The following is a 94419-nucleotide window of genomic DNA, read 5'->3' on the forward strand; positions in this document are numbered from 1 at the left end:
GAGGAAACATTATCTTGTGCCATCATGGTCGCGGCTTGCTGAATCGTGCGCGTTTTTTCGATCATTGGCGCTTCGCTGGTCAGCAGCGTTTTAACCTTGGATGTTGTTAGGTCGTTAGCGTCGTTGCTGTCGGAGTTGGCTTGGCGCAGTCGCGCGTTATCTTCTACTTCTACGAAGTCGGCAAAGGAGTCGTAGTTGTCGTAGAGCTCTTGGAAGATAGGTTCAGGAATGCAGTAGAGTAGGGTGTCTTCAGTCGCTTTAACCGGGAAACGAACCTTGTTGTTGGTCAGTAGACCCATTTGCCCGAACAAGTGGCCTTCATCAAGGCGGTTATAGAGTTCGCCTTTACGACGGTAGACTTCGACTTCGCCACTTCGAACGATGTATAAGTCATGAATTTGATCACCAAAGTGAATGATAGGGGTATCTTGGCGGTAATAAGAAATTTCCACGCTACTGGTCACTTTCGCCAACATCTCCTCAGGGAGTTCTGTGAAAGGGGGGTATTGTGCCAGAAAGTTTTGAATCTCTAATAACTCAGCATCCATAATGATCATCCATTGGTTTGTATGATTTCATGGTACAACATTTGATAATATTTTGCCGTCACAAATCAATCTGTGAGCTAAAACCTTTTTAAAGTCTTATGGATAGACTAACCTTTCAATTAATGGAGTGACAGTTTAAGGATGATAGGAATGTCGAAGTGGAAGCTTAGTTTTGTATCTGCGGTTTTTATGTTTTCTCCAAGTTTGTGGGCGGACACTAACGCGGTGGATATTTTAGATTACGACCATATTTATGCCACGGCGCATTCGGGCAGTTTAAATGAAGATGCAGGCAGTAATAATAACGCCTCGTCGTATGGATTAGGCGTCAGTTACGCGATGACGGATGATTGGTTGTTGCTGGGAGACTACAGCGCACGCTTTATTCACCCTGATGACACCACAACTCGAATTGATACGCTGATGCCAGGTGTTGGTTACCGTTACAGCATTAAGAAAGATTTAGATATAGTGGCTTACTACCTGCTTGGTATCACAAAAGGTAAGGTTGAAGATAATGACACCAACCGAACTGAATCTTCAGACACTGAGTTCATCCAAGGGGTAAAAGCTGAGCTTAACTATGGCTTTGCGAAACGTTGGATAGCTAACGGGAGTGTGCAAGTGAATCGAAGTGACCTGTTTGATGAAGAGGTCTATCACTTAGGTTTACGTTATCTAGTGACCAATAAGTTTGCGATTGGTGGGTCATATCAACATCGAGATGGTGAAGGTAAAATTCGTAGCGAGCGTACTCACGAGCTAGGAGTGGAATTTTTCCTAGAGTATTAGCCAGTAACGAAAAGGCTAAGTGCACTAATAGCTCTTATATACAAAGAGACAGACACAAAAAAGCCAGCTTAATTGCTGGCTTTTACACATCTATTGGTCTGTAAGTGCAAGCTTGTGGTCTGCAAATACAGGTTTCGCTTTTCGATTAAAGAACCGCAGCGATACCTTTACATAGAGGACCCATGTTTGACTTAGTCATACCAGCAACACTGATACGGCCAGAACCAACAATGTAGATTGCGAATTCGTCTTTTAGGCGAGTTACTTGCTCTTTGCTTAGACCTGAGAACGAGAACATGCCGTTTTGACGTTCGATGAATGTGAAGTCTGCATCAACACCTTCTGATTTCAGTGTCGTTACGAATAGTTCACGCATCTCTTGGATACGGTCACGCATTTCTGCCACTTCTGCTTCCCATTCAGCACGTAGATCAGCATCACCAAGGATGTGAGTAACGACAGCACTGCCGTGGGCTGGTGGGTTAGAGTAGATAGAGCGGATAATGCTCTTAACTTGAGAGAATGCTGTCGTTGCTACGTCTGCTGATTCAGCAACCAGAGTGAATGCACCAACACGCTCGTTGTACAAGCCGAAGTTCTTAGAGAACGAGCTAGCAACAAGGATCTCTTTGTTGTATTGAGCAAAAATACGTAGGCCAGCAGCATCTTCTTCAACGCCTTTTGCAAAACCTTGGTAAGCAAAATCGAATAGAGGAAGCAGTTTCTTCTCAGCAACCAGTTTAGCAAGAACTTCCCACTCTTCAGTTGTTGGGTCGATACCTGTTGGGTTGTGACAGCAGCCGTGAAGAAGAACGATATCGCCTTCAGAAGCTTTCTCTAGGTCAGCAACCATACCAGCGAAGTCTTTGTCTTTAGTTTCAGCGTTGTAGTAGCTGTATTGAGCAGTTTCGATCCCCGCAGCTGCGAAAACGCCGTTGTGGTTAGCCCAAGTTGGGTTACTGATCCAGATTTTCACTTCGCCCAGTTGGCGCTTGATGAATTCACCCGCTACGCGAAGTGCACCTGTACCACCTGGAGCTTGTGCTGTTTTAGCGCGTTGAGATGCAACGATCTCTGCGTCTGAACCGAAAAGAAGTTTCTGAACCGCTAGACCGTATTCAGCTGTACCTTCAATCGTTAGGTAAGATTTGGTTTTTTCGTTTTCAAGAAGTGCAGCTTCTGCTTTCTTTACTGTTTTAAGTACTGGTGTTTGACCATCTTCATTTTTGTAGATGCCAACGCCAAGGTTGATTTTCTCTGCACGAGAGTCTTTTTTAAACTCTTCAGTAAGGCCGAGGATAGGATCGGCGGGAGCAGCTAACACTTTTTCAAACATAATCTTCATCCATGTCAATTGAGAGGGGATAGTATCTATGGGTAGTTATACCTGTATGGAATTTTTAAGACAATACGAAGTGAACAGAAAGACCAAAAAAAATCCATTTCAATCAGATTTATTGACTAAAGAGGATATTTGATAACAAAACACCCTACGGATTAACCTATAGGGTGCAAGAAGTTAGTGGATTTTGAATAGATTACGCTGGTTGAGCAATAAAGCTTTCGCGCTCGAGTTCACTCGCTACATTTTTGCCATCTTTGTAGGTCGCAGCAATTGAAACAAACGCTTGTTCGACGACCAGAAAAGCTTGGACAACTTGCGGATCAAAATGCGTCCCATTGCCCTCTAAGATGATCTGTTTAGCTTGTTCATGAGTAAAGGGTGGCTTGTAGACTCGCTTCGAGATGAGCGCATCATAAACATCAGCTAATGCCATTAAACGGCCAGATAACGGGATATCTTCACCAGACAACTGATTAGGATAACCACTGCCATTCCATTTCTCGTGGTGAGTCAGAGATATCTCCTTTGCGACTCTTAAGAAAGAGCTACTTCCCAACTGCTTTTCTGCAATAGATAACGCTTCAGCCCCAATCGCGGGGTGACCTTTCATTATCTCAAACTCTTCGTCCGTCAATTTGCCCGGCTTCAATAACACACTATCAGGAACACCTACTTTGCCCACGTCGTGCAAAGGCGCAGATTTGTAGAGCAACTCGATGTAGTTTGGTGTTAACAAGCTTGAGTGGGTTTCTGATTTGCTGAGCTCTTGTGCGAGCACCTTGACGTACTCTTGAGTTCTTAGGATATGTGCGCCCGTTTCATTGTCTCGAGATTCAGCCAATGCTGATAAGCTCACAATGGCCACGTCACGTGTGGTTTTGACTTCGTTTTGCGCGGTTTCAAGGCTATCAAGCATGGTATTGGTCATAGATGCCATTGAGCCAAGCTCGTTGTAGCCGAAAATAGGTAGGCGAACGCCTTGCTCGCCATTGGTGACTTTGTTTAATGCGTGCTCTTGGCTTAGGAGAATACGCTTAATTAGCTTGCTCCAAAGCGTCATGATGGTTATCGCGTAGCCACCCAGTACCACAGCCAAATAAATAAACTCTTTGATCACGCTGATCTTGCCGGTGCCATCCAATAAGCGGTCAGGGTTATGTTCTAACCAGAAGATGTCTTTGACAGCAATCATCGTCAACATAGTCGTCAGTGTTACCAGAAGCACGATAACCAAGCCTATCATCTGCTTGACCAGTGAACTTCTTTCACCAACCAGTTGGAAGTCGAATTGTCCAGTCGTCTCCATTTTATCCATTTGGCTGAGCTTGGCATTCAATTGAAGAATGGTTCCGGTAAAGAAGCCGAATAGACTCATGCCAAACAGCACTTTCAAATTACTATCTATGGTGAATTCATAGCTTAAGTTGTAGTAGAGCGCGAAAGGCAAACTTGCAGCAAAAAATAGCAGGGTATCGAGTTGCGCGAATCGGCCTTGCTTGACCAAGGTATGTTGCGCCAATGGGTAACGACGTGCGAGCCATAATAAGATAAACACAATACTGACTTGTGTGAAAATCTCTAACGTCGTTAAGCTATCGAGCATAGGGCACACCCGACTGCCATAGGTGCCAAACAGCACGCCAGCAATGACGTATAACTTAGTCGTTAGCGATTGATTGTAATTTGAAGTATCCATCGGTAAGCCTTTGTTCTCATTCTTATTAGATTTACGCATTCATTGATTCACGACTTTAGAATTGCGAATGATTAGCATAAGTGACGTGAATAAGACCGGAAATTCTATCGATAGCTTTCGTGGATTGATACAAGAAACTGGTTTGTGTTAGAGATTTGTTAGCTAGGTGGGGGTTATTGCAGCATTTTTATGAAGATACTTGAATAGCCTCGGTCGAGGTTCGAGGCTATTCAGTCTGTGTACTGGTTAGAATCGCGAGTGATTGAGTTTGCTATCTACTTTACCCCGTTACTTTTTGAGATTGATTTCAGCTTCGATTGAGCCGGTTTCAATCTCAGGGTGAGACGCTAGTTTGTCTGCAGCCCATTGGTTGATGTGTTTCAGAATAGCAGACACCGCGTGTTTTTCCGTTGGTGCTTGGTCTTGTTCGACATCGATCTTTTGCTTTGGATGTGAGCCTGTCGCATCTTCAGCAATATGGAGCCAATCTGGGTGCCAGTAATATGGCTGACCGCTCGGTGTTGTCCAACTGTGAACACCGTTTGACTCTCCTTTATAACTTAATTGGTCTGCTTCTATTTTTTTCATTGTTATCTCGCATGTTTTTGGGTTACATCAAATTATTGAGGTAGAAAGCCAACTTAGCTCCTACCTTGGGTACAAACTTAGCAAAGCTTACAAAGTTATCTGTGAACTAATTCACACTATTGTGGAAATTAGGTGCGATCATATGGATAGCAGCAATAGTTGTTGGCGTAAGTGATAAAATCACCGGCTCACAGAATTTCTCTAGGTAGTACAATTAGATGGCGCGTTATGAAGAGCTTGCAAAGGATATTCGGACTCAGATAGCCAACAATACGTGGCGATCCGGAGAGAAGATCCCTTCGGTACGCATGAGTTGTCGTAATTACAACGTCAGCAATAGTACTGTCTTACAAGCCTACCAGTTGCTAGAAAGCGAAGGGTGGATCATCGCTAAACCTCAGTCGGGCTACTTTGTAGCGCCAAGGCTGGACGGCGTTGACTACGCACAGCCACTCGTTAGTGAAAAGAAAGCCATTAATGACCGCTTATTTGATTTCTTGAAGTCGAGTTCAGCCGAAGGTGTGATTCCTTTCGGCTCTGCATTCCCAGATCCCGACCTTTTCCCGTTACCTACCTTGACTCGAAACCTTGCCAGCGCGGGTAGGAAGATGACTGGCGCGAGTGTGATAAATAATTTACCACCGGGCAGTGAGTCCTTGAGAAGGCAAATCGCACAGCGTTATCTGCAGCAAGGGATTACGGTTAATCATCAAGACATCGTGATTACGTCGGGTGCTATGGAAGCGCTCAACTTGAGCCTGCAAACGGTCACCAAGTCGGATGATAACGTCGTGATTGAGTCTCCCGCCTTCTATGGTGCTCTGCAGGCTGTCGAGAGGCTCGGGCTTAACCCTATCGAAGTGGACGTTTGCCCAATCAATGGGTTGAATATAGAGCAGTTTGAAAACGCGCTACAAAACCAAGATGTTAAAGCGTGTTGGCTGATGACGACTTTTCAAAACCCAACGGGAACCAGTTTGTCGGAACAGGCAAAGCGCCGTGTGGTAGAGATTGCAGAACAGCATGGAACCTACATTATTGAAGATGACGTGTATGGCGATCTTTATTACGAAGGGAATAAGCCGAAGCCACTAAAGGCCTTCGATAAGACCGATTCCGTCTTGCTTTGTGGGTCGTATTCAAAAAGTTTGTGTCCTGGTTATCGAGTAGGGTGGGTTGTGAACACGCGTTTTAACGACGCGATTCAAAAGTTACAGCTTCTTTCTACGTTATCGAGTAGCGCTCCTGTTCAACTTGGTGTCGCTCATTTCTTAACGCATGAAAGCTACGACAATCACCTTCGTAAACTGCGTAAAAACCTTGTCGTCAGGAAAGAGCGATTTATCGATGTCATTAAGCAGTACTTTCCGCATTCAATAGAGATTGAAGAGCCGGCTGGTGGTTACTTGATATGGATTCGCTTTTCTGAAAAATTCGACAGCCAACAGTTTCATCAACTGGCTATCGAACAAGGTATTAGCGTTGCATCTGGCGATCTGTTTAGTGAGCATGGCAGAGTGGATAACGCGATACGATTGAACTTCTCTTATGAACTGACAGAAGAGAAAGAACAGGCGCTCATCTGGCTTGGCAAACTGGCACATCAACTTACGCACTCGTAAAACCTTAAGTCCCTCATAAAAAAGACAATCATTCCAACTGTACGGGTTGTTTGTGGGGTAACTGTACGCCTAATTGACCAAAGAGTTGTGATTCAATAACGGTAGACCAAATATTGGAGATACCGTTATGTTGAAAATGACTATGGGAAATGAAGTTAAGCTGATTATTGTCGCTATTGTGTGTGCGCTTCTGCTTATTCTCGGCCACGTACTGCTGGCAAAAGCATTCGCTGATATGGCGTGGGCGGAATACACCACTGCCGCGATCCCATTCGTTATGATGGCAATTTGCGGTCTTGCAATAAAATACGCTATCGACCAAGATGTGGATTAGCTTTTGAAATAATGAGTCTCAGATAGTGGCACGCAGAAGCATCTGGACTCGTTTTATTCCAAACATAAAAAAACCTCCGCAAGTGCGGAGGTTTTTGTTTGTTCTTAACTTTTAATATCGAATAGGTTTCGAATTAGAAGTTTGCAGAGCGTGGTGTACGTGGGAATGGAATCACGTCACGAACGTTACCCATACCTGTTACGTAAGATACTAGACGCTCGAAACCAAGACCGAAACCAGCGTGTGGCACTGTACCGTATTTACGTAGGTCGCGGTACCAGCTCATGTGCTCAGGGTCGATACCCATAGCAATCATACGCTCGTCTAGAATGTCTAGACGCTCTTCACGTTGTGCACCACCGATGATTTCACCGATGCCTGGTGCAAGTACGTCCATTGCTGCAACTGTTTTGCCGTCGTCGTTTAAGCGCATGTAGAAAGCTTTGATGTCTTTCGGGTAGTTCTTAACGATAACAGGTGCTTTGAAGTGCTCTTCAGCTAGGTAACGCTCATGCTCAGAAGACATGTCGATGCCCCACTCAACGTCAAACTCAAATTTCTTACCAGAGTCTAGTAGGATTTGGATTGCGTCAGTGTAGTCAACTTGTGCGAAGTCAGCGTCAACGAATTGCTCTAGACGAGTAATTGCTTGCTTGTCGATGCGAGAAGCGAAGAACTCAAGGTCATCGCGGCGCTCTTCAAGAACAGCAGCGAAAACGTACTTAAGCATGTCTTCAGCCAGTTTCGCTACATCGTTAAGGTCTGCAAACGCAACTTCAGGCTCAACCATCCAGAACTCAGCTAGGTGGCGGCTTGTGTTTGAGTTTTCAGCACGGAACGTAGGACCGAACGTGTAAACCTTGCTTAGTGCACAAGCATAAGCTTCAGCATTAAGTTGGCCAGATACTGTTAGGAACGTCTCTTTACCGAAAAAATCTTCGTTGAAGTCTACGTCGCCTTTTTCAGTGCGTGGTAGGTTTTCCATGTCTAGCGTAGAAACACGGAACATTTCACCAGCGCCTTCTGCATCAGATGCAGTAATAAGCGGAGCAGAAGTCCAGAAGAAACCTTGCTCGTGGTAGAAACGGTGAATCGCTTGAGATAGACAGTTACGTACACGTGCTACTGCGCCAATCACGTTTGTACGTGGACGTAGGTGAGCAACTTCACGAAGGTACTCGATAGAGTGACGCGTCTTAGCCATTGGGTAAGTGTCAGCGTCTTCAACCCAGCCTACAACTTTAACGTCAGTTGCTGCTAGTTCGAAGTCTTGACCTTTCGCAGGAGACTCAACAATCTTACCCGTTACTTCAACAGAGCAGCCAGTTGTTAGCTTTAATACTTCGTTTTCGTAATTATTAAGATTATTAGGAACCACGGCCTGAATCGGGTCGAAACAAGAGCCGTCATAAATGGCAAGGAAAGAGATTCCAGCTTTGGAATCACGACGTGAACGGATCCAGCCGCGAACAGTTACTTCACTGTCTACCGCTAGCTTGCCGCCAAGTACGTCTGTTACAGGCGCGTAAGTCATGTTGATTTCATTCTCCATTGAGGGACAAATTCAACTCAAAGTCTCTGGCATTGCTGCAAATAAATATACATTTGCACAATAATTAGCCGAAACATTAAGTTGTATAAACTTTTTAAATCGATTGAACATATTACCTGTCATACCGACAGCTTCAACCTTTATTCTTGCTTGGTGAAAGAAATATTGTGTCTACTGACGATAAATAGGTTTGAGGGTGTGTTTTTTGTTCGATCTTAGCGTCAGCCTTACCTTTCACCCTATGTGAGCTGCTGAACGAGCATGGCGTAATCGAAACCTTTGTTTTCAATAATGGGAGTGTGATTGTGTTGAGACTCACTCTATATTGGCGCGGATTCAGTCATTTTGGACTTGATCACCTTCTTAATTTCCCACTAAAGTACAAGAGGAGTTTAATATCTACGTGTTAATTACGCCGCCTTAACCCCTGCATTCTCTCTACACCCGCACTTTTCGAGCGCTCGCTCATTCAAGAAAAACAGTCGATCAAATTATGTCTCAACAAGGCAGGACTGGCTGTACAAGTAAAAGAGAATTACATGCTTAATTATTTAAAAAAACACTGGTTATCAAACGTTAAAGGAGATTCATTATCTGGGATTGTGGTTGCACTCGCATTGATCCCTGAAGCCATCGCATTTTCAATTATTGCAGGCGTTGACCCTAAAGTAGGGCTCTATGCCTCGTTCTGTATTTGTGTCGTCACTGCTTTGGTTGGCAGTCGTCCGGGAATGATTTCCGGTGCAACAGGCGCTATGGCGCTACTAATGGTCACTTTAGTGAGAGAGCACGGACTAGAATATCTACTCGCCGCTTCATTTCTAGCTGGCGTCATTCAGATCGCAGCTGGTTATCTCAAGCTTGGTAACCTGATGAATTTCGTTTCCAAATCGGTGATTACTGGATTTGTTAACGCGCTCGCCATTCTAATTTTCATGGCCCAACTTCCTGAATTAATCAACGTCCCTTCAAGCGTTTACGTGTTAGTCGCTTTGGGTTTGGCGATCATTTATCTGCTTCCTTATTTCCCCAAGTTTGGTCGCGCAATACCTTCTCCACTGGTCGCGATTGTTACCCTGACAATCATTAGTTTGCTCTTCGGCTTAGATGTGAGAACGATTGGCGATATGGGCAAGCTTCCCGATTCACTGCCTGTGTTCTTGATTCCTAATATTCCATTCACGTTTGAGACGCTTGCAACCATCCTGCCATATTCGATTGCTCTGTCTCTGGTTGGCTTGTTGGAATCCTTGATGACAGCGACCATAGTCGATGACCTGACTGATACTGAAAGCAATAAAAACAATGAGTGTAAAGGGCAGGGCGTTGCGAACATCGTGGCTTCCCTTTTTGGTGGAATGGCGGGCTGCGCAATGATCGGTCAGTCGATCATTAACATCAAATCAGGTGGCTTAACCCGATTGTCCAGCATGATCGCTGGGGTGGTTTTGTTGCTAATGGTGGTGTTTGTTTCTGATTGGTTGAAGCTGATACCGATGGCCGCTTTAGTGTCTGTGATGATCATGGTTTCTATCGGCACATTCTCATGGCGTTCCATTGTTGAGCTTAAAGATCACACACTGCCAACCAATGTAACCATGCTAGCAACCGTGGCGGTGGTGGTGTTTACTCATAATTTAGCAATAGGTGTTGCGGTTGGCGTGGTGCTGTCGGCTCTGTTTTATGCACATGCCAGCAAATCCATGGTGTTTATATCCGATGAAGTCGTGACAAACGAAATGCACACCATTCACCGAGTAAAAGGCCATGTCTTCTTTGCTTCGTCAGATGCGTTTGTCGACTTATTTGATTATGACAACGCGACCTCTTTAGTGACCATCGATATATCTGATGCGTCATTCTTAGATAATACCTCTGTTGAGGCGCTTGATAAGGTTGTGTTCAAGTTCCGTAAAAAAGGGGCTTACGTTGAAGTGTCAGGAATGGATAACGTGAGTGCGAACCTGATAGTCAAACACGCGATGTATCACAAGCATAAAGACTTAACCGCGGTTTCCATTACGCACTAATCTTGGTTTAAGGTACTTTTAAAGCCTGAAAGCCTGAACTAGACATTGTTATGAAGTTAAAGCGCTCATTGTTGAGCGCTTTTTTGTTGGCGATCTATGACTTCTTCTTTGTACTCGACAAAGTAAACTGATTAATCAGCGATTCAAGATGATCAGATAGCTCTTCTAAGTCATTGCTGATGTTGCGAGTTTCAGCCGCGGATTGCGATGTGTTGTTGGCGTGAGAGGTGATGGTTTCAACCTTTTGTTGAACATCTTGAGTCGCTTGTGTGGTGGATTGCGTTTGCTGCTGAATATTCTGTGCGTGAGCCAGCACCTGTTTCATCTCTTCGACCACACCATTCATTTCAATTGAAAGTGCGTCGATATCGGTTGAGCTTTGATGGGCTTGTTCGCAAACGCGATCGGCAGAAGTCAGCGACTCTTCGCTGCCTTGCTGGAACTGATGAATGATTGACTCAATACTGCCTGTTGCTTCAGCGGTTCGTGATGCAAGATGGCGAACTTCATCAGCCACCACCGCAAACCCACGACCTTGTTCTCCCGCACGTGCCGCTTCAATTGCTGCATTCAAGGCCAGAAGATTGGTTTGGTCAGCAATGCCACGAATCACACTCAATATTGAAGAGACCTCTCCGGTTTGCTCATTGAGTGTCAGTATTTTGTGTTTCACTTCTTCTATGCTGCTAACGAGGTTTTTTATCTCACTGCTTGCTTCGTGTGCTTGGTTGGCACTCTTACACGCCACATCAGCGGTGTGATTGATAAGCTCTGAAGCTGTTAAAGTCGCTTGTTCTACATTGACTTGCTGTGCCTGTATTCCTTCGACATTGTGTTGCACTTCTGCGGTTTCGCTTTGCTGGTCGCTGGCGGCTTGCTCGGTAATTTGCGCGACACTAGTCAGTTGGTTGGCAGACGCATTTAACTTGTGCGAGGTGCTTTGTACCTTTTCTAAGCTGTCAGATACGGTTCCCATGAACGAGTTGATGGAGTTAGCCAGCGTGCCAATCTCATCCTTGCTTTGTTCCGGCAGGCGAGTGGATAGGTTTTTATCGTTGCTGACTTGGGTCATAAAGCGAGAAGTCTGTTGCAGCGGGCGCACGATAATCTTACGAATTAATCCCATCGTAAGGACAAATCCGGCAAACGAGATCACTGCCATAATGCCAATAGCAGCCATGGTTTGAGTGTTAATCAGCGAGTTAACATGGTTAAGGTTAAATTCGAGACGAATCGCACCCAAGACTTCACCTTCTGGTGCCATATGACAGGCGACACAATTGGTTCCTCGGTAATCTTCACTCGACTTCATTGGCAGAGCAATAACCAAGCCTTTGCCCCAATCAGCAGAAAAAGGTTCGATAACGGTTTCGCCCGCTAGCGCTCGTTTATCAATATCGTCAACCGGTGTTTGGTTGTCATTACCTGGGCCATATAACTTGCTGACAGCGTCGGCGCGTAAAACACGAACGTCTTCAATGCCTTCTTGAGCCAGTGCTTTCTGACGAAGGGTCTCTTTTTGTGCCATGGTGCCGGTGAGCATCATCATATTGAGGCTATCGAAGTAGTTACTTGCTTTGTCGTGAAGCTGCTCACTTAGCACTGAGTTTACAAGTTGCTTTTGTTGCGAATATTGGAAATAGGTCGATATTGCCAGCAAAAAGGTGAACACGATGGCGAGGGCCACTAGGATTTTAAAGGTGATTGTTGAGCGCATAAGGTGTTTTTATTAATTATAATGACGCAAATACTGTACTAGTAAGAATTCTTACCACCTATGGGGTATAACGAATTGTGTGACCACACTCCGGTTGTGGTTATGCTTCTGTGATGTAGCAAGTTTGTGCGGATCCTGGTGTTGAAATGGAACGCGCTTCAAGCTCCTCGCTGTTCTTAAAACAGACTGTTGTTTTGGGAAAATTGAAGTGCAGCATCGAGTTTTGATTGTGCTGATAATTAGAAAAGCCTAGGTTGTTAATTAGCTCGATGTATTTGTCCGCTTGTCTTTTATCAATAAAGACTATTGTTTTAGACGACTTAGTGGTCAATTTATATCCAAATGGTTGTTTTGTTCAATTTAATAGCAAAAATTGTGGTTATAGCGTTGTGTTTCGAGGCTCATTCGATAAGATGAAAAGACCTCTATGATAGAGGTAGGGCAGCAACGGATACGCTGCTTCAAATACTATGGAATGTGACTTATTGGACACATACATGAAATTCAAGATTACATCACCGATTATTGAACCTACGGAAGGTTCACCACATCAGTTAATGCTTACTCACGCTTCTCGTTTTACCTCTTTTAAGACAAGCTCCCCTTTGAACGCCCTGTTCGACAACGTCTCTGCACGCTTCTTTACCGCTTATCGCTCCTATTGTTATTCGTTTTATAACTTTATTTCTATCTGAACTCCTTTGTCATCCGCTCGATGAACGAAGACTCACATCTATAAAAACTAAACAAATAAGTTAAAAACAATGAATATTAAAATGATGGGTAGCTCCCTAATTATCGCTGGTACCGCTCTCGGTGCTGGTATGCTTGCGATCCCAATGGTATTAGCTCAATTCGGATTGCTTTACGGCACACTGCTTATGGTACTGATCTGTTTCGGTACGACTTACGCAGCATTACTACTTCTAGAAGCGACCATCAAAGCGGGTGGCGGTCTAGGATTAAACTCTATTGCCCGAAAAACCTTGGGTAAACAAGGTCAGTTGCTTACCAACGGCTTGCTATACGCGTTGTTGATTTGCCTATTAATGGCTTACATTCTGGGCGCAGGTGACTTGCTGAGTAAGTTACTGTCTAACTTTGGCGTCGAAATTACCGCGACTACCAGCCAAACCGTGTTTACCTTGCTTGCTGGCGCAGTAGTCGCAAGTGGTACTGGTGTGATTGATAAGCTCAATCGAGCATTGTTCTTCGTGATGCTTGCTAGTTTGTTTGCAACCATGGCCTTCTTAGCGCCGAGCATGACTCAAGAAAACTTGATGCAGGTAACCAGCCATGACCACGTTGACCTAATCAAAACCAGTGCCATCCTGTTTACGAGCTTTGGCTTTATGGTGGTGATTCCAACCTTGGTTTCTTACAACCACGAAGCGACAGACAAACAGCTGCGTAACATGGTGATCATCGGTTCTCTGATCCCATTAGTGTGTTACTTGTGTTGGTTGTTTGCGGTAGTGGGCAACTTGAGTGAAGAGCAATTCAGAAGCTTTGAGAACGTATCAGATTTGATGGCGGCGTTTGAGGCTCAGTCTCCTTGGGTGGGTAACGTTCTGTCTACCTTCACGGGCTTGGCGTTGTTGACCTCTTTCTTTGGTGTGGCGATGGCGTTGTTCAACCAGAACAAAGACATGTTCAACCAAAATACAGCGGTAACGTACTGCATTAGCTTTATCTTGCCGTTGGCTGGTTCATTGCTTGCGGCAGACAAGTTCCTACAAGTACTGAATTACGCAGGTATCATCTTGGTGTTCCTAGCGGTGTTTGTTCCTCTGGTTATGGTCCACAAACAGCGTTTCATGAAAGTTGCTGATGACCGATACCGAGCAGAAGGTGGCAGCGCAATGATGTTGTTCTCACTGCTGTTTGGTTGCTTCCTGCTTATCTCACAAGTGATCTAGTTCTTTGGTCCATTATCTAAGATGCGAATCGAGCATCTTAGATATAAGTGGCCGGAATTCAGATACAAAAAAGGAACGCATCGGCGTTCCTTTTTATTATCTGCTGATTAAAAACAGATTGATTCAAAGGCTATCAACAAACAACCTTAACAGCCAAACCACCTTGAGAAGTCTCACGGTATTTAGCGTTCATGTCTTTACCTGTTTCTAGCATTGTTTCGATAACTTTATCTAGAGAAACAGTAGGAGCAGAAGAACGACGAAGTGCCATACGAGTCGAGTTGATTGCTTTAACTGCAGCAATACCGTTACGCTCGATACATGGTACTTGTACTTGGCCAGCAACTGGGTCACATGTTAGACCTAGGTTGTGCTCCATGCCGATTTCTGCAGCCATACATACTTGCTCAGGGCTACCACCCATAAGCTCAGCAAGACCAGCAGCAGCCATAGAACATGCCACACCAACTTCACCCTGACAGCCAACTTCAGCACCAGAGATAGAAGCGTTACGCTTGTAAAGACCACCGATCGCGCCAGACGCTGCGAAGTAACGGATGTAATCTTTCTCTGTCACTGTTTGGATGAATTTATCGTAGTAAGCCAATACAGCAGGGATGATGCCACATGCGCCGTTTGTTGGTGCCGTTACTACACGACCGCCAGCTGCATTTTCTTCGTTTACTGCGAAAGCAAACATGTTTACCCAGTCAACAACCGACATTGGATCATTGGTTGTTTTTTCTGAAGTCATTAGCTGTTGGCGAAGTGCTGCTGCACGACGAGGTACACGTAGTGGACCAGGCAGGATACCTTCAGTATTCATACCGCGATCCATACACTCACGCATAGTTTTCCAGATGTTAGCGAAGTAAGTGCGAGACTCTTCGTCTGAGTGGAACGCTGCTTGGTTTTTCATAACCAGTGTACTGATAGAAAGACCGCTTTCTTTGCACTGATTAACCAGCTCTTCAGCTGTTGTGAATTCGTAAGGTGCTTTGATTGGGTTTTCTTCTTCTTTGCCGAAGTTCTCTTCGTCAACGATGAAACCGCCACCAATTGAGTAGTACGTTTTTGAGTATGCAACTTCGTCACCAACCCATGCATGAATGCTCATGCCGTTCTCGTGTAGAGAAAGGTTGCTAGTGTGGAAGTTCATACCGCCATCGCGTGGGAACGATACTGTATGACAGTGCATGCCAACAGGAAGGCGCTCAGTTTCTTCTACGCGAGCAATGAAGCCAGCAATAGAATCGATATCAACACGCTCAGGAGTATTGCCAGCAAGACCCATGATGATTGCGATATCTGTGTGGTGACCTTTCCCTGTCAGTGATAGTGATCCATATACGTCCACGGTGATTTTAGTGATGTCGCGCAATTTTCCCATTGAACGTAGGTCATCAATAAATTCTTTACCCGCTTTCATTGGTCCAACTGTGTGTGAGCTCGATGGACCAACACCGATTTTATAGATATCAAATACACTAATCATAGCGATTACCTCAAAAAGAGAGCCTCCCAAGGGGAGTAGGGAGGCTCATTTATTATCATTATATTTTTTGTCTAATCTCGCGATATAAGATGGATGCCATCTTATAAAAAGGGCTTGAGATTAAAGAGCGCCGTAGATTACAGAACTAATAGCCGCTAGACCACATAAAGCTGTAAAGATTTGCACAGGTGCTGAAGTTTTGTACTTAGCCATAGCTGGTACTTTCTGCATCGCGAACACAGGCATTAGGAACAGGATAGCTGCAATCATTGGAGCACCCATTGTTTCAATCATACCTAGGATACTTGGGTTAACTACCGCAACAATCCAAGTTGTAACAACGATGAACGCTAGAGATGCTTTTTCAATCTTAGAGATTGAAGAACCAGAGCGAGACTTGATTAGACCAACAAGACCTTCGTGAGCACCTAGGAAGTGACCGAAGTAGCTAGAAGTAATCGCTGCGAACGCTACTAGAGGACCCATGTAAGAGATAAGTGGAGACTCATGTACGTTTGCTAGGTAAGAAAGAACAGAGATGTTCTGTGCTTGTGCTGTTGCTAGTTGCTCTGGAGATAGAGAAAGAACTACAGAGAATACGAAGAACATTACAAAACCCATCAGCATCATTGCTGCGCCGCCAGTGATCGCGTCAGTTTTCTTAACTGCGTTTTCACCGTATACACGACGTTGCTCTTTAGAGAACTGTGAAATGATTGGGCTGTGGTTGAAAGAGAACACGATGATTGGAATTGCAAGCCAGATAACAGAAGGCATTGTTGACCATTCAGGTGTTACTTCCATCATTGAAGTGTTCCAATCCGGAACTAGGTAGAAAGACAGTGCTAGTAGGATGAATACTAGTGGGTAAACCATTGCTGAAGTCGCTTTCAGCATCAGATCTTTACCGAATACAACACCTGTAGTCATAGCAAGGATAAGTGCACCAGAAAGAAGAGGACGAGGAATAGATTCCATACCCATTTGGTTTACTAGGAAAGAATCAACAGTGTTTGTGATACCAACACCGTAAATCAGAACGATTGGGTAGATAGCGAAAAAGTAAGCGAAAGTAATAAGGTTTGCGCCAGTCTTACCGAAGTGTTCTTCTACTGTATCTGTAATGTCAGCTTCAGGGTTTTTAGCAGACAGTACGAAACGAGCTAGAGATTTGTGTGCGAACCAAGTCATTGGTGCCGCAATTAGAGCTAGGATAACTAATGGCCAAAAACCACCCGCACCAGCTTTGATTGGAAGGAATAGTACGCCAGCACCAACTGCTGTACCGAATAGTGATAAACACCAGGTAAAATCTTTATAGTTAAACTTGCTTGAATCTTTAACGGCATTTGCCGAAGAAGTTGTTGTGTTCATGTTAAATTACTCATTTTTTGGGAACAGGAAATAAGTCGGGGCTAATTCTGCAGAATTTTCTTCTGCAAAAAATAGATCTAAATCATGTAATGAAACGGCGTGTCACATGATATGCGAAAAACGGATTTTTGATCACGAAAATAGCGTGCCACAGGTGATTTATGTTTATGCTTGGTATTACTTTTATTTATGCGAAAGGCGGGGTTGTATAGATTTATACCAGGGAAACGTTTGCGTAAAATTGCATTAATAAATCTGTTCCATAGAAAGTCTGGATTTTGTTAACAGAGATTAAACAAAACGTAGTTGCTATGTAATTTGTTGCACTACATGTTGCTGCAGTGAATGGATGATTTGCGCCGTAACGCCCCAAATTAGGTGCTCTTGGAAGGGCATAGCAAAAACTCGATGCTTGATTTGTTTAAAGTTAACAGTGTGGCTGTGTAACTTGGCTTGGTCTAAAACATAGGTAGCGGGCACCTCAAAAATTGAGGCAACTTCGTTCTCATCGATGATGGCTTTATAGTCAGGATCGACCATGGCAACAATCGGCGTCACAGAAAATTTACTAATAGTACTCAATGCTGGTAATTGCCCAATAATTTTAACTTGATCCGATCGAATTCCCACCTCCTCATGGAGCTCTCTGAGTGCAGTGAATTGCATAGAAGGGTCAGAAAGTTCGTGTTTACCACCAGGAAAGCTGACTTGGCCGGGGTGATGCTTTAAATGAGCCGCTCTTTTAGTAAAAATGACATGTAAACCATCTTCTCTTTCAACTAAACCTACCACCACTGCCGCTTTACGTAATTGCTCGCCACTGATGTGCGAAACACGCTCTACTGACTCAGGATGATAGCCAACGGTAGGGTTAAGTTGGAATTGCTGAAGGAAGTTTTCTTTATTCATATCAAGCCAATATATTGATTATTATGATTTTAAGTATAGACATAACCGTGGGTTGATTACCAATATCGAGTTTTTCTTCATTCACTTTCCCTCTTTTAGTTATCAATTGGGCGTCATGAGAGGCTGTTTACCGATGAATCTCCTCAAAATGACGATTTTTGCTATATTCAATATGTGTATACAGGCGAGCAAGCGTTATCCATGTCATAAAATTGGGTGACGAAACGTAGATTTTTCGTTTAAGAATTTGATAACAATGACTTAGTGAACCATTCTAAAAAGAAATAGAAGAAAAGGTATGAGATGAAAGGAATCATATTCACCGAATTTTTAGAGCTTGTTGAAGACAAGTTTGGGTTAGAGCTTTTGGAAGAAGTTCTAGAGATGTCAGAAGATGAAGGGATCTACACATCTGTCGGAAGTTACGACCACAAAGATCTGGTTAAACTCATCATTAATCTGAGCAAAAAAACCGATATAGATGCAGCAAGCTTGCAACGCGTTTTCGGGCAGTCCGTATTTAAGAACTTATTAGCCTCATTGCCGAATAAAGCGAGCCTTGCTCACAGCAATACCACCTTTCAATTTATTCAGCACGTAGAGCGCTACATTCACGTTGAAGTGAAGAAGCTTTATCCAGATGCTGAGCCACCTGAATTCAGTTTTATCACCACGACCGAAGCACAACTTGTTTTTGACTACAAAAGCGCAAGATGTATGTCTCATGTTTGTTTAGGGCTTATCGAAGGGTGCGCTGAATACCACGGTGAATCTATTGCGGTGGAGATGACGCCACAAAATGATGACCAGAGCGTGGTTAGGTTTAATCTCAAAGTAGAAAAGTGATATGGATCCGGCCTCAGCCCTAGAGAAAAAACTTAAACGCCAAATTGCTGCGCGAAAAGCAGCAGAAGCTTTGTTGGAACAAAAGAGCCTTGAACTTTTTGAGGCCAACCAACAACTCGAGCTTGCACTGCGTCAGTTAGAGAAGCGTTCCAATGCAAACATACGTCGCATTGAATTCCAAGAACAAATCGACAACCTGTTGATTGATTTCGGACGCGCTTTTCTGAGTAATGATCTTGATGACGTCATGTTGTCACAATTGACGACAAGTGTGACCAACAGTTATCTGATTGAAGCCAGTCGTTTGATTTTGCCTCCCAAGCTGCTCCCTCAATTACACACTTATGACTATGGTGACGAAACCGTCGAGGTGATAGAGCAAGATATTCAAGAGCCTCATTGGCAAGGCAACCACCTTACCGTGCCATTAGAGGTTGAAAAAGTCATAGTCGGCGCGTTAATTGTGAAGGTCAGGGTGTTAGACCAAGATTTCGAATTCATCCAAAGCCAACTGTTGTTAGTTACCGACCTTATTTGTAGTGCCTTAACCCACCAGCTTGCTATCAATCGAAACATTGAATCACGTAAACGAGCAGAAGAGTCCGAAAGGGCAACGCGTGACTTTGTCGCAATGATTAACCATGAATTAAGAACCCCGCTTAATGGCCTACTAGGTAGTGCCGAATTGATCAGCGATACCGAACTGAATAGCTCTCAACGTGAAATAGTGAACAACTTAAGTCAATCTGGAGAGTTTCTCAGAACCATCATTAATGACCTATTGGATTACAGTAAAATCAACGCGGGAATGTTGGAGTTAATACCGAGAAAGTTCGCGCTTCATGATTTGAGAAATACTATCGATAGTATCTTTACCAATCGAGCACTTGAAAAGCAGCTTAAGTTTGATGTTGATGTAGACAAAGGTGTACCGAGCCATTTCTATGGTGACTTAGAGCGTATTACTCAACTGTTCGTAAACTTGATTGGAAACGCCATCAAGTTCACGGATAAAGGACATGTGAGCGTTGAGATTAAATGGTTGAGAGACCAATTTATTTTTTCCGTAGAGGACACTGGAGTTGGGATCGCTCAATCCTCTCATAAGACACTGTTTGAACCTTTTACTCAGGCGGATAATTCAAGTAGTCGAAACTACGAAGGGACAGGGCTTGGTCTCGCCATCTGTCGTAAGCTAGTAGGTTTGATGCACGGTGATATTAGCGTGACCAGTGTTGTTGGCTCAGGCACGACTTTTACCATCTCGATTCCTCTTCAAGTTGTCGATGTGCCAGCAGAGAATGACAGTGTCACTAAAGGCTTTGAGTCAGAGGCGGAATTGTCACTGCTTAAAGTGCTGGTGGTTGATGATATTAAGATGAACCAGATCATCATCCAGCAAATGCTACGCAAATACGAGATAGAGCCTGCTATTGCCACTAATGGAATCGAAGGGCTAGAGCTTGCTTCTGACAACGAATACGACATTGTGTTCATGGATTGCAGAATGCCCGTTATGGACGGCTTTGAAGCGACAGAGAAGCTAAGAAAGAAAGGGTATTCTAAGTCTATAGTTGCTCTCACTGCCGGAACGACGCTTGAAGAGCGGGAACGCTGTATTCAGTGTGGAATGGATGACATTTTGAGTAAGCCTTACACCGCCAATGATCTTAAAGAGATGCTTAAGAAGTGGGGTGTCTCTGCGGTGAAGGTGCGTAAACGGGCCAATAAAGCGTTGTGAGTTATGTACTCTAGTTTAAAGACAAAAAACCGAAGTGATCTTGCGATCCTTCGGTTTCTTCTTATATAGAGCTTTTGCTGGCCGTTAAGCTGCGGAACTCGTCATTAAGTCGCGGAACTAGCAGTTAATGACACTAGGTTTAGCAATCTTCAAGTACCGGTAGAATTCGACTTAGCTTATCCAGTGTTTCTTGGTATTCAGAAGCACAATCACTATCAAATACTACACCACCGCCAGCCCATGCATAAAGCGTGTTGTTCTCTGCGACCAAGGTACGAATGGTAATGCTGGTGTCCATTCTGCCATTTCGGCTGATGTAACCAATACTGCCGCAGTACGCTGAACGTCGATGTGGTTCTAACTCTTCAATGATCTGCATGGCGCGAACTTTTGGTGCGCCAGTAATCGAACCGCCAGGGAAACACGCTCTCAGGAGGTCCGTCGCAGAATATTGGTCATCAAGGTCTGCTCGTATCGTGCTTACCAAGTGGTGCACGGCAGGGAAGCTTTCGATATCGAACAACTTTGGTACATGAACTGTGCCTGGCTTTGCTACTCGGCCAATGTCATTACGAAGTAGGTCGACAATCATTAGGTTTTCCGCCTGATCTTTATCGGCGCTTGCTAGGTCCTGCGCGTTAGCATCATCAATCACGTGGTCGTCAGAACGCGGGCGTGTGCCTTTGATTGGCTTGGTTTCAATTACGTTGTCTTTGAGTTCTAAGAAACGTTCTGGCGAAACACTGATGATTGCGCAGTTGGCCAAACGGATAAAGCCAGAAAAGGGCGCTGAGTTGTACTGCTCTAACTTGTCATAAGCTAACCATTCACTGCCTTGGTATTGGGCATTGAAGCGCTGAGCCAAATTAATCTGATAACAGTCACCGGATAACAGATATTCTTGAACACTATCGAACTTGGTGGCGTAGCTCTCTTCGCTCATATTGGATTGCCATGGTGTGGTTAATCCAAAGGCTGCGTGTGTTGGCTTTGATTGAACCAATTGCTGCATCAGCCAATCATGATGTTGTTCGATATTATTGCCGACAATACACGCCGTTTTTAATTGATGGTCAACCACTACAGCCCATTCATACAAGCCAACCGCCATGTCTGGTGCTTCAATATCGCGCTTTGCGCGTGAAGGCAGGGTCTCGACTCTGCGGCCTAAATCATAACTAAAGTAGCCTAAAGCGCCGCCAACGAATGGCAACTCAGCATGATCTTTAGTCACAGGCAATAATTGTTGCTGATATTGGTCGAGTAGCTCGAAAGGATCAGAGTCTGAAACCTCGCACGTCTCATTAACATTAACGGTGGTTTTTGCGCCGATTGTCTCGAAGGTGGCGATGGGTTGAGCAACTAAAATATCGTATCGACTATCAACGTGGCTTTCTGAAGCGGAGCGTAATAGCATTGCCCACGGCAGGTTTTCAATATGGGAAAACAGCTGTTTAGCTAAAGTTGATTGATATTCAAGCGGCTTGATTTGGATAGAGCGAAATTCGTTGTTATTCATTTGTTTAATTTGTGACAAAGAGTTCGATCACTGCATGGCGTGTGAGAGGAAGCAAGAGTATCATAAATTGAAAATAAAATGGGTTCTTGATTAATCCAAGTGGTTTAGTTTAAAGCTATGCAAGCGATTGCTAAAGCAACTAAATACAGCTCAACACAATAAAAAGCTAAACCACCTAATTCGATTTGGCATATATAGCCAAACTGTGAACCCACATGGAACCAGAACAATAAAGAGGCATGCAATGACGGTTATTCGTAAGCAAGATGTGATCAGCAGTGTCGCTGACGCACTTCAGTACATTTCTTATTATCACCCTTTAGACTTTGTCCAAGCCCTAGAAAAAGCGTACGAGAAAGAAGAGAGCCAAGCAGCTAAAGATGCGATCGCTCAGATTCTTATCAACTCGCGTATGTCTGCGGAAGGCCATCGTCCAATTTGTCAGGATACGGGTATTGTTACTTGTTTCGTGAACATCGGTATGGATGTTAGGTGGGAAACGGATCAAACAGTACAACAGATGGTTGATGAAGGCGTTCGTCAAGCTTACAACAACCCAGATAACCCATTGCGTGCATCTGTCCTAATGGACCCTGCAGGTAAGCGTATTAATACTAAAGACAACACGCCAGCGGTTGTCCACATTAATATGGTTCCGGGCAACAAAGTTGAAATCCAAATCGCAGCGAAAGGCGGCGGTTCTGAGAACAAAACCAAGATGGTTATGTTGAACCCTTCTGACGATATTGCAGAGTGGGTAGAGAAGACCTTACCAACCATGGGTGCGGGCTGGTGTCCACCGGGCATGCTAGGCATAGGCATCGGCGGTACCGCTGAGAAAGCTGCGGTGCTTGCGAAAGAATCTTTGATGGAACACATCGATATCCAAGAACTTATCGAGAAAGGTCCTGAGAACGCAGAAGAAGAGCTTCGTCTAGATATCTTCAACCGCGTAAATAAATTGGGTATTGGTGCTCAAGGTCTTGGCGGTCTAACGACTGTGGTTGACGTCAAAATCAAAACAGCGCCAACGCATGCAGCCTCTAAACCAGTATGTTTGATCCCGAACTGTGCAGCAACGCGTCACGTTCACTTCACACTAGACGGTAGCGGCCCTGCAGAGCTAACACCACCTAAGCTAGAAGAGTGGCCAGACATCACTTGGGAAGCGGGCGCAAATACACGCCGTGTTAACCTTGATGAAGTGACTAAAGAAGACGTACAAGAGTGGAAGACCGGCGAAACGGTTCTTCTATCTGGCAAGATCTTAACAGGTCGTGATGCTGCTCATAAACGTATTCAAGGCATGCTAGAAAGCGGCGAAGGCTTACCTGCTGGCGTTGATTTCAAAGGCAAGTTCATTTACTACGTGGGTCCTGTTGATGCTGTAGGTGATGAAGCGGTAGGTCCTGCTGGCCCAACAACGTCTACTCGTATGGATAAGTTTACCGACATGATGCTGAACGAAACTGGCATTATGGGTATGATCGGTAAAGCGGAACGTGGTCCTGCAACGGTTGAATCAATCAAAGAACACAAAGCGGTGTACCTAATGGCGGTTGGTGGTGCAGCTTATTTAGTCGCGAAAGCAATTAAAAAAGCACGCGTAGTTGCGTTTGAAGATCTCGGTATGGAAGCGATTTACGAGTTTGAAGTTGAAGATATGCCAGTAACGGTAGCAGTTGATTCTAACGGCGTGAACGCACACCAGATCGGCCCTGACACGTGGAAAGTGAAGATTGCTGAAGCTGAGAAAGCGTAATTAACCGACGCCAAAAAATCGTAATTGTCGCTAACTTCAGCGTTTGAATTGCAATTTTTGACAGAAAGTTGAAGACAAAAGTGCAGCATTATCTGCACTTTTGTCATATTATCAATGATATAGTGATAAACACATAGTTTGATATAAGAACATAGGAGAGAGGAATGCCTCGTTTTATTCAGATCCTACAGATTATCTTGGCAGTGGTGATTGGTGCTTTTGTTGGCTACGACCTGATCTTGAAAGGGATTAGTATCTTTGATAATAAATACGTGACGATTACTTGTGCGCTTTGGCTAATTGCAGAGATTGCACTGTTTGTTATCTACAAGCTCATAGAAGACGATTAGTCTGCTATTTATTAAAAAATTTCAAAGCCCCTGATTATGAATGTAGTCAGGGGCTTTTATTCATCTAGCATTAAGAATGGGTATTGCATACTCACCACTATTAGCAAAAGAACAAGCAACAGCATACAAACTATCCCAACAGGGAAAGAACATAGGCTTGCCTCTCTATCATCATAACCAGCTTGCCTAAATATCACGGAGTCGTTCAAATGAAACACCTAACTCAAGAAATGAGTGACTTTATAAGCAGAGGAACGGATTCTCATATTAGAGTAGCGGTCACGGGTCTGTCTCGTGCAGGTAAAACAGCATTCATTACCTCGTTGGTTAACCAACTTCTTCATACCTCTACTCATAAGAATTTACCGCTTCTTGCATCAGCGAGAGATGGAAGAATTATTGGTGCAAAGCGCATCCCACAACACAACATGATGATTCCGCGTTTTTCTTATGACGAAGCGATGGAATCATTAAATGGTCAGCCACCAGAGTGGCCAGTACCAACACGTGATGTCAGTGAAATTCGCTTAGCCATCAAATATAAGCCTGCAAAAGGCGCGAAGAAGTTACTGAGTAAAAACAGTACCCTTTATCTCGATATTGTTGACTATCCGGGTGAATGGTTACTTGATTTACCGTTACTGGATATGGATTTTGAAACGTGGAGTCAATCTCAGTTTGCCGCATTAAAAGGTGACCGAGAAACTTACTCGCAAGACTGGAGTGCAATGCTTGGCGACATTGACCTATTGGCTGAAGCCGATGAAAAGAAACTGGTCGCCATTGCCGATAGCTACACTCAGTATCTCCATACTTGTAAGAGCAAAGGGTTGCACTGGGTGCAGCCGGGGCGATTTGTATTACCGGGTGAGTTAGAAGGCGCGCCTGTGTTGCAGTTTTTCCCATGCGCAGCACCACAAGGTAAATTCTCGAAAACAAGTAACTATGCGGTGCTGAAAGCGCGTTATGAAGAGTACCAACAGAAGGTAGTTAAAGCGTTCTACAAGAATCATTTCTCAACCTTCGACAGACAAATTGTGCTGGTGGATTGCTTGCAGCCACTCAATGCCGGCTATGACTCTTTCATGGATATGCGTGGTGCACTTGAACAGTTATTGAAGAGCTTTAAATATGGTCGAAGCAATATCTTGAGACGTTTGTTTGCTCCGAAGATCGATAAGATCCTGTTTGCTGCGACCAAGGCAGACCATGTGACACCAGATCAGCATCCAAACTTAGTGTCACTGCTGCAACAGATGGTACACCCTGCTTGGCAACAGGCGGCGTTTGAGCATATCGATATGAGTTGCATGAGCATCGCATCTATTCAAGCGACCAGCGCAGGTTATATCTCGTCGGGCTCGGACAATGTGCCAGCGCTGCAAGGTGTTACTTTGGATAACGTTCCTCAGACTATGTATCCGGGTGAGGTGCCACGCAAACTGCCAAACAAACAGTATTGGGAAACCAACCAGTTTGATTTCACGAGCTTTAGGCCAATGGAACAACACTCTGATGAGCCTTGTCAACACCTAAGGGTTGATAAGGTCTTAGAGTATCTCATTGGCGACAAGTTGAAGTAATTGAGGCAATCAAAATGAGTGAATTAAAAACAAAGCAGGTCTTTAATGAACCGTTGAAGACCTCTTTTGATGAGCAAGATAAGAACGAAGTTGGCCCGGATTTAGGCGCTCAACAACTGTTCACAGAGCAAGAAAAATTTGTACCTGTCGCACCACAAGTGGAAACTGACCTTGATGGTGAAGCTGAGCAGCAATTGGAACAGGTGATTCGACCGAACAAAAAGAAGAAATGGTTTGGAACGGGCTTACTGGTCGCTTTTTCTGGCCTAGTTGGATGGCAGGCAATTGATTCGGTCATAATCGCGATTCAAACTGCCGATTGGCTTGCGTTGGGTTGGGCTGGCTTTATTGCTGCTATTGCTTCATTGGGTTTAGGCGCAATAGGCAAAGAGCTATGGAAACTGCGCTCGCTTAAAGATCACTTTAGTGTGCAAGAGCAGAGTGAAGAGCTCTTGCAAAGCCAAAGTGTCGGCAAGGGTAAAGTGTTCTGTGAAAACATCGCAAAGCAGGGCGGCATTATTGCTGAGTCACCTTCGTACGATAAGTGGCGAAACAGCATTAACCCAGCGCACAGTGATGCAGAAGTGTTGGATATGTACGATGCGTTAGTCGTGAGTCAACAAGATAAGGTTGCGACTCAAATCGTCACTAAGTTCTCGACCGAATCGGCGGCTTTGGTTGCAGTGAGTCCATTGGCGGCGGCTGATATGTTGCTGGTGGCGTGGCGTAATTTCACCATGATAGACAAGCTTGCTGATGTGTATGGCATTGAGCTTGGCTACTGGTCTAGAATTAAGCTGTTTAAGTTGGTGTTAATCAACATGGCAGCGGCAGGGGCGAGTGAGCTGGCGATTGATGCGAGTATGGACTTAGTCTCGATGGATCTTGCGGGTAAAGTCTCAGCTCGAGCAGGTCAGGGCTTAGGTGTTGGTATTCTGACTGCTCGATTAGGGTTAAAAGCCATGACATTGCTTCGCCCAATGCCTTGGCATAACGAGCGAAAAGTAAAACTGGCAGACCTCCGCAAAGCCGTTCTTTTAGAAATAAAGCGTATTACTCTCAAATAAAGCATTGAAAGCTCAATAGTTTGAGAAGAAGAGTAAACATATGTTTACTCTTCTTCTTGACTGAACTCAGAGCTTAATCCACACTACTGTCAACTTATCCTGACACCTATAATAGGACTATTTGTGCGTCTTGAAGTATTGTGTGAAGACAGACTCGGCTTAACGCGTGAGTTGCTCGATATCTTGGCCTCAAAAAGCATTGATTTAAGAGGAATCGAAATTGATGTTAAAGGCATTATCTACCTAAACTGCCCTGATATCGATTTTGATGCTTTTAGTGAACTTATGGCTGAAATTCGCCGAATTTCAGGTGTGAAGGATGTACGTAAAATCCAATTTATGCCAAGCGAAAGGCATAATACCGAGCTGATTGCTCTGCTGGCAAACCTACCTGACCCTGTTATTGCGATTGACCTTAAAGGCTCAGTCGATATGGCTAACCACGCTGCGTTGAACCTCTTCAACAAGCAAGAAGACGAAGTCATCGGTGAACCACTAGCGACGTTTGTCCCTAGCTTTAACTTTGCTCGTTGGATCGAAGGCGATGTAACGCGCCATCGTGAAGTTGTCGTGTTGGATGGCTTAGATTTCTCTATTGAGATCCTGCCGATTTACCTTGGTGGTGATGTCAACGAAGCGGTACTGGCAAGCGCAGTAATGACGATTCGTTCTTGTAATCAAGAGATGAACTCGCCAGATTCAATCCCAGAACAGAACAACCTGGGTTTTGAACACTTTGTTGGTGTCTCTAATCGCCATAAAGCCTTGATCAGCCAAGCTAAGAAATTGGCTATGCTGGATCAGCCTCTATTAATTGAAGGCGATACAGGTACGGGTAAAGAGATGCTGGCGAAAGCGTGTCATAACCGTTCAAATCGATCGTCTTTCCCATTCTTGATTCTAAGCTGTGCATCGATGCCTGATGACGTAGCGGAAACGGAATTGTTTGGTCATGCGCCGGGTTCATTCAACCATGAGCAAGGTCATAAAGGCATTTTCGAGCAAGCGAATGGCGGTACGGTATTTTTAGATGAAATTGGCGAGATGAGCCCGCATCTACAAATCAAATTGCTGCGTTTCCTACAAGATGGTTCATTCCGTCGTGTTGGTGAAGAAGAAGAGATGCACGCTGATGTTCGTATTATTGCATCAACGCGCCACCGTCTTTCTGAATTAGCCGACTCGGGTTCGTTCCGTGAAGATTTGTTTTACCGCTTGAATGTACTGACTCTGTCTATCCCTGCATTGCGTGAACGCTCAAACGACGTAGCACCGCTATTGGAACTGTTCGTTGCAAAGTACGCGCAGCAGTTAGGTATGTTAAAACCAAAATTGACTCAAGAGTTAGTCGACCAGCTTGGTAATTACCAATGGCCGGGCAACATTCGTCAGTTAGACAACATGGTTCTACGCGCACTAACAGAGTTGGATTCAGACACGCTAACGGTTGAGCAATTCCACTTGCCACAGCTTGAAACAATGACGGCAGGAATGGCGAACCTGAGCTTAGATGGTTCGCTCGATGAAATCATGAAAGACTATGAATCTCAGATTCTAGAGAAGCTTTATCAGTCTTTCCCATCAAGCCGTAAGCTAGCAAAACGTTTGAATGTATCTCATACCTCAATTGCGAATAAGCTTCGTGATTACGGTATCAGAAAGAACTGATCGAATAAGAACAAGATTATGGAAGATTTGAGTACACCAGAGCGCATTTATAAGCATGATGGTAATCTGATTCTACGCACGGCTGAAATCGATGATGCTGGCATGATCAGCGAGTACTTTCAGGTTAACAGAGAGTATCTGAAACCTTGGGAACCGATTCGCGAAGACGCGTTCTTTGATAGAGCGAGTTGGGCGCAGCGACTGATCAAGTTAAACGAGCTTCATAAAATGGGGCTAGGCTATTACTGTTTACTGATTAACGCTGACTCTAATGAAATGTTAGGCACCATATCGTTCAGTAATTTGTCTCGTTTCCCGTTCTACGCTTGTAATGTCGGTTACTCATTGGCGCAAAGTGCACAGGGCCACGGTTACATGCGCAGAGGTTTGAACATGGCCAAAGACTACATGTTTGATGTGCAGAACATGCACCGCTTAATGGCGGGCTACATGCCTCACAACGAACGCAGTGCTGGCGTATTAGAACATCTTGGTTTTGTCCGAGAAGGTTTTGCTAAAGACTACCTACAGATTAACGGTAAATGGGAAGACCATATACTGACAGCATTAGTTAACCCAAATTGGGAAGATAGACGCGTTATTTAGCGGCAATATTGCTAAGACGTAGTACTAGTTAAAGGCAAATAGCTTTTAAACGTAAACAAAATTTAGACGCAGCGTATATCAAGCTTTGCTAATCGCCGCTGCATCAAAAAGAACAGATAGGCATGGTAAATCCATCAGCCTGAGCAGATATTTGAGGAATTTTGATGTCATACACAACTTTGGACGAATACCAAAGAAAATGGATTTTCACACACCAGTCAATGCCGCTTCCGGCAGAGGACTTGGAAAAGATTAAGCCAATGACACAGGCGAGAGCATCTCAGTTCTGGAAAGAGAACGTGAGCCCTCAAAGCCCAGACGCAGAACGACTGAGCTCGCAAGACTGGCCAAGCAAAGCATCGAACTGGAATGAAGAGATCAGTTGGATGGCGCATTGGGAAGCGGATGAGCCTGAAATGCCAGAAGAGATTCTTAACTTTATTGATTGGCAAGATGACGTAACTGTTTATTTTTGTTACGAAAAGTACAATGTTCTTGAAACCAAATGGGCGATTTTCAAGAAGCATTGGAAGAACTTCTTGTTCTACGATGATGGCCCGATTCTAATCGGTCGTCGTCGTTCAGAAGCCCTTTGGTTTGCTACCAATGGCAAGGTGAAAATTGGTAACCGTGCTTAACCTCGGTGTGATTTAATCGAGCTAGTGCTGGTAATCCGAGCAACAGATAGATAAACAAAAAGCGAGCATCGAGCTCGCTTTTTTTGTGCCTAATGATCTTCGAAGATCATGGGGAAAGACCCACTATTTGAGCCCAACTAAAAGTGACCATATCCACTCATTTAAAGCGAGTGAATTACGAAATTGAGATCGCTATCTCATTGGGTTAGTTGAAGTTTCATGGGGTTGAGCTATCTTTATATTACTGCCTTAGTGGAGGTGAAGTATTATGATTTGGGATACTCTCGAACGTGTAAATAAACTTCGCAAGGAAGCAATGGAGGATCCAGAGTTTTTGGATTCAGCAAAAATGCATGAGGAATGGCTTTTAAGCGAAACTCATAATCAATCGAACAAAGGAGCAAAAGAGAATAAACCGAAAAAACTATCTGACATTTATGAAAATACGGATTTTCCTATCAACCCAACTGGAACCAAACATTAACAATGATGAACTGCAACACGGCTAAGGCTCTTAACCAAAAAGCTATAAGTCGATTACACATACCAGCCTTAAGCCACCAATAAAAAAGCCACTTTCAACGAATCGAAAGTGGCTTTTTCTTTTCTTGCTAGCTTCTTTACCATTAGCAACGAAAGCTAATCGTTTTCAAACCTAGTTATTGATTAGGCTTAATCCGCTTGGTAACGCATCACCAAACACACGCTTAGATTCACTCTCAGAAAGCTCAGTCACTTCACTCACTAGTGTTAACCATGAGTCAGGTACCTTGCTTTGCTTAAGCTTCTCAATCACTTGATTGCGATAGTCGTCAGAGATATCAAACTGACGGTCACCGGTTTTTCGACAAATCATCACCGCTGCGAAGGCGATCATCTGCTCTTTCTGCCAGTTCTGTTCAAGCAGTTTTGGTAACCACTGTTCAGCTTGCTCTCTAGGAATTACGCTGTGTTGGCTGCCATACAAAGGCGTTCTTGATGCTAATCGTCCTAGCGCCCACCAGTGAGCCTGTTCAAATTGGTTATGGTTGATCGCTTTGCTTAAGAACCAACTTGCCAGCAGCACTTTGTCTTCAACCTCAAGTTGCTCAAGTGACGCCGCTAAACGGACCATGGCTTCATAACCATTATCTTGCGCATCTTTGGCTGTCTTAGGGTTCTTCATTGCACCTGGGTGAAGGTATTTAGCGATGTCAGCCAAGATACTCTCTTGCTGCTCTTGGTTTAATCCACCGGCAACACGACGCCAGAATACCCACCAGTCCGTCCAACCTTGGTGGTTCTGGAATTGAATGTTTTGTTGGTAAAGGCCCCAAATTTGTTCGATACGCCATGAGTCAGTCGGATCGCCAAAGCCTGGACGCAGCGAGTAACCCGCCAAACGCAGCCAGTTCTTCTCGTGTGCTTCTGAACGACGGCGGCGTTTACGACCTAATGAAAAGGTATCAAACAGATGGCGAAGGGTCGTGAAATCCCATTCATCACGCTTACCGAGTCGCTTCTCAAGATCTTTCGATAGTGTTTTGATCTCTTTTGATTCAGCACTCTTCTTGTTGCCGCTGTACAGACGAGAAATCAACTCCTTACATTCATCCAGTCTTGGGTGAAGTTTAGCGGTATCAGACTCATCACCTTGCTTGTTTCTTACTTCAAACTCGAGCAACCAACGCTTAGAGTCATCTTCTATACTCACACACTCCATTTTCAATGTGCCGACTTCGGTTAACTGACAAGCGAGCAGTACTTCAACACGCTCTTTTTGGTTGGCTTGAAGTTCTGCAGTACCTGAGCCTTCCAGCGTAGAAATATACGGTGGGAGAGGGGAGAACAAGTCGGCATCCACATTGACCATCACACCGTTTTGAATGGCGGTGTCATGAGCAATTTGATCGTGTGTTGAAGTCAGAAGATTAAATCGTACTGGCTCACCTAAAGTCAGCGAGAAACGACGGCTGTTCAAGCGTATCTCTTGGCCTTCTTCGGTTCCTTTGGCAAGCAGACAAAGCGCTTTACCCATCTTGTTTTTCTCTTGCAGATGCAAGAAGTAAGAACGGGCAGCACCGCCACCGATTTTCAGCTGTGCACCGCGGCGTGCTTTACCAAAGGCAACCGCGCCAAGGGCAACAGACCAATCTGGATGAGGGTTATCAAGCACTGTGATAGGAGAACCGTTCCAGTTGCCCAGTAGCTGAGTAATTCGCTCTGTTACCAGTTCACTGTTAAACACACCACCATTGAGCAGCACGCCAACTGGAATTGCAGGTTTGGTGTCATCGAACTCAATAGAGTCTGAGTTTTCCAATGCGGCTTTAGACACTTGTTGGTGCGTTGCTAGGAATTCTGCAACGTGCTTACTCACCGCAGGGTCAGCCACGTAAGGCAGACCAAACTCAACCACAGCACTGCGGCGTTTGTCGGGTGTTTCAGCAAACTCAGAAAGCGGGAAGAAACCTTCCAGTGCAATCTGATGAACTTCTTGTTTCGTTAAACCAATACTCTTGGTACCGCCAAGTAGCTTTGAGCCGCTGCCCAGCATGGTGATCTTCACATCGTCTGGCGCGTTAGCAGAAAGTAGGCTCTCTTTTGCGGCGCGAGTTTGTTGAATAAGCTTGGTTAAGCTTGAGGCATTCAGCTTTTTGTTTTGATTGAAGCGTTGCTCTGCAAGGTGGGCAAGGGCCAAATCTAGATTATCACCACCTAGCATTAAGTGTTCGCCAACACCGATACGGTCGAGTGCTAGCTCGCTATGACCAGCATTATCTGCATCGCTATTCTCATTGAAGCTGGCTTCAATTAAGCTCAAGTCGGTAGTACCACCGCCGACATCACACACTAAGATCAATGGGATCTGTTGAAGCTCTTCGGCAGCAGTTTGTTGGTGACGAGCATACCAGTCGTAACAAACCGCTTGAGGCTCTTCGAGTAATAGAATCTTACCTAAGCCAGCAAGCTCTGCCGCTTCAAGTGTCAGCTTACGTGCTGTCTCATCGAATGATGCAGGAACCGTTACAACAACATCTTGATCTTCAAGCTTGTTGCTTGGATTGCGGTAGTTCCATGCTTGGCGAATGTGATTCAGATAGCTCGCACTCGCGACAACTGGCGATACTTTATCGACATCCGCTGCGCCAGCCCAAGGTAGAATATCTGAGCTACGATCCACCGCTTGGTGTGACAGCCAACTCTTCGCACTCGATACTTGGCGGCCTTCTACCTTCGCACCCAGTTCACGAGCCCATTCACCGACGATAACGTTTTTGATATCGCCTTTTACTGGGCTTGGTTCCCACGGCATCGTCAGGTCAGAAGGGGAGATTTGACCTTGTGCTGGGTGGTAACGAAAGGATGGGAGTAAGGGCTTGCGAACCACTTCACCGGGGCCGATGAGTTGGTCAATATCGAAAAGAGAAACGGGAGCATGTTGTAGGTCGTCGTTGATTTCACAGTAAGCGACAACCGTATTGGTTGTACCTAAGTCAATGCCGACTAAAAAACGAGGAGTTGCCATACAAAACCTTATTCTTCCAGAGTGATGACCAGTTTTTTGATAGCTTTGGTCTTATTGTTGTTATTCGTAAACGTCATTCCTGAGAAACAGGCAGGACTAGATTGAGAAATGCATTGATAAAGTAACGGCACCCGCTAAGGTGCCGTTGATTCATTATGCTTGTTCGTTTGAGTCGTTATTCGAGTCTTCACGAACATCGAACTCAACGTGCCACTTCTGACCGTTGTCAGTAGCAATCGCTTCTAGGTGTAAGGTGCCTAGCTCAGTAACGCGAGAAGCCAAAGTCACTGGAACCACTTCACCTTCGCGACGGCCTTCAGAAACCGGCAATGTCACTTGGATTTCAGGAAGCTCATCAAGCTCTTCAGGCGCCCAGTGATCAAGGTGCGTACCCGCTTCATCTTCACGACGAATGGTTGAACCGAAGAACTGGAAGTGTACTGGCTGACCAATCACTAGACCGAATTCTTGGCTAGGTACTTGTACGCTTGAACCTTCTTCCATACCAAATGGTGCAACACACAAAGCTTCCATCGGAGGAGCCATACCTGGGATAGCTGGCATCGCGCTTTCAATTCCTACGTAGTAAGAAGAAGCGATACCACCGCGGATACGAACGCCTTGGCCACGACGAACTGCGCCGTAGTATGAAGCGCCACTTGCAACCGCTAGGTCTAAATCTAAACCTGAAAGCTGTTTTGCGAACTCTTCGTCAGCATTGATCAACCATTCGTTGATCGTATCTGAAAGACGATCAGCAAGTAGGTTCGATTTTAGAACACCACCATTGAACAGGATTGCTGTTGGCTTGATGAAGTCTGCCGCTGGCGCTTCTGACCCTTGCGTACCGGGCATACCGGGCATGTTTGCAAACGGGTTGAAATCTTGCTGAGCCGTTTCGCTATTTCCAGAAAGCGCATTCGCTTGCTTAGAAAGGAATGCGGCAATGTGACGAGTAATACCTGCGTCTTGAGCGTAAGGCAGACCCATTTGAGTCAGTGCGCCACGCGTCTTTTGTACAGGGTGCTCAGTTACAGCAACTTTAGGGAAGAAGCCGTCCACTAATGTTTGTTGAACTTCTTGCTGAGTCAGTTCTGTTTTCAGTGTTGCGCCAAGCAGTTTAGAACCACGGCTTGGAACAACGATAGGAACAGATTGCAGTTCAGCATCGTTAAGCAGTGCTTCTTTCGCATCACGACATGCGTGAGTCATTGCTTGAACCTGCCAAGGAGCCAGTTCTTTGCCTTCTTGCGCCAGTTTCATCTTCAAGCGGTAAGCCAGTGCTAAGTCCATGTTGTCGCCGCCAAGTAGGATATGTTCACCTACTGCGATACGGTTCAGGCTTAGGTTGCCGTCATCTTGTGTTACTTCAACTAACGAAAGGTCGGTTGTACCACCACCGATATCGACAACAAGAACGATGTCACCAACGTTTACTTCATCACGCCATGTGTCGTTGCTGTTATCAATCCAGCTGTACAGAGCCGCTTGTGGCTCTTCAAGAAGCGTTAGGTGAGTGAAACCAACATTACGTGCAGCTTCTGCTGTTAGGTCACGAGCCGCAGGATCAAACGAAGCTGGAACCGTGATCGTTACATCTTGGTCTGCCAGTTTGTGTTCTGGGTTTGCGTGGTTCCATGCGTCTTTAAGATGCTCAAGGTACAATTCAGTTGTCTTAAGCGGAGATACTTTTTCAACTTCTTCAGGGCTGCCTGCAGGAAGGAAAGCATCGCGACGGTTAACACCACCGTGGCATAACCAAGATTTTGCACTTGCTACCAAACGGATAGGGGTTTTAGAACCAAGGTTACGAGCAATTGCACCCACTAGCGCTTTTGGCTCTGAAGACCAAGGAAGAACGCGAGAGCCCGCATTCATTTCATGTTCGTGCGGTTGGTATAGGAACGAGCCAAGTTGGCTGCGAGTTTCTACTGTACCTGGCGCCGTCAGTTGAGGGATTTGCATCACCTCAACGCGAGCGTCTTCATTGCTTGTGTCGATGTAAGACAAAACGCAATGTGTAGTACCTAAATCGATACCAACACTGAACTTGGGCGCTTGCTCTTGTGAATGCATCTGCGGCGTATGTTCTTGAGAAGAAGACTCGTGCGATGATGGCTGAGTTTGGTGTTCCATTATAGCTCTACCTCTGCCGGTGCAATTACAGATGCATCGTAGTTTTCAGCAAGCTTAGGCAGGTTCATGTCAGTTGCTTTCCAACCTTTGTGAACCAGTGTGCCGTTGAATGGTGCATTGCCCGTTACGTTGCCAGTTAGGCGAATTTCTTGAGGGTTGAAACCTTCAGCGATAGTGATACGTGTTTCTTCATCTTCAGTGCGGATGTGAGACAGCGTTACGTAATCAGCCAATACTTTTTGACCGCCAGTGTGAATAACACGAGCTGCTGCGCCAACTTCTTCATCAGAGAATGACGTTAGGTCTTCTTTTAGGAAGTCAATTAAACGAGCTTCTTGCTGCATGATAGACAGTAGCTGCATTGCTGAATCTGTTGGTGCTGTTGCCAGCTTAGATTCAACTTCTACTACTTTTTCGATCACACGTTCAACTTCAACAACTTTCTCTACTTCGACAATTTTCTCAACTGGCTTTTCAACTTCAACGATCTTTTCTACTGGTTTTTCTACGACTTTCTCAACCACTTTGGTTTTACGAGAAACGGCAATTAGCAGTAGTAAAACGCTTGATGCAGTTAGGCCTGCGTGAAGCATATCAAACGTTTGTGGGATTAGGTTCAAATCAACGATCATAGTGATTTCTCTTTAAAATTGATTTAACGGTATATTCGTCGGTTTAAAGGAATATACAGGTTGGAAAGAAACTCAGTGGCATAAGGCCGAAATGGTCACTTTCAAGCTATAAATATGGGTGGATACTAGCATATTCAAGGCTTAAGGGCTTTATTTAATGTTTTCAATAAACTGGCTTTTTGGTGAGTTAGCTTGAAAGTTAATCGAGATTTGTTGGTTTATTAGCCGCAAATGTCCATGGGTTGTAAATAGTGTTAGTTTTATCCCATTGTGAGAGTCAAAGATAAATAGAGCCTAGCATTCCGGCAGTGTATACTTTCGACTCAAAATAACATCATATGGGAAGCTGTATGCCCCACACTACCGACCCCATAACAGGGTTGAAGAAACGAACTTTGCCGTTAGTTGTCTTTTTTGCCACATTTTTGATGACGGTGTTGTGTTTTGTTTTGGTTGCGGCGAATCAAAATAGGTCTTTGAATGAGAATCTGGATAGCTTTGCTCAGCATCAAACGCTCAGTTTAAAAGCGTTTATTGATAACGATGTCGCTTATATCGGTTCCGGTGCGAATTTTTTCTATTCTAATGATGTCGATAGTCGGGACCGATTTGATCGTTTTGCTCAGCAAACGATTAACGGTTCGAAAAGCCTGATCGGATTGCAGTGGATGCAAAAAGTAGCAGTAGAAGATCTTGCCGAGCACACCGCCAAAATGAAAGCTCAATACCCATCCTATAGAATGTTTACTATCCCTAAACATGGGCCAAAAACTTATGGTTATGTCTTGGATGGCGAGCCCGTATTTATCGCGACAGATATTTATCCGAATGATCCAGTGAACAACGGTGTTTTGGGTTTTTACTCTTCTCGTGAGCGGTTTAATCTGGTCATTGATAACATTAAAAAAACACGTAAAGCGAATATTTCAGACAAAGTTCGCTTGCTTCAAGACGGCTTAGATCAAAATACACCAAAGACCGGCATGTTGGTTTATCACCCTGTGTTTGAAGGCGAAAGCGATAATCTACTTGGCGTTGTGATTGGTGTGGTTCGAACGACTTACTACTTTGAAAATCTACTGGCTTCGGCAGTGGGAGACATGGATGTCTATATTCGTGTTACCGATACGGGTTTCGAAGCAGAAAACTCCCCAATATTGTTTGAAACCGAGGGTTATGAAGCGGTATCTGGGCACCACATTACCAAAACAATCTCACTGACCAATCGAGATTGGAAGGTCGATTACAAAATAGATTCATGCATCTCTTTCTATGGTTATCTGGTGTTAACCGGAATCGCGTTAGTCGGAACAACTATCTCATTGCTGTTGGCGTATATCGTTAATATGCAAATCCGAGAGAAAGAGCGCTTGTATCAAATGCTTGATAAAAGAACAGAAGAGCTTCGTTTTCTAGCCAACCACGACAGCCTGACCGAGGTTTATAACCGACGTGCTTTCAATAAGATGTTAGATAAAGCGATACAGCGAAATGAACCCTTTAGTCTCATCGGATTTGATGTCGACAAGTTCAAAGGCATTAACGACCAATTCGGTCACCCTGCAGGGGATGCTTTACTCATTCATGTAATTAAATTGATTTCAGTGAGCTTGAAAGAGGGGGATAACCTGTTTCGTATAGGTGGAGATGAGTTCTGTATCATTTCTAGTATTACAAACCATGAAGCCCTAGAACGATACTTACAATGTATTCTAAGAACAGTGAGCCAGTCTCATTGTGAGCACAAAGGTCGACAGCTCAGTTGTACTTTGAGTATTGGTGCTGCTATTTACGCTAATGAAAACACGGAAGAGATTCTGCAAAAAACAGACAGTATGCTCTATCAAAGTAAGTCGAATGGCCGAAATCGAGTGACAATTGCAGGCTAAATGAGCACTTGATACAACTAGGGTCGAGTTCTGTATTGGGCTCATGTACAATTTCACAAAATTTTTGACGAGAGAATTAGGCGACGTATGAATCACAATCGAGTTGTGTGTTTCGATTTGGAAATGTGCTGTTGGAGCGAAGACGGTGTGGGAACAACAGGAGAGATCATTGAAGTTGGTCTTGCTGAGATTGATCTAGCATCCGGTACTATCGTGAAGCGAGCACAATACTACGTTAAGCCAGAGAAAGACGAAGTCTCTCTATTCTGTGCCGAGTTAACGGGCATTACACCTCGTAAAATCGAAAAGCAGGGTCGCCCATTAGAGTCTGTCATCAAGTCGATGATTAAGAACTTTGGTGGTCCCAAAAAAATCTACGCAGCGTGGGGACGTGACGACCTTATCTTACACAAAGAGTGTATTGAAAAAGGCATCGAGCCTCCGTTTAGCGAGTTCTTAAACATCGCAACGCTTTACCGTGTTCAGAATCGCTTGAAAGACAAACGCATTGGTCACCGCGCTGCTCAAGAAGCCAAAAATATTGAGTGGGAAGGTCGTCAGCACTCGGGTTATGTCGATGCTTATAACCTCGCGAAGTTGGCGTTAACGATGCTCTAGATAGCAGCAGTGAACACCCGAACATAGAAAAGCCATCTACTTGTAGATGGCTTTTTGGTTTAATTTTTATCGGTATTTCTAAAGATTAACTCATTTTTTAATGACCAAGCTCGAGTTACTTACCATACCTTCGACCCTGTCGGTGATGTGAACCAGTCCGTTTGAAGTGTACCGCCAGACTCTGCCCACGTGGTTAGATGTTCATATGCTTCACAAGTATCAATACGTTCGTATGGGTGAGACCATTGGCCTGGGATATCTAGAGCCCATGGGTGGCCAGTCGTGTTTTGATAGTATTCACCTTCACTTGTTACTGTATCATCATCACCAGCACCGAATATTGCGGTATCTGCTACATCTGTATTTGGATAGTTCATCAAGTGAATCTCTCTACCTCTCGCGTTGCCTTTGTATATGAACGGGTTAAAATCCGTATTGCTTAGCGCAGGAATTGAACCATCAATCACCAGCGAGACACTGTAATCGATTAAGCTTCGTGCATCACCTGACTCTGTGTTGTAAAAGCTATAAGTGCTTGTACTTGGCAGCATCGCCGCGACACTATCAATCACAACAAATACCAACTCGCCTGAGTGACCGGCCTCTGGTGTTAACGCTGCGGTAGAGCCGTTGTATGTTTTGGTCAGTGAAGTGACATCCGTGTCTTCAAGCCCTGCTAACGAAATAGCGAAACCATTGTCTTCAGCCGCTCCACGAGCAATAGCTTGGCCGTAGTAATCAAAACGAGTTATTTGGTTATTCGCGTTTGTATAAACACCTAATGCGTAGTGGCTAACAAAGTCATTCAGATCGTAGTCACCCTCATTTGGCCATAAATCTTCGTAGGCTAATGTGTACCATCCACTGGTTGGTGTTCGGCTATAGAAAGCGATTGTCGGATCGTTTGGTGCGTAGTCGTTTGCATCTGATACACCATCACCGTCACTATCCCCAATTGAAGGCCATGCAATCTCAGCGATTTCACTGATCAGCCCATTCTGGTCAATAGCGATGACCTGAACCTTCCAAAGTTCTCCAACTTCAGTTTCACTGGCCGGCAACGTGGCATTACTGTTGTCATTTTTTCCGACAAACTCATCATCCACATAGAACCCTTGACCTACATCGACAAACCAACGGTAGCTATAAGTTACAGAATCACCGTCTGGGTCTTCCGGTGTTGGACCGGTTACTGTCACAACCAAGTCGTCATTATCACCGAGTCCAGTGCTGCGACTTAGAGTTGGTGTAGAAGGAGGGGTATTAGCAATGGTGACATAAGTAACACTGATAAGGCTGTAATCCAGCGTGGTTAGCCAACCGTCGTTATTCACATCAATATCTAGGTCTACATTCACAAGACTGTCGTCAAGTGAAGCGATAGGGAGGTCAAAAACGGTTGTCGACCAGTTATTGTTGGTACCTTGTAAGAACCCGGGAGTAAGTAAAGAACCGTCAACAGCGATACTGTCGTATTCTCCGTTTTCTCCGTGGTGTGCTTCTGAATCAACATCATAAGCGTAAATAGTGAGTGTCGCTGCGGTAATCTGTGCGCCATCAGGGACCGTTAAATTATGTTGCCAAGAGTAGTCTTCGTTTGCTCGGCTGTAGATGTCGAAACCATAACCAGAAGGCGCGATGTAATGTGGTGAGGTACTACTTGCATCGATCTTTTGAGTCACTGTTATTGAGCCATCACCGTTAGTGGTTGTTGTGTTTTCTGTTGCAGCTGCAAACGTCTGTTGCGAGAAAGAACACATAGCGACTGAACCCATCACCATTAGAGATTTTTTAATATTTTTCATGGCAGCTATCCTTAGTCAGAATCCAGAACAATGTCGCAAGAAACTAGCAAATCAGTAGTGACGTTATCTAGGTCAACGGTACTTCTACACTCTTGACCACGCACCTGAGCAACGATTTCCAATCCTTCCCAGTTGGTTGGAATGCTAAAGTCACTCACTAATTCACCATCGCGGTTCGACATACCAGAGTAGAAGGCTTGAGAATCTGTTTGGTCTGAGGTCACGCTGTATAGTTTGATGATGTGGGAACCGCGAATTGGAGCCGGCTCACCGTCTTTGTATGAAAAACTACTGACGACAATGACGCTCATTGTTCGCGAAGCCGTTCCACGCCACTCAAAACTGTCCGGTACAGCAATATCAACAAAAGTCGTATTGGCAGCTGTTGCGGCAGGACTCGCAGCGCTGTCAGTTGAGCCGCTTGCACCACCTCCGCCACCAGAACTGCCGGACCCGCCACCACCGCAGGCGATGAGAGACATTGATGTGACCGATGTTAAGAGGAGTGTTTTTAATTTCATCATCATAATCTTCCGTAATTAATTGAGGCCGTGTAAAACTTAAAGAGCAATGACTGTGCCAGTTTTTATGTTTTTGATAAAAAAGGAAAAATTTGATTTTTTGATGTGGTTTGAAATTAATTGTATATCAGCATCTCAATTAGAGAATCAATCTGACGATAACGAATAAATGACGGCCTGATAATGAGATTTGATAGGGAATTGGATTCAGTTTTCACGAATGCTGAGTGAGGAAAGTTGAATCTGTAATAAGAGACATTTGACTGGTATTTCTCTTGTTCAATAGGTGGTGGGTATCGGTTTTTACATCAACACAAACAGAATGAAAAGAATGTTAATTCTTAATAAATGTCAGAAGCGCTTTAATTAATATTAAATCGCAGGTTTCGACCTTGATTAGGCAGAGCTAGATGGTAGCGTTAGTTCACCCAAAACAAATAGCACAAGAGAAGCCAAACCAAAAAGCGATGATCAGGCCTGTCTATTCCATGGCTATATTGGCTAAAAACGAAGAGCAAGCACGCGAAGTTGCTAATCAGTTGAATGCAGTAAAGTTAGGCTTCGCTGAAGTTATGGTTAGTGAACTTGGATTCAAACTGGAACTTTAATTTCGCTAAAACAGAATTGTGACCTCGTTTTCAGATTGCGTAACGACGAGATCTTAGTATGGGGCCATGGCAAGTTTAGAGTTAAACCTTGGCTATGTTTAAAGGTGAGTGAGTTTACGTGACTGACTCACCTTGTTGCTATTTTATATTGTTACTCGCTGAGCTTATATTTAGCTTAATTATTGGCTAAACTTATCACTACTCTTTTCTATGTATGGTTTGCTATTAGTTCGACCAAACAAACACTTTTTTGATGACCTTTTTATTTATGAACACCTCGCCGAAATGAACGCCAATAGCCATGAAAAAATCACCTTAGACGCTTCGGGCATCGAGTTGATTAATAACACACTCATTGATTCGGAATCTGGTAAGCGGGTCACCTTATCCCCCTCAGAAGGCCTGATTCTTGAGCATCTAGTGAAGAACAGCCCAAAAGCCGTTGGTCGAGACTTTTTACTTGAGCATTGCTGGCCGGGCAGTTCACTTAATGTCGCGGTTAAGAACATTCGCACGGCATTAAATTCATTTGAGTGTGATTGCAAAATCTTAACGGTTCAAAAGGAAGGGTATAGCTTCAATGGTTTGAAACGGCGTTGTTGCCTAAATTAGTTGAACCTTTTCCAAGTCCTGTGATCTGATCATTTGAAACGATTGGAATGGTGGTGATATGGGTAAAGCAAACAAGAAGATAACTAACTGGACGGAGTACAATAAGGCTCTTTGTAAACGTGGTTCGGTTACATTCTGGATAGATGATTCAGCCGTAGATGCATGGCGATGCAAAACTCATCATGGTAAGCGTGGGAGAGGCTTTCAGTACTCTGATACAGCGATTGAAACCGCCTTGATGATTAAGGGCATCTTCTCTCTTCCTTTACGTGCTCTTCAAGGCTTTATCGACTCTATCTTTGAGCTATTAGATGTTCCACTAACGTCTCCTGACTACACCTGTATCAGTAAACGCTCGAAGACAGTTCAGGTCAAATATCGCAATAAATCGAGAGGGGCTATTCGCCATATAGCCATTGATTCTACTGGCCTCAAAGTCTTTGGTGAGGGGGAGTGGAAAGTGAAAAAGCATGGTACAGAAAAACGTAGGACATGGCGCAAACTGCACTTAGCTGTGGATGTGGATACTCACGAAGCGATTAGTGCGGAAGTCAGTCTTGTAAATGTAGGCGATAGTGAAGTGTTACCGACGTTACTCAACCCACTACGTAGAAAGGTCGCTGCCGTATCCGCCGATGGAGCATATGACACAAAAAATTGCCACGAGACTCTGAAAAATAAAGGCTGTACTCCGTTAATACCGCCTCGAAAGAATGCAGCTCTTTGGGAAGACGGTCATCCCAGAAACAAAGCGGTAATGGCTCTGAGAGATGGAACAATATCGGAATGGAAAACAGAGTCTGGTTATCACTATCGTTCAATATCTGAGACTGCTATGTCCCGATATAAAGGACTAACAAGCGATAAATTGAGCTTGAGATGTTACAACGCTCAAGTGGGCGAAATCATGGCGAATGTCAAAGCGATTAACAAAGTCATAGGACTAGGTATGCCCGTTAGAAGCTAACGGCTAGCTACATATGGTGTCGTTGATCTTCAAGCTGATTTGATCATATATGGACACTTCCTATTGGCAAGTAGTAAATCTGAAAGTTTTAGGTAAAAGATTGCAGACATATATCCGAGTTCAAGGACTCTTAATGATTTCCGCTGAGCATGCTCTTATCAACAACACGAACTTGAAAGTCCTAAGATCAAATCAGAGTTCCATACTCACGGTCTTACCTGTTTTCTCATTTCCACTTCATGCGCAATTTTAGATAGATAGTAATTCAGGATTATAGTGTTGCTGATTAGCCAATAAAGCCCATGCAATTCGAGCATTCCGATTAGCTAGTGCGACTATTGCAACATTCTTGTGTTTTCGTTTCAGTAAGTCATTCAACCAGCGGTGAGTATAAGTGGTTGGCTGTTGCTTTAAGTGCCCAAGAACAGCTCTTGCACCATGCACTAGTAGTCTTCGTAAATAGCCATCCCCCCGCTTGCTTATACCAAGCAATACTTGTTTGCCACCCGTTGAAAACTGCTTAGGTACAAGTCCAATCCATGCAGATACCTGCCGTCCATTATTAAAAGATGCGGGGTCACCTATACTTGCAACAAGTGCGGTGGCAGTTATAGGGCCAATTCCAGGGATCTCTGCGATTCTTTTAGAATCAACATTCGTACTGTGCCATTGTTCAATTTCTTTTGTTAACGCACTAATTCGTGAAGAAAGCTCATCAATTAGTTCTTTTAAATGAGTAACCACGCAGCGAATCGGTGGCGTCAAATTATTTTCAGCATCCTCTAAAACCAGAGGGAGCTGCTTGTTAAGTGATGCACTTCCTTTAGGAAAGACAAGACCAAACTCAGCCAGCAACCCACGTAATTGATTAGTTTGGCCAGTTTTCATTGAAACTAACCTTTCTCTAGCTTTGTGAACAGAAAGGATTGATTGCTGTTCAATCGATTTTATAGGTACGAAACGCATGTTAGGGCGAGTTACCGCTTCACAGATTGCTTCAGCATCAGCGGTATCGTTCTTATTTGATTTCACATAGGGCTTAACAAACTGCGGAGGCATAAGTTTAACGTCATGACCAAATTGCTTGAATACTCTTGCCCAATAATGAGCACTGGAGCAAGCTTCCATACCAACAAGACAAGGAGGCATATTGGTCAACGTTTCGGACAACTTCTTTCTGCTGATATTTTTCTTCAAAAGAACTTTGCCTGATGAATCTACTCCGTGAAGAGCAAAAGAAGATTTAGCTAAGTCGATACCTAAAGTTGCAATGGTCATGGTCTCTTCCTCATTTATGTTACCGACTATAAGTTTAGACGGTGGGTGGAAGTGTCCATATCATTAACAACGCCGTTTGAAACAGGTCGGTAGTTATTTATCGATGCCAATACCTACCGCTGAAGCGCATGTTGAAGCTGCGTTTTCAGAGAAAGCCGCCATCGTTTCAGAGAAAACCACCATCGTTGATGAGTTAACATTACCGACACCGTTTAAGCCTTCAGGCATGAACCAACAAGCTGGGCAATCAAAGCAACAGGATCCACAATCACGTCAGTTCAAGGCGAAGCACTTTATCGCTCGTCACCAATCTCGTATTGCCGGAATGGTAGTCAGCGCGCTTCTTCTCATGCTGTTTTATCAGTTTGCTTTTTTTATAGATAAGAGTGCGTACCGAGGTATGGATGTTTATCACGACAGTTTGAATTTTGATGAAGAAGTCATAACAGAGCTGGATGCCGTGTCAGAGCTCGGTGTTGATTCGCTCTATCTGCATCGCATTGGTGTTGGGTGTCAAAATATCCAAGCCGTCGCCTTGATAAATGGACATTGGAAAGAGATAAGCCATCAGTTTAAAACTGTCTCTTGCGAAGTCGACAATAACAATGAGCGAGGGCAATAAGTATGAATCGTAAGTTTTGGATGCCTATCTTATTGACGCTGTTTGTGATTCTAAATGCAGGCTTAATCTCTGGGCTCGCAACCAAAAGTACCTATCGATTTTCTGCGGAATACCCGATGGTCGGGTGGGAGAGAATCTCGCTCCGATTGGAAAATGGTCGAGTCAAAATGCAGTACATTGGCTATGACATGGATGGGAATGTCGCTCAAACCAAGCAAATGTTTGGTGTGTTCTTGCGCTGGGGGAATCATTACTACCTTTATCAATTAGACCAGGATCAGGCCCAAGATAAGCAGACATTCAATATCAAGCATTTATACATTCAACAAACACAAGGCAAGCGCAGTGTGTTGGTATCGAATCAGCGCGGCCTTTATGTCACTAAGAAGGGCACGCCGTTAGAGCTCAAAGGCATCATGCATGGCGACCGCTTACGCTAATACAGAGGCTTAATGCTAGTAGAGAGCCTTTGGTTAGCTTTTACCGAGTACGTTCAGCTTAGTCTTGATAAAGTCACTGTGGTCAACGTAGAGCAGCTCCGCTGTTTTACGGATCACAGAATCTTCGATAGGGTCAATTTCCCCGTCGGCATGCGCTACTTCCCACATCGCTTTGATTAAGTCGATTCGCACTGGCTGAGATAGGTCTCTGAGTTGCGATGTAAAGTCATACAGCGATACTGATTGCTCTACTTTCGGCTCTGCTTGCGCGAGCAGTACCTTTGCTTGTTCTTCATCTAAATCCAGCAAACGCTGCAGAAGCTGTAGCTTAGCGACTCTTTCTGATTCATTGATCTGATGGTCGGCACCCGCGACTTCACACAACAAACTCGCGATGGCGATATTAGGTGATGTGCCTTGGTTTTTGCTTAGGTCCTGGCCTTCAATCAATTGTTTAAACATTGATGTGAGAGAATTGAACATAACGAGCTCCAGTTAAAATTTGTATCGAGTTCCGTAACGCTGATAGCTATCAACTATAACCATAAGCATAAGCATAAGCATAAGCATAACTATTGGGTCTACAGAGTGTGATCGCAAGCGTCTTTACTAAAAACTGACATTACGGATACGCGAGCGATAAGGAGCATTTTATCAATCGGGCTCTGGGAAACGGGTAATTTTACCGTCGCCACTGAGTGTCGTGATCGATTGCGGTTTCCCATCAGTGTCTAGCCTCAATTCTCCAATCGCACTGCGGTTTGAAAGGCGATAGAAGGTCTGATTGTCAGGGCTTCGCTTTTCGATCTTCAAGCGTTTACGCTTAGTGAAGTAGTTCAAAACTGAGCGAGGGCTGTATAACAGGCGGTCCCATACATCGCAGAATTTAAGCAGCGGAGCAGGGAACTGATTTTTAATACCACTGCAGGTGATTTGATAGATGTTCGGGCTGTTGCGACGATACCTAAGCTTGATGTCATAAGCGAAGGAGTAGTGAACGTCACCAGAAAGTACCACAAAGTTGGTTGGTGTTTTGGTATGTGTAAAGATGCTAATCAGCGTATTAGCACTGCCCGGATGTGCCATCCAGTTTTCAGCGTCAATCACTAATGGCTTGCCGATTGTGGTCGCCATCTTTTGCAGTGTTTCAATAAACTTCACGCCAAACATCGGTGCAGCAGAAACGATCACCACTTTATCTTGATTCATTAACTGATGTTGAAACTCAATCAAGGCTTCCCAGTCCATTAAACCTGAAGGCTTGTTCATGCGTGACTCTGAACGCCAACGACGCGTACGAGTATCCAACACAATGACTTTGGGTGAGGTATCTATTGTGTAATGCCACTCTTCAAAGCGACTCAGCATCTCAATAAAGGCTTGATGCTTGTCTGGCTCGATGTTGCCAATAGAGTGAGTAGTCGCTGCATTGCCGGCTTCATTATGAGTTTGTTTACTAATGCGCGGTTGTTTAGTAATGAGCGGTTGAGCGACAAAAAGCTGTTTTGCTTGCTCGATAAACGTTTCATCGAAGCTCTCCGGTTTGTTACCCCAACCTTGACACATCCAGTAAGCCGCAAGGCCGTTACCAATGACTTGGGTCGCGAACTGGTTTTGGTCGACGGCATGCTCCCAACCCACGGTAAGGTTCCAATCATCCGTCACATCGTGATCATCGAAGATCATGTACGTTGGAATATGCGCGAACAGACGTTGCACTTGCGGTAAGCCAGCAATGAAATCATCCATGATGACGCTTTCATCACGCCATTGTTGCTGCTCAGTCGGTGTTAATTGGCGTCCACCTTGAGTGAAGTTATTCTCAATTAAACGCTCTCGATTGACGCATTGCCACAGTGTCGGAGACCAAACCAATAAGTACATCGCGATAAACTCAGACAGCGTGACCAAGTGGTTTTCACAATCGGTAGAGCTAAAAATCGGCACGCCACGGTTCGGGAATAACTTATCGAGCATGGATTCTGAAGCTGTGTGGTGCGGCAAATAGTGATGACGCTGGTATAAGTGGTATTCACTGTTATACAGAGCGTCACTGTTGTTGATTTGTTTAATTTGCGAGTCAGTCGGTAAGCTTTCGCCTACAAGGCCAAGCAGGTGAATCACTTGTTGAATAGCATCAAGTGTTGGGCCTGCCACATGGTCGGCGTAGATCTGATCGCCGCTCATCATCAGCATGTCGGGTCTTTCAGCGACGGTTTGATCGGCCATCTTGTTATCGGCTGCAACTAGGCTGTCTTTGCTTGGATGATGCGGGTTGCGGCAAGAGCCATGAAGAATGTAATCAGCTGAGGTCGATATCTTAAACTCAACGCGAGATTTACCGTTGTAAACAAGGTGATGGGCGAGCTCTTTTAGTGAACCTGACTCTGTGTGAATGTCATATTCAAGCAGCGTATTAGTCGGAAACTCACCTTGTAAGCGAATTAGCGTTATCCACGCATGTGTACCGATTTGAATCGAATCATGTTCTTCAAGCGATGAGGTATAAAACGGCTGGTCTTGTGCTGCTTCAGAATCGTCTATTTCTTGAGTATGAAGCTCGGCTCTGCCTGTAAGAGGCGAGCTGGTGGCTAACCAAAGTACCACTTCAGTCGCGGTGGTTTTTCTTAAAATGGGTCCGGCGAGTAACAGGGGAAGAGATGATGTCGTAGAGGGTTTCAATACGGTACCTAAAATCGTTGGTGGCTAGTCGTCGTGGTGTTCTTTTGTTTCGAGCTTGTTCGTGTCTGGCTTTGTGGTTCCAAGCGTTGATGCTTCAAATTCTACTGAGTCAGATTCTGTTGATTATGCTCTGCAATCTCAGGCTCTGTCGTTTCAGATTCTGTTGATTCAAGAACTTCGATAACTTCTGAGCTAGAAAGTTCATGGCCCATTAGAAATATTGCCAATAGGGCATCGGCTTTGGTCTTGGTATCGGAAGGCTCGTCTAATAACAGTTCGAGCTTTTCTCGAATCATAGCAATCTCGTGCTCAACAAAGCCACGGCCTTCTTCATCCCCTTGATTGTCTTCAGGGGCATTATCGAATTCAAGAAATAGCATGTCACCGTCTAGGTTGGTATCCACCAAACGCTCAGGCAACCACGCCTCACCCATAACAATATCTGGATCGGAATCTTTGGGTAAGTGATCTATAATGTTTTGTAATTCGGAGACTTTCACAATACTTTCATTTAACCGAGAATATTCTACATTGTAACGGTCAATGCCGAGCAAACCTAAAAATAGTTAGCCGTCATGGTTAATAAATGTCTAATCAGTAAAACAATATTTTTTTCAAAGAGTAATTACACAAGAATGAAGCTCAAATATTTACCGACTCTTCCTTCATCTGGATTGGTTTTACTAGGTAGCGCTTTCCTAAGTGGCATTTTCGTAAGTGCTAATGCGTGGGCCGCTGAAGAGCAAGAGTGGGGCATCGCTGCAATGTTCCGTACAGCAAGCATCCCTTATGACACGTCTGGTGGCGACCAATCGGTTAGCTCATTCGTACCGATGCTGTTTTTCAAGAACGATTATGTGTTTATTGACGGTACTGAGATGGGGGCATACCTCTATCAAACTGACGATGAGAAGTGGTCTTTCAATGCTATCTCTCGCATGCGCTTTATTGATATTCCTGCATCTGAGCAGAACGCGATTGAAGGCGATACGGCGGACTTTGGTGCTCAACTGACCTACCAACTTGATGATTCTTGGTCTGTCGAGACGGAGTTAATGAGCGACAGTGAATACAACTTCCACGGTAACTTACGAGCTAAAGCCAAATATGAAACTGGAGATTGGGAGTTTTACCCGAGCGCGACGCTGCGTTATAAAAGTGCTGATTTTAACAGTGAGTATTACTCCGCATCTAATGAAACCATTGGTGCTGGTGTTGACTTAAATGTTGGTGTTGAAACGCGTTACCATGTGGTTTCTAACTTGTACTTATTGGGTTCAACCAGTGTGACTCGATTGGACGATAACGCTTACGATTCTTCGATTGTTGAAGACCGTTATCAGGGGGAATTGTACCTTGGCTTTGGTTTCTTTAACGACAAAGAGAAAGCGCCAAAACCTAAACTGAGCAATGCGCCTTACTTACGTGTCGCACACGGCTGGGGAACGCCATCCAATATTGGCGACATCATGAAGTTCAATAGAGAAAAAGACGAATACAACAACCAGTTGACCTCGTTCTTCTATGGACACCCGTTAACCGATGAGATCTTCGGTTTGCCACTGGATATCTATTTAACCCCAGGTATTGCGCACCACTGGAGTTCAGACGTTCAATCGAGCAGCACCGAATACATTATCGCAATCAAGGCGTACTACACCTTTGATTGGCCAACTCAGTGGCGTGTTGGTGTGGCAGAAGGTATGTCTTACATCGATTCGATTACCTATATCGAAGGCTCTGAGATGGACCGTAAAGGTTACACCGCAAGCCATCTATTGAACTACTTAGACTTCTCATTCGATGTCAACGTTGGCGACTTGATTGGTAAGAATGACTTGAACAACTTATGGTTCGGTTATTCATTGCATCACCGTTCTGCAATCTTTGAAAAATCCTCTCAGTATGGTCGTATCAAAGGCGGTAGTAACTACAACACGGTTTACTTCCAGTACGAGTTTTAACGACAACCTGTAGTTTAAAGTTCAGTTTAACGTCATACAAGCCAACTTCCGTTTACGGGGTTGGCTTGTTTTGTATGGCTTTCACAAAAGTGGTGTGATCAATGTATTTTCTGCTTTTTGTATAAACGACTTATGTATCCTTTTTATTTGTAACCTTGCCGTAACAGCGATATTGCCTCACTCGCTCTCTAATTATCTACAGAAAACATGATAACTCTCTCACATGTTTAGCTTAAATGCTTAAAGGTTTAAGCATTAAATTTTGTTCGGGTAATCCCATAATCACAAAAGGTAAATGACCACATTGCTGACAGTGTTACTCAGATGGGAATATCCGTTGTGAAACGTTTATACACAAAGGTCGATACGAGAAATGATAAAAAAAAGCCTTTTAGCTACCTGTACCCTCATGGCTAGCATGTCTGCGTTCGCTGATGTCACAATCACCGAACTTACCGTTAATCCACAGCTCTACCCAGTAGGGTTTGAACAACATTTACAAAGAAACTTGGACTTCTTTGTTGATGGCGTAGGTGTTGATCAAAAAGCCAAAGTTCCATACGACACGATTTTCGTCGATAAAAATGGCCAGATTGAACACGACTATTATGTCAACACAACAGAGATTGGCCTGTACCTAAATGTGCTTGTTGAAGCACATAAAAACGGCAATGCTGATGCACTAATACGTATCCATGAAACACTGGATGCGTTGGCAGGGGCTCCTACTTGGAAAGGTCTGTTCTTCTGGCCTTACGATATTGAGGGAGAGCAACTGAAACCAAACAAAGATGGCATTGTTCCCGCCGTAGATAACGCAAACTTAGCATTTGCTCTTGCTGGTGTAGCCGGCGCTTATCTTGACTCAAAGCAATCCGACGAAAAAGAAGTCGTTGCTAAGGTTGAGTCTATTCTTAAGAGCCAAACAGATGGTTGGTCAGCACTCTATGATGAAAGCCGAGGTCTGCTCTATTCTGGGTGGTCAACGAAGAAAGAAGCGCCACTATCATATCATATAGATCGTAAGGCAAATGAGAGTCGATTAGCCCCAGTCTGGGCTCACCTGATTACTCAAAACTCAGAAAATACGGTCCCGAAAACAGCGTTCAATGATATGGAGTTATATACGCAAGACTACTATCTCGATGGCAAAAAATATTCGCCTATGTTGACTTGGGATGGTGCTTACTTCCAAGGCATGCTTTCGATGATTTGGTTGGAAGAACGCTCATTGATCCCAGATTTCTCTATGATCGAAGATATGACAGAGATCCAAAAGTACCACGCTATCAAGCATCAAATTCCTTTCGTGTCGTCCGCAGCAACGGTTGACGATGGTTATGCGGCATTCGGTGTCCCAGAGCTATCAGAGTCTAAAGTCCGTTTTAACAATACTGATATTGCTGGTGGTGATACCGGTACACCTCATGCGCTAGCGCTTTCTTACATGGTGAATCCATTTGAAGCCGTAAAACTGTTGAACACAGTAATCGACTACTACCCACAACTTGAAACGCCATATGGCTGGTATGACGCGATAAACGGCAAAGGTGAAACCTCGACGAAAATTCTGTCTCTAGACCAAGGTATGTTTGTCGGTGCCTTCCTTTCACCGGCTATCAACCAAGATGTGCGTAAGTACCTAGAAAGTAAAAATTACTACGCAGCCATCGTGGATATGTACGAGACCTTTGAACCGAATAATAAATAGAAAAGGATTTGAGTCGTGAATTTTGAAAAAGCAGTGAACATTATCAAAGCAGCAAGCATTATCCCATTCATGGCAATTGCGATTCCATCCGTTGCTTATGCTGATGAAGCGCAAGAAGAGGTGGAAGTGGGTTTGTGGAGTGACCATCAATACCGCGAGTTGATTCTGGAAACGGAGTCGGCCAAAAGTAGTAATGCGCCACCTCGAACTCGTGCACTAACGGGTATCGAATACGAACACATTGATAACGAAAATCAACCCAATGAAGAGCTTCTTCACTATATCTACGCTGATGGTTTCACCCGTGTGACGGATAACTTCAGTATGGGTTACGTACTTAAAGAAATACACCATAGCCGAGGTGGTGAAAGTACTGGATTGAGTAATTATTCAGAGCTGATTCCAAGTTTTTACTGGCGTCAAAATGACAACGTTGCTTACAACTTGATGTTGTCGTACGAAAAAACGATCGGTGAATGGCATTATGACAAATACATGGCAAAACCGGGAATTGACCTTAGCTTTGGCCGCCACTTCTTACACTTAAGTGCAGAGCTTGGCTACAAAGATGAAAGGCAAGGCCCGGGTAGTCGAGGTGCATTCATTGAGTCTGAGCCACTGTATCTATATCGCTTAGATAACGGCATTAATATCGGTGCAAAGGTGATCTATGTCGAAGAGCACAATGACTTCAACTATGTCGAGTTTGCTGTTAAGCCTTTGGTGCAGTTCAACTTTGATAACGGCAACTACCTAGAGCTGCGTTATGAGAGAGGTACGTTGGACATGGGTTCAGATCCAAATAACCGCGACCATTTTGACTATGATGTTTATGCGTTATACGCGGATTTACCAATCAACGAACACTTCTCTTTCTTGGCAGATATTCAGGTGAAAGATCGTCACGCGGACCCGGCACCTTGGACAGGGGACCAATTGGTTTGGTTCTCTAAAGTCGGGATTGTTTGGAAGTTCTAACAAACAACTTTAGTTATCGTGGGGTTGCTATTCGGCTGAAACAAACGCGGATTTGACAACCCCACATCTAACCACTTGCACTATTGTTTGGATACACCGCGAAGGAAGGTGTGACCTAAATAGTGAGCGCATTTATAGATAGGAATGCAGAATCATGGCGAAAGTAACGCTACAAAATGTAAACAAAGTCTATGACAACGGCTTCCACGCTATTCACGATGTGAGTTTAGACATCAAAGATGGTGAATTCATGGTGCTTGTTGGTCCATCTGGCTGTGCTAAATCGACGATGCTGAGAATGGTTGCAGGCTTAGAAAGTATTACCGATGGGCAGCTTGTGATTGGTGACCGAGAGTGTAATGACTTGCCGCCAAAAGACCGTGGTATCGCGATGGTATTCCAGAACTACGCGCTGTACCCGCATATGACCGCTTACGAAAACTTAGCATTTGGTTTGGAAACGGCAAAGAAATCAAAAGCAGAAATTAAAGAACGTGTCACCAAAGCAGCCGAGCTTCTTGAAATCACGGATCTGCTAGATAGAAAGCCAAAGCAGATGTCAGGTGGTCAGCGTCAGCGTGTTGCCTTAGGGCGCGCAATGGTACGTAACCCGGATGTGTTCTTATTCGATGAACCGCTATCTAACCTCGATGCCAAACTGCGAGTGTCGATGCGTCGCCGAATCATTCGCCTGCATAACCAGCTTCAAGAGTCGGGTAAGCCAGCAACCATGATCTACGTAACCCATGATCAGGTTGAAGCGATGACCATGGGAGATCGTGTCTGCATCCTTAATCAAGGCCAAATCATGCAAGTCGATACACCAATGAATGTGTACCACAACCCAAAAAACAAGTTTGTTGCTGAGTTTATTGGCTCTCCAGCCATGAACATGCTTGAAGGCACTCTATTGGAACAAAGCGGAAAAGTGTGCGTTCAACTCAATGAACACACCATCGAACTGTCGCAAGCACATCAAGAGAAAGCGAAAGAGTGGGTAGGGCACCGCGTCCACCTTGGTATTCGTCCAGAGCACTTATCGGTCTCTAATCAAGCGAATCAAAACACGCTACCGGCAAAAGTTGAGGCGAAAGAAGAGCTAGGGTCAGAAGTCTACTTACACGTCACCATCTTCGATAAACCAGTGGTTTGTAAGCTACTCGATACCGAGCAAACACCTGATGTCGGCACTCATTGTCACATTCAACTTCAAGTCGAGAAATGCCACGTCTTTGATGACGCTTCTCAAGAAAATATCCACTACACAGAATCAAAATAAGTTTGGAGTAAAGCTTTATGCACCACATTCAACCTGGATCACAAATGAGCGTTGGCAATGAAAGCCTAAACCTCACGTTCAACGCAGATGGCGTACTAGGCGCAATTCGCAGTGATCGTTTAATGGTGTCTTTGTTCGATACGCCTGACTCAGAAATGGCGATCTCGAATATATTCCTTCGCGTTAAAGGTGAAGGCAAATTAAATGTCACACCATTGCTTTTTTTTAATAACAAGATTGAAACGTTTAAGCAGAGCGATGGTTCACTACAGTGGGTAACAACAACGGAAGACTTTGAAGCCGTTGTGTCGATTAAAACTGTTGACCATGCATTTTTCTACGATGTGAATATTACGAATCTCTCTTCACAGCCACTGATATATGACCTGATTTACGGTCAGGACGTTGGTCTTGCGGATGAAGGCGCGGTTAAAACTAATGAATTGTACTGTTCTCAATACCTAGACCATCAAATCTTTGAAAACCAAATGGGTTACGTGGTTTGTAGCCGTCAGAACTTACCTCAATCTTCAGGCAACCCGCGCATTCAATTGGGTTCTCTTTCTCCTGTCGTTGGCTACAGCACCGATGGTTTCCAGTTCTTTGGTAAGGAGTTTAAGTTAACAGGCGAGGCCGCAGCATTGAACGCGCCACAACTTGAAAACCAAAAATATCAATATGAGATGGGTTACATCGCGCTTCAAACTGAAGAAGTTACGCTTGCAACAGAATCGTCTAAGGAAATGGTTTTCTATGGTGTTGTCACTGCGGACTTCCCGAAATCAAATTCGGGCGAGCATATCGCACTGGAAGAGATTACAGCTAAGCACACTCAACTGACGTTATCTGAAGAGATGGAACGTGAGCCTTTATCTTGTGTGCACCAACCTAAAGGCGAGTACCTGCAGGGCGGAAAGCTGAGCGAGAAAGAGATCACAGAGTTCTTCGGTGATGATCAAACGTTCGCAGACGTTAAAGACGGTGAATTGCTGTCATTCTTCTACGGCGACAACAAATACGTGACTTTGCCAGAAAAAGAGAAGCACCTAGAGCGTATGACAGGTCATGTGATTGCGTCGGGCAATAATCAAGATTACCAGCAATCTATCATGAGCTCGACACACTACATCGGCGGTGTTTTCAACTCACAGCTAACGCTTGGCAATACCTCATTCAACAAACTATTGGGTGTGTGCCGAAACCCGTTAAACCAATTCACTCATGCAGGGCAAAGAGTATGGGTTGAAGTGGAAGGAACCTACCGCGCATTGGGCATGCCTTCGGCTTACGAAACTGGCCAAAACTATTCGCGTTGGATCTATAAACTACTTGGTGGCTACCTAGAGATCGTTTCGTTCTCAAGTGCGCAAAGCCCAATCATCCAGCTAGATATCACTAAACACGGCATCGAGGCTCCGCTTTCAATCAAAGTGTCACACCAACTTGTTTTCGGTAACAACGAAGGTGAAGGCAGTGTTGAGATTGCAAGAGATGGCGAACTGTTCACGGTGATAGGCAAAAATGAACTGATTGATCAATTCATGCCGCAGCTGAGCTATGGCCTTGCAGTGTCAGGCATGGACGTAACGGCTGAAACGATCGGGTGTGCGGATTCTGATTCAGTGGAGTACTTGGTACTCAACGGTTCTCTTGAAAGTCACTGTTCTGTCGCGATTGGCGGTAAGACGGGCGCGCTAGATACTACTGCACAATTTATGGCGTTTGAGGCAGAACGCGAGCAATACCAAAAAGGTATTAAGTCTTTGACCAAAGGCTTCAATGTTGATTTCAGTGAAGACAACGGCAACAGCCAGCGCATCAATACGTGTCTGGACTGGTTCACTCACAATGCTTTAGTTCACTACTCAACGCCACATGGCTTAGAGCAATACTCAGGTGCGGCATGGGGTACGCGTGATGTATCTCAAGGCCCATTCGAACTGTTTATGTCGATGCAGGAATACGCAAAGGCAAAAGCGGTACTAGCAGAGATCTACAGCCACCAGTATCAAGAGACGGGTACTTGGCCTCAATGGTTCATGTTCGACCAATACGCGACTATCCAACAAGAAGAAGCGCACGGTGACATCGTTGTATGGCCGCTCAAAGCTCTAGCTGATTACCTAAATACCACGGACGACATCAGTATTCTAGATGTTGAACTACCGTACACGTTAGCAGAAGAAGGTTTTGTAAAGAGCGAAAAAAACTTCACTTTAATGCACCACGTACAAACTCAAATTCAGCATATGCTTGATAACCTTGTGCCGGGTACATCGCTATCTTGCTACGGTGATGGTGACTGGGACGATACGTTACAACCAGCGAATCAATCACTGCGTGAGAACATGGTGAGTGGGTGGACAATTCCACTAACGCTACAAGCGCTTAAAGGTATGTACCAAGCACTTAAAGGCAGCGCACATCAAGACTACGCCGTTTCTTTGATGGAATTGGCAGACAAGATGGAAAGCGATTACCACCACTACTTGATTAAAGATGGTGTGATTGCTGGCTTTATCCACTTCGATCGTGATGAAGAGGGTAGTGTTAAGCAAATCGAGCACTTGCTGCACCCATCGGATCAAAAAACGGGTATCAGCTACCGACTATTGCCAGCAAGCCGCTCAATCATTTCAGAAGTGTTTGACCCAGAAATGGCAAGCACTCACATGGACATCATTAAGCAAAACCTTGTTCACCCTGACGGTGTTCGCTTGATGGATAAAATGGCCGAGTACAAAGCAGGTAAGCAGAGCTACTTTAAGCGCGCAGAACTGGCAGCCAACCTTGGCCGCGAAGTCGGTCTTCAATACTGCCACGCACATATTCGATTCATCGAAGCACTGTGTAAGTTGGGTGACGCGGAAGCAGTATTCGACAACCTGTACAAAATTGTCCCAGTGGGTATTCAAGACCACGTGCCAAACGCTGAGCTTCGTCAGTCTAACGCGTACTTCTCAAGTTCAGATGCTAAGTTCAATGACCGCCCAACTGCATACGACAACTTTGACCAAGTGAAAAACGGTCAAGTTGCAGTGAAAGGCGGTTGGAGAATCTACTCAAGTGGTCCAGGTATCTACGTGAACCAACTTATCTCTAATGTATTTGGTGTTCGATTCGCGCACAACGATCTCATTCTTGATCCAGTTATCTCTCCGCGAGTTGGTCAAACGAAGATCCACTTCGAGCTTGATGAGAAGCCTGTGACCTTAGTTATCGATTTGGTTGAAGGTTCACACACTCCAAAAACTATTTCGATAAACGATGAAGTGGTGACATTCGAACTTACTGAGAACCGCTATCGCGCTGGTGGTGCGAAGATCTCACGCGAATGGTTGCTTCAGAGGTTGAGTAGTGAAGAAAACACCCTTCATATCTCTCTTTAATAATCTATTGGGCTCAGCGATGGGCCCAACCCAAAGGCTGAGTATGAGAAAAATGCAAGGTGTGAAGAGCTGGGCTCTTAAAGGAAGTAAGTGAAATGAAAGTGACCATTAAAGACGTAGCTAAAAAAGCGAATGTCTCCATCGCAACCGTTTCGTACGCAATGAATGACTGCAATCGCGTCAGTGAAAAGACGCGTCAGCATGTTCTCAATATTGCTAACGAGATGAATTATGTCGCTAACACCAATGCTAAGCAGTTGAAGCAGCGTCGTAGCTATGCCATCGGCCTGTTTTTAAACAACTGGTTTGGCCCGATTTACAGTGAGCTTGTCAAAGGTATCGAGAAGGTCTGTCACCAGCGTGGCTATGATGTCGTGGCTTGTAGCATGTATGGCAATGAAGACTCTACGGCTCACAAGTATATTCGAGATCGAGTCGTTGATGGCGCAGTGGTGTTAACCAATTCATTTGATACCGAGTTTCTAAAATCGGTCGCAGGCCCGGACTTTCCCATGGTGGTGCTAGACCGAGAGTTAAATGCTCCCGGCATCTACAACATCCTAATCGACAACTTTGGTGGAGCGTTCAGTGCAACCAAAGAGTTGGTGCTCAAGGGCTGCAAGGACATCTACTTCTTCACTGGACCTGACGACTCATACGATAGCAAAAAGCGATTAGACGGCTATATTTCCGCTTTGGGGTATTTCAATCTACCTGTCAAAAATCATCATTTGATAAAAAGCGACTTTACCGAAAAGACCGCTTACAAACAGATGAAAGACATACTTGAACAAGGACGTAGGCCTGATGCCGTATTTGCTGCCAATGATGAAATGGCGATTGGCATACTTCGCGCAGCTAAGCGTTATGAAATAGATATTCCCAACGAAATGAAACTTGTCGGCTTTGACAATATAAGAATGGCAGAGTTAATGATTCCAAGTTTATCTACCGTTACTCATGAAAAAGAGGGAATGGGGGAGCTAGCAGCATCAACATTGATCAATGCTCTCGATGATAAAACCGAAAAATTACAAGCATTAACGATTTTGCCAACCTCCTTAATTTTACGTGAAACTCTGTAGGATAGTTATGAAAAAGTGGTTGATTGGATGTGTGCTCGCATTAAGTTCGCAGATCACACTCGCAGATAATACCCGTATCGAAGTCATGACCCCAGTAGGTAATTATATGGACTTTGTCCGTTCTGAGTTAGTTCCTGAGTTCAAAAAAAGATACCCAAACGTAGATGTTGTTGTTTCAAATGATGAAAATTTAGAGACTCGTATGGCAGCAGGTGATGTGCCGAATCTCTATGCTGGAGTCTTTGGCTATCAACCTGCGAAATACGCAAAGATGGGCAAGCTAGCTTATTTGGAGCAGTTTGATGGGTTCAATGAAATGGTTGATAGGATTGACCCAGTTTTTATGCAAAAAAACTACGGTAGAAACTACTACATCCCTTGGAATGCAACAACGACATTGATGCTCTACAACAAAGAGTTGTTCATCGAAGCGGGCTTAGACCCAGAGAACCCACCTCAAACATGGGATGAATTCTTATACGCGGCTGAAAAGATTAGCCAACTACCTCCACGAGCAGACGGCAGCCCCGTGTATGGCACGGTTTTTTGGAACGAAGCGCTATCGTGGGGAAGTTGGTATTGGAGTATGTTGGCTCAGATGTACTACAACTTCAACGATGGCCAATACGGCCTGCTTAATCGTTTTGGCACCAATCCTATCTTCGATAGAGAAGAAGCGAATCTAGCGCTGTTCTTCGAAACTATGGCTAAGGCGCAGCAGTATTCTCCACTGACCATGGAGAAGAATTTTTTCTCACGCACTATTGGTATGTGGCCACAGTTTGGTTTCGGCTGGAAAGCAAACCTAACCGAAGCGGCAGGTAAACCGATGGTGGTGGGTGACGATGTTGGACTAGCACCGATTCCGACACTCAACAAAGGTGATACCTCATACTCCACACTCGATGGCCGCGCTCTGATGATCTTCAAAAACAGCGTCGAGAAAGAGCAGCTGTCGTGGGCGTTCTTACAACTGATGATGGAAGACGAGTTTAACCACAAAGCGAATGTAGCGCTGGGACAACTGCCAACACTGATCTCGCTAAAAGACCGACCTTACTACAACACATCAGAAGCCAAACCATTTGTTGAGCAACTACCAAATGCAAAATTGAATGAACCTTTTGCACTGTCATCAGACATGGCTGGCGTCATTCTTGAGCAGTATTCCAAAGCTGTGGTTAAGCAAGATGTTTCTGCTGAGGAAGCGGTAGAAGCAGCGGCAAAGCAAGCTGAAAAACTCATTAACGAATAGTGTGATAGGTCTAAGTGAAACTATGAAAAAAGATAACCTCATAACCGGCTACCTGTTCCTTGCACCATGGATTGTGTACTTTGCGGTCTTTTTGATTTACCCGTTCTTCTTGTCGTTCGAGAGTAGCTTTCTAAGCGTAAACATCTTGATGCCAGAGAACACCAAGTTCATCGGTTTAACCAATTGGATTACGGTGGTGACGGACTTCTTGTTCTGGAAGTCGTTGTTCAATGTGGTGTTTAACCAAGTCATCTTCGTGACGTTGAGCTTCGTGATTGGACTGGGTTTGGCCTTGCTCCTCAACGAGATCAAATTTTTGTCGAGCATGTTCCGCACCATCATGTTCATTCCAGTGGTGACCTCGATTACCGTAGCTATGATCATTTTTGACTTCATATCAGGTCCTTCTGGTCCCATTCAAAATACCATGGTGGGCGCGAACCTCCTTTCAGAACCGGTGTTTTGGAAATTCGAAGAGTGGTTACCAATGCCTGTGATTGCGGTGTTCAGTGCATGGAAGTGGTTCGGTGTTCAGATGATCATTTTCCTTGGTGGTATCGCCAGTATCGACAAATCTCTGTTTGAAGCGGCTGACATTGATGGCGCATCGTGGTGGCGTAAGACCAAGAAAATTACTCTGCCGATGATCATGCCGCAGATCGTGTTTGTGATGACAATGAACATTATCAACGGCTTGCAGATGTTTATCGAAGTGTTTATGAACTTCGACTTAAACGGCGGCCCTTACCAATCGGCACTCACCCCTGTGCTCTACCTCTACCAAACCGGTTTTGAGCAGATGAAGATGGGTGAAGCTTCAACCATTGGCTTAATGCTCGCTTGCGTAATTTACCTGCTGACGATGATGCAGTTAAAAATCACCAGTAAGGAAGACTAATCATGAATGCTGATAAGAAAAAGAACCTACTGATTTACGGCACACTTTTGGTTGCCACCCTTATTGTGTTGTATCCGTTCTTCTACATGGTGATCAACTCATTTAAGACGGGCCCAGAGATCATGCACAGCCCGAACAGCTTGCCAAAAGAGTGGTCGTTTGCTGGCTACATCAAAGTGTTTGATTCAGTGAACTTGGGGAGAGTGTTCTTCAACACCATCTTTATCTCGGTCACTGTCACGGTACTGAACACATTATTCTCGTCGATGGTTGCTTATTCGATTGTCAAAACCAACTTACCTGGCCGCGAGTTTTGGCTGAAAGTGATTCTTGGCTCGATGATGATTCCAGCGATTCTGTTCACCATCCCAACCTACATGATGATGTACGAGTGGAATTGGATTAACACCTATCGTGTGCTGATCATTCCGGGGGCAATCAGTGCGTACAACATCTTCTTGATGGTGCAGTTCATGAAGCAGATAGACAATGCTTACTTGGAAGCGGCACGTATTGATGGTGCGAGTGAGATGCGTATCTTCTTCAAAATCATTCTGCCTATGATGCGACCAGCACTGGCAACGGTCGGTATTCTGACCTTCATGGGTGCATGGAACGACTTTATGGGGCCACTACTTTACGTACGAGACGAATCTCTGATGACGCTGCAGCTTGCGCTGTACAACTTTAAAACTGAAGTACCAGGAACCAACCTGGAGCAACTGTGGGCGATGACCACCATGATTGCGGTTCCTGTTGTGATTGTTTTTTTCTGCCTACAGAAGAACTTCATCAAGGCATTTACTGGCGTAGGGGTTAAGTAATGAAAGTATCGACAGGATATAAATTGTTAGCGTTGGCCTCGGTTATCTTTATCGCATATGGCTCCGCTTGGCTGAGAGCTTACTCACTATCGGAAAACTACTTTGCATACGCAGAGCAGCAATACAAAAAAGGTGAGCTGGTAACAGCGTTAAAAGGGATGAACAAACTCGAACTCAGAATTGAAGATGAGTATTTAGGTGGTTACCAGCAAGTGATTGAAACTTGGCGAAGCGCAACGCTTGGGCCTAAGCCAGACGCTTACTATCAGTCGTTAGAAAAGCCCGCATTGATTATTGAGCAACTTAACGAAAAGCAGTTAATGGAGTTCATCGAGATCTACGTTCAGCTTGATTCTCGATATGTGCCAACGGCGGCCGATCAACTGCGAAGCTTAGCGAAACAGTCTGGTAATGACGCGTTATACCAAGAGATGACCGAGTTTCTAACCGAAGCTTTCCCACGATACAAATTGAAAGAGATCTAATCGATGGCTCTATACAAAGACAGCTCTGTTAGCTACCAAACTAGAGCGCAAGATTTACTGTCTAAGATGACGCTTGCCGAGAAGGTGGGTCAGCTTTGCCAATCGCCAATGCTGGATTATGACGACAATAAGCAAGAATACTTGATGAAAGTGGAGCAGGGTGCGTATGGCTCGCGCATCCTTGCTGACACAGCGTGGGCGGGTAATGCGCCGGGTGAATCGGTTGATCCGCACCAGCTCAATGAGATCCAAAAAGTGGCGATGGAAAAAAGCCGCCTGGGGATTCCAGTGATATTCGCGCGTGACGTGATTTACGGCCAAAAGACGGTGCTACCAATTCCCCTGGCTCAGGCATGTTCTTGGAACCCCAAGTTGGTTGAAGAAGCTTATGAGTGCATCGCGGCTGAAGCGGCATCGCTAGGCATTAACTGGACTTTTGCGCCGATGCTCGACATTGTTCGAGACCCTCGTTGGGGCAGAGTGATTGAGAGTTCAGGTGAAGATCCGTACTTAACCAGTCAGTTTGCAAAATCAGTAGTGAAAGGCTTCCAAGGTGATGACCCTTCACAACCAAATAAGCTGGTGGCGTGTGCCAAACACTTTGTTGGTTACGGAGCGTCAGAGGGCGGTCGCGACTACGATACGACTGAATTGAGTGATAACACCTTGCACAATGTGCACTTGCCGCCCTTTGCCGCGGCAGTGAAAGCTGGCGTTGCAACCATGATGTCTGGATTTAACGACCTTGGTGGTACGCCGGTAACCGGATCTCGACCATTAATTCGAGACTGGCTCAAAGGCGAGCATAAGTTTGATGGCATGGTCGTCAGTGATTGGGGCTCTATTTCCGATCTGGAATACTTCCAAGTTGCGAAAGACCCATCTACAGCTGCGTTAAAGGCGTTGGATGCAGGTGTTGATATGGCGATGACTCACGAGGCATATGAAGACACTCTTGAAGACCTGGTGAAGAACAATCCAAGCTTACTAGAAAATCTAGATGAAGCTGTTTACCGCGTACTGCTTACCAAATTCCGCGCTGGTCTGTTTGAACGACCATATATCGACCCTGAACTGCATAAGAGCATGCTGGGCCTAGAAGAACATAAGGTCAAAGCGCTAGCTCTTGCAGAAGAGAGCATGGTGCTGCTTAAAAATGATGGTGACTTGCTACCACTGAACTCACAAGGCTTAACCATTTCTGTGATTGGCCCTCATGCTCATTCACAAAGACAGCACCTTGGTTCTTGGTGTTTAGATGGCAATGCGGACGACGTTGCAACGATTGCAGATGGCATCCAAGCAGCAGCGCCAGAGAACACTATAATTACTGATTCAAGCGCATTTAGTGATGACATGATGGAGTGTGCGCATCGAAGTGATGTAGTCGTGCTGTGCGTTGGTGAAAGCCATCGTCGAACGGGAGAAGCGCGCAATATTGCCGAGCTTGTTCTGCCACCGGGTCAAGAAGAGCTAATTGAAGCCATTGGAAAAACGGGCAAACCTTTGATTGTGGTGCAGTGTACTGGTAGACCCATACCGTCTCCTAAGATTGAGCAATACGCCCAGTCATTGGTTTATGCATGGCAAAGCGGTACAGAGACAGGGAATGCAATCGGTAACTTACTGTTTGGTCATAGTAACCCGAGTGGCAAGTTGACCATGACAGTACCAAGAAGCACAGGTCAAATTCCGATGTATTACGGTCGTAAGCCGATTGGAAAAATGCGAGCGTATCAAGAGTACATGCCATATAAGAATGAGCAAGATACACCGCTTTATCCATTCGGTTTTGGCTTGAGCTATTCGCAGTTTGAATATGGTAAGTTGACGGCTGTGACATCTGAAATTGCTGAGAATGAGAACCTGATTGTTGAAGTTGAGGTAGAGAATGTATCTGAAAGGGCAGGGCAAGAAATCATTCAATGCTATATATCACGTAAGGTATCTTCGACGACTCGCCCTCAACGAGAGCTAAAAGCATTTACAAAATGCTTTTTAAAAGGGAATGAACGTAAAACAATTAGGCTGACGATTTCAGCGGACGACTTAAAGTTCTATGGTTCTCAAGAGTGTTTTATGTATGAGGTTGGTGACATTGACGTCTACATTGGAGGAAGCAGTCTAGCGACCGAGTCGGTAACTGTTCATCTTGGGTAAACATTCAACTTAACGTAAATTGTTCGAAGGAAAGTAAAAGAGATTGGGTATAACCAATCTCTTTTTGTTTATACGTTGCGGTGTATCTGACTAATGTTGTACATGTTTAAACACTGTGCCTGAATAATTAAAACAACAGGCTAGGGTGGCTTTCCGTTCTATAGCCTAGCTCACTTGTGATATAATCGCGCGAGTTTAATAAGTACAAGAATAGGACACGCTTTGACTTCGTCTCCGGAAAAAGCAGATAACAACAAGAATGCAGCACAGCCAAGTTCTTCACAGAGCAAAGCGAAACCAAACCAAGCTGCATCGAAAAAATCTGCTGAACAATCAGCGAAAAACAACAAATCATCTCAGAATAGCCCAGCCTCTCTTCGTAAAGCGCTCAACGAATGTATGATACGCGATCGCTTCCGTTTGAGTAAGCGAATTGCTGGTGCGAGCAAAATTAAGAACGAACAAGCTAAGCACGCTGTCTTTGATGAGATTGCGTTAGACATTGCTAAGTCGATGATGACGGCAACTCAGCGTGCGGCACAGAAACCAACGATTGAATACCCAGAAATTCTCCCGGTTAGCCAAAAGCGCGAAGACATCGCGAAAGCCATCGCTGAAAACCAAGTGGTTATCGTGGCGGGTGAAACGGGTTCGGGTAAAACCACTCAGCTACCAAAAATCTGTTCTGAGCTTGGCCGCGGCCGCTTTGGCTTAATTGGTCACACTCAGCCCCGTCGTCTTGCGGCGCGTTCGGTTGCGAACCGTATTGCTGAAGAGATGGAAACACAGCTGGGTGAGTTCGTTGGTTATAAGGTTCGATTCAACGACCAGATTTCTGACAATACCCAAATCAAACTGATGACCGACGGTATTCTACTGGCGGAGATTCAACACGACCGTTTCTTAAATCAGTACGACACCATCATTATCGATGAAGCGCACGAACGTAGCCTGAACATCGATTTCATCATGGGTTACCTGAAAGAGTTACTGCCAAAGCGTCCTGATCTGAAAGTGATCATCACGTCGGCAACCATCGATCCAGAGCGTTTCTCTAAGCACTTTAACAATGCACCGATCATTGAAGTGTCTGGTCGTACTTACCCAGTTGATACGCGTTACCGCCCATTAGGTGGTGATGAAAGTGATTCAGACCGCGACCAAATCGAAGGCATCTTTGAAGCCGTTGATGAGCTGTGTGATGAAGGCCTTGGCGATATCTTGATCTTCATGAACGGTGAGCGAGAAATTCGTGATACCGCAGATGCATTAAGTAAACGCAACCTTCGTGATACCGAAATTGTCCCGCTTTACGCGCGTCTATCGGCGGGTGAGCAGAACCGTATCTTCCAGTCTCATACTGGTCGACGCATCGTTCTGGCAACTAACGTGGCAGAAACCTCGTTAACCGTACCGGGCATCAAGTATGTTATCGACCCGGGTACGGCGCGTATTAGCCGCTACAGCTATCGTACTAAAGTACAACGTCTACCGATTGAGCCAGTGTCTCAAGCGAGTGCAAACCAGCGTAAAGGTCGTTGTGGTCGTGTTGCAGAAGGTATCTGTATTCGTTTGTACTCTGAGGAAGATTTCGAGTCACGCCCAGAGTTTACTGACCCAGAGATTCTTCGTACTAACCTAGCATCGGTTATCCTTCAGATGACAGCGCTAGGCCTAGGCGATATTCAAGCGTTCCCATTTGTTGAAGCGCCCGATAAGCGCAACATTCAAGATGGTGTAAGGCTGCTTGAAGAGTTGGGTGCGATCGCCACCGTTGAACCGTCAGCGAACAAAAACAAGAACCACGGCGACGACAAGAAGAAGCTAACCGCGATTGGTCGTAAGCTGGCAAAACTGCCTATCGATCCACGTTTAGCGCGTATGGTAATTGAAGCGCCACGTAACCGATGCCTACACGAAGTGATGGTGATCGCGTCTGCGTTGTCGATTCAAGATCCGCGTGAGCGTCCATCAGATAAGCAACAATCGTCTGATGACAAGCACAAGCGTTTCTTCGATAAAGAGTCTGACTTCATCACGTTTGTGAACTTATGGGATTACATCAAGCAGCAGCAAAAAGCATTGTCGAGTAACCAGTTCCGCAAACAGTGTAAGCAAGATTACCTCAACTATTTACGTATCCGTGAATGGCAAGATGTGTACTTCCAAATTCACCAAGCAATGCGTGAACTGGATACTAAGTTGAATACAGAACCGGGCAGCTACGATGGCATTCACATGTCACTGCTATCAGGTCTGCTTTCGCACATTGGTATGAAAGACCAAGAGAAGAATGAGTATCAAGGTGCACGTAATGCACGCTTCCACATCTTCCCTGCGTCTGGCCTATTTAAGAAACAGCCTAAGTGGATCATGTCTGCGGAGCTGGTAGAAACCTCAAAACTTTGGGGCCGTGTTATCGCGAAGATTCAACCTGAATGGCTTGAACCGCTAGCGAAACACCTGATTAAACGCAGTTACAGCGAACCACATTGGTCGAAGAAACAAGCAGCGGTAATGGCACACGAAAAAGTGATGCTTTACGGAATCCCAATCGTACCTAAGCGCCTTGTGAACTACGGCGCGATTGATGCAACCGTCAGCCGTGAGTTGTTTGTACGTAGTGCATTAGTAGAAGGTGAGTGGGAAACCAAACACGCTTTCTTCAAGCAGAACCGTAAGCTTCTACAAGAAGTCGAAGAGCTAGAGCATAAATCGCGTCGTCGTGACATCTTGATCGACGATGATGAACTGTTCGATTTCTATGACCAGCGTGTGGGTGAAGAGGCGGTTTCTGGCCGTCACTTTGATACATGGTGGAAGAAGACCAGTCAGAAAACACCTGAGCTGCTGAACTTTGAAAAGTCGATGCTGTTCCGAGGCGATGCTAGCCACGTTACCGATCTGGATTACCCGAACTTCTGGCACCAAAACGGTATCAAGCTCAAGCTGAGTTACCAATTTGAGCCGGGCGACGATAACGATGGTGTAACGGTACACATTCCGCTGCCTATCTTGAACCAGATCGACCAAAACGGTTTTGATTGGCAGATCCCGGGTCTACGCCAAGAGTTAGTGATTAGCTTGATTAAGTCGTTACCTAAAACGCTACGCCGTAACTTTGTACCTGCGCCAAACTACGCTGATGCATTCTTGGCTCGCGTGACACCGCTTGAAGCACCGTTATTGGATTCTCTTGAGAAAGAGCTACGCCGCATGACGGGTGTGGAAGTGGTACGTGATGACTGGAAGTTAGACCAGATTCCAGAGCACTTAAAGGTAACATTCCGCGCTGTCGATCATCGCAAGCGTAAGCTGAAAGAACAGAAAGATCTGCATGAGCTGAAAGAGAGCCTGAAAGACAAGGTTCAAGAAACGCTTTCTAAAGTGGCAGACGACGACATCGAGCAGCAGAACCTGCACACGTGGAGCTTTGGTGAATTACCAAAAGTCTACCAACAGAAACGTGGCGGTTACGATGTTAAAGCCTTCCCTGCGCTGGTGGATACCAAAGACAGCGTAGAGATCAAACTGTTCGAAACCGAGCAAGAGCAGATCTCGGCAATGAAGTCGGGTCAGCGTCGTTTAATCCTGTTGAACGTGCCATCACCGATCAAATACTTGCACTCGAACCTGCCAAACAAATCGAAACTTGGTTTGTACTTCAACCCATACGGACAGGTTCTCGATTTAATCGATGACTGTATCGCTTGTGGTATTGATAAGCTGATTGAAGAAAAGGGCGGTTTGGTTTGGGAGCCAGAGCAGTTTGAAGCACTGAAAGAACACGTACGTGCAGAGCTGGGTGATACCGTAGTAGAGATTGCTCAACAGGTTGAAACCATCTTAACCACGGCATTCAGCATCAGTAAAAAGCTGAAAGGACGCGTGGATCTTTCTATGGCATTCGCACTTTCTGACATAAAAGCTCAAGTAGAAGGTTTGATTTTTAAGGGTTTTGCCACAGAATGTGGGTGGAAACGCTTGCCGGATATTCTACGCTATATGAGAGCGATTGAACGCCGCATGGAAAAACTGCCAATTGACCCGAACAAAGATCGTCTTCACATGATCAAAGTTGAGTCAGTAATGAATGATTACAAAGAACTGCTGAATAAAATTCCAAAAGGGATCGCGGTTCCAGAAAATGTAAAAGAGGTGCGTTGGATGATAGAAGAGCTTCGTGTAAGCTTCTTCGCACAGCAGCTCGGTACGCCTTACCCAGTATCAGATAAGCGTGTTAAAAACGCGATTGATGCTTGCTAAAGGAATAAAGCTAGACGCAATGGCAAGGTTTGGGTATAAATCTTGCTTATTGCATTACTAATTGAATAGTTATTACATACAGGGCGACTTGGTGGCAATTTATTACCACTCAAGGCCTGCCACTAGGACGAAAAAGGTCGAATATGAAAAAAACGTTATTGGCACTAGCACTACTAGGTGCATCTTCAACAGCAATGGCTGATTCTTGGTTGTACGGCGGTGTAATGGGTGGTCAAAACTCATTCGCTGGTGAAGATGAAAACGCGGTGGGCATCCACGTAGGTACAGGTATCCTTCCACTAATCGGTGTTGAAGCGGGTTACTGGGATCTAGGTTCTTTCGACAACGTTAGCTACGGCAACCGTGCTAAACAAGGTGTTGACGTAAGCACTGCTTACCTAGCGATCAAACCAAGCATCGACTTCGGTCCTCTTCACGTATACGCGAAGGGTGGTCTTCACTCATACGAAGTGAAAGGCGATAACTTCAAGCAAGACGATGTAGACGTAATGTACGCTGTAGGCGCTGAATACTTCATCTTCGGTCCACTATCTGTAGGCGCTAGCTACCAAAACTTCAAAATGAAAGATGACGACGCAGGCGTTTTCTCTCTAAACGCAACTATTCACCTACTGTAATCAATCAGTAAAACGATCGTAAATAACGGTCGGATAGTCGTTAAAGAGTTCGTTAGAATTCATAAAAAATGCCAGCTTGATAGCTGGCATTTTTGTATCTGTTAACCGGGTAATTGCAACTCTGTTTTCTTCTAACAGGCAGCGGGTAGACGGTTACTTTTTACTGTTCAGAATACGCTGGATTCTTGGGTTAATCGCTTTGCCGTGCTGGCTTTCGTACTCTTCACGTTTTAAATCGTTTAGGTTTTTCACTGAGTTAGCGGCAAGCAGGAATTGCGGCAACTCCGTTTCCAGCATGCCTTTCTCATCTAAACGTTTTGCTTCCAAGTAGTACTTCTTAAACAGACCATCCAGCTTGTTTTCAGCCGTACGCTTCAAGTCATACAGTTTGTTCTGAATCAGCCATTTTTCAATTTTGTTGGCAGCGGTGCGAGACAACACACGGATACGGCTATCCAGCAACTCTTCTTCAGTTAAAGAATCTTTCAGGATCCACAGCTCACCCATTTGCGGCGGCCAGCTGTTGCCAAGCTGAATACGTTCGTGGCAGTGCATTAAAACGCGGTTAAGGCCGTCTGAATCAACAGAGTTGGCAAACTCAATGAACTTACCGCTTGGCTCACTACCGTACTGATATTCCCACTGCGTTTCGTACACGCTCAAGAAAGAGCCGAACACGTGAATACACCAATCGGTTAGTTCCAGCTCTGCAGGATCTTGATCAACAACAGGTACTTGTTGAGACGCACCAGAATCCGCAGCTTGTGCAGCCGCTACATTAACTTCAGTGCTTTTTGCTTCAATTATTTCAGATCGTGCAGGAACGTCAGATACAGCAGGCTCAGAAGGTTGGCTTTTTGCCTTTTTGAATGAGCTGCTGCCTGAAGCGTTCAGATGGGCTAAGCTTTTGTCTATACCCATTTCCTTGAGCTTGTCCTGCATTTCCTGAATATTGAGAGGTCTTCTGCTGTTGTTGTCTTTCATTTTGCTTCTCGTTAACTAGCCAGTACTGCAGCTTGGATTCAATCCGAGATAATGGCATTAATTCATTGGCTTTGGCTTTATACCAGAGGACAAATTTCTTCCATACTAAACTATGGTCACCGGTCAAACCGGAGAATTTAAACGCACGTTCTGCCCATGATGGTATCTCTTCTTCGTTGAGATCATGAGTAGAGACGGTGTTGCTGTTCATTGAGCCTCGACCTTGTGGGCGAGGGGCCTGCTGCATATGTTGCATTGGTGCCGGAGCAGGCTGAAACTTAGGTGCAGGTGCAGGTGCAGGTGCCGTAGAGTAGACCGGAATACTATTGGTCGGTTGAACCTCAACGTGCGCCGCAGTTTGCTCTTGCTCAATGAGCATTTTGAAAACGTGAATCTCTTTTTTATCCCGATAATCTACTTTTACCTTATCGAGAAAACCTTGGTCGACTAAACACTTAAGACAGTCGGCTAAACCAAACGTAGAGAGAGCACAAAGTTGACCTGCTGTTTGTAGGCACACATTGGTGTAGCCGAATTCGTCAGCACCGTCTGCAAGCATCAATAAAACCAGCTTTTCTGCAGGGCTAGAAGTATTCACTTGCCAAGCTAAATAAGAATATTTGGCGCTCAATATCGTGTTCTCAAAAAAGGTAAGTCGTTGTCACTATTGTAAGTCACCCCTTACCGAATTTATAGCAACTTAACAGAAAACGGCATTAGTAAGCCAAATATTGACCATAAGGAGACGTCTGCCCCATAAAGTAAGCCTACAGTCATTCATTCTTGTGGTTTAAGCTAGGAATCATTGGGCATGAATACGCATAGCAGCTTAAAGTGCCTACATTCTTTGTTAGGTTAAGAATGCCCAATTCGCGTCCACATTCTGTTGGTCACAATACAGGTCTTCTTTTAAAGTCTTCTCTTTAGGTCAACTATTGATGATTTTCTTAGCTATATCCCATTTATTCTCTTTCCATTCACAAAATGTATTTAATTTATAAAACCCCTTGATATGATCAATACTTGCGCTATTATGACGATAAGTCAGAAATGACGAAGCGTCACAAAATGGTTAACTACATGAATTTACTATTCGTGTTAATATATTGGATAGGAGTGTTTTAAATACTGGCGAAGCTTAGATAACGGCTAAGCTCATATACGGACTAAAAAATTATGTTTGGCTTTGGTTGTAAAGGCGATAAACAAGGTATCTTTGGTTGCAAAGGCGTGTTGTCTAAAAAGCAGCAGTCTATTGCAGACCGAGAAGTAGAGTTGATGTTGTTAGCAAAAGATCTGGTTCGAGAACAAGGGTTCGGAAACCTCACGATGGACAAGCTAACGGCAGCGAGCTCTTATTCTAAAGGTACGATATACAATCACTTTTGCAGCAAAGAAGACGTCGTTTTAGCGTTATGTATTCACTCTCTCAAGACAGAAGCAATGATGTTTGCTCGCTCTGGAGAGTTTGAAGGCAACACACGTGAAAAGATCGTCGCATTGCACGTTGCTTACCGAATCTATGCTCGCATGGAACCGGTACTATCAACCTGTGCGATCATGGCTAAAAGCCCGTGGGTACTAGAGAAAGCGTCTAGTGCACGCGTCGCCGAGATGAATGAACTGGAAGAGTTGGTGATTGAACAATGCGACTCTATGGTTAACCAAGCGGTAGAAGCGGGTGACCTAAAGTTCTCTTCTGGCGTTGGCTCAGATGCCATCGTTTTTGCTAACTGGTCAATCGCATTTGGTTCAAATGCCTTGTCACAGAACGCATCAAACAGTCATTGTATTAAGCGGTTACAAGACCCGTATTCAGTATTACACAACGCGAACATGATTCTAGACGGCCTAAATTGGCAGCCCCTTTCTAGTGACTGGGATTACCGCAAAACTTGGCGTCGTGTAGAACAAGAACTGTTCAGTGAAGAGATCGCTTACTTAGAGTCTGTAGGTCGATAGCTTCCGTTAAGCCCACACATGTGGGTTTATTAATAACCATTTTTGACGATTCGTCACAAACTTGAGACTGACCGACTGTGGTTGCTGTTTTCTTGAGTGTTTGACTAAGCATTGTGTCTTTTGTCAGCTTCGGCTGGCTTTTTATGACACAAATATGACGAATCGTCACAAATGGAGACTGTGATGAAACATGACAGCCAGAAGCCCACGTTCGATCAGCAAAACCGAGATAACCCTAATGCTGATAGCGCAAACACAGATCTAAACAGTTGGCACTCAATACCTACCAAGCGTTCGTTTATCGTTCTGCTGGTGGTGTTTTCAATCATCATTCTCTCTGCATTAGGGGCTAAGAACCTCTACTTTAGAGGGGACTACAACATCTTCTTCGAAGGCACCAACAAGCAGTTGATGGCGTTCGATGAAATCCAAACCACCTTTGCAAAAACCGACAACCTTGCGATTGTTGTCGCACCTGAAGATGGCAATGTCTTCACCCCTGAAACTCTCACCCTGATTCAAAATCTCACGGTTGATGCGTGGCAGATCCCGTATTCAAGCCGTGTCGATTCCCTTGCTAATTATCAGCACACCGAAGCCATTGAAGATGATCTTTTGGTAGAAGACTTGCTGTATGAAGAGTACGAACACACACCAGAACGCATCGCCAAAGTAAAACAGATCGCCCTTAACGAGCCGTTGCTTAAGAATGCCTTGGTGTCGGCCTCTGGCGATGTGACGATTGTGAACGTCACCGTGCAACTGCCAGAAGTGGACAAAACCGCAGAAGTGCAAGAGGTGATTGCGGCAATCAATACCATGATCGGCAAGTACCAAGCTCAGTATCCTAATGTCGAATTCCATAAAGCGGGCATCATAGCCATGAACAACGCATTTATGACTTCGGCTCAAGAAGACAGCTCAACGCTCGTTCCCTTGATGCTGTTGGTGGTACTGGTGTTCCTGACCTTTATGCTGCGCTCGTTCTTTAGTGTGGTGGCGACGCTCATTGTGATCATCTCTTCGATTGTTGCCACCATGGGATTGTCTGGTTGGGCAGGGATGTTCTTGAGTACCGCAACCGTGAATGTGCCAACCTTGGTTTTAACTTTGGCGGTGGCCGATTGTGTTCACGTGATTGTGACCATGAGACAAGCTATGCAGCGCGGTATGGAGAAAGCACAAGCCATTCAATACAGCATCAAGCTCAATGCGATGCCGATTCTGATCACCTCGGTGACCACTGCGATTGGTTTCCTGATGATGAACATGTCGGACTCACCAGTGCTGCGTGATTTCGGTAACTTGTCGACACTGGGTGTACTTATTGCGTGCTTCTTGTCTGTGACTATGTTGCCAGCGTTGCTAAAACTGCTGCCAGTCAAACGCCTACCTGCCAACCCTAAGGCGGCAGACAAAGTCACCTTCATGGATAAGCTGGGCGATTTTGTCGTAACTAACCGTAAAGCACTGCTGCCGATTTCTACGCTAGTGATTGTTGGCGCTGCCGCGTTAATTCCGCTCAACAAAGTCAACGATGAATCGGTGAAGTATTTCGATACCTCAAGTGAATTCAGACAAGCGGCCGACTTCATGGAAGAGACCGTAAGCGGCATGACAACCCTCAGTATCGCAGTGAAAACTAACGAGTCTCAAGCGATTGCTGATCCTGTGTTCTTGCAAGCGATTGGTGACTTTACTGAGTGGCTACGTGTTCAACCAGAAACCGACCATGTCGCCACGCTTTCTGATGTTTACATGCGTTTGAACAAGAATATGCATGCCGACGACGACAGCTACTACAAGCTACCGCTGAACCGTGAACTTGCCGCGCAATATCTGCTGCTTTACGAAATGTCTCTGCCGTACGGCTTGGACTTGAACAACCAGATCAACGTCGATAAATCATCGATCAAAATGGTACTCACCGTCGATAACCTTGGCAGCGTTGAGCTAGTCGAACTCGAAGAGCGTATTTACTCATGGTTTGCAGCCAATGCACCGCAATATGAAGTGGTGGCTTCGAGCCCGTCACTGATGTTTGCTCATATTGGCGAAACCAACATGGCGAGCATGCTATCAACTTTGCCTATCACCCTAGTGCTTATCTCTGGCTTGATGATCTTTGCATTGCGCTCGGTTCGCTTAGGCATGATCAGCCTAGTGCCCAACATTGCGCCTGCGATCATTGGCTTTGGTTTATGGGCGCTTATCTCAGGTGAAATCAACCTCGGTTTGTCAGTCGTGGTCACGCTCACGTTGGGCATCGTGGTTGATGATGCGGTGCACTTCTTGAGTAAATACCAGCGCGCAAGAATCGAAGGGAAATCAGCAGAAGAAGCGGTTCGATACGCTTTCCACACCGTAGGTCGCGCTTTGTGGATCACCACTGTTGTGCTAGTGGCCGGTTTCTCTGTACTGGCGATGTCGAGCTTCAGACTCAACTCCGACATGGGCTTACTCAGCGCGATTGTGATTTTCATTGCGCTGGTGGTCGATTTCATCTTGCTACCAAGCTTACTGATGATCTTCGACAAACAGACCCACTATTCAGCTAAAACTCAGCACGAATCAAAGCCAGATACCAAGTCGCAGCCTAGATCGACAGCCGAACTGACTACTTCGACCAAATAAGGAAACGTCGGCCTGCTGCGGTGGGCTGACTCAAGGAGATATTTATGAAAAGCGTTAAACAAACATTCGCTACTACATTACTTACTGTTAGCTCGTTGGCACTGAGCACATTCGCCGCTTTCCCAGCATTAGCAGACCCAGCGAAAGGCTTAGAAATTGCCGAACAACGCAAAGCCGTCGATATGGGGTGGGGCGATTCTGTCGCGACCATGGAGATGCTACTTCGCAACAAACAGGGCGAAAGCAGTACACGTCTGATGCGATTGAAATCTTTGGAAGTCGATGACGATGGCGACAAAGGCTTAACCATTTTTGATGAACCACGCGACGTAAAAGGCACGGCTTTCCTAAACCATTCGCACATCACCAAATCCGATGACCAGTGGTTGTATCTTCCTGCACTCAAGCGTGTAAAACGCATCTCTTCACGCAACAAATCTGGCCCGTTTATGGGCAGTGAATTTGCGTATGAGGACTTAAGCTCGTTTGAACTTGAAAAGTACACCTTCAACTACATTGAAGACGCGAAACTGGAAGGCGTAGACACCTTTGTTTTAGAGCAAGTACCGACCGATAAAAACTCAGGCTACACCATGCAAAAGGTATGGCTAGACCAACAGCACTACCGCCCAATGAAAGTTGAGTTTTACGACCGCAAAGGCGCACTGCTTAAAACTCTATCGTTCCAAGATTACAAACAGTACCTAAACCAATACTGGCGCGCACACACCATGGCGATGCAAAACCATCAAACAGGCAAAAGCACCGTATTAACCACGACAGATTTAGTGTTCCAGACCGGTCTTAAAGACAAGGATTTCCAAAAGAACACACTAAAACGTGCGAAATAAGGCAGGAATATGAAAAGGATTGTGGCAACAGGAACCCAATTATCCTTAACCTTGGCGGCGACCGTCGGGCTTATGCAGGTGTCGTTGCCTTGTGTGGCGGCAGGCTTTAGCTCTGAGTTCGTAGAACAGGTCACCCCGGAGCTAGCAGGGCAGGTTAACCTTGAACATAGGCAGTTCTTTAGCGACGGCTTACAAGGGCAAGACAAAGGACAAAGCTCACTGGTGTTGCAGCCAGAGTTTTACTGGGAGCAACAAGAGGGCAACGGCAGCATTACCTTCACCCCGTTTTATCGCCTAGACAGTGAAGACGATGAACGAACTCATGGTGATATTCGCGAAGCCTTGTATCTCTCTTACTGGGACGACTACGAACTGCGAGCGGGTGTTGGAAAGGTATTTTGGGGCGTAACCGAATCGGCGCATTTAGTGGATGTGGTAAACCAGACCGATGCCATTGAATCGGTCGATGGCGAATCCAAGTTAGGTCAGCCTATGGTGCACTTCACCTCGATAAAAGAGTGGGGCACCATAGACGCCATGTTACTGCCGTATTTTCGTGAGCGTACCTTCGCAGGCGAAGACGGTCGATTAAGGCCAACCGTGCCAGTATCGGACGATGCGCTTTACGAATCTTCACGAGAAGAAAAACACGTTGATGTGGCATTGCGTTACAGCCAAATGTACGGTGATTGGGATGTCGGTTTAAGTTATTTAGGTGGCACAAACCGCGACCCTTATTACCGTGTGGAAGGCAATCAACTCAAGCCATACTACGCCCAAATGCAACACTTCGGATTGGATGTGCAAGGCATTATCGGAGACTGGTTATGGAAGCTAGAAAGCATTTATCGCGACAGCTACGACAACCACACAGGCGTAGTCACAGGCTTTGAATACACTTGGGTTGGAGCGCTTGAATCGTATTGGGACATCGGCTTCATCGCTGAATACCTGTATGACAGCCGAGGCAACAATGCCCAAACCATCGGCCAAAATGATGTGTTCCTTGGGGCACGTTTCGCTTTGAACGATGAAGACGGCACCGAAGTGCTTACTGGTATCACTCAAGACTTAGATAACAGTGATGTCTACAGTGCCAAGCTAGAGGCATCGAGCCGTATTAACAACAATCTCAAGTGGCGACTGAATGCTTGGTTGTTTGAGAACGAAACCCCAGAGGACTTGTTGTTCTTCGCACGCAAGGATGACTTTGTTGAGATGGCGTTGGAATATTATTTCTAATGTTAGCTTCGTGGGGCGTTCCTGTTGGGGGGGACGTCTCAAATTTAAGATGAGCCATATTTAGAATGTTCAAAGTCGTCTTTTTATAAAGTGGATCAAACAATCGAATAAACCTACAGGTAAAATGGTTATATTTTTTCAGTATCTATAACCTCCGAATATGCATGTAAATCGTGCTGGTGGTATCGGCCTTAAGGGATTTATGAATTCATTTAATTGGGATAAAAACTTTGAAACAGGCATTGGTGTTGTAGATGAACAGCATCAATATCTTGTTGGTATTATCAACCACTACGGAAATCTGTTGTCAGAGAACACTATCTCTATCGACGACATAAACGTCGCTTTACTCGATCTCACATGTTATGCCGAATTTCACTTTAAAGAAGAAGAATCTTTGATGAGAGATTGCGGTGTGTATGAGCGACACATTGAAGAGCATATCAAAGTGCATCGTGTATTTATGCAAGATATCTACAGTATGCAAGCTTTCATCATGGAAGAAGATCAGTCGTCAGCACGGCAGTTACTTGATTTATTGATCCACTGGCTTGCTTACCACATCCTCGGCATCGACCAAAACATGGCGCGACAAATGACCGCGATAGAAGAGGGCGCGACACCTCTGCAAGCCTTTGAAGCGGAAGAAAAGCAGCAAGATTCTGCGACTGTCCCGCTGTTGGCTGCGCTTAACGGCCTGTTTGAACAAGTCTCTGAACGAAACAAACAGTTGTTACGCTTCAACCAGTTACTCGAAGATAAAGTTGAGGAACGTACGGCAGAATTAAAACGAGCGAATAAGAGACTTGAAGAACTGTCATTAACCGACTCTCTTACTAATTTGCATAACCGTCGTAGTGCTTTTAAACAGTTAGCGCTGCATTGGCAAGACTCCAAAGAACTGGGCATGCCTTTAGTGTGTATTATGATTGATGCCGACCACTTCAAGCGCATTAATGACACCAGCGGCCATGATGCAGGCGACTTGGTGCTACAAACCCTCTCGCGTGAACTGAAAAACACGTTCCGTAATGATGATATTGTTTGCCGGTTAGGTGGCGATGAGTTCTTGGTTATTTGCCCAAACACCGACCTTAAAGGTGGGATGTACATCGCGGAAACCGCTCGACAGAAAGTGTCTGAATTAGAGGTTGAAACCAGTCATCAAGTTTGGATTGGCAGTATTAGTGTCGGTGTCGCTGAAATGACCCAAGAATTCGAAACCATGAACGAATTGATTAAAGCGGCGGATGAGTCCGTCTATTTAGCAAAAAACGCAGGGAAGAACAGCGTTTGTTCTATTCAGATCTAGCCTTCAGGTCATTTCCAAATTAAGAAGTGGAACCTGTAATTGTTCCACTTCTTCCTACTCCTCATTAATATCCTGTTAAATTTGCCGTGTTTTTAGGCAATAACTTGTTCTTTTAGCGATTCAATTTGGCATTGGTTGCGTGTTTGATTACTATGTGTAGCTATCTAAAAAAACTAATCATCCGATACGGACACTACCAACTGGTAGATGAGGAAATGATGCAACATCTAGAAGAGATCATTGCTAATGCAACGACTGCTATTGATACAGCAGATTCGTTAGTCGCACTTGATGAAGTGCGAGTTCAGTATTTAGGTAAGAAGGGTGAACTAACTCTTCAACTACAAAGCCTAGGTAAACTTCCACCTGAAGAGCGTCGCACTGCTGGTCAAGAGATCAACAAAGCGAAAGGTGCTGTTCAACAAGCGATCGCAGCTCGCAAAGACGCACTACAACGTGCAGAGCTTGAAGCGAAACTAGCTGAAGAAACTATCGATGTGAGCCTACCAGGTCGTCGCATTGAGAACGGTGGTCTTCACCCAGTTACACGCACAGTTGAGCGTATCGAACAGTTCTTTGGTGAGCTTGGCTTTAGCACTGAGTCTGGCCCTGAGATCGAAGATGCATTCCACAACTTTGATGCACTAAACATCGCAGACGATCACCCAGCTCGTACTGATCACGATACTTTCTTCTTCAACCCTGATCTAATGCTACGTACGCACACTTCTGGTGTTCAAATCCGTACGATGGAAAACGGCAAACCGCCATTCCGCTTCATTGCTCCGGGTCGTGTTTACCGTAACGACTACGATCAAACTCACACGCCAATGTTCCACCAAGTGGAAGGTATGTTAGTTGATGAGAACGTAAACTTTGCACAACTTAAAGGCATTCTTAACGATTTCCTTTGTAACTTCTTTGAAGAAGAAGTTGAAGTGCGTTTCCGTCCTTCATTCTTCCCGTTCACAGAGCCTTCAGCTGAAGTTGACGTGAAACGTAAAGATGGCAAATGGCTAGAAGTTCTAGGCTGTGGCATGGTTCACCCTAACGTACTTCGCTCTGTTGGCATCGACCCTGAGAAATACTCTGGTTTTGCATTCGGTATGGGTGTAGAGCGTCTAACGATGCTTCGTTACGGCGTAAATGACCTTCGTGCGTTCTTCGAGAACGACCTTCGTTTCCTTAAACAATTCAAGTAATCCGGGGCAGTCAAAACTATGAAATTCAGTGAATCTTGGCTACGCGAGTGGGTTAAACCTGCAATTAACAGCGAAGAGCTAGCTCACCAAATCACTATGGCTGGTTTGGAAGTTGACGATGTAGAACCTGTTGCTGGTGAATTCACCGGCGTTAAAGTAGGTAAAGTGGTTGAGTGCGGTCAGCACCCAGACGCAGACAAACTACAAGTTACAAAAATTGATATCGGCGAAGAAGAACTTTTAGACATCGTATGTGGTGCATCTAACTGTCGTCTTGGCCTAACTGTAGCAGTAGCAACAGTTGGCGCAGTACTTCCTGGTGACTTCAAAATCAAGAAAGCAAAACTACGTGGCGTTCCATCGCACGGCATGCTTTGTTCTTTCTCTGAGCTAGGTATCGACGTAGAGTCTGACGGTATCCTTGAGCTACCAGAAGGCACAACGCTAGGTATGGACGTACGTGAGCTTCTTGAGCTTAACGACGTAACTATCGACGTAGACCTAACAGCAAACCGCGCAGACTGCTTCAGCATCCGTGGCCTTGCTCGTGAAGTTGGCGTACTAAACCGCGCAGACGTTACAGAGCCAACAGTTGAAGCTGTTGCAACAAGCATTGAAGACACAGTATCTGTTGAAATCAAAGCAACTGATGCTTGTCCACGTTACCTTGGCCGTGTGGTTAAGAACGTAAACGTGAAAGCGGAATCACCAATCTGGATGCAAGAAAAACTGCGTCGTTGTGGTATCCGTTCAATCGACCCAGTTGTAGACATCACAAACTACGTGATGCTAGAGCAAGGCCAACCAATGCACGCATTTGATCTTGCTAAGATCGAAGGCGGTATCGTGGTTCGTCTAGCAGAGCAGGGCGAAAAGCTAACACTTCTAGATGGCAACGAAGCTGAACTAAACAGCAACACGCTTGTTATCGCTGACCACAACAAAGCACTAGCAATCGCTGGTATCTTTGGTGGTCAAGATTCAGGTGTGACTACTGAAACTACAGACGTACTTCTTGAAGCAGCATTCTTCGCACCGGATCACATCCGTGGTCGCGCACGTGCTTACGGCCTTCACACAGATTCTTCTCTACGTTTCGAACGTGGTGTTGATTCAACACTTCAAGCAGCAGCAATGGAGCGTGCAACACAGCTTCTAGTTGAAATCTGTGGTGGTGAAGTTGCGCCAGTAAACGGCAGCGAATCTGAAGCTGATCTACCAAAAGCAAACGTAGTTGCTCTACGTCGCGCTAAGCTAGACAGCCTACTAGGTCACGAAATCCCATCTACAGACGTAGTGGAAATTCTTACTCGCCTAGGTTGTGAAGTTGAGACTACGGACGCAGGTTGGACGGCAACGTCTCCATCTTGGCGTTTTGATATCGCAATCGAGCAAGACCTAATTGAAGAAGTAGGTCGTATCTACGGTTACGATAACATTCCAAACCAAGCGCCTAAAGCGGCACTTAAAATGAATGACCACAAAGAAGCTGACCAACCGCTTAAGCGCGTTCGTGACCTTCTTGTAGACCGTGGCTACCACGAAGCAATCACATACAGCTTCGTAGAACCAGAACAGCAAAAACTTGTTGTACCTGGTGTTGAGCCGCTAATCCTGCCATTCCCAATCTCTGCGGACATGTCAGCAATGCGTCTTGGCCTAATTCAAGGTCTTCTAAACACAGTTGTTCACAATCAGAAGCGTCAACAGTCTCGCGTTCGTCTATTCGAATCAGGCCTACGTTTCATCCCTGAAGAAACAGCTGAAAACGGCATGCGCCAAGAAATGATGCTTGCGGGCGTTATCTCTGGTACTCGTGGCGAAGAGCACTGGGACATTGCAACTAACACTGTAGATTTCTTCGATCTTAAAGGTGACCTAGAAGCCGTTCTTGAGCTTTCTGCAAACGAAATCGCATACAGCTTCAAAGCAGCTAAGCACCCAGCACTTCACCCAGGTCAAACTGCGGCTATCGTAGTAGACGGCAAAGAAGTGGGTATCATTGGTACTGTTCACCCAGAACTAGAGCGTAAGTTTGGTCTTAACGGCCGCACTATCGTATTCGAAATCGAATGGGCAGCTATCAACACTCGCGTGCTTCCAGAAGCAGTCGCTGTATCTAAGTTCCCTGCAAACCGTCGTGATATCGCCGTTGTTGTTGATGAAGCAGTTGCTTCTGGCGACATCGTAGAAGCGTGTATCGCTGCTGGTGGCGAATTCCTAACTGGCGCTAAACTGTTCGACGTATACGTTGGTCAAGGCGTTGAAGAAGGTAAGAAGAGCCTAGCTATCGCACTTAGCCTACAGTCTGTAGAGCGCACACTTGAAGATGCAGACATCGCTGGTTCAGTAGATGCTATCGTAGCTTCAATCTCAGAGAAATTCGGCGCAGCACTTCGCGACTAATCTCTTCTGATAGATAGAAAAATCAAAGGCCTCGCATTGCGAGGCCTTTTTTGTTGGAATTGTTAGTTATTAGATGTTTGATTGACTTTAAGATCCTGTTCTTTTTGAAGCATGGTGGAAATAAATCCATTAATGGTTTCAGAACCACCTCCTAAATTATTATAAACACCTATAACTCGCGGGGTAATATGTGTGTCGTCATCGTACATTTTGGCCTTCATCGTTCCCAATGCCAATATTGCATTCTGAATTGTTGTGGAACTAATCTCACTCGGCATTGGCATTATTGATGAAATGCTCTCACCACTAATCCCTAAAGTTTGTATAACCATAGAACCAGAGATCTGTTTTGACTCTGCCGCAGCTCCTAAAGCGAAAAGGCTTCCAAGGTTAATTTTCCCTTTGTTCACCTTAATATTTGCTGTCATTCGTAAGCCTATACCAATATAAGTAGGTACAATTACATTGGCCTGATTACGATCTTTTGTAAGGCTTGCTGACTTCTGACCAAAATCATCGCTCGTTACAATGACGGGTAAGGCATTCGTATTAAACTTCATATAGTCGAGTATTACTATGTAGCTGTTTCCTGCTACGCCAACGGTTGCAGGCCCGTAAGTTAAGCTTCCTTTTGAATCAAGTTCTCCTATAGCGATTCGCATAGTTTCGTCTGGTAAGGATTCTAACAACTCTTGGTTCGTTGGCGGCTTACCGCTCGTCGCAACAATATTTACTGGCAATGGGTCTAGTGGGTGGTAACCATAGTTACTTTTGTTGTTGTCGATAGGTATACCGACACTAGAGCAACCTGTTGCTATGAGTGTAGTTAAAATAAATGTGTAAAAATATTTCATCAGTACTCCTCAACGTATTCTAGCATTGTGACGCTTATTGATATGTTTGTTAGTGCATATTAGATATAGCTTAGGTTTTCAAAAAATCAAGGTAGCTTCGAGAGGACTAGCAATCGCACTTAGCCTACACTCTGTAGAGCGCACACTTGAAGATGCAGACATCGCTGGTTCAGTAGATGCTATCGTAGCTTCAATCTCAGAGAAATTTGGCGCAGCACTTCGCGATTAATCTCTTCTGATAGATAGAAAACCAAAGGCCTCGCATTGCGAGGCCTTTTTGTTTGGTAAGGAATCGGGTGTTATCTCAGTATTGGATAATTCAGAGTTACGAACCATCACCTTTGGGTACAAACAAGTATTAGATCAATACAGCAACCACATGAATTGTAGTACATTAGTGGCATATGCGCTTATATGCTTTCTAGGGAAATTATTATGTATATCAAAAAGGTAACGATCAACAGCTACAGGAGCTTCCGCTTTTTCGAAGCACAGCTTCAAAAGCTAACTGTTGTTATTGGTGAAAACGATACTGGTAAGACGAACTTTTTCACCGCCCTTGCGTTACCGTTGAGTGGCAACCAAATAGACTTCAATCAGAAGCGTTTGAGTGTTTCTGATATCAACAAAGATTCAGTGATTGAATTCTTTAATTCAATCATCAATGAAGATACTGAAGAAAATCAGCTGATAAAGATCCCTAAAGTATCAGTAACCGTAGAGTTCGCAGATCCGAAAGATGCTTATGAAACCGCTCTATTAGCTAAATGGATTGTTGCTGATGGCGATGAAGAAAAATACAAAATCAGGTATGATTTTAAGCCTAAAGACGACAGTGACTTGCTTGAGGTCGTGAAGAAGTCGCTCGTTGGTAAGACTTTAGATGATATTAATTGGTTTACTCTACCCGTTGAGCTATATGACTACCAAATCGTATCTGTGAACAACGAAAAGCCTATCGCATACAGTGACTTAAAACACGTCAGTGTTCATAGTATCAATGCCGAGCGAGATGACTTTTCAGAAAGCAGTTCAATGAAGTCCAATAGCATTTTCACCAAGCTGCTTATGAACACTCTCAACGATGACGACAAAGGTCAGATCAATACAGCCTATTCTGAGTTCTTTAGTGCTATAGAAAAGACTGAAACATTCGACAAAGTCATTGGAATCAATGACGATTTTGAGAATTACGACAGCATTATCAAGCAGCTTGAATGCACTCCTAACCTGCCTAACTTGAAGAACATCTTATCGAACATCACTTTGAAATACGGTAATGAATTTCTGTACCAAAAGGGCTTGGGACAACGAAATCTTATCTACATACTCATCCTGTTTGCTTACTACAAGTCATGTGGTGATACATTCAACTTGTGCTGTATAGAAGAACCAGAAGCACACTTGAGCGTTAACAATCTTCGTTTAGTAAGAGACTTCATTGAGAAAAGCTCAAGCAACAGCGGCTCGCTTGTACAAACTATCATTTCGACCCATAACCCATCGATCATCAACAAGCTGAAGATCTCTAATGTGCTGGCGTTTACTGGCGAGAAAGCAATTAGTCTGTCTGATACTCCAACTAAGTTAGTTGACTACCTAAGAAAGAGACCTAACTTCGACATCCTAAAGTTGCTGTTTGCGAACAAAGTCATTCTCGTAGAGGGGCCGACTGAAGAAATGCTGATCAGCACTTACTTGTCTAAGCAACCAGCCCTAAACGACATTGATATTATTCCAATTGGTCAACGAGGCTACACCACTTTCTTAGATATATGGCTTAACTTGAACAAAGATAACCAGAACAAGAAAATTGGTGTTGTCCGTGATTATGACAATTCAGATGCAGCTAAAGCCAAACATAATGCTTATGACACAGCGCATGCGAATGTCACTGTAAGAACAACAACAAATTACACACTCGAGATTGATTTAGTAGAAGCAGAAGACAACCTAGCTCTGCTGAATGGTTTATTCGAAATGGAAGGCGACCTCGAAGTAGTGTCCAAGCACATGATTAATGGTAAGACAGCGAGAATGCTTGATGTATGTGATGCGATGGTTGATGAAGAGAACCCACTGGATATTAAGTTACCGGCTCACATCGCTGAGGTTATTGGTGCGGTATCATGATAGAAGTACAGATTGCTGGTGCAGGTGCTGGAAAAACTTATGGCTTAGCAAAGACTTTGATAGATCACATCGAAGCTTGTACTAGTCACAAAAAGACATTTGCACTGACATACACCAACACTGCAATAGCGAAGATAGAGCAAGAGATAATCAAACAACATGGCTTTATTCCGTCGAATCTCTGTATACAGACAGTACATAGCTTTTTGTTGAACGAAATCATCTATCCGTTCTCGTCATTCACTCTCGGTGATGTTTATAACGATGCATCAATAACGATGCTACCGAGTAATGTTAGATTCAAAAACTGGCACTTAAAGCGATTAAAAGATAAAAACATCATTCATGCAGAGAGCGTATACAACATCGCCAAACAAGTTGTTGATGAAACCGTCAGCAAGCACAGCAACAGAGCGAAGAAAGCAAAAGTCCGCAGACTATTAGCTATTCTAGGAAGTTGCTTTGACAAGATATTCATCGACGAAGTTCAAGACTTAGACAAAGATGCACTCCGCTTTTTCGAAGTTCTAGGCTGCAACGATATTGATGTATACATGATCGGAGATCCAAAACAAGCAATCAAGTTTCCCCAAGATCTTGATGCTTTTGTTCGAAAAGTAGCCCCAAAAGAATACGCGACCATACTACCGATCAACAATCAAACCAGACGAGTACCCACTGAAATACTAGTGGTCTCAAACAACTTCTGTTATGAAGATCAGCAACAAGAGTCACTATCAGAAATGGTTGGTGAACTCATGTACATTGAATCGACTGACGGACGATATGACGAGCTAATAACTAACTACTTAGATGCAAAACAACTTGTTTGTATCGACAAAAAGAATGGTCGCTATACAACTTCGTCTAAACACAAATACGCATTCCCAAGAGAGATCGAGGAAATGATTCGTGATTCTAACCACAAGAAAGACAAAGCTTTGTTTGTCAAAGCAGCTTTTTCTGACTTTATGGACGATGTCGCCGAAGTCGGTGCAAGAATTGCTATTAATAGGCTGAAAGCCAGTCATGGCTTGACACTTAAAGATCAGCATTACGCTCAACTGTATGAGCTGTGCAATTCTTGTTCGGGAAATGACGTTCAATTCAAAGTTCAAAGTATCGAATCTATTAAGGGATTGGATGCTGATGTTTGTGTCGTCATAGTCAGCTCTAATACCCTGAAATACTTGACCCAAAATGGTATTAGTGAAGCGAGTCGATTTAATAAAGAATGGAAAAAAGTTTATGTCGCTCTTACTCGTGCTAAGAAGAGGCTAGTGTTGGCTTTAGATCACGAGTTACTCGCTAAAGAAGATATGGCGGCTGTTAGGGACTCGATAGGTGAATTGGGTTTTGTTAACCATAACTAGTATTCATTTATCTACCAATGCTGACGGTGTCCAATAGCAGGTAGAGTCAACTAAGTATGTCAGATTTGTCGTTCTTATGTAAAACCTTCGACGCAGTTTGTAACTTACTCGCGGCAATTTCGTATTACAGCGCTAGTTCAGCAAGGGGATGGACATTTTTGATTTACAAAAGCTTCTAGATAAAAACACATCCAGTGATTTTTTAAACAAGCTCTCATCAATCATTATATCGCTGAAGAGCACTACACATAGAAATACTAGGCACAAGAATAACAACCTATCTTACGTTAAAGGTTAAAGTTAGATTAAATGAAAGAACTATTTGTATTGAAGTATCCTGTTTTATGCTTTTTTGCTTGGTTAATATTTACTGTGGGAGGTTTCGTATATTCGGTTGGTTGGAATGAACAGTTTGCTTTGTCATGGCTTGGTATTGGAGGGGCTGTTCTTGCTGCTGTTATCACGGCATTGGTTGCTTTTAATGGTATTGAAATTGACAGGGTCAAAAAAGAGAGAGTCACACAATACAAATCGTATGTTCTCCTTTTAAGCCAATTGAAATCCAGACTGATGTTTCTCCACAAGCATTTTGACGACTTTTCTAAGTGCTACATTATGGATACTGCAGGCAGAACAAGCCATTTACCAATGGTTATGCTCAGGGATGAATACACGCCTCTAGATTTAAAGGAGTTGATGTTTCTTAATGTTCATGCCAGTAAAGATAAAAGCTATGCAGGTGGGAACCCTGTGGACTACGATTATCTAAACATCTCAGCGTTGAAAGAATTAGACGATAATTTCTTAAACCTCATTGAAGCTTTGCGTGAGTTGAACTCTAGAAAAAATGACGAGAATGTAGCCGTTTCGGAAAAATTAGGAAGTAAAAAGCCTAGAGTAATATCAATGAACGAATTCAGAGAGTGTGTACCTTATGTAGACTATACCAAAACTCTTCTAATTGGTGAGCATGTTTTATGGCTTTACTATGAGCTATTAAAGCACCATGAATATGCTTATGAAGATTTAAGGAATAGGGCTGAGGACGTATTTGATGAGCATATAATTGAAGAGTATGGTAATGCACACAATTTTATTCCTGTCTCAGTACACGTAGATACTAATTCGGAATTTATTCATCTAACACCCGAAGAAGTAAATAAGTTACATGAAGGAGATGACTACCCGAAACTAAATGTCAATTCACCACTATTTGTAGCTAGTTTTAATTATGTTGGCGTTAAGGCCGAAAAACTCTTTCTGCAACCTAATAACTTTACCAGTATTTATCTAACCTGATTGCATACATGCTGAAATTAATCCTATATGACGACATCAACCTTTGATGGCTGCGAATAACCTAGCAAAGTTGGGGAGCAGAAATTATCTGGTCACCATCGAAGAAGAGGTCTTGATCTAAATCTCTATTGACCTGTCTACAACTTCACACTTTATAGTGACTATATTGATTGAGAGGGGCACTTTCTGTGTTCCCTTTAAAGTAAGTAGAGAGACACTATGAAACGTTTAATTCTAAACATCACACTCTTGGTATTCATGGCGCTTGGTAGCATGAATGCCATGGCTCATTATTCAATGGTTAAGTACGGTATTGCGATATCTCACGATGGTGAGCAAATTGCGTATGGCAAAAGTGGGAGTGGGGATACAGCGTTAATCTTCATTCACGGTTGGAGTTTAGACAGTAGGCTGTGGCAAAACCAAGTGAGTGAGTTTTCAAAGCAGCACCAAGTGATCACTATGGACTTAGCCGGGCACGGCAACTCATCGTTCAACCGCGAAGAGTACACCATGGTTGCATTCGCTGAAGACATCAAAGCGGTAATTGAGAAAGAACAACTCGAATCCGTCATCTTAGTTGGTCATTCTATGGCTGGCGGCGTAATTGCAGAAGCCGCAAAACTGATGCCGAAAAGAGTGAAGGGCATTATTGGTGTCGACACATCGCAAAACGTTGCACTAGCTGTATCACAAAGCGACCTAGACGTAATGACCAAACCGTTTGAAGCAGACTTCCAAGCGGGCATTACTGCGTTCGTGAAAGACTCGCTACCAAAAGGCGTAGACACGGATTTACTTTACTGGGTAACGCAAGACATGGCATCAGCACCGCCAGCTATCGCGATAAACCAGTTCCGCCATTATCTAGGCCAATACGTAACAGGCGAAGCACACCGCGTCTATGAGAACGTGAACGTGCCAGTAATATTAGTGAACGCTCGCCTATGGCCAACAGACTCAGAAGCGAATAAGAAACACATCAAAGATTACAGCATGTACTACATTGAAGACTCAGGCCACTTCCCAATGCTTGAGCAACCAAAGCAGTTCAACGCAACGTTGATGAAAGCGGTTAAGTCAGTGAAGTAGGGCTGTTGCACGTGAGAATAGGCTGATAATCCCCTCCTAACCTCCCCTTGGTTTACATCTCCAATCTCTTGTTGGCAACGATAAAGGGGAGGAACTGAATACCGATCGTGACAAGTGCTGCTATATGTTCAGCGACAAAGAATGTTCTCCCCCTCATTCCTATATCTCAAGAGATCGGGTCACTCCATTCGAGGGGGAGCTAGAGGGGGAGGCTTTGGTCTACTAGGACCATTCACACGATGTTGATTAAAGCGGTGAAGTAGGGCGCTGTATTGTTAAAAAATAGTAGTTAATCGTTGATAGAAAAAACTAAGGCCTCGCGATTGCGGGGCTTTTTTGTAGTTGGAGGTTTTGCTAGCGACATTCATTCCCAATTTGCGAGTAATGTTCGCACCTGTCACTCGTTTATGGTCCTTAAACGAGTACCTCATAGTTATATAAATTATTTATCAATCATTATTTAGATATGCAATCGTAATCACACTTATTTGTAGGGGCTGGCCTAATCTAATAGATGCTTACTATTGATAATAATAACTTTAATTATGTAATTTAGGACGTCCTGCTATGGCTAAGAAAATAATATTCATTCATGGTCGCGCTCAAAAGCCCGATAAAGCTCCCCTTCAAGCACTCTGGTACGAGGCTATAGAACATGGTTTGCAGCGAGATTGTGGAGACTCAAGCTCATTACAAGCTTTTAAAGATGTCGATAAACGGTTTGTCTATTACGGTGAGCTATCAAACACATTGTTAGACAAACCAACGGAAGACCCTGCAAGTCGTCAGCAAGCGTTGTCTGAACTCAAAAAGTACAAGACAAGCCAGTTCAATAAAACAACGTATAACAAGGTATCTAAAATTGGTTTTCTGAAAGAGGCGTTAGCAGATACTTTTTCATCGCTTTTTGGAAAGCTGGGTGTGGCTGAGACACTCATAACAAAGGTCGCGCCGGATATGGCGCATTATTGGTATGAAGATACCTATTTCGGTAGCGATGTCAGGCATAGGCTAATGGTTGAACTGAAGGAAGCGCTTGATAATCAGGATGATGTGATGATTGTGTCGCACAGTCTTGGGTCGATGATCAGTTATGACGTGTTGTGGAAGCTGTCTCATTACGGAGAGTATAGACACGACTATGGTGCGGACAAGAAGGTCAACTTATTGCTTACGCTCGGGTCACCGTTAGGAGATGAAAACGTAAAAGATAGGCTAAAAGGGAGCCGCTTGAAAGATGAGAAGAAGTACCCGTTAAACATTCAGCAATGGATAAACATATCGGCAGAAGATGATTTTATCTCTCATGACAGCAAAATTAAAAATGACTTCAAGGATATGCTCAAACTGGATCTAATACCCGGTGGAATGAAAGATATCCACCCGATTTATAACCTCAATATTCGCAACGGGAAAAGCAATCCACATGCTTCCATCGGTTATCTCATTAATCCTAAATTCATCAAAGTACTGGATGAATGGCTCTCGAGTTGATGTGGTTTACCATCACCAATTACTTCGGTGCTCGTTCATTGAAACTTAGATAAAACAAGGCCTCGCGATTGCGAGGCCTTTTAGTGTTTCGACCAAAAATCGATATTAATCGATATTAACGAAAACTCGGGATAATCGCTGGTATGCCCGGTAGAAGGCCAACCAGCGCCATTACACCACTTAGCACAATAAACATAATGCCAGGCAATACCCAGCGGCTCATTTTACTCAGTTCACTACTACGTTCTTTACAACCGACTAAGCCTAAGTTATCTAACAGCATGGTGAGAGCCCAGCCAAATGCAGGGTTAACGAGCGCTGAAGAGAACACAACAATCGCTGCCGACTGTGTGGTTTTTCCTTCACGCGTCATTTCCATTCCAGCTTCTAGCAATGGCACAAATACCCCAACAATCAGCGCCACACACAGTACAGGTTGCCAGATAGCTAAATCCATCGGGTAACCCCAAACTGCGGCGATGATACAGAACAGAGCTGTGAGCAGCGCGCCAGCAGGAATAGGGCGTTTAGCTATCGCCGCTGGTACGATGTAAGTACCCCATGAAGATGTAAAGTTAGTACCGCCAAGCAGAGAACCGAACGTTTGACGAATTGATGCCGTGGTCATGGTGTCGTCGATGTTCATGTGTACTTTTTCGGTACGTTCTGGGTAGCTGATCTTTTGGAATACTTGATGTCCTAAGAAATCTGGCGACCACATCGCCACGGCTAGAATCGCAAACGGCAATACCACCATGAAGTGTTCAATCGTCGGTAGGCCTAGCATCCAACCCGTATCTTCTCCCCACCAATACATAGGGTTCATGTTAGGCAAGCCTGGCTCAGTGTGGAAAGCAAATGGCGCTCCCATGGCAAATGCGATCGTACCACCCAACAAGCAGCTAAGAGGTACTGCTAACCAACGTTTGCGGAAGTGTTCCAGTAGCGCGTACAAGATAATGGTGCAAAAGATCACCACAAACGCGATGTGGCTCATACCGATTCCTTCAGCCCAAGCGAAAAGCTTTTTCACTTGAGAGGCGGTTCCAACAAAGCCGAGGTAGAGCAATAAGCCGCCACACACGCCTTTACTGGTGAGGTTGGCCAACATGCTGCCACCTTTACTGATGGCTAAGATGAGGCCAAAAGCGCCAATCAACAGGCCAAACGCCATCGGGTGTCCACCTGCTGCAACCACAATCGGAATCAAAGGGATAAGTGGGCCGTGGGTCCCTGCGAGGTTTGCAGTCGGCAATAAAAAGCCAGAGAAAATAATAATGAAAACAGAGGCGATGAGCAGTTCATAACGAACGTTTTCTAGAATGAAGTCTTCATTTAATCCGAGAGCCCCAGCAAAGGTGGCTGCAATCGCGCCCACCATAACCACTTTACCAATGGTCGCCGCCATCGCTGGGATGGTGTCTTCTATCTCAAATCGATAATCTTTAAACGGCAAATTTGGACGCCAGCGCTTAGGCGACATGATTTGCAATTCGTGTTCTAGATACTGTTCTCGGGATTCAAACTCTGAGCTTGGTTTATGTTGTTGTTCATAGGTGAGTTCATCCTCATTGGCTTGAGGCTTCTCTGTTTGTATATGTGCGGACTCTAAAGTAGTGCTCATTTTGATTCCTTTCGTTCACACTCTTAGGTGTGTTATTCCAACAAACGTTGTTGACTCACGGTATGAAGTGCAAACAATGCGTCAACTTATAATTAAAAACCCATTAACATTTAGTTGTTAGTACCTTATACCAAACCAAAAAAAACAAATAGACTCAGTCGGTTAGACATTAGTCGTAGAGTCGGACGACTAGTATTAGACCCTGTAGATAGTATGTGTCTGGTTATTTGTAGTCCCTTAATTTCTCCCACGTTCTGCACTTGATAGTGATAGAATCTCCGCATTAGAGTTATCGAGAAACTAGGTATTTATAAACAATGTTTATCCATCACGTAAACGGCATCGACTGGCTGGTAATTACAGCCTTTGAAGAACTGAAAACTATGTTTATCGAAGATGCAGGCCCAATCCCAGCTTGCTTTTCTACCGCCAGCGAGTTGAGCCTGATTGATCAAGCCAAACGCAGTTATGGATTTTTGCCTAAACTCCGCGGTGTGATCACCGATACCGGCACTTTTCAAAGTAGAGATATTGAAGAAGATTTGAACCCACAGCTTGCGTGTATCGTTGAAGGGCGTGGTCGGGTTTTTATCTATCACGGCGACTACGTGGCTTTTGTCGATGACGAGCAAACCTTCATTACCCGTATGGACTGAGAGTGATTCAGTGAGTTGAGATCGGCGAATTGGTAAATCGGCGAGTTAGCCCACCTAGAATTTAAAACTAAAGGATTAATATGATGGCAAAAACGATCTCATTGGTACTTGGCAGTGGTGGCGCAAGAGGCTTGGTTCACGTTGGAGTCATCCGCTGGTTAATTGAGCATGGCTATCAGATAAAATCCATTTCTGGCTGTTCAATTGGCGCACTTATCGGTGGTGTCTACGCTGCGGGCAAGTTGGATGAATTTGAAGAGTGGGTCACCAGTATCGACCAAGGTGATATGGCGATGTTGTTGGACTTTTCATGGCAGTCGAGTGGTATGTTCAAAGGGGACAAGATCATCGACACTCTGCGTGGACTGATCGGCGAGATTTCAATTGAAGATCTGCCCATCCCTTATACCGCAGTTGCCGCTAACGTCGCCGATGAAAAAGAGGTTTGGCTGCAATCAGGTTCTCTGTTTGATGCCATTCGCGCCTCTATCTCTTTGCCACTGTTCTTGACCCCTCACGTTATCAATGGAGAAGTGCTGATTGATGGCGGCGTTCTTAATCCCGTACCGATTGCGCCTACCTTTGGTGATAATACAGACTTTACACTGGCTGTGAATTTAGGTGGTGAACCTGAAATGGTTAAACAGGAAGTGATACCGGTTTCCCTGCCAACAAAAGAGAGCAACCTGCATGAGAAGGTTGTGCATTTTATCGATAACCTCGGTAGCAGTGTAAAAAGCAAAATGAGCTTCAACTTTGCTTTTTACGATATTGCCAACCAAGCATTTGATGCGATGCAATCGACCATTGCTCGCCAAAAGTTGGCCGCTTACCCCGCCGATATCACGCTTGAGATCCCACGCAATGCTTGTGGCACCCTAGAGTTTGATCGCTCACAAGAGATGATCGACAGAGGCTACCACTTAGCACAGGCTAAACTGGGCAATCGACTTTAATGTATTTGCTGCTGAATGAGGGTAACTATGGAAACTGAACTCAAACTATCTGAACTCAAAGAATTGGTCACAACAAAAGATGTCATCGTGCTCACCAGCATAGAAGAGCCTGCGGTATCTTGGCTGATAGAGTGCTATCAAGAGAACGCTGATATCCAGATTATCGAGAACGCACACCAACTAGATACTGAAGCGATTTTGCGGCAATGCAGAAGCAGCCTTAACGAAAGTAAAAAGGTCATCCTTACAGCGCAGTTTCGTAGTCAACTGCCTATCATCAATATCGCTTCACTGTGTAATGAGCAGCGCAAATCATTGATCAATATTGAGCTATCAGGCTGGGATGAAGACAAACGCGTTCCTCATTCTTACAGTAGTTTCTAGCTTATATTTGTTGCTAGGTAACTGCAGTTTTTAGGTAACCGACAGCGTCTCTATAACCAGAGCAGTTCAACACAAGGTTGATCAAAGCGGTTAAGTCAGTGTCCGGAATTTGTTGACCACTACAGGGTGGTTGTATCGAATCAGGAGTAGAAAAGTCTCTTGAGATTTTACTTGTCTAAATTGTGCTTAATTATTTGTTCCACCACACCATTCATCGTCCTTGAGCTAATCTCCGGTTTCAAATACAAGGAATGATACTCAACTCCTGTTCGGTCTATATAGGCTGCTTGTAAGCCAGCGGATAGCGCACCATGAGTGTCCCAATCATGAGTAGCGACAAGACGAAGGTTTTCGACAGGCTCTTTTAAAGTTTCGGCTGCAAAGTTATACACATCTGAATTGGGTTTGAAACTGCCTGTTTCTTCAACGGAAATGACGGTGTCGAAATAATCTTCTAAGCCTGAGTTCTTGATTTGAGAAGTGATGAGATCGAGGGATGAGTTGGAAAAAGCGACGGTTTTAAACCCGTTCTCGCGCAATTTGAGCAAAGACGCTTTGATATCTGTGTGCGGTGGTAGATTGGCAAAAGAAGTTAACAAGGCACCTTTGCTTTCCGCCGTTAAATCACACTTGTACCGTTGTGCAATAGCGTTGAGCGCTGCATTCGCTAATTCAGAAAAAGTAGATTTTACGTTTGTTGCGATGCAAACCGTTGAAGAGTGTAAAAGCTTTGAAAACCAAAGTGATAATGCATCCTCCTTTCCAAACACCGCTTTAAATTTAGGCTGTAATGACTCCAAATTTAAAACCGTTTCGTTTATATCAAACAGTATCACTTCTTTTTTCATGTGAAGAACCCAGATTTAATTGAATTTCATGCTTACATAATCTGCTCTGACGATACGGTTTTCAACCTCGATTTAAGTAACTTGAGCTTTGCTCTCTAATTTGAAAAGGGGGCTGGAATACGTCAGCGACAACCCTTCAACTCAAATCTGGCGTTGCTTCAT

General features: G+C 44.6%; 74 protein-coding genes and 2 pseudogenes. 52 read left to right on the forward strand and 24 right to left on the reverse strand.

Features of this window, described 5'->3' with window-relative positions; all coding sequences use genetic code 11:
- Window positions 1-548: cyclic nucleotide-binding domain-containing protein (locus AB4512_RS10965; protein WP_372174905.1), on the reverse strand; the 548-nt coding region annotated here is incomplete at its 3' end.
- A gap of 150 nt (window positions 549-698) precedes the next feature.
- Between AB4512_RS10965 and AB4512_RS10970 the strand changes: the two genes are divergently transcribed.
- Window positions 699-1340, forward strand: coding sequence for an outer membrane beta-barrel protein (locus AB4512_RS10970; protein ID WP_017068768.1), 642 nt, complete (start codon window positions 699-701; stop codon window positions 1338-1340).
- Window positions 1341-1485: 145 nt separating this feature from the next.
- Here AB4512_RS10970 and AB4512_RS10975 read toward each other — a convergent pair whose 3' ends face one another.
- The 3 genes from AB4512_RS10975 to AB4512_RS10985 all read right to left on the reverse strand — a co-directional run bounded on the left by AB4512_RS10975 (window position 1486) and on the right by AB4512_RS10985 (window position 4969).
- Window positions 1486-2676, reverse strand: coding sequence for an amino acid aminotransferase (locus tag AB4512_RS10975; protein WP_017065416.1), 1191 nt, complete (start codon window positions 2674-2676; stop codon window positions 1486-1488).
- A gap of 202 nt (window positions 2677-2878) precedes the next feature.
- Complete coding sequence (locus AB4512_RS10980; protein ID WP_372174906.1) at window positions 2879-4420, reverse strand: HD-GYP domain-containing protein; 1542 nt, start codon at window positions 4418-4420, stop codon at window positions 2879-2881.
- A gap of 249 nt (window positions 4421-4669) precedes the next feature.
- Entirely contained in the window at window positions 4670-4969 is a 300-nt protein-coding gene (locus tag AB4512_RS10985; RefSeq protein ID WP_017060414.1) for a hypothetical protein, read from the reverse strand.
- Between the two features lie 218 nt (window positions 4970-5187).
- On the opposite strand from AB4512_RS10985, the gene AB4512_RS10990 reads away from it, so the two are divergent.
- Window positions 5188-6591: a PLP-dependent aminotransferase family protein gene (locus AB4512_RS10990; protein WP_372174907.1), complete on the forward strand. Its 1404-nt coding sequence runs from the start codon at window positions 5188-5190 to the stop codon at window positions 6589-6591.
- A 127-nt stretch (window positions 6592-6718) separates the two neighbouring features.
- On the forward strand, window positions 6719-6925 hold the full coding sequence (locus tag AB4512_RS10995) for a hypothetical protein (protein ID WP_004734707.1): 207 nt from the start codon (window positions 6719-6721) through the stop codon (window positions 6923-6925).
- A gap of 133 nt (window positions 6926-7058) precedes the next feature.
- Here AB4512_RS10995 and asnS read toward each other — a convergent pair whose 3' ends face one another.
- Window positions 7059-8459, reverse strand: a complete 1401-nt coding sequence (asnS, locus tag AB4512_RS11000; protein ID WP_017060416.1) for an asparagine--tRNA ligase — start codon at window positions 8457-8459, stop codon at window positions 7059-7061.
- Window positions 8460-9016: 557 nt separating this feature from the next.
- Here asnS and AB4512_RS11005 point away from each other — a divergent pair.
- Complete coding sequence (locus AB4512_RS11005; RefSeq protein ID WP_136982514.1) at window positions 9017-10507, forward strand: SulP family inorganic anion transporter; 1491 nt, start codon at window positions 9017-9019, stop codon at window positions 10505-10507.
- Between the two features lie 94 nt (window positions 10508-10601).
- Here AB4512_RS11005 and AB4512_RS11010 read toward each other — a convergent pair whose 3' ends face one another.
- Complete coding sequence (locus AB4512_RS11010; protein ID WP_372074216.1) at window positions 10602-12224, reverse strand: methyl-accepting chemotaxis protein; 1623 nt, start codon at window positions 12222-12224, stop codon at window positions 10602-10604.
- Window positions 12225-12721: 497 nt separating this feature from the next.
- Here AB4512_RS11010 and AB4512_RS11015 point away from each other — a divergent pair, with 497 nt between their 5' ends.
- Together AB4512_RS11015 and AB4512_RS11020 are read left to right on the forward strand one after the other, a co-directional pair.
- Window positions 12722-12919 (forward strand): hypothetical protein, encoded by a 198-nt coding sequence (locus tag AB4512_RS11015; RefSeq protein ID WP_048611631.1) that lies wholly within the window; start codon window positions 12722-12724, stop codon window positions 12917-12919.
- 81 nt (window positions 12920-13000) lie between these two features.
- Window positions 13001-14143 (forward strand): amino acid permease, encoded by a 1143-nt coding sequence (locus AB4512_RS11020; protein ID WP_017060419.1) that lies wholly within the window; start codon window positions 13001-13003, stop codon window positions 14141-14143.
- Window positions 14144-14276: 133 nt separating this feature from the next.
- On the opposite strand, the gene AB4512_RS11025 is transcribed toward AB4512_RS11020, so the two are convergent.
- From AB4512_RS11025 to AB4512_RS11035, 3 genes are all read right to left on the reverse strand, one after another.
- Window positions 14277-15638 (reverse strand): L-serine ammonia-lyase, encoded by a 1362-nt coding sequence (locus AB4512_RS11025; protein WP_017060420.1) that lies wholly within the window; start codon window positions 15636-15638, stop codon window positions 14277-14279.
- Window positions 15639-15758: 120 nt separating this feature from the next.
- A complete protein-coding gene (locus AB4512_RS11030) occupies window positions 15759-17012 on the reverse strand; it encodes an aromatic amino acid transport family protein (protein WP_017065422.1) in 1254 nt (417 codons plus the stop codon).
- Between the two features lie 309 nt (window positions 17013-17321).
- Window positions 17322-17921: a CoA pyrophosphatase gene (locus AB4512_RS11035; protein ID WP_372074218.1), complete on the reverse strand. Its 600-nt coding sequence runs from the start codon at window positions 17919-17921 to the stop codon at window positions 17322-17324.
- A gap of 303 nt (window positions 17922-18224) precedes the next feature.
- Between AB4512_RS11035 and AB4512_RS11040 the strand changes: the two genes are divergently transcribed.
- Entirely contained in the window at window positions 18225-18767 is a 543-nt protein-coding gene (locus AB4512_RS11040; RefSeq protein WP_017065424.1) for a heme NO-binding domain-containing protein, read from the forward strand.
- A 1-nt stretch (window position 18768) separates the two neighbouring features.
- Window positions 18769-20508 carry an ATP-binding protein gene (locus tag AB4512_RS11045; protein ID WP_372174908.1) on the forward strand — a complete coding sequence of 580 codons (1740 nt, stop codon included), beginning with the start codon at window positions 18769-18771 and terminating at the stop codon, window positions 20506-20508.
- A gap of 139 nt (window positions 20509-20647) precedes the next feature.
- On the opposite strand, the gene pabB is transcribed toward AB4512_RS11045, so the two are convergent.
- Window positions 20648-22027, reverse strand: a complete 1380-nt coding sequence (gene pabB, locus AB4512_RS11050; RefSeq protein WP_048668645.1) for an aminodeoxychorismate synthase component I — start codon at window positions 22025-22027, stop codon at window positions 20648-20650.
- 244 nt (window positions 22028-22271) lie between these two features.
- On the opposite strand from pabB, the gene AB4512_RS11055 reads away from it, so the two are divergent.
- From AB4512_RS11055 to AB4512_RS11090, 8 genes are all read left to right on the forward strand, one after another.
- The gene (locus AB4512_RS11055) at window positions 22272-23789 is read left to right on the forward strand and encodes a fumarate hydratase (protein WP_017068776.1); all 1518 of its coding nucleotides are present in this window, start codon (window positions 22272-22274) and stop codon (window positions 23787-23789) included.
- A gap of 164 nt (window positions 23790-23953) precedes the next feature.
- Window positions 23954-24139 (forward strand): hypothetical protein, encoded by a 186-nt coding sequence (locus AB4512_RS11060; protein WP_004734731.1) that lies wholly within the window; start codon window positions 23954-23956, stop codon window positions 24137-24139.
- A gap of 209 nt (window positions 24140-24348) precedes the next feature.
- Window positions 24349-25722 carry a YcjX family protein gene (locus tag AB4512_RS11065; protein ID WP_372174909.1) on the forward strand — a complete coding sequence of 458 codons (1374 nt, stop codon included), beginning with the start codon at window positions 24349-24351 and terminating at the stop codon, window positions 25720-25722.
- Window positions 25723-25736: 14 nt separating this feature from the next.
- Window positions 25737-26789: a YcjF family protein gene (locus AB4512_RS11070; protein ID WP_372174910.1), complete on the forward strand. Its 1053-nt coding sequence runs from the start codon at window positions 25737-25739 to the stop codon at window positions 26787-26789.
- 123 nt (window positions 26790-26912) lie between these two features.
- Window positions 26913-28457: a transcriptional regulator TyrR gene (gene tyrR / locus AB4512_RS11075; protein WP_048611644.1), complete on the forward strand. Its 1545-nt coding sequence runs from the start codon at window positions 26913-26915 to the stop codon at window positions 28455-28457.
- Window positions 28458-28475: 18 nt separating this feature from the next.
- On the forward strand, window positions 28476-29063 hold the full coding sequence (gene rimJ / locus AB4512_RS11080; protein ID WP_017065430.1) for a ribosomal protein S5-alanine N-acetyltransferase: 588 nt from the start codon (window positions 28476-28478) through the stop codon (window positions 29061-29063).
- A gap of 164 nt (window positions 29064-29227) precedes the next feature.
- The gene (locus tag AB4512_RS11085) at window positions 29228-29701 is read left to right on the forward strand and encodes a DUF2947 domain-containing protein (RefSeq protein WP_017060433.1); all 474 of its coding nucleotides are present in this window, start codon (window positions 29228-29230) and stop codon (window positions 29699-29701) included.
- A gap of 268 nt (window positions 29702-29969) precedes the next feature.
- A complete protein-coding gene (locus AB4512_RS11090; RefSeq protein ID WP_017065431.1) occupies window positions 29970-30185 on the forward strand; it encodes a hypothetical protein in 216 nt (71 codons plus the stop codon).
- 171 nt (window positions 30186-30356) lie between these two features.
- Here the strand turns inward: AB4512_RS11090 and AB4512_RS11095 are convergent, their stop codons facing one another.
- From AB4512_RS11095 to AB4512_RS11105, 3 genes are all read right to left on the reverse strand, one after another.
- Window positions 30357-33209 carry an Hsp70 family protein gene (locus AB4512_RS11095; protein WP_372074222.1) on the reverse strand — a complete coding sequence of 951 codons (2853 nt, stop codon included), beginning with the start codon at window positions 33207-33209 and terminating at the stop codon, window positions 30357-30359.
- Window positions 33210-33362: 153 nt separating this feature from the next.
- A complete protein-coding gene (locus AB4512_RS11100) occupies window positions 33363-35345 on the reverse strand; it encodes an Hsp70 family protein (protein WP_372174911.1) in 1983 nt (660 codons plus the stop codon).
- Window positions 35345-35977 (reverse strand): DUF2760 domain-containing protein, encoded by a 633-nt coding sequence (locus AB4512_RS11105; RefSeq protein ID WP_017091262.1) that lies wholly within the window; start codon window positions 35975-35977, stop codon window positions 35345-35347. Before AB4512_RS11105 ends, AB4512_RS11100 begins: the two co-directional genes overlap by 1 nt.
- A gap of 350 nt (window positions 35978-36327) precedes the next feature.
- Here AB4512_RS11105 and AB4512_RS11110 point away from each other — a divergent pair, with 350 nt between their 5' ends.
- Together AB4512_RS11110 and AB4512_RS11115 are read left to right on the forward strand one after the other, a co-directional pair.
- A complete protein-coding gene (locus tag AB4512_RS11110) occupies window positions 36328-37866 on the forward strand; it encodes a diguanylate cyclase domain-containing protein (RefSeq protein WP_372174912.1) in 1539 nt (512 codons plus the stop codon).
- Window positions 37867-37953: 87 nt separating this feature from the next.
- Window positions 37954-38484 (forward strand): 3'-5' exonuclease, encoded by a 531-nt coding sequence (locus AB4512_RS11115; RefSeq protein WP_102321043.1) that lies wholly within the window; start codon window positions 37954-37956, stop codon window positions 38482-38484.
- A 119-nt stretch (window positions 38485-38603) separates the two neighbouring features.
- On the opposite strand, the gene AB4512_RS11120 is transcribed toward AB4512_RS11115, so the two are convergent.
- Complete coding sequence (locus AB4512_RS11120) at window positions 38604-40289, reverse strand: LruC domain-containing protein (protein ID WP_102321042.1); 1686 nt, start codon at window positions 40287-40289, stop codon at window positions 38604-38606.
- A gap of 11 nt (window positions 40290-40300) precedes the next feature.
- Window positions 40301-40816 carry a hypothetical protein gene (locus AB4512_RS11125; RefSeq protein ID WP_016789494.1) on the reverse strand — a complete coding sequence of 172 codons (516 nt, stop codon included), beginning with the start codon at window positions 40814-40816 and terminating at the stop codon, window positions 40301-40303.
- 404 nt (window positions 40817-41220) lie between these two features.
- Between AB4512_RS11125 and AB4512_RS11130 the strand changes: the two genes are divergently transcribed.
- The 3 genes and pseudogenes from AB4512_RS11130 (at window position 41221) to AB4512_RS11140 (ending at window position 42997) form a co-directional block, all read left to right on the forward strand.
- Window positions 41221-41418, forward strand: a complete 198-nt coding sequence (locus AB4512_RS11130; RefSeq protein WP_372129974.1) for a hypothetical protein — start codon at window positions 41221-41223, stop codon at window positions 41416-41418.
- A gap of 210 nt (window positions 41419-41628) precedes the next feature.
- Window positions 41629-42012, forward strand: a pseudogene (locus AB4512_RS11135) (transcriptional regulator); the annotation flags it as partial.
- A 76-nt stretch (window positions 42013-42088) separates the two neighbouring features.
- Entirely contained in the window at window positions 42089-42997 is a 909-nt protein-coding gene (locus AB4512_RS11140; RefSeq protein WP_017065109.1) for an IS5 family transposase, read from the forward strand.
- A gap of 249 nt (window positions 42998-43246) precedes the next feature.
- Here the strand turns inward: AB4512_RS11140 and AB4512_RS11145 are convergent, their stop codons facing one another.
- Window positions 43247-44275, reverse strand: a complete 1029-nt coding sequence (locus AB4512_RS11145; RefSeq protein ID WP_017065108.1) for an IS110 family transposase — start codon at window positions 44273-44275, stop codon at window positions 43247-43249.
- Window positions 44276-44351: 76 nt separating this feature from the next.
- Between AB4512_RS11145 and AB4512_RS11150 the strand changes: the two are divergent.
- Window positions 44352-44897: pseudogene (locus AB4512_RS11150) on the forward strand (helix-turn-helix domain-containing protein); the annotation flags it as partial.
- A 2-nt stretch (window positions 44898-44899) separates the two neighbouring features.
- Window positions 44900-45337, forward strand: a complete 438-nt coding sequence (locus AB4512_RS11155; RefSeq protein ID WP_372174913.1) for a hypothetical protein — start codon at window positions 44900-44902, stop codon at window positions 45335-45337.
- Between the two features lie 33 nt (window positions 45338-45370).
- Here AB4512_RS11155 and AB4512_RS11160 read toward each other — a convergent pair whose 3' ends face one another.
- The 3 genes from AB4512_RS11160 to AB4512_RS11170 all read right to left on the reverse strand — a co-directional run bounded on the left by AB4512_RS11160 (window position 45371) and on the right by AB4512_RS11170 (window position 48573).
- Window positions 45371-45820 carry a TerB family tellurite resistance protein gene (locus AB4512_RS11160; RefSeq protein ID WP_048609171.1) on the reverse strand — a complete coding sequence of 150 codons (450 nt, stop codon included), beginning with the start codon at window positions 45818-45820 and terminating at the stop codon, window positions 45371-45373.
- Window positions 45821-45991: 171 nt separating this feature from the next.
- Window positions 45992-48019, reverse strand: coding sequence for an alkaline phosphatase family protein (locus tag AB4512_RS11165; RefSeq protein WP_372174914.1), 2028 nt, complete (start codon window positions 48017-48019; stop codon window positions 45992-45994).
- A gap of 101 nt (window positions 48020-48120) precedes the next feature.
- On the reverse strand, window positions 48121-48573 hold the full coding sequence (locus AB4512_RS11170) for a hypothetical protein (protein ID WP_102428589.1): 453 nt from the start codon (window positions 48571-48573) through the stop codon (window positions 48121-48123).
- 81 nt (window positions 48574-48654) lie between these two features.
- Between AB4512_RS11170 and AB4512_RS11175 the strand changes: the two genes are divergently transcribed.
- The 13 genes from AB4512_RS11175 to AB4512_RS11235 all read left to right on the forward strand — a co-directional run bounded on the left by AB4512_RS11175 (window position 48655) and on the right by AB4512_RS11235 (window position 68951).
- Window positions 48655-49983: a MipA/OmpV family protein gene (locus tag AB4512_RS11175; RefSeq protein ID WP_017070881.1), complete on the forward strand. Its 1329-nt coding sequence runs from the start codon at window positions 48655-48657 to the stop codon at window positions 49981-49983.
- A 418-nt stretch (window positions 49984-50401) separates the two neighbouring features.
- Entirely contained in the window at window positions 50402-51694 is a 1293-nt protein-coding gene (locus AB4512_RS11180) for a hypothetical protein (protein ID WP_372148588.1), read from the forward strand.
- Between the two features lie 15 nt (window positions 51695-51709).
- Complete coding sequence (locus AB4512_RS11185; protein ID WP_372148591.1) at window positions 51710-52672, forward strand: hypothetical protein; 963 nt, start codon at window positions 51710-51712, stop codon at window positions 52670-52672.
- A 154-nt stretch (window positions 52673-52826) separates the two neighbouring features.
- Window positions 52827-53951: an ABC transporter ATP-binding protein gene (locus AB4512_RS11190; protein ID WP_137001158.1), complete on the forward strand. Its 1125-nt coding sequence runs from the start codon at window positions 52827-52829 to the stop codon at window positions 53949-53951.
- A 17-nt stretch (window positions 53952-53968) separates the two neighbouring features.
- A complete protein-coding gene (locus AB4512_RS11195; RefSeq protein WP_372174915.1) occupies window positions 53969-57340 on the forward strand; it encodes a GH36-type glycosyl hydrolase domain-containing protein in 3372 nt (1123 codons plus the stop codon).
- A gap of 95 nt (window positions 57341-57435) precedes the next feature.
- Window positions 57436-58425, forward strand: a complete 990-nt coding sequence (locus AB4512_RS11200) for a LacI family DNA-binding transcriptional regulator (RefSeq protein ID WP_137001156.1) — start codon at window positions 57436-57438, stop codon at window positions 58423-58425.
- Window positions 58426-58432: 7 nt separating this feature from the next.
- Window positions 58433-59680 (forward strand): extracellular solute-binding protein, encoded by a 1248-nt coding sequence (locus AB4512_RS11205; protein ID WP_137001155.1) that lies wholly within the window; start codon window positions 58433-58435, stop codon window positions 59678-59680.
- A 22-nt stretch (window positions 59681-59702) separates the two neighbouring features.
- A complete protein-coding gene (locus tag AB4512_RS11210) occupies window positions 59703-60578 on the forward strand; it encodes a carbohydrate ABC transporter permease (protein ID WP_137001154.1) in 876 nt (291 codons plus the stop codon).
- 2 nt (window positions 60579-60580) lie between these two features.
- A complete protein-coding gene (locus tag AB4512_RS11215) occupies window positions 60581-61402 on the forward strand; it encodes a carbohydrate ABC transporter permease (protein ID WP_102553179.1) in 822 nt (273 codons plus the stop codon).
- Window positions 61402-61887, forward strand: coding sequence for a hypothetical protein (locus AB4512_RS11220; RefSeq protein ID WP_137001153.1), 486 nt, complete (start codon window positions 61402-61404; stop codon window positions 61885-61887). Before AB4512_RS11215 ends, AB4512_RS11220 begins: the two co-directional genes overlap by 1 nt.
- A 3-nt stretch (window positions 61888-61890) precedes the next feature.
- Window positions 61891-64047, forward strand: coding sequence for a glycoside hydrolase family 3 N-terminal domain-containing protein (locus AB4512_RS11225; RefSeq protein WP_372148601.1), 2157 nt, complete (start codon window positions 61891-61893; stop codon window positions 64045-64047).
- 222 nt (window positions 64048-64269) lie between these two features.
- Entirely contained in the window at window positions 64270-68313 is a 4044-nt protein-coding gene (gene hrpA / locus AB4512_RS11230) for an ATP-dependent RNA helicase HrpA (protein WP_372174916.1), read from the forward strand.
- A gap of 143 nt (window positions 68314-68456) precedes the next feature.
- Window positions 68457-68951, forward strand: a complete 495-nt coding sequence (locus AB4512_RS11235) for an outer membrane beta-barrel protein (RefSeq protein WP_274134781.1) — start codon at window positions 68457-68459, stop codon at window positions 68949-68951.
- A gap of 153 nt (window positions 68952-69104) precedes the next feature.
- Here AB4512_RS11235 and AB4512_RS11240 read toward each other — a convergent pair whose 3' ends face one another.
- Together AB4512_RS11240 and AB4512_RS11245 are read right to left on the reverse strand one after the other, a co-directional pair.
- A complete protein-coding gene (locus AB4512_RS11240) occupies window positions 69105-69872 on the reverse strand; it encodes a hypothetical protein (RefSeq protein ID WP_372174925.1) in 768 nt (255 codons plus the stop codon).
- Window positions 69793-70566, reverse strand: coding sequence for a hypothetical protein (locus tag AB4512_RS11245; protein ID WP_017070878.1), 774 nt, complete (start codon window positions 70564-70566; stop codon window positions 69793-69795). Before AB4512_RS11245 ends, AB4512_RS11240 begins: the two co-directional genes overlap by 80 nt.
- A 545-nt stretch (window positions 70567-71111) precedes the next feature.
- Between AB4512_RS11245 and AB4512_RS11250 the strand changes: the two genes are divergently transcribed.
- The 7 genes from AB4512_RS11250 (at window position 71112) to pheT (ending at window position 81544) form a co-directional block, all read left to right on the forward strand.
- Entirely contained in the window at window positions 71112-71897 is a 786-nt protein-coding gene (locus tag AB4512_RS11250; RefSeq protein ID WP_004741595.1) for a TetR/AcrR family transcriptional regulator, read from the forward strand.
- A 171-nt stretch (window positions 71898-72068) separates the two neighbouring features.
- The gene (locus AB4512_RS11255) at window positions 72069-74531 is read left to right on the forward strand and encodes an RND family transporter (protein ID WP_372174917.1); all 2463 of its coding nucleotides are present in this window, start codon (window positions 72069-72071) and stop codon (window positions 74529-74531) included.
- A gap of 44 nt (window positions 74532-74575) precedes the next feature.
- Entirely contained in the window at window positions 74576-75382 is an 807-nt protein-coding gene (locus AB4512_RS11260) for an outer membrane lipoprotein-sorting protein (protein ID WP_136974813.1), read from the forward strand.
- Between the two features lie 9 nt (window positions 75383-75391).
- Window positions 75392-76624 (forward strand): hypothetical protein, encoded by a 1233-nt coding sequence (locus tag AB4512_RS11265; RefSeq protein ID WP_372138746.1) that lies wholly within the window; start codon window positions 75392-75394, stop codon window positions 76622-76624.
- Between the two features lie 202 nt (window positions 76625-76826).
- Complete coding sequence (locus AB4512_RS11270; protein WP_029235308.1) at window positions 76827-77936, forward strand: GGDEF domain-containing protein; 1110 nt, start codon at window positions 76827-76829, stop codon at window positions 77934-77936.
- A gap of 218 nt (window positions 77937-78154) precedes the next feature.
- Window positions 78155-79138, forward strand: a complete 984-nt coding sequence (gene pheS, locus AB4512_RS11275) for a phenylalanine--tRNA ligase subunit alpha (protein ID WP_004734764.1) — start codon at window positions 78155-78157, stop codon at window positions 79136-79138.
- Window positions 79139-79156: 18 nt separating this feature from the next.
- Complete coding sequence (gene pheT, locus AB4512_RS11280; RefSeq protein ID WP_372174918.1) at window positions 79157-81544, forward strand: phenylalanine--tRNA ligase subunit beta; 2388 nt, start codon at window positions 79157-79159, stop codon at window positions 81542-81544.
- A 62-nt stretch (window positions 81545-81606) separates the two neighbouring features.
- Here the strand turns inward: pheT and AB4512_RS11285 are convergent, their stop codons facing one another.
- Window positions 81607-82398: a hypothetical protein gene (locus tag AB4512_RS11285; protein WP_050643236.1), complete on the reverse strand. Its 792-nt coding sequence runs from the start codon at window positions 82396-82398 to the stop codon at window positions 81607-81609.
- 52 nt (window positions 82399-82450) lie between these two features.
- Here AB4512_RS11285 and AB4512_RS11290 point away from each other — a divergent pair, with 52 nt between their 5' ends.
- From AB4512_RS11290 to AB4512_RS11315, 6 genes are all read left to right on the forward strand, one after another.
- Window positions 82451-82627, forward strand: coding sequence for a hypothetical protein (locus AB4512_RS11290; protein WP_372174926.1), 177 nt, complete (start codon window positions 82451-82453; stop codon window positions 82625-82627).
- 206 nt (window positions 82628-82833) lie between these two features.
- Window positions 82834-84531, forward strand: a complete 1698-nt coding sequence (locus tag AB4512_RS11295; RefSeq protein WP_372174919.1) for an ATP-dependent endonuclease — start codon at window positions 82834-82836, stop codon at window positions 84529-84531.
- Window positions 84528-85904, forward strand: a complete 1377-nt coding sequence (locus AB4512_RS11300; protein WP_372174920.1) for a UvrD-helicase domain-containing protein — start codon at window positions 84528-84530, stop codon at window positions 85902-85904. Before AB4512_RS11295 ends, AB4512_RS11300 begins: the two co-directional genes overlap by 4 nt.
- A 309-nt stretch (window positions 85905-86213) precedes the next feature.
- Entirely contained in the window at window positions 86214-87203 is a 990-nt protein-coding gene (locus AB4512_RS11305) for a hypothetical protein (RefSeq protein WP_372174921.1), read from the forward strand.
- A 219-nt stretch (window positions 87204-87422) separates the two neighbouring features.
- On the forward strand, window positions 87423-88295 hold the full coding sequence (locus AB4512_RS11310) for an alpha/beta fold hydrolase (protein ID WP_372174922.1): 873 nt from the start codon (window positions 87423-87425) through the stop codon (window positions 88293-88295).
- Window positions 88296-88862: 567 nt separating this feature from the next.
- Window positions 88863-89789, forward strand: a complete 927-nt coding sequence (locus AB4512_RS11315) for a hypothetical protein (RefSeq protein ID WP_372136592.1) — start codon at window positions 88863-88865, stop codon at window positions 89787-89789.
- A gap of 115 nt (window positions 89790-89904) precedes the next feature.
- Here AB4512_RS11315 and AB4512_RS11320 read toward each other — a convergent pair whose 3' ends face one another.
- On the reverse strand, window positions 89905-91413 hold the full coding sequence (locus tag AB4512_RS11320) for a DUF3360 domain-containing protein (protein WP_017065456.1): 1509 nt from the start codon (window positions 91411-91413) through the stop codon (window positions 89905-89907).
- A gap of 317 nt (window positions 91414-91730) precedes the next feature.
- Between AB4512_RS11320 and AB4512_RS11325 the strand changes: the two genes are divergently transcribed.
- The 3 genes from AB4512_RS11325 to AB4512_RS11335 all read left to right on the forward strand — a co-directional run bounded on the left by AB4512_RS11325 (window position 91731) and on the right by AB4512_RS11335 (window position 93409).
- Window positions 91731-92069: a hypothetical protein gene (locus AB4512_RS11325; RefSeq protein ID WP_017059071.1), complete on the forward strand. Its 339-nt coding sequence runs from the start codon at window positions 91731-91733 to the stop codon at window positions 92067-92069.
- 83 nt (window positions 92070-92152) lie between these two features.
- A complete protein-coding gene (locus AB4512_RS11330; protein WP_017070388.1) occupies window positions 92153-93025 on the forward strand; it encodes a patatin-like phospholipase family protein in 873 nt (290 codons plus the stop codon).
- 15 nt (window positions 93026-93040) lie between these two features.
- Window positions 93041-93409 (forward strand): hypothetical protein, encoded by a 369-nt coding sequence (locus AB4512_RS11335; protein WP_372174923.1) that lies wholly within the window; start codon window positions 93041-93043, stop codon window positions 93407-93409.
- A gap of 167 nt (window positions 93410-93576) precedes the next feature.
- Here AB4512_RS11335 and AB4512_RS11340 read toward each other — a convergent pair whose 3' ends face one another.
- Window positions 93577-94257 (reverse strand): haloacid dehalogenase type II, encoded by a 681-nt coding sequence (locus tag AB4512_RS11340; protein WP_017065459.1) that lies wholly within the window; start codon window positions 94255-94257, stop codon window positions 93577-93579.
- Between the last annotated feature and the right edge of the window lie 162 nt (window positions 94258-94419).

This window comes from Vibrio sp. 10N.222.52.B7, assembly GCF_041474275.1.
Taxonomy (GTDB): domain Bacteria; phylum Pseudomonadota; class Gammaproteobacteria; order Enterobacterales; family Vibrionaceae; genus Vibrio; species Vibrio crassostreae_C.

What these genes read in the sequence shown, in the direction of transcription:
- AB4512_RS11190 (WP_137001158.1), top strand. Translation starts at nt 52,827, where the DNA reads ATGGCGAAAGTAACGCTACAAAATGTAAACAAAGTCTATGACAACGGC.
- asnS (WP_017060416.1), bottom strand. Translation starts at nt 8,459, where the DNA reads ATGACTTACGCGCCTGTAACAGACGTACTTGGCGGCAAGCTAGCGGTA.
- AB4512_RS11160 (WP_048609171.1), bottom strand. Translation starts at nt 45,820, where the DNA reads ATGTTCAATTCTCTCACATCAATGTTTAAACAATTGATTGAAGGCCAG.
- AB4512_RS11285 (WP_050643236.1), bottom strand. Translation starts at nt 82,398, where the DNA reads ATGAAATATTTTTACACATTTATTTTAACTACACTCATAGCAACAGGT.
- AB4512_RS11065 (WP_372174909.1), top strand. Translation starts at nt 24,349, where the DNA reads ATGAAACACCTAACTCAAGAAATGAGTGACTTTATAAGCAGAGGAACG.
- AB4512_RS11295 (WP_372174919.1), top strand. Translation starts at nt 82,834, where the DNA reads ATGTATATCAAAAAGGTAACGATCAACAGCTACAGGAGCTTCCGCTTT.
- AB4512_RS11140 (WP_017065109.1), top strand. Translation starts at nt 42,089, where the DNA reads ATGGGTAAAGCAAACAAGAAGATAACTAACTGGACGGAGTACAATAAG.
- AB4512_RS11100 (WP_372174911.1), bottom strand. Translation starts at nt 35,345, where the DNA reads ATGGAACACCAAACTCAGCCATCATCGCACGAGTCTTCTTCTCAAGAA.
- pheS (WP_004734764.1), top strand. Translation starts at nt 78,155, where the DNA reads ATGCAACATCTAGAAGAGATCATTGCTAATGCAACGACTGCTATTGAT.
- AB4512_RS10980 (WP_372174906.1), bottom strand. Translation starts at nt 4,420, where the DNA reads ATGCGTAAATCTAATAAGAATGAGAACAAAGGCTTACCGATGGATACT.
- AB4512_RS11205 (WP_137001155.1), top strand. Translation starts at nt 58,433, where the DNA reads ATGAAAAAGTGGTTGATTGGATGTGTGCTCGCATTAAGTTCGCAGATC.
- AB4512_RS11070 (WP_372174910.1), top strand. Translation starts at nt 25,737, where the DNA reads ATGAGTGAATTAAAAACAAAGCAGGTCTTTAATGAACCGTTGAAGACC.
- AB4512_RS11125 (WP_016789494.1), bottom strand. Translation starts at nt 40,816, where the DNA reads ATGATGATGAAATTAAAAACACTCCTCTTAACATCGGTCACATCAATG.
- AB4512_RS11260 (WP_136974813.1), top strand. Translation starts at nt 74,576, where the DNA reads ATGAAAAGCGTTAAACAAACATTCGCTACTACATTACTTACTGTTAGC.
- AB4512_RS11305 (WP_372174921.1), top strand. Translation starts at nt 86,214, where the DNA reads ATGAAAGAACTATTTGTATTGAAGTATCCTGTTTTATGCTTTTTTGCT.
- AB4512_RS11040 (WP_017065424.1), top strand. Translation starts at nt 18,225, where the DNA reads ATGAAAGGAATCATATTCACCGAATTTTTAGAGCTTGTTGAAGACAAG.
- AB4512_RS11155 (WP_372174913.1), top strand. Translation starts at nt 44,900, where the DNA reads ATGAATCGTAAGTTTTGGATGCCTATCTTATTGACGCTGTTTGTGATT.
- AB4512_RS11300 (WP_372174920.1), top strand. Translation starts at nt 84,528, where the DNA reads ATGATAGAAGTACAGATTGCTGGTGCAGGTGCTGGAAAAACTTATGGC.
- AB4512_RS11095 (WP_372074222.1), bottom strand. Translation starts at nt 33,209, where the DNA reads ATGGCAACTCCTCGTTTTTTAGTCGGCATTGACTTAGGTACAACCAAT.
- AB4512_RS11025 (WP_017060420.1), bottom strand. Translation starts at nt 15,638, where the DNA reads ATGATTAGTGTATTTGATATCTATAAAATCGGTGTTGGTCCATCGAGC.
- AB4512_RS11270 (WP_029235308.1), top strand. Translation starts at nt 76,827, where the DNA reads ATGAATTCATTTAATTGGGATAAAAACTTTGAAACAGGCATTGGTGTT.
- AB4512_RS11310 (WP_372174922.1), top strand. Translation starts at nt 87,423, where the DNA reads ATGAAACGTTTAATTCTAAACATCACACTCTTGGTATTCATGGCGCTT.
- AB4512_RS11115 (WP_102321043.1), top strand. Translation starts at nt 37,954, where the DNA reads ATGAATCACAATCGAGTTGTGTGTTTCGATTTGGAAATGTGCTGTTGG.
- AB4512_RS11325 (WP_017059071.1), top strand. Translation starts at nt 91,731, where the DNA reads ATGTTTATCCATCACGTAAACGGCATCGACTGGCTGGTAATTACAGCC.
- AB4512_RS11090 (WP_017065431.1), top strand. Translation starts at nt 29,970, where the DNA reads ATGATTTGGGATACTCTCGAACGTGTAAATAAACTTCGCAAGGAAGCA.
- AB4512_RS11210 (WP_137001154.1), top strand. Translation starts at nt 59,703, where the DNA reads ATGAAAAAAGATAACCTCATAACCGGCTACCTGTTCCTTGCACCATGG.
- AB4512_RS11235 (WP_274134781.1), top strand. Translation starts at nt 68,457, where the DNA reads ATGAAAAAAACGTTATTGGCACTAGCACTACTAGGTGCATCTTCAACA.
- AB4512_RS11020 (WP_017060419.1), top strand. Translation starts at nt 13,001, where the DNA reads ATGATGGGTAGCTCCCTAATTATCGCTGGTACCGCTCTCGGTGCTGGT.
- AB4512_RS11255 (WP_372174917.1), top strand. Translation starts at nt 72,069, where the DNA reads ATGGAGACTGTGATGAAACATGACAGCCAGAAGCCCACGTTCGATCAG.
- AB4512_RS11015 (WP_048611631.1), top strand. Translation starts at nt 12,722, where the DNA reads ATGAAATTCAAGATTACATCACCGATTATTGAACCTACGGAAGGTTCA.
- AB4512_RS11220 (WP_137001153.1), top strand. Translation starts at nt 61,402, where the DNA reads ATGAAAGTATCGACAGGATATAAATTGTTAGCGTTGGCCTCGGTTATC.
- AB4512_RS11005 (WP_136982514.1), top strand. Translation starts at nt 9,017, where the DNA reads ATGCTTAATTATTTAAAAAAACACTGGTTATCAAACGTTAAAGGAGAT.
- AB4512_RS10995 (WP_004734707.1), top strand. Translation starts at nt 6,719, where the DNA reads ATGTTGAAAATGACTATGGGAAATGAAGTTAAGCTGATTATTGTCGCT.
- AB4512_RS10970 (WP_017068768.1), top strand. Translation starts at nt 699, where the DNA reads ATGTCGAAGTGGAAGCTTAGTTTTGTATCTGCGGTTTTTATGTTTTCT.
- AB4512_RS11105 (WP_017091262.1), bottom strand. Translation starts at nt 35,977, where the DNA reads ATGATCGTTGATTTGAACCTAATCCCACAAACGTTTGATATGCTTCAC.
- pabB (WP_048668645.1), bottom strand. Translation starts at nt 22,027, where the DNA reads ATGAATAACAACGAATTTCGCTCTATCCAAATCAAGCCGCTTGAATAT.
- AB4512_RS11175 (WP_017070881.1), top strand. Translation starts at nt 48,655, where the DNA reads ATGAAGCTCAAATATTTACCGACTCTTCCTTCATCTGGATTGGTTTTA.
- AB4512_RS11130 (WP_372129974.1), top strand. Translation starts at nt 41,221, where the DNA reads ATGGTAGCGTTAGTTCACCCAAAACAAATAGCACAAGAGAAGCCAAAC.
- AB4512_RS11320 (WP_017065456.1), bottom strand. Translation starts at nt 91,413, where the DNA reads ATGAGCACTACTTTAGAGTCCGCACATATACAAACAGAGAAGCCTCAA.
- AB4512_RS11265 (WP_372138746.1), top strand. Translation starts at nt 75,392, where the DNA reads ATGAAAAGGATTGTGGCAACAGGAACCCAATTATCCTTAACCTTGGCG.
- AB4512_RS10975 (WP_017065416.1), bottom strand. Translation starts at nt 2,676, where the DNA reads ATGTTTGAAAAAGTGTTAGCTGCTCCCGCCGATCCTATCCTCGGCCTT.
- AB4512_RS11315 (WP_372136592.1), top strand. Translation starts at nt 88,863, where the DNA reads ATGGCTAAGAAAATAATATTCATTCATGGTCGCGCTCAAAAGCCCGAT.
- pheT (WP_372174918.1), top strand. Translation starts at nt 79,157, where the DNA reads ATGAAATTCAGTGAATCTTGGCTACGCGAGTGGGTTAAACCTGCAATT.
- AB4512_RS11055 (WP_017068776.1), top strand. Translation starts at nt 22,272, where the DNA reads ATGACGGTTATTCGTAAGCAAGATGTGATCAGCAGTGTCGCTGACGCA.
- AB4512_RS11180 (WP_372148588.1), top strand. Translation starts at nt 50,402, where the DNA reads ATGTCTGCGTTCGCTGATGTCACAATCACCGAACTTACCGTTAATCCA.
- AB4512_RS11045 (WP_372174908.1), top strand. Translation starts at nt 18,769, where the DNA reads ATGGATCCGGCCTCAGCCCTAGAGAAAAAACTTAAACGCCAAATTGCT.
- AB4512_RS11145 (WP_017065108.1), bottom strand. Translation starts at nt 44,275, where the DNA reads ATGACCATTGCAACTTTAGGTATCGACTTAGCTAAATCTTCTTTTGCT.
- AB4512_RS11110 (WP_372174912.1), top strand. Translation starts at nt 36,328, where the DNA reads ATGCCCCACACTACCGACCCCATAACAGGGTTGAAGAAACGAACTTTG.
- AB4512_RS10990 (WP_372174907.1), top strand. Translation starts at nt 5,188, where the DNA reads ATGGCGCGTTATGAAGAGCTTGCAAAGGATATTCGGACTCAGATAGCC.
- AB4512_RS11030 (WP_017065422.1), bottom strand. Translation starts at nt 17,012, where the DNA reads ATGAACACAACAACTTCTTCGGCAAATGCCGTTAAAGATTCAAGCAAG.
- AB4512_RS11225 (WP_372148601.1), top strand. Translation starts at nt 61,891, where the DNA reads ATGGCTCTATACAAAGACAGCTCTGTTAGCTACCAAACTAGAGCGCAA.
- AB4512_RS11340 (WP_017065459.1), bottom strand. Translation starts at nt 94,257, where the DNA reads ATGAAAAAAGAAGTGATACTGTTTGATATAAACGAAACGGTTTTAAAT.
- rimJ (WP_017065430.1), top strand. Translation starts at nt 28,476, where the DNA reads ATGGAAGATTTGAGTACACCAGAGCGCATTTATAAGCATGATGGTAAT.
- AB4512_RS11060 (WP_004734731.1), top strand. Translation starts at nt 23,954, where the DNA reads ATGCCTCGTTTTATTCAGATCCTACAGATTATCTTGGCAGTGGTGATT.
- AB4512_RS11330 (WP_017070388.1), top strand. Translation starts at nt 92,153, where the DNA reads ATGGCAAAAACGATCTCATTGGTACTTGGCAGTGGTGGCGCAAGAGGC.
- AB4512_RS11195 (WP_372174915.1), top strand. Translation starts at nt 53,969, where the DNA reads ATGCACCACATTCAACCTGGATCACAAATGAGCGTTGGCAATGAAAGC.
- AB4512_RS10985 (WP_017060414.1), bottom strand. Translation starts at nt 4,969, where the DNA reads ATGAAAAAAATAGAAGCAGACCAATTAAGTTATAAAGGAGAGTCAAAC.
- AB4512_RS11120 (WP_102321042.1), bottom strand. Translation starts at nt 40,289, where the DNA reads ATGAAAAATATTAAAAAATCTCTAATGGTGATGGGTTCAGTCGCTATG.
- AB4512_RS11085 (WP_017060433.1), top strand. Translation starts at nt 29,228, where the DNA reads ATGTCATACACAACTTTGGACGAATACCAAAGAAAATGGATTTTCACA.
- AB4512_RS11200 (WP_137001156.1), top strand. Translation starts at nt 57,436, where the DNA reads ATGAAAGTGACCATTAAAGACGTAGCTAAAAAAGCGAATGTCTCCATC.
- AB4512_RS11335 (WP_372174923.1), top strand. Translation starts at nt 93,041, where the DNA reads ATGAGGGTAACTATGGAAACTGAACTCAAACTATCTGAACTCAAAGAA.
- AB4512_RS11250 (WP_004741595.1), top strand. Translation starts at nt 71,112, where the DNA reads ATGTTTGGCTTTGGTTGTAAAGGCGATAAACAAGGTATCTTTGGTTGC.
- AB4512_RS11035 (WP_372074218.1), bottom strand. Translation starts at nt 17,921, where the DNA reads ATGAATAAAGAAAACTTCCTTCAGCAATTCCAACTTAACCCTACCGTT.
- AB4512_RS11215 (WP_102553179.1), top strand. Translation starts at nt 60,581, where the DNA reads ATGAATGCTGATAAGAAAAAGAACCTACTGATTTACGGCACACTTTTG.
- AB4512_RS11240 (WP_372174925.1), bottom strand. Translation starts at nt 69,872, where the DNA reads ATGGGTATAGACAAAAGCTTAGCCCATCTGAACGCTTCAGGCAGCAGC.
- AB4512_RS11010 (WP_372074216.1), bottom strand. Translation starts at nt 12,224, where the DNA reads ATGCGCTCAACAATCACCTTTAAAATCCTAGTGGCCCTCGCCATCGTG.